The organism is Brevundimonas sp. AVps7 (assembly GCF_058681545.1).
Genome location: NZ_CM178742.1, coordinates 2256935 through 2369210, shown reverse-complemented (window position 1 = coordinate 2369210; position 112276 = coordinate 2256935). Strand labels below are relative to the sequence as shown.

Sequence of the window (112276 nt, the reverse complement as noted above, 5' to 3'; positions counted from 1 at the left end):
CCGCCGAGGGGGGCGATGTGTGGATGATCAACACCCGCACCGGCGCGGCCCGCAACTGCTACTGGCGGCGCGCCCATCCGACCGCGACGCCGGAGCTCCGCTGCGCCCAGGCGCAGTAGCCTAGGGCCACTTCACCACCGGCGGCATCGAAGAGAGGATCGACTCGACATTGCCGCCGGTCTTGAGGCCGAACATCGTGCCGCGGTCGTAGAGAAGGTTGAACTCGACATACCGGCCGCGGCGAACGAGCTGTTCCTCGCGTTCCGCAGGGGTCCAGGTCTCGGTCATGCGGCGCTCGACGATGGCCGAATAGGTCGACAGGAAAGCCTCGCCGACGTCGCGGGTGAAGGCGAAATCCTTGTCGTAGTTCCCGCTGTCGTGGTGGTCGTAAAAGATGCCGCCGGTGCCGCGCGGCTCATTCCGGTGCGGCAGAAAGAAATAGTCGTCGCACCAGGCCTTGAACTTCGGGTGCCAGGTCGGGTCGTGGCGGTCGCAGGCGGCCTTCATCCCGGCGTGGAAGGCGACCGTGTCCGGCGCGTCCTGACGACGGTCGACATCGAGCACGGGTGTCAGGTCGCCGCCGCCGCCGAACCAGCTCTTCGTCGTGGCGATGAAACGGGTGTTCATGTGGACGGCCGGGACGCGCGGGCTGACCGGATGACAGATCAGGCTGATGCCGGTGGCGAAGAAGCGGGGGTCGTCGGCGGCGCCCGGGACAGTCTTGGCGTAGTCGGCGGGGAACTCGCCGTGGACGGTCGAGACGTGGACGCCGACCTTCTCGAACAGCCGACCGTGCATCATGCCCATGACCCCGCCACCGCCCGCCGGACGGGTCCAGGGGGTCTTCACGAAACGGCCCGGCTCGCCGGGAAACAGATCGACGGGGGCCGCGTCCTCCAGCGCCTCGAGCCCGGCGTGGATACGGTCGCGCAGGTCCTCGAACCAGGCGCGGGTCTCGACCTTCTTCTGGTCCAGCGGATCGGCGTCGGGGAGGGGGGGCTGGTTCATGGGCCGCGTTCAATCACGTCTGATGCGTGAGGTCACGTGGGTCGGCGGATGAACCGCGCAGGTCCGCAGCCGTTTGGACCGAGGGGCTGTCAGGAGATTTCACGATGCGACCTCTGTTGATCCCGGTTCTGACCCTCACCCTGCTCGGCGGGACGGCTTCCGCACAGGACGTTGCGGCCGCGGAGACAGGCGTCTTTCGAGAGGCCGACGAGGGCCTGACCTGCGCCCGGATCAGTGAGGAGGCGGCCGAGCTCAGCACGGCCATGGGCGACGCGACCCCTCAAGGCGGCTGGCTGAGTTCGCTCGGCGGCATCGCGCGGTCCGGCGCGGCAATGCTGGCCCCCGTCACGGCCGTGGCGATGGCGGGCGTGGATGCGGTGCGCCAGCCGACCCGGGACCGCGACGAGGCCGAACAGGCGGCGGTCCAGAACCGCTGGTACTATCTGAACGGACTGCACATCGGTCGCCGATGCCGCGAGCAGCCTGCCGTGCCGGCTCAGGCCCCGACTCAGGTCAGGCCGCCCGCGATCCAGCCTGTCGGTCTGGCCGTCCCGGCGAGCAGCGATCGCTAGCCGCGCTTTACTCGCCCGCCGGCCTCGGCCACGGTCCCGGCTTCACAGCGAGTACCGCCCATGCGTCCGATCCTGACCGCCCTGATGGGCCTCGTCCTCGTTTCGCCCGCGTTGGCCCAGACGCCGGAGGCCGAGAGGACCATCGTGGCCACGGTGGTTGCTGAGCATGGCCGCCACATCGATCTGCTGGAGCGGCTGGTCAACGTGAACTCCGGCACGCTGAACCTCGCGGGCGTGACGACGGTGGGCGAGATGGTTCGCGCCGAACTGGAAGCGCTGGGTTTCGAGGTGCGCTGGATCGACATGGCCGAGACCGGACGGGCCGGGCATTTGATCGCCACCCGTGACGGCGGCGGCAGGAACGTCCTGCTGATCGGCCATCTGGACACGGTGTTCGAGCCGGACAGCCCGTTCCAGACCTTCGCGCGCGACGGTTCGCAGGCGACCGGCCCGGGCATCGGCGACGACAAGGGCGGGGTGGTGGTCATCATCGCCGCGCTGCGAGCCATGCAGGCGGCAGGGACGCTGGCGGGATCGAACATCACCATCGTCCTGACCGGCGACGAGGAACGGCCGGGGGCGCCGCTGGAGGTCGCCCGCCGCGATCTGATCGAGGCGGGACGGGCCGCCGACTTCGCCCTGGAGTTCGAGGGGCTGGCCATCGAGGACGGCGAGGAGTTCGGCACCATCGCGCGGCGCAGTTCGTCCAGCTGGACACTGACCACCGGTGGCCGGACGGGTCACTCCAGCGGCGTGTTCGGCGACAATCTGGGCTACGGCGCGATCTACGAGATGGCGCGCATCCTGGACACCTTCCGCCGCGAACTGCCGGAGCCGAACCTGACCTACAATGTCGGGGTTATCGCGGGCGGGACTCCCGCAGAGATCGACGCGGCCGGCTTCCGCGTCCAGGCGTCGGGCAAGACCAATATCGTGGCCGAGACGGCGATCGCGCGCGGCGACCTGCGCACCCTGACGCCGGAACAGGATGCCCGGGTCCGCGAGCGGATGGCGGGGATCGTGGAGGATCATCTGCCGAAGACGACGGCGGAACTCGAGTTCGCGCCGGACGGCTATCCGCCGATGGCGCCGACGCCGGGCAATACGGCGCTGCTGGAGCGGCTGAACGCGGTCAATCGCGACCTCGGCCTGCCCGAGATGGCGCCCTATGATCCAGCCAGGCGCGGCGCGGCGGACTCAGGCTTCGTGGCAGCCGACGTGGATACGCTGGGCGGAATGGGGATGGCCGGGGCAGGGGCCCATGCCGTGGGCGAGTCGGTGGATCTGGACAGTCTGGTGCGCCAGTCCCAGCGCGCGGCGGTCCTGATCGGACGTCTGAGCCTCGGTGGACGATAAGTCACTTTCCTTCCGGGATCGGCGTCTGTCAGTGTCCGTGAACTGTCGTTTTCGGAGGTCATCATGATCCGCTCCTGCTTGCTCGCCGCATCCGCCCTCGCCCTGGCCCTGCCGGCTGCGGCCCAGGACGGAGAGGCGAGGGCGCGCGAGATTCTTCGGACCACCCCCCTGATCGACGGGCACAACGACCTGCCGTGGGCGCTGCGTGAGGGGTTCGGCAATGACCCCCATGCGGTAGACCTGACGACCAACCTCGACGAATCGACAAAGCTCCACACTGACATCCCGCGCCTGAGGGCCGGGGGCGTCGGCGGCCAGTTCTGGTCCGTCTATGTGCCGGCGAGCCTGACTCCGACGGAAGCCGCGCGCGAGACCTTCGAGCAGATCGACACTGTGCGCCGCATCGTCGCCGCCCATCCCGACGTGTTCGAACTGGCCACGACCGCCGACGACGTCGATCGTATCCATGCGGCCGGCAAGATCGCCAGCCTGATCGGCATGGAGGGCGGCTATTCGATCGACGATTCGCTGGGCCTGCTGCGCGAATTCCATGAGGCGGGGGCGCGCTACATCACCCTGACCCACTCGAAGACGACGACCTGGGCCGACAGCGCCACCGACGCGCCGAAATGGGGCGGCCTGTCGCCGTTCGGCGAAGAGGTGGTCCGCGAGATGAATCGCATCGGCATGATGGTCGATCTCAGCCACGTCTCGGAAGAGACGATGGTCGACGCCATGAGGGTGTCCGAGGCACCGGTGATCTTCTCCCACTCGTCGGCGCGGGCGGTGACGGACCATCCGCGCAATGTGCCCGACAGCGTGCTGCGGGCGATGGCGGACGACGGCGGGGTGGTGATGGTGACCTTTGTGCCGGGCTTTATCTCGAAGGCCAACATGGACTGGGGCCCCGCCTACAACGCCGAGATGGCGCGGCTGGGCATCGAGCCTGGCGCACGGCCGGAAGATCCGCGCATGACCGCCTGGGTCGAGGCCAACCCCCGGCCCGACGCGACCCTCGCCGACGTGGTCGCCCACATCCAGCATGTGCGTGAGGTCGCCGGCATCGACCACGTCGGTCTGGGCGGCGATTTCGACGGGGTTCCCGCCCTGCCGACCGGCGTCGAGGGCGTGGACGCCTACCCGCGCATCCTGGCGGCCCTGATGGCGGCGGGCTGGACGGAGGGCGATATCCGCAAGCTGGCGGGCGAGAACGTGCTGCGGGTCATGCGGGCGGTGGAAGCGGTGGCGGCGTCCAAGGCCGGTGAGCGGCCCAATCTCGCAGTGATTCCGGTGGCCGGCTCTCCGGAGTAGGGAATCAGCCGCGCGGGGCCGAGGTCGCGCCTTTCGTCTGTCTCAATCCCTCGAACAGGCCGATCCCGGCGCTGACCGACAGGTTCAGAGACCGCGCCTCGGGCAGGATGGGGATGAAGACCCGCGCGTCAGCGGCGTCGTGGACATGGTCCGGCGCCCCCGAGCTCTCCGAGCCGAACAGAAGGATGTCGTCCGGCTGGAAGACGAAATCCGTCAGCGGCGTCGCGCCCTTCGTCGTGAACAGGACCAGCCGTCCGGCGCCCCGCGAGGATTGGAAGGCCTCCCAGTCCGGATGGCGGGTCATGTGCGACAGCGGGCCGTAATCGAGGGCCGCGCGCTTCATCGCCCGGTCGTCGAACAGGAAGCCCGTGGGCTCGATAATGTGCAGCTCGACCCCGAAACACGCCGACAGCCTGATACAGGCGCCCACGTTCTGGGGAATGGCTGGTTGAAAAAGGGCGAGACGCATTCTAAGGCCCTCATACGCGCGGGCAGGGGTCTTGTCGCGGTCAGTATTGCGAGTGGTTCTCAAGTAACCACAGCAACTTGCGGCGATGAGCCGCAAAGCCTGACCGGGTCGAAATCTCTCAGTCGCGCTAAGGACATTTCCTCGCGCGCGGGTCTCCACACGGCGGCCCGCGATCCGAGTTTTACAGAGGTGAGACGTGGCCGAATCGGTCGTGACCGAACATCCCGAAGGCGAAGCCACCCGCCGGGACTTCATCCATATCGCGGCCGGCGCCGCAGCCGCCGGCGCGGGCGTGATGGTGGTTTGGCCTCTGGTCAACTCCATGAACCCGGCCGCCGACACCCTGGCCCTGTCGACCGTCGAGTTCGACACCTCCAAGGTCGCCGAGGGGATGCAAATCGTCATCACCTGGCAGGGCAAGCCGGTGTTCGTGCGCAACCGCACCGCAGCCGAGCTGCAGCGCGTGATCGCCGACAACGACGCCTCCGACCTGAAGGAGCCGCAAACGGACCAGGAACGCACCAAGGTCGGCCACGAGCCGATGCTGGTCGTGATCGGCTCCTGCACCCATCTGGGCTGCATCCCGACCTTCGGCACCGGCGATTTCGGCGGCTGGTTCTGCCCCTGCCACGGTTCGCACTACGATGCCTCGGGCCGCATCCGTAAGGGTCCGGCTCCGGCCAATCTGGTCGTGCCGGAATACGAATTCACCGCCGGCTCCACCATTCGGATCGGCTGAGAGCGAACAAGATGAGCGGACACGAATCCACCTACGTTCCCAAGACCGGCGTCGAGAAGTGGCTCGACACCCGGCTTCCGATCGTGCGCTTCGGCGCTGACTACCTGTCGCTGCCGACGCCGAAGAACCTGAACTACTGGTACACCTTCGGCGCGATCCTGACGATCTGCCTGGTCACCCAGATCGCGAGCGGCATCTTCCTGGCCATGCACTATCAGCCGAACACGGCGATGGCCTTCGCCTCGGTCGAACGCATCATGCGTGACGTCAACGGGGGCTGGCTGATCCGCTACGTCCACGCCAACGGCGCGTCGATGTTCTTCGTCGCCGTCTACATCCACATGCTGCGCGGCCTCTACTACGGCTCCTACAAGGCGCCGCGGGAGATGATCTGGATCCTGGGCTGCGTGATCTTCTTCCTGATGATCGCCACGGCCTTCCTGGGTTACGTCCTGCCGTGGGGCCAGATGTCCTACTGGGGCGCCGAGGTCATCACCAACCTGATCGGGGCCATCCCGGTTGTCGGCGAGCCGGTCCTGATCTGGCTGCGCGGCGGTCCGGCCATCGACAACGCGACGCTGAACCGCTTCTTCTCGCTGCACTATCTGCTGCCGTTCGTGATCTTCGGCGTGGTCGTGCTGCACCTTTGGGCCCTGCACACGGCCGGCCAGAACAACCCGGTCGGGATCCTGATCCCCAAGGAGCGCGAGGCCAAGGACACGATCCCGTTCCACCCCTACTATACGGTCAAGGACGGCTTCGCCCTGCTGGTGTTCCTGATGATGTTCGCGGTGTTCGTGTTCTTCATGCCGAACGCCCTGGGCCACGCCGACAACTATATCCCTGCCAACCCGCTGCAGACGCCGGCGCACATCGTGCCCGAGTGGTACATGCTGCCGTTCTACGCGATCCTGCGGGCCATCCCGGACAAGTTCGGCGGCGTGGTCGCCATGTTCGGCGCGATCGGGGTGCTGTTCATCCTGCCGTGGCTGGACACGTCCAAGGTGCGGTCGATGCGCTATCGCCCGACGATGAAGATCTTCTTCGTGATCTTCGTGGTTGTCGGCCTGATCCTGGGCTGGTGCGGCGCCCAGCTGCCGGACGCTCCGGTGGTTCCCGGCATGCCGAGCTTCACCCTGATCGACGGCCAGCTGAACAGCTACCTGTGGCTGACCCGTCTGGCCACGCTCTACTACTTCGCCTTCTTCTTCGTCATCATGCCCTTCGTGGGCCTGAAGGAGACGCCGCTGAAGATCCCCGCGTCGATCTCCGAGCCGGTCCTGTCAGGACCGTCCGCGATGACCGCCGCCGCTCCCGCCGACGCCGAAAAGAAGGGCTGATCGCGATGTCGATTTCTATTCGCAAACTGGCCCTGTCGATCGCTGCCCTTGCGGTGGTCGGCGCGGCGTCTCCTGCACTGGCCGAGGGCGGCGCCCACCACCCGCGTTCGGGCGGCTTCTCCTTCGACGGTCCGTTCGGCACCTTCGATCAGGGCCAGCTGCAGCGCGGCTACAAGGTCTATCGCGAGGTCTGCGCGGCCTGCCACTCGATGGACCTGATGCATTTCCGCACCCTCGGCGAGAAGGGTGGTCCCTTCTACGATCCCCACGCCGAGAACCCGGCCGCCAACCGCTACGTGCGGGCCCTGGCCGCCGAGATCGAGGTCGCGGATATCGACACCGAGACCGGTGAGGCGATCATGCGCCCCGCCACTGCGGCCGACCGGTTCCCGAACCCCTATCCGAACCGCACGGCTGCGGCCGCCGCCAACGGCGGGGCCATGCCGCCCGACCTGTCGGTCATGGCCAAGGCCCGTCACGACGGCGCCAACTACATCTACTCCCTGCTGTCGGGCTACGAAGCTGCGCCGGCCGGCCTGCGGATTACGGCGACCCAGCACTACAACCCCTACATGGCGGGCGACATGACCCCGTTCTGGGACGGCGACCCCGAGCACGTTCCGGCCGGCGGCTTTATCGCCATGCCCGCGCCGCTGGCCAACGGCCAGGTCACCTATGACGACGGCACCGAGGCGACGGTCGACCAGATGTCCAAGGATGTCGCTGCCTTCATCGCCTGGTCCTCGGATCCCAAGGCGACGGAGCGGAAGCAGTCGGGCATGGGCGTCCTCGCCTTCCTCGCCATCTTCGCCGGCATCACCTACGCCAGCTACCGCCGCATCTGGAAGGGCGTCGCCCACTAGCGATCCATTCCTGCGTCGGTCGAAGACATCAGCCCGCCGGGTCCGCCTGGCGGGCTTTTTCGTGCGTTGACGGCAATGCCAAAAAGTGCTTTGTAATGCAAAGCAGCTGAGGAAACGCCATGTCCGTCGCTCGTCTGTTCGCCGCTCCGTTCGCCGTCCTGGCCTTGTCTCTCGCCGTTCCTTCGCCCGGGCTGGCGCAGCAACAGAACCCGGCAGGAAGCCAGGCCCAGCGAGACGCCATGGCTCGGCTGGCCTTCATGGACGGGGAGTGGCGCGGCACGGCGGTTATCGGCGGTCCGGGCGGGAGCATGACCCTGACCCAGACCGAACGGGTCGGCACGCATCTGGGCGGCTCAATCCGGGTGGTCGAGGGGCGCGGCTACGCGGCCGACGGGACGACCCAGTTCAATGCCTTCGCCATCGTCGGCTGGGATGAGCGGGCGCAGGCCTACACCTTCCGCGCCTATGCACAGGGCTATCAGGGCGACTATCCGTTCGAGGCGACCGAGGATGGCTTCCGCTGGCAGACCCCGGCCGGACCGGGCGCGACCATCCAGTATGTCGCCACGATCAAGGACGGCCGCTGGCATGAGGTCGGTCACTACGTCCGCGAGGGTCAGGCCCCGCTGCCCTATATCGAGATGGACCTGCGCCGCGTCGGCGACACCGGCTGGCCGGGCGCGGGGGCAGTGGCGTCGGAGTGAGCCTTCTCCCGCAAGGGGAGAAGGGAGTCGCATCGACACCCATCCCTTCCCGACCTAACCTTCGACCAACAGTCATCCGAAGGTTCGTCCATGCGTCTGCATACCGCCGCCGCCGCGCTTCTCGCCGGTCTCGCCCTGTCGTCCGTGTCATTTGCGCAGGAGCCGACGTTCGACGCGGCCCGCCTGTCGGAGCACATCCGCATCCTCTCGGCCGACGACTTCGAGGGGCGCGGCATCGCCACCCCGGCGGAACAGAAGGTCATCGACTACCTCTCGGGCCAGTTCCAGGCCGCCGGTCTGGAGCCTGGCGGCGACAATGGCGGCTGGACCCAGGCTGTGGCCCTGAACAAGTTCACGGCGTCCGAAGTGCAGGCCCAGCTGACCGTCGGGGACTGGACGCAAGGCCTGACCCAGGGCGAGCAGATCGTCATCTCCAGCCGTCGCCCGGGCGAGAGCCACGTCATGCTGATGGACGCGCCGCTGGTCTTCGTCGGCTATGGAATCCATGCGCCCGAGCGGAACTGGGACGACTTCAAGGGCCAGGACATGTCCGGCAAGATCCTGGTCGTCCTGGTCAATGACGCGGACTTCGAGGAGCCGGCCCTGAACACCTTCGGCGGCCGGGCCATGACCTACTACGGACGCTGGACCTACAAATACGAGGAGGCGGCGCGTCAGGGCGCGGCGGGCGTCATCATCGTCCACGAGACCGATCCGGCCTCCTATGGCTGGACCACGGTCCGCAACAGCTGGAGCGGGCCGAACTTCGACATCGTGCGTGCGAACGCCGGCGAGCGCGTGCCGATGGAAAGCTGGATCCAGCGCGACGTCGCCATCGAACTGTTCCAGCGCGCGGGTCTCGATTTTGAGGCCCTGAAGGTTCAGGCGCGTAGCCGCGACTTCCAGCCGGTGACCCTCGAGGGCGCCGAGATGGACGTGATGTTCGACGTCGCTTCCGAGCGGATCGAGAGCCACAACATCATCGGCCGCCTGCCGGGCTCGACCCACCCTGACGAGACCTTCCTGTACACCGGCCACTGGGACCACATCGGGGTCGGGACGCCGGATGCGAACGGCGACGCCATCTTCAACGGCGCCGTCGATAACGCCTCGGGCATCGCCGGACTCATCGAACTGGCGCGGGTCTACGCAGCGGGGGAGCGGCCGGAACGATCGATCGTCTTCATCGGCTTCGCGGCCGAGGAGAGCGGCCTGCTGGGCTCCGAATACTATGCCGCCAACCCGATCTATCCGCTGGCGACCACGGTCGGCGGGGTGAATATGGACTCGGCCAACGTCTATGGCCGCACCGCCGCCTTCGGCGTGGTCGGTTACGGCCAGTCAGACTTCGACGAGCGGATGGCCGCGATCGTCGAGAGACAGGGGCGCACCATCCTGCCGGACGGCAACCCCGCCTCGGGCGTCTATTTCCGCTCGGATCACTTCCCGCTGGCCAAGCGCGGCGTCCCCATGGCCTACGCCAAGTCGGCCGGCGCCTTTGTCGATGAGCCGATCGCGGGGCGCGAGATCGCCCGCAGCGAGTACGGCGCCAACCGCTATCACCAGGCCGATGACGAATGGTCTGCCGACTGGGACTATTCCGGCCAGATCCAGGACCTGCAGGTCTACTGGTCCCTGGGCCATGCGCTGACCAACAGCCGCGACTGGCCGCAGTGGAAAGAAGGCTCGGAGTTCGGACCTGCACGGGCGGTGAGCGCGGGTGAGCGGGAGTAGGGGCAAGGCTCCCCAGACTCACGCGACCGACGGCCAGCAGGTGGAACGCCGTCGCAATACGTACATGATAATGCGGGTCAAACGCGATTGCACAGCCAGCACTGGACTGCTACGGCGCAGCTTATAGTCTAGCTTGCATCTGTGGCGGAGCGTATGCGGTCGTTTCTTGTTTGCCTGGTCCTCCTTGGTCTAGGCGTGTTCGCCGGGCCCGCTGCCGCCCAGACCTGGACCCCGACACCTGACCTGTCGGTCACCGGACAGAACGCAGACACGGCCAAGGTGGTGGTGGACGGCTCTGGGGTGGTCACGGCCGTCTGGCGCCGGTCCGACGGTTCGCGCACCATCATTCAGGCCTCGCGGTACTCAGGCGGAAGCTGGAGCGCGCCGGTGGATCTGTCCGCCGCCGGCCAGCAGGCGGACACGCCCGAGGTGGCGGTAGACGGGACGGGCGTCGTCACGGCCGTCTGGCGGCGGACCAATGGTACGCACTACATCGTCCAGGCGTCACGGTTCTCAGCCGGAAGCTGGAGCGCGCCGACGGATCTGTCCGGCACCGGGGCGAGCGCACAACAGCCCCGGGTGGCGGTGGACGGGACGGGGGCGGTCACGACCGCGTGGCGTCGGAACGCCTTCATTGAGGTGACGCGGTTCTCGGGCGGGAGCTGGAGCGCTCCGGTCGTTCTGTCCGCCACCACCACGCTGGATCATCGGGAGGCAGGGGACGGGTCGGGGGTCGTCACCGCCGTCTGGCGTGCGCACAACGGGAACAACTACGCCATCTGGATGTCTCGATACTCGGGAGGAAGCTGGAGCGCGCGGGTCGACGTGACCGGCAACGGGCCGGAGACAGAAACGCCCCGGGTGGCGGTGGACGGCGCCGGCGTCGTGACGCTCGTCTGGCGGTGGTACAACGGTGCGAACTGGATCGTCCGGGCGTCGCGGTTCTCGGGCGGCAGCTGGAGCACGCCGGTGGACCTGTCCGCCACCGGGCAGAGCACAGAAACGCCCGAGGTGACCGTGGACGGCGCGGGCGTCGCCACGGCCGTCTGGCGACGGAACGACGGTACGAACTGGATCATCCAGGCGTCGCGTTTCTCCGGCGGCAGCTGGAGCGCGGCGGTGAACCTGTCTGCCGCCGGGCAGAGCGCGAGCTTGCCCCAGGTGACGACGACAAGCGCTGGCGTGGTCACGGTTGTCTGGCGGCGCTCCAACGGCACCAACGAAATCGTTCAGGCGTCGCAGTTCTCGGGCGGAACGTGGACCGCGCCGGTCGATCTGAGCGCCGTCGGGCAGAGCGCACCAGACGCGCAGGTGGCGGTGGACGGGACGGGCGTCGCCACGGCCGTCTGGCCCCGGAGCAATGGCACCAACACCATCATCCAGGCGTCGCGCCTCGTCACGGCACAGGCGCCGGCTACACCTGTGCCGACCCTGTCGGAATGGGCGATGATCCTGCTCGGCCTTCTGATGGCGACGGGCGCTGCGTTGATGATCCAGCGGCGGCACACGATCACCTGACGCCGCTCCTTTCGCCTCTACATGACGAAACCGTAATGCCCCTCTCCGTCCACCCCGCCCTAATGTCCGCGCCGAAATGGCGAGGAGAGCCCTGATGTTGCGTGGATTGTTCGGCGGTGCGGCCGCTATGGCCCTGGTTCTGTCAGCCGGACTGGCTTCGGCCCAGGACTTCTCGGCGGAACGGCTTTCGGAAGGCATCCGCCACATCTCCTCCGACGACTTCCAGGGGCGTTATCCCGGCACCGAGGGCGAGCGGATGACGCTGGCCTGGCTGCAGGCGCAATACGAAGAGATGGGTCTGGAGCCTGGGGGGCCGAATGGTCAGTGGCTGCAGGACGTCGTCCTGAAGCGCTTCACCCCGGTCGCCGGCGCCGCCTCGGCCAGCTGGACCGGACCGGACGGCACGGTGCATCCGATGACCGTCGGAACCGACATCACGCTGCGGGCCGCGACCAATGACGGCAAGGCGTCGATCGAGAACGCCGGCCTTGTCTTCGCCGGCTACGGCATCAGCGCGCCAGAGCGTGACTGGGACGACTACGGCGACATCGACGTGCGCGGCAAGGTCGTGATCCTGCTGGGCGGCGAGCCGACGGCGGAAGCCGTCACCGAGCGCTTCAACGGCGCCTATCCGACCGCCTACAACAGCGGCGCTGCGAAAGCCGACGAAGCGTTCCGGCGCGGCGCCGTCGGCGTGATCACCCTGGCCACGGTCCCCGCGACCGACGCCGGCTGGCTGCGCGGGGCCCAGTTCGCCGGCCGCGAGCGCGTCCTGACCCCCGGAGCCGCGGACCTGGAGTTCTCCGGCGCCATCAACCACGACGTGGGCCTGGCCTGGGCCACGGCCGCGGGTCTGGACATCGCGACCCTGTCCACCGTGGACAGCGGATCGTTCAAGGCGGTGGCGCTGACCGGCGTGACCCTGTCGGTCGCCCAGGAAGAGACCATCGGCACCCTGACGACCCACAACCTGCTGGCCAGGATCCCGGGGACGGAGCGTCCCAACGAGACCATCATCTATTCGGCCCACTGGGATCACGTCGGCGTCGGCGCGGACCACGTCAGCCCCGTCTCGACCACCGAGGACAACATCTACAACGGCGCCTGGGACAACGCCTCGGGCACGATCGGCATTCTGGAGATGGCGCGCCAGATCAAGGCCGCGCCGCGACCTGAACGCACCATCGTCTTCGCCCATATGGCGGCTGAAGAAATGGGCCTGCTGGGTTCCTACGGTTACACCGCCAACCCGGTCTATCCGCTTGAGACGACCGTCGCCGACATCAACATCGACATGCTGCCGCTGTCGGGTCCGACCCGCGATGTGGCCATCTTCGGCAAGGGCCAGAACACGCTGGAAGACGATCTGGCCGTGCTGGCGGCGGCCGAGGGCCGGGTGGTCACCGACGACCGCCAGCCGGAACAGGGTTTCTACACCCGCTCCGACCACTTCCCGTTCGTCCGCATGGGCGTGCCCGCCCTGATGACCTGGCACGGCGTGGACTGGGACGAAGGGGGCGTGGAAGCCGGCCAGGCGGCCTGGACGGCCAAGTTCGGCGCCGACTATCACAGGCCCTCCGACGAATGGTCGGCGGACTGGGATCTGCGTTCGGCGGTCGAGAACCTGACCTTGCTGTATCGCCTGGGCCTGCAACTGGCCAACGGCGACGAATGGCCGACGTGGAAGCCGACCTCGGAGTTCGGCGCCCGCCGCGCCGTCAGCGACGCGGCCCGCCAGTAGGGCTGATCGCAGGTCGATCGGAGAAGGGCGGCGTTCCTGCGAGCGCCGCCCTTTTCAGTTTGCCGTCCGACCGCAAGATCAGGACGTTCGCAGGGGCTGAACCCTGGCTGTCGGCGCGGCGTTAGAGCCGTATGACGATCACCCTGCGCTGGCTCGCCCCGACCACCCTTGCTCTCGTTCTGAGCGGTTGCGGCGAGGACGGACCGAAAAACCCTCCGACAGAACCTGCCGCCCCGATCACCGTCGAGAACCCGTCCGCGCCACCGGCGCGAGGTCAGACCTCGATGCTCCCGGGACGGGGCGCGACCAGCTTTGTCGGTCGCTGGGCGGCGGAGGTCAGCTGGTGCGCCGCGCCGCAGGGCGAACGGCGCCCGATAGAGATCACCTCAACCCGGTTCGAGGGCTACGAGAACGCCTGCGAGATCGCGGCGGTGGATGAGGTCGCCGATGGCTATGTCGCGACCCTGGCCTGCGTATCCGAAGGAACGGTGCGGTCGGAGCGGGTCCGGTTCCAGGTGACGCAGGACGTCATGCGGCTGAGTTATCTCGACCGCACCGGCGACCCGGTCACACTGAGGAAGTGCACGACGCTGGAGGACACGGCCACGACGCAACCCGTCGTGCCTTGAGCCGTCAGTTGAACAGGAAGTTCATCACGTCGCCGTCCTTGACGACATAGGCCTTGCCTTCGGCGCGCAGCTTGCCGGCCTCCCGCGCCTTCGCCTCTCCGCGCAGGGCGACATAGTCGTCGTAGGCGATGGTCTCGGCGCGGATGAAGCCCTTTTCGAAATCGGTGTGGATGACACCGGCCGCCTGCGGGGCCGTGTCGCCGATGTGGATGGTCCAGGCGCGGGCTTCCTTCGGTCCGACCGTGAAGTAGGACTGCAGGCCCAGAAGTGCATAGGCCTCGCGGATCAGGCGATTGAGGCCCGGCTCGGCCAGACCCAGGCTCTCCAGGAACTCGGCCTGTTCCTCGGCGTCGAGGACGGCCAGTTCGGAATCGATCTTGGCCGAGATGACGACGGAGTTCGCGTTGTCCTCGGCAGCGCGTTTGGCGACCAGGTCGGACAGTTCGTTGCCCTTGTCAGCCGAGCCCTCGTCGACGTTGGAGACGTAGAGGGCGGGCAGGGAAGTCAGCAGCTGGAGCATATGCCAGGCCTTCTCGTCCTCCTTGCCGATCTCGGCGGTACGCGCGGGCTTGCCGGCGCGCAGCTTCTCCAGCGCCAGATTGATCAGGCGCAGGGTGACCTGCATGTCCTTGTCGCCGGTCTTGGCGCGCTTCTCGACGTTGGCGTAGCGCTTCTCGAGGCTTTCCAGGTCGGCGAGCATCAGTTCGGTTTCGATGATTTCCAGGTCCGAGATCGGGTCGATGCGGTTCTCGACATGGGTGATGTCGTCATCGACGAAGCAGCGCGCGACGAAGGCCACGGCGTCGCAGTCGCGGATGTTGGCCAGGAACTGGTTGCCCAGGCCCTCGCCCTTGGACGCGCCGCGCACCAGGCCGGCGATGTCGACGAAGGTGATGCGCGAGGGGATGATCTCCTTCGAGCCCGCGATCTCGGCCAGCACGTCCAGACGCGGCTCCGGCACGGCCACGTCGCCGGTATTCGGCTCGATGGTGCAGAACGGATAGTTGGCGGCCTGCGCCGCCGCCGTCTTGGTCAGGGCGTTGAACAGGGTGGACTTGCCGACGTTGGGCAGGCCGACGATCGCGACTTTCAGAGCCATGGCTTTGGGGGAGTTCCTTGCTGAGCGCGAGCCTTTAGCGGGTTCGAACCCGTTTGTCAGGCTCGCGCGTGCGGACGCGGCTCTAGCGAGCCCCGTGGTCCCCGGCGACCGCCGGCTGGCCCACCGTGGCCGTGACCTCGACCGGCGCGGCGGTGGCGAATGCAAGGGTCAGGGGCACGGTGTCGCCGGTCTTCAGCGGCTCGGTGACGCCCATCAGCATGATGTGGTTTCCGCCGGGCGCGAGGGCCACGGCCTCTCCGGCCGGCAGGGGCAGGCCTTCCTCCAGCTCCCGCATCATCATCATATTGCTCTCCATCCGCATCTCGTGGACCTGGGCCAAGGCAGCGGCGGGGGAACTGATCGACACGAGGGTGTCGGCGGCAGGAGCCGTCAGGGTGAGGTAGCAGCCCGTGACCTGGCGGCCTGTCGGCGTCGGACGGCAGATCGCGTCGGTGACGACCACCGGACCGGCGGCTTCGGCCTTTCCGGACGAGGCGGGCTGGCCGCAGGCGGCGAGGGTCAGCGTCGAAAGGACGGCAAGGGCGGAGGCGCGGATCATGGAATGTCCTTTCATGTGACGGCAAACCGGGAGCGGAAGGCGAACCGGACCAGTCGGTCCAGAGCGACAGCGACGACCAGGCTGAGACCGGTCAGGGGATACAGGATCGCGAGCGGCAGAACGATGGCCAGCGCCGCGATCTTTGCGCGGGGGCCAGGCGGAGCCACGGTAGCGGCCAGCCGACCCTTCGGCCGGCGCTTCCACCACATGACGATAGCGCTGACGCCGAGCAGCCAGACGGCGATGCAGCCGCCCAGCATGACATAGCGGTTCACCCCGCCGTACTGCCGGCCCTCATGCACGGCGATGCCCCATTCGAAGGCCTTGGCCCCGATCCCGAACTGGCCGTAGCGGACATCGGCCTGGACCGATCCTGTGGCGGCGTCGACATAGAGGATTCGGGTGTCCTCGACCTGCTGGACGACGCGTGCGGCCGTATAGGCCAGCGTCGGGCCCGTCGGGCCCGTCGGGATGGAGACGGTGTAGGGACGGGCCAGTCCCCGGGCATCGGCCGTAGCGACGACGGCGGACAGGCGGCCGGGGCCGACGGCGTCGGGCGTGGGCATGACCATTCCCTCCATCGTCCAGCCGACTCCGACCGGGGCGTCCTGATGCTCCGCATGGGCGAAGGCGGCCGAGGCGGCGGGCGGCTTCGGACGGCCCAGGCCGTGGTCTTTCACATAGGCCATGTACTGATCACCCCAGAAGGCGGACCACGGCATGCCGGTGACGGCCAGGAAGGCGATGACGGCGCCGGCATAGAGACCCGTGACGGCGTGCAGGTCGCGCCAGAACGGACGCCTCGCGGGGTCTGACTTTCTGACGGCGACGACGCCGACGTTCCGGCCCCGCGGCCACCACAGGAACAGTCCCGTGGCGACCAGGATGATGGCCCAGCCCGCGACGATCTCGACGACATAGTTGGCCCAGCTTCCGAGCAGGATCAGGCTGTGCAGTCGTTTGACCGTCTCCATCACGCCGCCGAAGGACGTCGTGCCGATCAGGCGGGCGTCGTGGGGATCGACGAAGGCGGTGCGCTTGCCGCCGTCCGGCAGGGTGACGGTCAGGCGGACGGCCTCGTCGGTGCTGGCCGGCAGCAGGACGTTGGCGACCTTGCCGCCCGTGCCAGCCTCGGCGGCGGAAACCCAGCGGTCAGGCGATGTGACAGCGGCCCGGGCCTCGACGTGGGACAGGGACCGATAGGCCATGCCGTCGATCTCGGTCTTGAACAGATAGAGGCCGCCCGTGAGAGCCATCAGCATCAGGACGGGCAGGACCAGCAGGCCGGCGTAGAAATGCCAGCGCCAGACTGTGCGGTAGGCGCCCGAGAGGAGGCCTGGAGCGGCCGAAGCCGCTCCCGGGTTGTCGATGCCGGACATCACAGTGCGAACCGCAGGCCGACGAAGGCCGACACGCCCTCGCCCGGCCAGAAGACGGCGGTCGAGGCGGTGCGGGCGTCCGTCACGGCGCTGAAGTTTGAGACGTAACGCTTGTCCAGCAGGTTGCGGGCGTCGACGAACAGACTGGCCCGCTCGTCGAGCGTGTAGCCGAGCCCCAGGTTCACGACGGTGTAGCCGGGCGCCTTGAGGGTGTTCATGTAGTCGACCCAGCTGTCTGAAGGCGTCCACTCGACCGAGGGGGCGACGAACCAGCCGGCCGGATGATCGTAGCGAAGTTCGGCGCGGTAGAGATGCGGCGGAACGAGCGGCAGGTCGTTGTCGCCATAGACCTTGTCACCGTCGAAGGCGAAGTCCGACAGGGTGTAGGTCTGACGCAGTCTCCAACCCGGCGCGAACCGCCAGTCCAGGCCGGCCTCGATCCCCTGGTGGATCGCCTTTTCGGCATTGAAGGTCGCCGCCGGGATGCCGAGCGCCGGATTGACGACGAAGTTCAGCAGTTCGCCGTCCAGATTGGCCCGGTAGACCGCGACGTCCCACGAGAACTGCGCCGTGCGGCCGCGCAGGCCGGCCTCCCAGGTCCAGGCTTCCTGGGCCTCGACCGGGGCGAGACCGCCGACCGTGGGCGACAGGGAGCCGAAGTTCGCGGGTTCGACCGAACGGGTCACATTGGCATAGGCCTGGGCGCCCGACGCGCTCTCCCACAGGATGCCGACGCGCGGGGCGAACCAGTCGTAGTCCTTGCCGGTGGTGAGGTTGAAGGTCGTCCCGACCCCCGGCAGGGCGAAGTTCTGATAGTCGCGCTCGGCCCGACCCCAGGCGCCGCCGGCGACCAGGGCGAGGCTGTCGGTGACGAACAGCCGCCCCTCGGCGAACAGATCGAGCGCCGCGGCGTTCTGGCGGGCCTTGGCCGTCCGGGCGCCGCTGGAGCCGCGCACATTGACGAACTGCTGGGCGTCCAGATCGCCGACCCGATACCAGACGCCGCCGAAGGCGTCGGCGCGCAGGCCGAACAGTTGCCCTTCCCAGTCCAGACGGCCGAAGGCGCCGTAGTTCCGGCTCTGCTGGTCGATGACCTGGAAGATCGGGTGATGCAGGTCTTTCCAGGTGCCGTAGACGGCGCCTTCGAACAGCAACCCGGGCGACAGCCGCCAGCGGGTGGAAAGCGTGGTCCGGGCCGAGGCGTAGTCGCGCTGATAGTCGTTGGCGACATTGGCGGCGGCGGCCATGACCGGGGTGTTCAGGGCCTGCGCCAGGGTCAGGGCGCCTGGAATCTGCTGATGGATATAGGCGCCCTGCACGATCAGCCGGGCCTCGCGGTCCTCGCCGAAGGTGCGGCCGATGTTGGCGGTGATGTACTGCTGCTGACCGTTGGAGTTCTGGCGCCAGCCCTCGGCCGTCGCGCCGGTCACGCCGATGAAGCCGTCCCAGTCACCGCGGACGCCGCCGACCTCGGCGTGCAGCCGACCGGTTCCCCAGGAGCCGAAATCGGCGCGGAGGCTGGCGGTCTCGCCCGAGATCCGCCCGTTGGGGGTGACCAGATTCACCGCCCCGCCCAGCAGGGCCCCGCCGAAGCGCAGGGCATTGCCGCCCTTGTAGACCTCGGTGAACCGGGCCAGCAGCGGATCGACCATCTGCACGTCGCCGAAGCCGTCCGCCTCGTTGAACGGGATGCCGTCCTGCGACACGAACAGGCCGCGCAGATGGTTGGCGTTGCCGATGCCCGAGCCCCGGATCGAGATACGAACGTCGCCGCCCCACTTCTTCTGCGCATAGACCCCGGGCACGTCGCGAAGGACGTCGGCCATGTTCGGGGCGTAGCGGGTGTCGAGACTTTCCGCCGAGACGACGGCGACGGCGCCGGGCGTGCGCGACAGGCGGCGGCGCGCCTCGGCGACGACGGGCGGGTCTTCGGGATTGCGCGCGCCGGTGACGATGACCTCTCCAAGGTCCGTGGCGGCATCGTGGGCGATGGTCTGGGCATAGGCGGGAGCGCTCGCGGCGGCGAGCAACAGCGCCAGCGGCGCTGCGGTAGACTTGAACAACATGGGATTTCCTGAATCAGGGACAGGCGAACGCGCAGCCGGTCAGGCGCGCGTGGCGACGGTGTCGGTCTGGTTCAGGCCTGGGGCGGGGCGGTCGAGGGCGGGCGCGGCGGGCCGCGCGCGGGCGGCGGGGCGGCTTCGTGCTGGAGGACGAAGATCGAGGCCGGGCGGACCACCGCACCACGCAGGGGCGTCAGTTGCGGCGGGTCGGGGAGGGCGACCGCGAAGGCGAGGACGCAGGCGGCGCATTTCGCCCCGGCCATGCCCTTGCCCGAGCCCTGTTCGCCATCGACGCCGATGGCGATGGTCTGGGGGCCCTCGGTCGAGCAGATGACCATGGGGTGACCGGGCGTCGAGGCCGCCAGGGCCGCGAACGGCAACAGGCTTCCGAACACGATGGCGAACGTCGCGGCCAGGAAGGCCAGCGAACGCACGGTCGACCAGGATTCGGCCTGAGGACGGGTCACGGGGCGGCGATAGCGGACGATAGGGCCGCTGTGAAGCGCGGCTATTGGTCCTTCGCCGCCTGCGCCGCCTGACGCGGGCTGAACTTCGGCGCGGGGGCCAGGCGCATGACCTCGCCCTGGTAGCGTTCGTCCTCGCCCTTGACCGCGAACGGCAGGGCGTCGGCGCAGGCGTTCAGCAGGGCCTCCAGCCAAGGCTGCTCGGCCTTGTGGAAGTCGCCGAGGACGTGGGGCATGACCAGTTGCGGCTCGCCGGGGTGGCCGATGCCCATGCGGGCACGGCGGAAATCGGCGCCGAGCTGGCTGATGAGGCTGCGCACCCCGTTCTGTCCCGCCGCCCCGCCGCCGGTCTTCATGCGGAAACGGCCGGGAGCCAGGTCGATCTCGTCGTGGAAGACGATGATGTCCGCGGGCGGGATCTTGTAGAAGCGCGCCGCCTCGCCGACGGCGTTGCCCGAGTTGTTCATGAAGGTCTGGGGCTTCATCAGCAGGATCTTCCGACCCTCGATCTCGCCCTCGGAGATCACCGACTGGAACTTCGCCCGGTCGGAGCCGAACCGCCACCGACGCGCGATCTCGTCCACGGCCATGAAGCCGATGTTGTGGCGGTTCTTTTCGTATTTTGCGCCCGGATTGCCCAGGCCGGCGATGATGAGCATGGCGCTATCCGGAAATGAAAACGGCCCCGTCCGTCGCCGGAGGGGCCGTTTCCGAAAGAGAGGATCGGTCGATCAGCCTTCCGACGTCTCGCCGTCTTCTGCAGCGGCTTCGTCGCCCTGTTCGGAGGCGGGAACGTCACCGGCCTCGATGGCGGCGGCGGCCTGTTCCTCGGCGATGGTCTCTTCGTCATGGGCGGCCGAGATGGCGGCCGACGAGGTCTTGATCGAGGCGATCACGAAATCGCGGTCGGTGATGGTCGGCTTGACGTCCGAGGGGACCTTGATGTCCGACCAGCGGATGGTGTCGCCCAGCTTGTGGCCGGCCAGGTCGACGACCAGGTCTTCCGGGATGTGGTTGGCGGGGACCAGGATCTCGACCGAGTGACGGACGATCTCGAGCGAGCCGCCCTGACGGAAGGCCTTGCACTGGTCTTCGTTGATGAAGTTGACCTGAACCTCGATCTTGATCGTGGCGTTCTCGTCGACGCGCATCAGGTCGAAATGCAGCGGGCGGTCCGACACCGGGTCGAACTGCACGTCCTTGGCGATGACCGACTGGGTCTCTTCGCCGTACTTCAGCGTCACCAGGTGGCCCAGCAGCTTGCCGGTGTACAGGTTCTTGCGGAAGTCCTTCTCGTTGACCGAGATGGCGACGGGGGCCTTGTCGCCGCCGTACAGGATGCCGGGGACAGCGCCCGAGCGACGGGCGGCGCGTGCGCCGCCGGTGCCGGTGTTCTCGCGGACATCCACGTTCAGAATGATCTCGGCCATCTGGCTCGCCTCAACAACAAAAACGCCTGCGCAGACCAAAGCTGCCCGCGCGGCGGGGTCATGGACCCTCGAATTCAAGAGCGCGGGTCATTACACGCAAGAGCCCGCGTGTGCAACCGCGTCTGAACGCTGATGTCAGTTGGGCGCCGGCGAGGTCGCCGCAAGCGAGGCCGTCGCGGCCTCTACAGCGACGCCCGTGGGGGCCGGCGTGACGCCTGCGGTGGCGATCGTCGGGTCCACGGCGACGGGAATCGTCGCCGCCGTCGCGCAGGTCGCCAGGTCGCGGACGATGTGGCGGCCGACGCAGAACATGTCTTCGTAGCTGGGCCGCGAGGCGGCCAGGCACTGGAACAGGTTCAGCTTGGACATATCCAGACAGAACTGGGCATTGGTCTCGATCGACAGGGCCTCGGTATTGGCGCGGGCGTCATCGCCGGCCGCGCCCATGGCCGCCAGGGCCGCAATGGCCAGGGCATTGACGACGGCGGGCGTGTAGGGCGGCGCATGGCTGGCGGCGGGCAGGTTCAGCCCCGTTCCGCTGTTGGCGGCGGTGAACAGGCGCGCGGATTCCTCGGCCGAAGGCAGCATCTGGCCGGCCGAGATGGTCTTGGCCGTCTCCAGCCGGACTTCGCGATTCGGGATCGGCGTGACGGCCCAGCGGCGGCGCGGGTCGTTGCGCTCCTGGATCGTGTAGGCGTCCTGTTCCACCGCATCGGCGACAGCCGTCAGGGCGGCGATGTCCTGACCCAGGGTCGAAATGATCAGGCCGGCGGCCACGTTGGCGCCCGGCAGATTGGCGGCGTAGGCCGGGTCGCGGATGATGTTGGCGATCACATCGGCCCGCTGCTGCGGATCATTGGCGTAGGTGCGGACGCCCGCGACGAACTCCGGCGACTGCAGGGCCAGGATGGAGGCGTAGGCGATCATGCCGCGCGACAGGGTGGCGGGATCGTAGGCCGCGCCCTTGCGCATCGCCGCCTGGATGGACTCCGCATCCGGGAAGCCGGCCTGGATCGTGCCGACGTCGCGGATGAAGGTGACATAGATCGACGCGGCCTGGGCCACGCCCTCGTTCAGGGTCACAGCCGGGGGCGGCGGGGGCGGCGGAGGCGGCGGTGGCGGGGCGACGACGACCGGTTCAGGCGTGCTGCACGAGGCCAGGATGGCGGCCGCTACTGCGGCGGCGATAGCGAGGCCGCGACGCGGAAGGGCCAGACGCATGGTGATTTTCCCCACAAGGATGCAGCGGCGCTCTCCCGGCGCCGTAGTCATGTCAGCCTATAAGCCTTCCCCAAGGTTTTCCGATCGTTAATCACGGCCGACCGATCAACTCTCCGGCGCCTCGCGGACAGGCTTCAACCGTTGGGGCCAGAGTTCAAACGCTGGGTCGTGGTCTGTCCGGGCGGGGGGGCGACGGGGGCGGGCCGGGATGCGGGCGGCGGCGTCGGCGCGGCCCGGAGCGGCGTCGGCACGATCGAGGGCTCCGGCGGAGTCGAGGGTTGAAGCGGCTCCGGCGTGATCGCGGGCGAGCGCGTCGGGGCAGGGCTGCGGTTGCCGCTCTGGGTCGGGTTGCCCACGGTAATGATCGCGGCCGGCAGGGCGGCGCCCCGCGCACAGGTCGACAGGTCCCGGATCACATGGCGCCCCAGGCAGAACATGTCCTCATAGGTCGGGCGAGCGGCCGCCAGACACTGGAACAGGTTCAGCTTGGAACTGGCCAGACAGTCCTGGCTGGCGCGGTCGTACTGCAGGGCATCGGTGTTGGCCCGCGCGTTGTCCCCGGCGGCCCCCAGGGCCGCGAGGGCGGCCATGGCGATGGCGTTGGTCACCGACGGGGCATAGGGCGCGCGCCGCGTTCGGCCGGCCGTTACACCGAGGCCTGATCCGCTGTTGGAGGCGGCGTACAGGCGGGCGGTCTCGGAGCCTGAGGGCGCGACAGGCCGCGACAGGTCCTTGACGGCCTGCAGCCGGCCCTCTCGGTCAGGCGGGGTAGCGCGGCCCCAGCCGTTCCGCTGATCGCCGGTGTACTGGATGTTGTAGGCGTCGCTCTCGACCGAATCGGCGGCCGAACTGAGCGCGACGATGTCGGCTTCCAGCACCGACATGACGAGGCTGGCGGCAGCCTCGGCGCCGGGCAGCGTCGAGGCGTACTCAGGATTGGCGACGATGCGGTCGATGATCTGGTGCCTTGCGGAGGGCTCGGCCCCGGCCTGACGGACGCCCGAAACGAACTCCGGCGACTGCAGGGCCAGGATGGAGGCGTAGGCGACCAGGCCGCGTGAAATCTGGTTGGCGTCGTAGGAGGCGCCGCGACGCAGGGCCGCCTGCACCGCTGCGGGGCTGGCGAATCCGCCCCGTATGGTCGCCATGTCGCGGGTGAAGGTCAGGTAGACGGCCGCCGACTGGGCCACGCTGTCGTTCAGGGCGACCGGAGGCGGCAGGCGGGCGGCGATGGCTGCGGCCTCCTGCGCCGCTGCGATCGATGCGACCCGCATTTCCTCGGCCTGCAGTTCCGCCCGGCTGGGACCACAGCCTGTCAGCAATCCCGCGACGGCGAGGGCGACCAGGGCCGGGCCCTGGTTACGGAAGGAAAGGCGCATTGAGAGTCCCCGAAATCTTGCCGTGACTGAAACTTTCAGTCCGGCGGTTTTGAGGCAAGGCCAGCGACGTTTTCGTGATCAGTCGAACAGTTTCGAGACCGATTCCTCGTTGGCGATCCGGCGGATGGCCTCGCCGATCAGGGGGGCGACCGGGACCGTCCGGATTTTCGAACACGACAGCACCTCGTGCGGCTGCTCGATCGAATCGGTGATGACCAGCTCTTTCAGCGGGCCGTCGGTGACGCGCTGGACCGCCGGGCCCGACAGGACGCCGTGACTGATGTAGGCCGAGACCTCCGTCGCGCCCGCCGCGATCAGGGCCTTGGCGGCGTTGACCAGGGTGCCGCCAGAATCGACGATGTCGTCGAACAGGATGCATTCGCGCCCTGCGACGTCGCCGATGATGTTCATGACCTCGCTCTCGCCCGCCTTGGGGCGGCGTTTGTCGACGATGGCCAGATCGACGTTCAGACGCTCGGCCAGCGACCGGGCGCGCACCACGCCGCCGACATCGGGCGACACGATCATCAGATTGCCGCGCGTGTAGCGATCCCTGATGTCGTTGGCCAAAACCGGCGTGGCGACCAGGTTGTCGGTCGGAATGTCGAAGAAGCCCTGAATCTGGCCGGCGTGCAGGTCCATGGTCAGGACCCGGTCGGCGCCGGCGCGGGTGATCATGTTGGCGACCAGCTTGGCCGAGATGGGCGTGCGGCCGCCGGTCTTCCGGTCCTGACGCGCATAGCCGAAATAGGGCATGACGGCCGTGATGCGCCGCGCCGAGGCCCGGACCAGGGCGTCGATGCAGATCAGCAGCTCCATCAGGTTGTCGTTGGCCGGATAGGAGGTCGACTGGATGACGAAGACGTCTTCGCCCCGGACGTTTTCCTCGATGACCGCGAACACCTCGTTGTCGGCGAAGCGTTTCACCTGGGCCTTGGTGAGGGGCATGTCGAGGTGATCGGCTATGGCCTGGGCCAGAGACCGGTTCGAGTTGCCAGCGAGCAGCTTCATCCGGTCATCCTTTCGCCGTCATCGGGCCGCCAATGACGTCAGTTCCGTACTGGCGCGCTCTTTAGCAGTGCGTGGCCTCGTATCAAGCCGTGATTGCCCTTATCCGGCGCATGGCGCGTTGCGAACGCCGATGTTAGAGAACGCGATCTTGATACCCGGCGAGCCCCAGGGCCCCGTCCGGGCGGCGTGTGATGAGGTTCCAGGTTGCCGACTTCCTTCCAGTCTTCGTCCGTTTCGCGCCCGGTTGGCGTTGTCCTGATCGCCCTGGCGGCGGTGTTGACGCTGTCGGCCTGCAACGGCGGTCAGAATCGTCCGCGCCTTGCCTATGAGGAGCGGCCGGTCGAGCTGCTCTACAACACCGGATACGAGCGGCTTCAGCGCCACCGCTGGGCCGACGCCGTCGACTATTTCCAGGAAGTCGAGCGTCAGCACCCGTACTCGGAGTGGTCGCGTCGCTCGATCCTGATGCAGATCTACGCCTACTACCAGAACGGCAACTACCAGGAATCGATCGCTGCGGCGGACCGGTTCATCCAGCTGTTCCCGGGCAGCCCTTCGGCCGCCTACGCCTTCTACATGCGCGCCACCTGCCACTTCGAGCAGATCGTGGACGTGGGCCGCGACCAGAATCAGGCCGAACAGGCGCTGACCGGTCTTCGCGACGTCGCCCGCCGCTATCCCGGTTCGTCCTACGCCACCGACGCGACCGTGAAGATCGACATGGTCAACGATCAGCTGGCCGGCAAGGAAATGAACATCGGCCGCTACTACCAGCGCGCCAACCAGCCGCTGGCCGCCATCGGCCGCTACAAGGCCGTCATCGACAACGAGGCCTTCCAGCGCACCTCGCACACGCCCGAAGCCCTGTACCGTCTGGTCGAGGTCTACCTGACGCTGGGTCTGAAGGACGAGGCTGAGCGCAATGGCGCCGTGCTCGGCTTCAACTATCCGGGCAGCCCTTGGTACGCTGAGGCCTACGCGCTTCTGACCGAGGATGGCCGCCAGCCGGAGACCGCTCCGACCGCCGAGCGTGAAAGCTGGCTGCGACGGATCATTCCGGGCTGACCGTTCCCCGCCTGTTCTGGTCTAGAGTGTCGGCGATGCCGAATCGTTTCGCCCCATGCTGACCAGTCTTTCGATCCGCGACGTGGTGCTGGTCGATGTCCTCGACCTTGAGGTCGATCAGGGCCTGACCGTGCTGACCGGCGAAACCGGGGCGGGCAAGTCGATCATCCTCGACGCCCTTGGCCTGGCGCTCGGCGGACGCGGGGAGGCGGGGCTGGTCCGCTCCGGCGCCAAACAGGCCGTGGCCACCGCCGTCTTCACCGCCCCCGACGATGCCGACCTGATCGCGCTCATCGAGGAGAAGGGGTTCGACGTCACCCCAGGCGAAGATCTGATCCTGCGCCGGGTCCTGTCCGCTGACGGCCGCAGCCGGGCATACGTCAACGATCAGCCGGCCGGGGTCGCGGCCCTGCGAGAGATCGGCGCCCGCCTCGTCGAGGTGCACGGCCAGCATGAGACCGTGGGCCTGCTGGACTGGAAGACCCATCGCGGCCTGCTCGACGCCTACGGCGGTCTGGCGCCCCAACTGGGCGGGGTCGCCGCCGCGTCCGAACGTCTGAAGGCCGCCGAGGCGAAGCTGGAGGGCCTGCGCGCCGCCGCCGCCGATGCCGCCGCGCGCGCCGAAGAGATCACCCTGAACCTCGCCGATCTGGACGACCTCGACCCGCGCGAGGACGAGGAGACCGAACTGGCCGGCGAACGCGCCGTGCTGGGCGCGGCGGAGAAGGCGGTGGCGGATCTGGCCGACGCCCGAACCAATCTGGGCGGCGACAAGCTGAGCCAGAAACTGTCCGCCGCCCTGCGCGCCGTGGAGCACGCACGTCAGCGCGCGACCCAGGCCGGCGTCGAGGCCGATCACCCCGTGCTGGTCCGCCTGACCAGCGCCGCCGAGGCCATCGACCGCACCATGGTCGAGGCCGCTGAGGCCATCGCCGAGGTCGACGCCGCCGCCAACGCCTTCGACTTCGAACCCGGCCGTCTGGACAAGGCCGAGGAGCGGCTGTTCGCCCTGCGCGCCGCCGCCCGCAAGCTGAACACCACCGTCCACGCCCTGCCGGCCCTGCGCATCTCTCTGCGCGAACAACTGCGCCTGATCGAGGACGGGGCGGAGGCCATCACCAACGCCGCCCGCGACGCGGCCGTCGCGCGCGAGACCTATGACGTCACCGCCAGCCTCCTGAGCTCAGGCCGGGAAGCCGCCGCCGACCGGCTGTCCAGGGCCGTCATGGAAGAACTCGGACCGCTGAAGCTGGACCGCGCCCGCTTCCGTGTGGCGCTGGAACCCGTGGCCGAGGGGCGTCGTGGCCCGCTCGGCGTTGAAACCGCCCGCTTCGAGATCGCCACCAACGCCGGCACGCCGTTCGGCCCGCTGGACGCCATCGCCTCGGGCGGCGAACTGGCGCGCTTCGCCCTGGCCATGAAGGCCGCGCTGGCCGGGCGCGAGGATCAGCGGCAGCCGGTCATGATTTTCGACGAGGTCGATCAGGGCGTCGGCGGCGCCGTGGCCGAGGCGGTGGGCCAACGGCTGAAGCGCCTCTCGAACGGCGCCCAGGTTCTGGTCGTCACCCACAGCCCCCAGGTCGCGGCGCGTGGCCACGCCCACTGGAAGGTCAGGAAGGCCGACGCCGCCGGGGTCACCACCACGACCGTCGATACGCTCAGCCCCGACGCGCGTCAGGAAGAGATCGCCCGGATGCTATCGGGCGCCACGGTCACCGAAGAAGCCCGCGCCGCCGCCCGTTCCCTGATCGGCTAGACCTCAGCGCGCGCAGACACGGGATGGAGCGGAGGACTTTTCGACCTCGACCCAGCAGGCCCGATCCCGCGTGTCCCGACGATAGAAGCTTCCGATCGGGACCCGCTCTTCAGGCGAAATAACCGCGAACAGACTGCCCTCGCCGTCTGTGATGATCATGCGCAGGGCGATGTCGGGGCCGTCCAGCTGGAACGAACCGTCGCCGAACAGAGGGGTGAAGGTGCAATCGGTCTCGGCGGACGGGCCGACCTGACAACGGATCTGGCGCGCGCGACCGGGGTTGTCTTCTCGCAGGATGGCGACAGGCGTGTAGGCCCGCCTGGCCGGGGGCGTCGCGGTCTGGGAGGAGGCCGCCGTCCTGGGGGTGCCGCTGGCGTCGGCCGAGGCGTCGGTCGTCGCGGCGGGTTTGGCGCCTGCGGTTGTTTCGGGAGGTTGCCCGGAGGACGCCCCTTTCGCCGCCTCGCCGGACGGTGCGTCTTTCGACGCCGCAGGCTGGTTACAGCCGACCAGGGCCAGGACCGCCAGGCAGGCCGCTGTGGTCAGAAAAATCGCGCGCATCACATCGTCCCCCGGCTCTGCATGAACCAGGTTCACTGTCTCTCAAGCGTGGCTTTTGGTCCAGTGTCGGTCGCCGTACAGACAGGTTCCGTCAGACCCCGAGGATCCAGCCCTCTTCCCCCTCGACCTGGGCGATCAAGGCCGCGTTCGGTCCCCTTCCTGGGACCGAAGGCGGCCCACAGCTCGCCGCGCCCGTCCATCAGGGCGACCTGTCCGCCTGCACTGATCTGACCGCCAAACCCTGGGTCACTGAGGCCGGGGTGAATGTGATCGACGCGCCGTTCGTGGAGCGCGGCAATGTCGCCACAGCGGGCGGGTGTCTGGCCTCCCGGTATCTGGCCGCCTGGATGATCGCGCGGCGACGCGGAACGAGGCCGGGGAGGCGATCCGTTATGTCGCGCCGGTGGCTGGGAAGGCGGCCTATGTCGAACGGGGCATGGCAGTCGTGACGCCTTTCCTGATCGGTTCCGGCCTCTGGCGGTCGCACCTAGACGCACGGCTGGCGTGTGATAGGCTTCGAACAAACCGGGGAGTTGTCATGTCCATCGCAGCCGCCTTCGCCGCCCTCGCCCTGGTCGGCGCATCCCAGCAAGTCCCGCCGCCGCCCGCGCCGTCGCAGGATGGTGGGTCGCGGGTCGAAGACATCGACGTGATCGGCGGCCGGCCCCTGCGCGAAGCCATCGAGGCCTTCACCGACACGGTCATCGCCCCGCCGGCGGGCCGCAATCCGGCGCGCTGGCCCAAGAAGGTCTGCGTCGGCGCGGCGAACCTTGAACGTGAGGCGGCGCAGGCGATTGTGGATCGGGTGTCACAGGTGGCCCTGCAGATCGGGCTGGAGATCGGCGAACCGGGCTGCGACGCCAACATTCTCATCGTCGCGGCGGACAACGGCTCCGCCATGGCGACGGCGCTCGTCGAGTATCGACCAGTCGTCTTCCGTCCGCACTATGCGGGGGCGACTCGCGGCATGCTGCAACTCGCACGGTTCCAGCAGACGGCGGCGCCCGTCCGCTGGTGGCATGTCGCTCTTCCGGTTGTCGGGGATACCGGCCGTCCGGCCGTCCGGGTGCCGGGCAGCGATAGGGGCCCCCTGATCCCGGGGAATGGTCGGTTGCGCACCGAGGTTCGCAATGAGCTGCGCCGTGCATTCGTGATCATCGATGTCGAGCAGGTCTCTAACATCAGTTTCCAGCAGCTGACGGACTACGTCGCCATGGCCGCCCTGGCCCAGATCGACCCTGACGCCGATATGAGCGCCTTTCCGACCGTCCTGAACGTTTTCGACGATCCGGCCTCCGCCGCTTCCATGACAGACTGGGATCTGTCTTATCTGGGCGCGCTCTACGGCGCCCATCTGACCCAGCGCATCCCCGGGCACCAGGCCCGGGCCGTAGGCAACATCATGGCGCGCGACCTTCAGAGCGATCGGATCGCCACAGACTAGGTGTCGAAGCTGGACCGGATCGGCGCTCGCCTAGCGCGCGCAGATCGGCGGAGGTTTCGTCAGACGCGCGTCCCCGTCGAGTCGCAGGCCGCTCAGACCCCGAGGATCCAGCCCTCTTCGCCCTCGACCTGGGCGATCAGGGCCTCGTCGGTCCCCTTCCTGGGACCGAAGGCGGCCGACAGCTCGCCGCGCTCGTCCATCAGGGCGAAGGCTTCAGCCGTGGTGCGGACCTGGGCCTGGTCCTTGAACTCGCCCTCCGCGGCGGTGGTCGGCCACATCGACGGCCAGACCTCGGCGACCAGGACCGACAGGGGCTCGACGTCGGCGGCGTCCAGCGCGCGCCAGCCGGTGCCCAGCGGCCAGACGGCACCCGACGCCCCCAGGCTTTCCAGCAGGCGACGCACCATCGGAATGCCGACCAGGGTTTGCCCGCCGACAGCGCCGGCACCATGCATCTGCCAGTTCGACTTGGGCTGCAGCTTGCCCTTGCGCACGGCGGTCTCGGTCGCGCGGAATTCGGGGATATCGCCGGTCCCTTGCGGCGGCTTGGTCGTGGTCAGCCAGCGCTGCGCCTGTTTGGCCGGCGCGCCCCACAGTGGCCAAGCCTCGTCGGTCATCAGCCGGTTCATCTTGGCCGCGACCTGATAGCGGTTGTTGGTGTTGTCTTCCTTGTCGACGACGTTGGAAGCGATGAATTTCCACATCGCGGTCCAGGCCGGTGTGTCGGTCAGCTTCAGGCGCGCAGCCGTTCCGACCGGGTAACCCAGCGAGAAGTCGAAGCCGACGAAGACGCGGTCGCCCCGCTTCCTGTGATCGGCCAGGATCGTCTTCAGCAGGGCCTCGCCCTCGGCCCGCGTCGCGACATTGTGGGTCTCTGTGTAGAGGCGGAAGCGCACGTCGCGCTTGGCCACGCCGATCCAGACCGAGTTCTCGCCCAGCTTCTTGCCTTCCGCGGCGGTCCAGTCGGCAATGACATAGGCGTCGAACAGGCGGGCCACGGCGGGCTCCTTCAAAAGCAGCAGGCGATACAGAGGTGAGGGCTTCTAGCGCCCGGCGGCGCGCGCCGAAAGGGCGATCAGCCTTTCAGCAGCGCCTCGAGGTGCGACAGCCAGCGACGGCCCAGCCGCATGGCCTCCGGCGGAGACCCCGCATGGCCCGGCGCCATGGCGTTCCACAGGGCCAGTTCGAACTCCGGATAGCGGGCGTCGGCGAACAGCAGCCGCAGGGTCACCAGCTCGGCATCCGGGGCCATGATGTCGAGCGCCTTGCGTGGTTCGCCGCGTCGCACCCGCGCCACGACGTGGCCATCGACGATGACCTCTCCGCCCTCCACCTCGTCAAAGGCATAGACCAGCCCATGCGCGCCGCGGTCCCAAAGGACGGCAATCTGGCCGCCCTCGAAATCCAGACCCGCGGCCCGGCCCTCGGTGGCCGAGATCGCCTCAGCCTCCGCCACCGCGCCGAGCGACTTCAGCATGGCGCGACGCAACCGGCGCTCCGGCTCCATCCACCAGTTCAGCGTAAGGGCGGCGGTGGTCAGGGCGGCGGCGGCCAGCGACACCAGAAGGATGATGCGCAAAGCCTCACCCATTTTGGGCCCCGCCCATCAGTCGGCGAGCTCGATCACGACCGGCACGTGGTCGGAGGGCTTTTCCATGTCGCGGGCGTCGCGATGGGTCTCGACGCCAACGAACCGGTCGGCCGCCTGGGGCGACAGCAGGTGGAAGTCGATGCGGATGCCGTGGTCCCTCTGCCAGGCCCCGGCCTGATAGTCCCAGAAGGTGTAGGTCCCCGGCGGCTGGCGGCCCAGCTCCCCGGCTTCATAAAGCCCCAGTCCCTTCAACGCCCGGAAGGCGGCGCGGCTCTCGGGCTGGAACAGGGCGTCGTTGACCCAGGCCGACGGGTTCTTCGCGTCATCAGGCAGGGGAATGACATTGTAGTCGCCGCAGAGGGTGAAGGGCTCTTCCAGCGCCAGAATGTCGCGGGCGTGGGCGTTCAGCCGCGCCATCCAGCGCATCTTGAAGTCGAACTTTTCGGTCCCGATCGGATTGCCGTTGGGCAGGTAGATCCCGCCGACGCGGATCGGACGAGGGGCCTCGATCACCGCCTCGATGTAGCGGGCCTGATCCTCGGCATCCTCGGTCAGCAGATCCTGGCCGGGGAGGCCGCGTCGGACATCCGAGACCGGAAACTTCGAGAGCAGGGCGACGCCGTTGTACGATTTCTGCCCATAGACCTCGACGTTGTAGCCGAGGCTCTCGAACGGCTCCCGGGGGAACTTCTCGTCGACCGTCTTGATCTCCTGGAAGCAGACCACATCCGGCTGGGCCGCCTCGAGCCATGCGAGCACGGTCGGCAGGCGGGCGTTGACCGAGTTGACGTTCCAGGTGGCGATGCGCATCGCCCGGACGCTAAGCGGCGTCGCCCGGCCCGGCAAGCGCCGCGCGCCAGCCGGGCCGATCTAAAAAGGCCCTGCAAGTAATCTGTCTTACTGAGGCGCCGCCGCCGCCACCGTGGTCAGCCGGCAGCCGCCGCCGATCCGCTGGGCCTGTTCGCAGGCATAGACGTTCAGCGGCTCGAACCGGGGCGAGAAGATCACGACATAGCCGCCGCCGGCGCCGCATTTGGCTTCATAGACCCGGTTGCCGCCCGCCGAACCCATGTAGCGGCTGCCGGTCACGTCGCATTCCGAGGCCTGGCTGCCCGCCAGCCGCGTCTTGAGCGTCGCGGCGGCTTCCTCGGGGGTGGAGAACCGGCAGGTCGAATTCTGGCTGGCGATGATCGCGCACTCGGTCGTGGTCCAGCCTGTCGCGGTCTTCTCTATCCGGTAGCCGTCCAGACCGGCGCAACCGACCTCATAGATCAGGGTGTTCTCGGCCGTGCGTCCCAGGGGGGCGCCCTCGTCCACGGTGCAGGCGATGCCGGCCTCGGCGGCGTAACCGGCCACGGCGCGGGCGACGTCCTTGTTCTGGGCGATCACGCACTGGACGCCGACATCGGCGTTGGGATTGGCGGCGCGGTCCGCTTCCGCCTGCCCGGCCAGCAGGACGCAGTCACGGGCCTCGGGCGGGATGGAGTTGACGAGAATATAGCCGGGCCCGGCGGCGCAGGCCGCTTCATAGGTCACGCGCTGCCGGTCGGTGGTCTGGCCGATCACATTGGCCTCGATGACGCGGCAGGTCAGGCCGGCGGCGTTGGCGATGCGCTGGGCCGCCATGGCCGCAGCGGGCCCGGAGGTCGCCAGCGGCGCGGTGGCGCGTGCCGCACCCTCCGCTGGCGCCGGCGTGGCGCCGGGATCCTGCGGCATGCCCGATGATCCCGTATCCTGAGCGGAGGCGGGGAGGGCGCTCAGCGTCGACAGGGCGACCGCGACGGCGGCTCCGAACGCTGCGAGGGGGGAGAGATTCAACACGCCAAGGCTCCTGATCGACAGACCGGGCGTGGGGTGGAAGGCGACGCCAGGTCAAGACTTCGACGAAAGTCGGGACCGGCGGGCGTCAGGCCTGCCGGTCCTTCATCGGTTCTACTGTTCTGTCGCCGGAGCGGGAGCGGCGGGCGCTTCTGGCACGATGGTCAGGCGGCAGCCGCCGCCGATGCGCTGTGCGGTCTCGCAGGGATAGACCTGCTGCACGGCGTATTCCGCGTTGAAGCGCACGATGACGCCGTTGCCGGCGCCGCATTTCGCTTCCCAGAATGCGCCGTTGGCGTTGGCGCCCATGTAACGCCCCTCGGTCACGTCGCACGCGGCGGCCTCGCTGCCGGCCAGACGGGCTTTGAAGCTGGCGACGACCTCGGCGGGGGTGGTGAAGCGGCAGGTCGCGTTCTGCGTCGAAATGATCGCGCATTCGGTCGTCTTCCAGCCCGTCGCGATCTTCTCGATCCAGTAGCCGTCGGCGCCGTTGCAGCCGACCTCATAGATCAGGTTGCCTTCGCTCGACTTGCCGATCGAGGCGGCCTGGTCGACGGCGCAGCGGATGCCGGCTTCGGTGGCATAGGCGGAGATGACGCGGACGACGTCGGTGTTCTGCGGGATCAGGCACTGGGTGCCGACGTCCGCAGCCGGGTCGCGGGCTCGGTCGATCTCCGCCTGTCCGGCCAGCAGGACGCAGTCCACGGCCATCGGCGGGGTCGAGTTGATCACGATATAGCCCGGGCCTGTGGCGCACACGGCTTCATACGACCTCGCGCCTTCGGCGGTTTGGCCAAGGAAATTCGCCTGGGTCACCTGACAGGCGAGCGCGGCCGAGGTGACGATGGCCTGGGCGGCGGCGATGTTTTCTTCCGCGGTTGGAGGCGCAGCGGGCTCCTCGCGGCGGTTGCGATTGCGGTTGCGGCCCTGGCCTTCCTGGGTGGTCTGATTGGGCAGGCGGGACGCGTCGCCGCGCGAACTCGGCGAGGTGGCGGTGACGGAATCCGGATTCTGATAGGACCGGTCCAGCGGGGGCGGCTGGTCTTGGCTCGAAGCGGACGTCACGAACGCCATCGCCATGAGTGCGGCGCCGCCGACGGCCGCCAGGGTTTTCATGAACACGGACGCTCTCCTTGGAAACTGGTGCCAAAAGCCTTGGCGTCGCGCCGGGACGAGGTCAAGACGCACGATGCGTCTGAGGCGCTGGACGCAGCCGCACCGACCAGCCTATGGTCCGGCGCGTTGCATTTGGAGACGGACTTGGCGGACGGCGTCATCACGAGCGAGGGCGAGATCGAGCCCGGCGCCGACACCCTGCGTGGCCTGACCTATCCGCTGGGCGCCCCTCCGGGTCCCGGCGAGGCGATCCAGGCGGCGTCCGGCGTTCTGTGGCTGCGCCTGCCCCTGCCGATGCAGCTCAATCATATCAATGTCTACGCCATTGAAGACGGCGAGGGCTGGGCCGTGATCGACACCGGCATACGCACCCCGGACTCCATCGCGGGCTGGGACGCGGCGCTGGCGGGGCCTCTGGGCGGCAAGCCGGTCACCCGGGTCATCTGCACCCATATGCACCCCGACCACATCGGCCTGGCCGGCTGGCTGTGCCAACGGTTCGACGCCCCCCTGCTGATGACCCAGCTGGAATATGTCACCGGCCGGATGTTGGTCGCCGACAGCGGCCCGGCGCCCGAGTCCGGAGCGATCTTCTGGCGTGCCTCCGGCTGGACCGGGGAGCAGATCGAAGGCTGGCGCAGCAGCTACGGCCGCTTCACCAAGGGCGTCTTCCACATGCCCGCGACCTATGACCGTCTGACGGCCGGTCAGATCCTGTCGATCGGCGGCGAGGACTGGACCATCGTCATCGGCAATGGTCACAGCCCCGAACACGCCTGCCTGTGGCGCCGGTCGGACAATGTCTTCATCTCGGGCGACCAGATCCTGCCGCGGATCTCCTCGAACATCTCCGTCTGGCCGACCGAGCCCTTGGCCGATCCGCTCGACGACTGGATGACCTCGCTGGACAGGCTGGGCGACCTGCTGCCGGCCGACTGCCTCGTCTTGCCCGGCCATGGCGAGCCCTTCACCGGGGTCCTGCCGCGCATCGAGGCTCTGAAACGTGGTCATGCCGTGTCGCTGAAACGGCTGGAGCGAAGCCTGCGCGAACCGAAGCGGGCCGTCGACGTCTTCGCCTCCCTGTTCGCCCGCCCGGTCGGAGACGGCATCCTGGGCATGGCCACGGGCGAGGCAATCGCCCACCTTAACTATCTGGCCGGTCAGGGCCGTGTGCGCCGCGAACGCGACGCGGACGGCGTCGACTGGTGGAGCCTCACCGAAACGGAGACCGCATGAGCGACCCCATCCGCCCCCCAGTCGGCGTTGAACTCGCCAATGGCGTCCTGACGGTCACCTTCGCCCGCGCGGAGAAGAAGAACGCCATCACCCAGGCCATGTACGCCCTGCTGGCCGAGGCGACCAACCGCGCCCGCACCGACGACGCCGTCCGCGTCCTGCTGTTCAAGGCCGAGGGCGACAGCTTCTCGGCCGGCAACGACATCGCCGACTTCATCGCCATCGGGGCCCAGGGCGGCGGTGGTCAGGTCGTCGATGCGCCGGTGTTCCAGTTCCTCAAGGCCCTCGCCGAGATGGACAAGCCGGTGGTCGCCGCCGTGCGCGGCCGGGCCGTCGGCATCGGTCTTACCCTGCTGCTCCATTGCGACATGGTCGTCGTCGCCGAGGACGCCCTTCTGTCAGCGCCCTTCATCAACCTGGCCCTGGCCCCCGAGGCGGCCTCGTCCCTGCTGCTGCCGCTGGCTATCGGTCACCAGCGCGCCTTCGAGATCTTCGCCCTGGGCGAACCGATCGACGGCAAGACTGCCCTGGCCTGGGGCCTCGCCAGCCGCGCCGTCCCCGCCGGCGAGGTCGATGCGACCGCCGATGCCCTCGCCGCGAAACTGGTCGCCCGCGCCCCCAACTCCCTGCGCAAGACCAAACGCCTCATGCGCGACGCCGAGGCCCTGTGGGCCTTGATGCAGCGGGAGGGCGAAGCCTTCGGCTCCCAGATGTCGAGCCCCGAAGCCATGGAAGCCTTCATGGCCTTCACCCAGAAGCGGCCGCCCAACTTCGGCTAACCCTCTCCCGGGAGGAGAGGGAGCTTTGCCTTGATCCCGCCCCCCGATACCCCTAAGCGCCCGCGCCATGAGCCTCGCGCCCGCCCTTTCGAACAGTTTCCGCATCACCCCGGAGACCGACGCCGACCGTGACGAGGTCGACGCCCTGGTCATGGCCGCCTTCGGTCCGGGCCGGTTCGCCAAGACGGCCGAGCGCATCCGCGAGACAGCCCATATGGCCACCGCCTTCACGGCGCGCGAGGACGGCCGCCTGATCGGCTCCGTCCGCCTGTGGGCGATCACGGTCGACGGCCTCGACGCCCTGTTTCTCGGTCCCATCACCGTAGCGAGCGACGCCCGCCGCGGCGGGCTCGGGGCCGATCTGGTCGGCGCCTGCATCGGCGAGGCTCAACACCGGGGCGTCGCCGGCGTCCTGCTGGTCGGCGACCCGCCCTATTTCGAGCGCTTCGGCTTCCAGCCCGCGCCGGACGTCCGCCTGCCTGGACCCGCCGACCCGCGTCGCGTCCTGTGGCTGCCGGTCACCAACGCGGCTCCGTCGGGTCTCGCCCTTCCTGCATAATCCAATACGCCGTGCACCCCGGCGAAGGCCGAGGTCCAGATCACGAACTCAGGTCGCCTTGGACGACGCACCTGAACCGCATCATCGACGTCGGAGTTTTCCATCTGGACCCCGGCCTTCGCCGGGGTGCACGGTGAACTGAATGACCACCTCCGCTGAATCACAAGGTCTCGCCGCCATAGCCGCCGCAGCGAAACAAGCACCGGGTCGCGGCCTGCCGCCCGTGCATCTGTGGCATCCGGCCCATTGCGGCGACATCGATATCGTCATCCGCAGGGACGGCGTCTGGATGCATGAGAACTCGCCCATCGGCCGGGCCGAGCTGGTGCGGCTGTTCTCCACCGTCCTGCGGCGCGACCCGGACGGCTATCATCTGGTCACCCCTGTCGAGAAGATGCGGATCGAGGTCGAGGATCTGCCGTTCCGCGCCGTGACCATGTCCCGGGACGGCGACGACCTGGTCTTCACCACCGACGTCGGCGATGAGACCCGCGCCGGCCCTGACCACCCAATCACCGTCGAGACCGACCCGACGACCGGCGAACCCGCGCCCCGCGTCCATGTCCGCGCCGATCTGGAGGCCCGTATCGTCCGCACCGTCTTCTATGACCTGGTTGAAATGGCCGAGGAACGGGACGGCCGGCTACAGATCCAGTCCGGCGGCGTCTGGTTCCCGCTCGGCCCGCTGGGAGCCGGCGTCGAATGAGCCACAGGACGCTGAAGGACCGGCTGGCCGAAAAGCTGGCGCCGGCGGACGGCTGGCGGGCGGAGACGCGCGCGGTGCGGTCGGACTTCGATCTCAACCCCGGCGCCTCGCGCTGGACGCCAGGCCCGCTGAAACCTGCGGCCGTGCTCATCCCGATCATCGCCGATCCGGAGGGCGCGCGCGTCCTGCTGACCCGCCGCGCCGACAGCCTGACCAAACACACTGGCCAGGTCGCCTTTCCCGGCGGTCGGCTCGATCCCGGCGAGACCGCAATCGACGCCGCGCTGCGTGAGGCCAGGGAAGAGGTCGATCTGGACCCCGCCGCCGTCACGGTGCTCGGACTGTCCGACGCCTATGAGACCGGCACCGGCTATCTGGTGACGCCGGTCATCGGCTGGATCGACGCCCTGCCGCCGCTGACCGCTTCGCCGGACGAGGTGGCGGAGATCTTCCAGGCGCCGTGGGACTTCCTGATGGACCCGGCCAATCACAGCCGGGATCACCTGGAGGCGCCCGTCGGGGTCAAGCGCTGGTTCTGGGCCATGACCTGGAACGAGCAGTACATCTGGGGAGCGACCGCCGGGATCATCCGGGGGCTGCGCGCGCGCCTGTATGGCGACGAGCCGAATCTGCCCGCTTCGGCGGCGGAGGACGCGGCATGATCCGGCTGGAGAACCAGCCCTGGCTGACCAGCCCCGCCACGGTCGCCGTCTTCGACGCGCTGGAGGCGGCGGGCGGCCCAGACTGCGCGCGCTTCGTCGGCGGCTCGGTGCGCAACGCCCTCGTCGGACGGCCCGTGGATGACTTCGACATCGCAACCCGGCTGAAGCCCGAGGACTCCATGGCCGCGCTGAAGGCTGCCGGCATCAAGGTCGTCCCCACGGGCCTGGCTCACGGCACGGTCACCGCCGTTTCGGGCAAGAAACCCTACGAGATCACCACCCTGCGCCGCGATGTGGAGACGGACGGGCGCCGCGCCGTCGTGGCCTTCACCGACGACTGGGCCGAGGACGCCGCCCGCCGCGACTTCCGCCTCAACGCCCTCTACGCCGACCGGACGGGCGTCATCTTCGATCCGACGGGGCAGGGGGTCGAGGACGCCCTCGCCGGTCGCGTCGTCTTCGTCGGCGATCCGAACACCCGGATCGAGGAGGACTATCTGCGCATCCTGCGCTTCTTCCGCTTCTACGCCTGGTACGGCCGCGCCGAGCCCGACGCCGAAGGCCTCGCCGCCTGCGCCGCCCACGCCGAAGGGCTGACGCGGCTGTCCGCCGAGCGGGTGTCGAAGGAATTGCTGAAGCTGCTGGCCGCACCCGACCCGCGCCCGGCCGTCCAAGCGATGCGCGACGCCGGGGTCCTGACCCGCCTTTTCCCGGCCGCATCCGACCTGGCTCCGTTCGATGCGATCGTCGAGGCGAGCGACGACGCAGTCCTTCGCCTGTCCGCCCTGCTGCCAGACGATCCGCCCGCCGTCGCCGGGATCGCCCAAGGCCTGCGTCTGCCCAGGATCGTGGAGGCGCGTCTGGCCGCAGCCGCCGAGGGGCCGCTCGATCCGGCGACCGACGCGAGATCCCTGCGCGCCCTGATCTACCGCGTCGGCAAACAGGCGGTCGCCGACCGCATCCGTCGTGGAGGCGCAGTTCGACCCGGGGCCGACACCGCGACTGCGCTCACCCTGATCGACGGATGGCCCGTCCCCCGCATGCCTGTCGGCGGTCGCGACCTGACGAAACTCGGCATCGACCCCGGCCCGGCGCACGGCCGCATCCTGAAGACCTTCGAGGCCGAATGGATCGCCGACGACTTCCCCGCCGACGGTCACTTCGAACGCCTCAAGACACTGGCGGCGCGCTCCTGACGAAGCGGCTGATCACAGGCCGGTGGTCCGACCCCGTCGGCAGACCCAGCCGCCGTTCCACCAGCGCCAGATCCGGCGACCTGTAGACCTGATCGATTGTCATCCCGGCGACGGCGGGCAGGGCGGTCGGCCAGGTCCCGGGCCAGCCCGGCGCGGGGATCAACCCGCCATCGGTCTTGATGATCTTGCCGATCCGTGCGCTCGACACGCTGTTAAAATCCCCCGCCGCGATGACCGGCCCCTCCAATGACCGCGCCCACGATGAAAGCCCCTCGGCCTGACGGATCTGCTCCCACTGGATCTGATAGGGCCAGGGCCTCGTCATGTGCACGCCCGCGATCGTGACCGGGCCGAGCGGTGTTTCCGCAAGTGCGCCCACCACGTGGAGCGCGGGGACTCTCAGCCGAATGTCCCGCAAGGGCCGCCGCGAGGCGATCATCGACAGGGCGGGCCCGCTGGGTCGATCCAGCCGTCCGGTGGCGACGCGGTTCGGATAGCCGGCCAGCACCCGGTCGATGGCCGCCATCGGCGCATCGCCGACCTCGACCAGCACCACCACATCGGCATCGGCCGCCGCTATGGACGCCGCCATCGCCTCCACATCCGTGTTCAGCGCGTGCAGGTTGGCGGAATAGAGGGTGAAGTCCGGCGATCCGTCCTCAGGCTCTCCGCGCGGCGGCGCCCACTGGTGCGATCCTGACGCCAGAACGAGCAGGCAGACAATCACCGCCGCTGCGAACAGCCTGCGCCCCCGCAAAAGTCCCGCGGCCGCCAGCCCCGCGACCGCCGCGATCAGCGCCGGTCCGGTGAACTGCGCCAGGATATCGACCCAACGGTGCCCGATCCCGCTCAGGCCCGCCAGCGCGATCCCGAGCGGCGCCAGCAGCGCCACCCCGAGCGCCACGGTCGCGAACAACCGCGCATGCGAAAGGACTCTGTCAGTCACGAAGACTTGCTATCCATGGTGAACACGGGTCGATGTGGCGCGTTGACCGGTCGCTTGGAGGGCGAACATGGCGAAGCGATCCATCGGGGATATCGAGAAGATCTGGTCCAATGTCGAGGGCGTCAAGAAGCTCTCCGATCGGGCCGTCGGCTTCGGTCCCTTCGGCATCGGCCTGGACGGTCTGCTGACCTGGATCCCGGTCGTGGGCACGGTCTACAGCGTCGGCGCCGGCGGCTGGCTGCTGGTTCAGGCGGCACGAGCAAAGGCCACGCCCGGCACCCTGCTGCGGATGATCGGCTATCTCGGCGTCGACAGCGCCACGACCCTCGTGGGCGAGGCCGTGCCCTTCGCCCCCGACGTGGTCGACTTCTTCTTCCCCGGACACCTGATGGCGGCCAAGGCGCTGCAGAAGGACATCGAGTCGACCCACTGGGTCGAGGCCAACGAGCGCGACGCCCGCGCCTCGGGCGACCACGAGCGGCACCTCGCCGCGATGAGGGGCGATCCGAAGAAGCGACGTATTGTCTACCTGCACGACTGAAGCCGCTGTTTCGCTTGACGGATTGACGCAGGCCAGCCCTAGTCACCGATGATCGAGACCGCCTCCGGACGCCCTGAATGACTCCCATGCTGACGCGAGACGAACTGGCCGTGGCGCTCGGCAACGCGGGCTCCGGAGACCGCGCCGCCTTCAAAATCGTCTATGAAGCGACCTCCGCGAAGCTATTGGGAGTGTGCCTGCGTATCTTGGCTGACCGCCAATTGGCCGAGGACGTCTTGCAGGACACCTATCTCACCGTCTGGAGGAAGGCCTCGACCTTCGACCCCTCGCGCGCGAGCCCGATCACCTGGCTGGTGACCATCGCGCGCAATCGGTCGATCGATCGATTGCGTTCGGCCGCGCCGATGCGCCGCACGGCGCCGGTCGAGGACGCTCACGACCTGGCCGACGCCGCCCCCCTGGCCTCGGACGTGATCGAGACGACCGATGAGGTCAGCCGCCTGAACCATTGCCTCGAGACCCTGGAGGACAAGGTTCGCGGCGTGATCCGCACCGCCTTCATGGAAGGCGTGACCTATGACGCCCTGGCGACCCGCGAGAACGTGCCGCTCGGCACGATGAAGAGCTGGATCCGCCGGGGGTTGCTGAGGCTCAGGAGCTGCCTCGAATCATGACCGACCTTCCCCCCGACGAACCTGGTCCCGACGACGTCCTGGCCGGCGAACTGGCTCTGCGCGTCCTGTCGCCCGCTGAAGAGCGCGCCGCCCGCGCCCGTGAAGCCTCCGATCCCGCCTTCGCCGCCGAGGTCGAGGTCTGGAACGAGCATCTGGCTGGCTTCATCGCCGAGATTCCTGCGGTCCAGCCGTCGCCGCACGTCTGGCCCCGCGTCGAGGCGGGCATCGCTCCGACTGCCGCGAACGACAACCGCGCCGGCTTCTGGAAGATGTGGGCCCTGGGCTCGACCGGCATGCTGGCCGCCAGCCTGGTCGCTGTCGCTCTGCTGGCCGCGCGCCCGACCCCCGCGCCCATCGTCCAGACGGTTCCGGCCGGCGGCGTGACCCGCGTCGCCACCATCGCCATGACCGACGGCGGAACCCCGGTCGTCGCCCTGGCCTACGACAGCGCGACCGGCAATCTGTTCATCGCCCCCACCCAGGCCATGGACGGCGTCAGCGCCGTGCCGCACCTGTGGCTGGTCAAGCCGGGGGAGGCGGGCGTCCAGCTGATCGGGGCCATCGACGGCTCGGCCGCCTCGCATCACCACCTGAACGACGTCCTGGCCTCCACGGCGGGTCAGGCGGTCGCGGTCGCCATCTCGATGGAGGCGCCGGGTCACACCCCCGCCGGAGACAAGCCCGACGGCCCGGTCATCGCCACCGGCGAGCTTCAGTCGCTCTGAGCCGCATCCGGCGCCCCCGGACGTCCGTAGTTTCTGCTGACCGGGTCGTATCGGCGTGGCCTTGCGCCACGCCGTGGGTCCTGACAGCCGCGATCCGGTCAGCGGGGAGGCCTCCCAGCCCTTCCATTGGTCTCCCCGCACCCCTCGTTTCCGGCGCTACCCATCAACGGATCGACCCAGGACCCCAATGAATTCAATGGTCGGCTCTATTTAGAGCCTTTGAACGCGCGTGCCTCCGGGGCGCCCGCACACTGATCTCCGCTTTCCAACGGAGATCAAAATGCCTTCGAACCACAGCGCGCGACTGGACTTGCCCTATCTGGCGGCCGGTCAGCTGCAGAAACACGTCACCGTCAATGAGGCCCTGACCCGGCTGGACGCCCTGGCCCAGACGGCGGTGGTCAGCCGCACCGTCGCGGCCCAGCCCTACGACCCCGATGACGGGGCCCTCTACATCCTGCCCGCGATCCCCACCGGCGCCGTCTGGTCGGCCTGGGCGCAGGGCGATCTGGCCCGCGCCGAACTCGGCGGCTGGACCCGCGTGCCCGCCCCGACCGGCTCGCTCGCCGTCGTCCTCGACGAGGGCGCCCTCGTCGTGCGCGGCGAGGACGGCTGGACCCCGTTCCCAACCCGGCTTCAGTCCCTGAACCGCCTCGGTCTCAACACCACGGCCGATGCCGGCAATTCCTTCGCGGCCAAACTGAACAAGGCCCTGTGGACGGCCCTGCCGACCGGTGAGGGCGGCGACGGCGACCTGCGCTGCACCTTCAACAAGGACGGCTCCGCCGATGTCCTGTCTCTTCTGTTCCAGAGCGGCTATGGCGGCCGCGCCGAACTGGGCCTGATCGGCGACGATGATATGCGTCTCAAGGTCAGTCCCGACGGCGGGACCTGGCGCGAGGCCCTGCGCATCGACAAGGACGACGCCCGCGTCTGGTTCGCGCACGGCGCGACGCGGGCCGAGACCGTCCGCCTGACGACCGGCGGCGACTTCACCCCGCCGGACTGGGCCCGACTGCTGATCGTCACGGCGCTCGGCGGGGGCGGCGGGGGCGGCGCGGGCGCATCGGGTGTCAGCGGCGTCCGTCAGGGCGGAGGAGGCGGGGGCGGCGGCGGCCTGTCCCAAACCATCTGGCGCATCGAGGATCTGCCCGGCCACCTGACCGTAACGATCGGCGCGGGCGGCGCATCGGGCGCATCTGGCGGCGACACCCTCATCACTTCATCCGGCGTGACCCTGCTGACCGCGCGCGGCGGCGGCGCGGGCCAGTCCGGCGCCTCGGGCGGGGCAGGGGGCGCAGCCGGGCCCGGCCTGAACGGCGGCAACGGCGGCGGCGCGGCCTCGGCCATCGCGCCGGCGGGCGCAGGCCAGAGCCTGATCTGCGCCGGAGCCCCGGGGGGCGGCGGAGGCGGCGGCGGGCTCGACGCATCGAGCGTGGCGCGGACCGGTGGTGCGGGCGGCCCCGGCGGCGTGCTGACCTGTCCGGGCGACGGCGGCGCTGGCGGCGTCTCGGCGGGCGGCTCGGCCGGATCGACCCCCGCCTCGATCCTCGCTGCGGCCGGGGGAGGCGGGGGCGGCGCGGGCGCCGTCACATCCGGCGCGGGGCCAGCAGGCGGCGCGGGCGGCGGCTATGGCGCAGGCGGGGGCGGGGGCGGTGCGGGCGTCACCGCCGGCGGCGCGGGCGGAGCGGGATCGGGCGGCGTCGTCCTGATCCTGATCCAGGGATGACGCCGATGTCGCGCCGGGACGTCGATCCCTTCCCTGACGGCCTCGCCTTCTACGGAGAAGGCCCTCTGCTGGACATCGACGCGCTGGACGTCCCGCGCCGCCTGTCCCGCGACGAAGGCCGCCGCGCCGCCGGACCCGACTGGTTCTGGCCCCCTCTGACCCTCGACGAGGAACCCGACTATGATTGAGAACGACCCCCAACCCCCGATCCAGCCTCAGTCTCCGCCCCTGGCCGAGGGTCAATGGCTGTGGCGGCGACTCTATGTGTTCGCCGCCAGCTTCGCCCTGTGGCGATCCCTGTCCGCCGTCGTCGATCGAACGGAGCCCGCAGCCTTGCCCGCCGTGGCGTCCGGCCTGATGTCGCTACTGGCCCTGACCCTGATTCTCTATCTGGTCGCGCCGACGGCCCAGCAACTGGTCGCCCTCCTCGTCAATCTGCGCCTGCGCCTCGCCGACGGAGGCGCACGATGAGCTTCCGTCTGTCTCAACGCTCCCGCGCCCGGCTGAAGGGCGTCCATCCCGCGCTTGTCGGCGTGATCGAGGCCGCCATCCTGAACAGCCCGGTCGACTTCATGGTCACCGAAGGTCTGCGCACGACGGAACGACAGGCCGCCCTCGTCCGCGCCGGAGCCAGCCGCACCCTCAACTCGCGCCACCTCACCGGCCATGCGGTCGATGTCGCGGCCATCGTCGACGGAGCAGTCCGATGGGACTGGCCGCTCTATCCGCGGATCGCCGAGGTCATCAAGGCGGCAGCCAGGGCCAGGGGCGTGGCCATCGTCTGGGGCGGGGACTGGCCGCGCCTGCGCGACGGTCCGCATTTCGAACTGGACCGGAAGGTGTTCCCGTGACGCCCCCGATCCTGCGGACGCTTCAGCCGCTGGGTTGGCTGGCCGTCAGCGTCGCGGTCCTGGCGGTCGTCGCCCTCCTGCTCGGCGGCCTCGGCTTTCGCTGGGATCCCCTCGACCTCGGCCGCCGACGTCTTGACCGCGCCGAGGCCTCCGCGGCCACAGCCGTCGCGCAGGCCGTCGCCCGATCTGCCGAAGCCGAGGGGCAGGCCGGTCAGGTCGCCCGCCTCGACGCCGCCGTTCAATCCGCCGCGGCGCTGGACCGCGTCACGGCCCGATCCATCCAGATTGCGAGAACCGCCGATGACGCCTCCGTCCCGCTGCCTGCCGATCGCATTGCTCGCCTTCGGGACCATGACCGCGAGCTGTGCCGGCTCGCCCCCGACCTCGTCGGTTGCTCCGCCGCGCCTGACCTTGCCGGCGATGGCCGTCCGGCCCTGTGAGTTGCACCGCCTGCCGGACGCTCCGACCGAGGGTGATCTGGAAGTCGGCTATATGACGCGCGGTCGCCAGATCGCCGATTGCGACGCCGCCCGGCGGCTGGCGGTCGAGACACTGCTGGCCGAACGGGCGGCGGCAGACGCTGCGAGACGTCGGTGAGTTCGTCCGTTTCGTCCGTTTCGTCACCCAATTTTGCGTCCGGATGGACGAAATGCCCGGCAAAACCTGCCGGGCGCCCGGCACTTCCTGCCTCCCGGCCCTCGAAACGGCAAAACCTGCCGGGCGAGAGGCATGGTTAAGGCAAGGTACCATAGTTATTTCAACGGGTTGGCCGCTTGTCGAAATTGCGACGGCTGGCCTGCCGATTGCTTCTTGGGTCTCCGAGCAAAATGCTCTCGACGGTCAAAACGACGGTCGAACACCTTGAAACAAGGACTTTCGTCATGGCGCTGAACAGCGTGAACACGAACTCGGGCGCAATGGTCGCCCTGCAGAACCTGCAAACCACGAACGCCGAACTGGGCGTCGTGCAGGGTCGCATCAACACCGGCAAAAAGGTCAACTCGGCCAAGGACAACGGCGCCGTCTGGGCTATCGCCCAGGGTCAGCGCAGCGAGATCAATGCTCTGGGCGCCGTCAAGGACAGCCTGGATCGCGGCTCTTCGGCCGTTGATGTCGCCATGGCTGCCGGTGAATCCGTCTCCGACCTGCTGATCCAGCTGAAGGAAAAGGCCCTGTCGGCGACTGACAAGTCGCTGTCGACGGCTTCGCGCAAGGCTTTGAACGAAGACTTCAAGGCCATCCGCGACCAGATCACCACGGTGGTCTCGAACGCCAAGTTCAACGGCGTGAACCTGCTGGACAACTCGACCACGACCAATGGCTACAAGGCCCTGTCGAACACGGCCGGCTCCACCATCAAGGTGGCGGGTGAAAACCTGTCGCTGGGCGGCGCCAACGTGACCGTCGCGGCTACGACGACCATCGGCACCTCGACCCTGGCGACCACCGCTCTGACGGCCGTCAACGCTTCGATCGACAACGTGTCGTCCGCCCTGGCTCGCCTGGGCACCGGCGCCAAGTCGCTCGACACGCACCGCTCGTTCGTCGGAAAGCTCTCCGACGCTCTGGAAAACGGCGTGGGCAACCTGGTCGATGCGGATCTGGCCAAGGAAAGCGCACGACTGCAGTCGCTGCAAACCAAGCAACAGCTGGGTGTGCAGGCTCTGTCGATCGCCAACCAGTCGACCTCGATCCTGCTCGGCCTGTTCCGATAAGCCAATGGAAGGGCGGGACCTCGGTCCCGCCCGACCGTTCCCCAAGGGACGCCGGAAGCCCCGGCGTAAGGAGCCATGGACACCAATGCGAAGAGAGTAGGCGCAAGCGTTCCCCCCGTCGTCGCAACCACTTCGTCCGCGACTTCGAGCAACGACTTCCAGAAGGATCGCGCTGCCCAGATGGCCGACGAGGCCGCCCGGTATCGCCTGATTATCGAGGAGGGCCCCACCCAGGGGACCTTCGTCTACAAGACCCTGGACAGCGCCACCGGTGAGGTCGTCCGCCAGTTCCCGCGAGAGCAGGTCCTGCGAATGGCCGAAAGCGGGGGCTACACGGCCGGGGGCCTGATCGACACCAGCGCCTGATTTTCGGACGCCGGCCCAGATCTTCAGACCGCTCGGGACCGCCCGACGCGGTTAATCGTCGTGGTTTACCGCCGTTAACCATACGGGAACCGTTGCAGTCCTAGCCTCTCGGCGAACATCCCGGGGCTAGAAGACCTATGACGACGAACAGCGTTCACACCAATGCCGCCGCCGCTGTCGCGCTGCAGAACCTGTCTCGAACCAACGACAACCTGACCGGGGTCCAGAACCGGATCTCGACCGGGCTGAAGGTCCAGGGGGCCAAGGACAACGCCGCCATCTGGGCCATCGCCCAGGGCCAGCGCGCCGACCTCGGCGCCCTCTCCGCCGTCAAGCAGAGCCTGGACCGCGCCACCTCCATCGCCGACGTCGCCATGGCGGCGGGCGAATCGATATCCGATCTTCTGAACCAGCTGAAAGAAAAGGTCGTCGCGGCCAAGGACGTCTCGCTGAAGACCCAGTCGCGCCAGCTGCTGGACGCCGACTTTAAGGCCCTGCTGCGCTCCATCAAGTCAGCCGTCGACAACGCCTCCTTCGATGGCGGCAACATCCTGAACGGCTCCCTGACCAACGGGCTGAAGTTTCTCGCCAACGCCGGCGCGACCCAGTTTGTGACGTTGTCGGGCAAGAACCTCTCGCTCAGCGGCTCGATCATCTCGCTCAGCCTGACCGACAGCCTGCTGACGGTCACCGGCTCAACCACGGCCCTGACCAAGCTCGACGCCTCGATCAACAACCTGAACAAGTCGCTGGGCGACGTCGGGGCTCAGGCCAAGCAGATCTCGGCCCACAACACCTTCGTGGCGAAGCTTTCCGATACGATCGAGTCGGGCATCGGCAATCTGGTCGACGCCGACCTGGCCAAGGAAAGCGCACGTTTGCAGGCCTTGCAGGTGCAGCAGCAGCTGGGGGCTCAGGCTCTGTCGATCGCCAACCAGGCGCCGCAGATCATCCTCAGCCTGTTCCAGGGCTAAAAGCGGCTACCGGACTGGTGGCCGATCACGACGGGAGAGGGGCGGCGGCGCGGCTGGTGCGCCCTGTCTCCAAACCCGTACAACGCCAGAAGAGACTGGATAAGCGACTTCGGGAAGATCATGGCCTCGCTCCTGTCTGACGAGATCACAACACGATTCGCATTCCATCGTTCCCTGCGCGGACGTTAATCTCGCATTGAGCCCGCTCGCGTACCCTTGCGCGCGGAGGATCGAGTGGCGGTCAACAGCAGCTATCTACTGGGTTTGTATGGAGGTTCTTATGACCCCTCGACCTCGGCTGCGCTGACGAACCTCATTACGAAAAAGGCTCAGCCGACCGCGCCCTGGAGCACGTCCGCCCAGGCGACCGCGCCCAAGCCCGACGCCCTGGTCCGCGCCGCCCTCGGCGGCCGCCCCTTCGTCAACGAGGATGCCGCCCAGCTCGACGTGAAGGGCGCCTCGGCCGACTACAGGAAGCTGTTCGCCCTCTATCAGGGGCTGGAGTCGCTGAACGCCCTGGCCAACCGCGCCTCGGTGAAAGGCCTGACCTCCACCGATCTGGCGCTGACCCAGAAGCGGTTCGCCTCCGGCCTGGCCGAAATCAGCGCCTATATCGGCAAGGCCGAGTTCGACGCGCTACGGCTGGTGCAGGGGACCTCGTCTTCGACATCCAAGACCACGGCCGCCGTTCCCCGCGACAGCTCCAACTCCATCACCGGCCCGGTCCACGAAGGCTCGCTGGATACGCCGGTGAAGGCGCTCGAGGGCGACACCAGGTTCAATATCACCATCAAGGTGCCAGTGGGCCTCAGCACCCAGACTACGGCCGTCCCGATCGATCTCAGCGAGATGGGCGCGACGCCGCGGACGATGGACAACGTCACGGGCTTCATCAACGGCAAGCTTGAGGCCGCCGGCTTCCAGACCCGGATCGGCCGTGACCAGATCAAGGCGACGCCGCAGACCGTTCAGGTCGCCGGCAAACCCGTGACCCTGCCGGCCGGCCCTGATCGATGGGCGCTCGCCATTCGCGGGAGCTCGACCGAAACCGTCGGCTTTACAGCTGCGGAGAAGTCCGACGCCGTCTATGTCGTTCAGTCCGCAGGCTCTCCCGCCACGACCGTGACCACCACGGTCAATGGCGTGACGACCACCAAGACGACTGTTGCGGCCACCACCACCAACCAGATCCTCAAGTTCCAGAGCGACGGCGGCACGGCGGCCCCGCCCACCGGCGGCAACGTCGGCGAGACCCAGTGGGTCGACGGCCGTATCTCTCAGGAGAAGATGCCGGAAGGCGTCTCCGCCGTGCGCGCCAGCGCGGTCGGGCCGGACGGCTCCCTGTGGATCGTCGGCGACGTCACCTCCGGCGGCTCCAACCAGCCGATCAAGGGCGTCCAGGACGTCGCCCTGATGAAGTACGATTCCGCCGGCCGGCTGGTCGCGACCCGAACCCTGGGCGCATCGTCGACCGCCAGCGGCTACGCCATCGCCATCGACGACAATGGCGATGTCGCCGTGGCCGGCTCGGTCACCGGCGCGCTCAATACCTCGACCACGGACGCAGGCAAGGCCGGAGAGGTCGCCAACGTCGCCGACAGCTTCGTCACCGTCTTCAACAAGGACGGCGAAGAACAGTGGACCCAACGGCGCGGCGCCCGCGCAGCCGATGAGGCGACCAGCGTCTCCTTCGGCGACGACGGCCTCGTCTATATTGGCGGTCGATCGAAATCCGCCATCACCGGCGCGGTCCCGGTCGGCGGCTGGGACGGCTATGTCCAGGTCTTCAAGGCGGGTGAGCCCTATCCGACCGCCGGCATCGTCTCCAGGGCGGTGGGCCAGTCCCAGTTCGGCACCGGGGGCGACGACAGCGTCGACGCCATGACCATCGACGGCTCCAGCCTCTACACCGCCGGTGTCGAGGACGGTCACGCTGTGGTGCGCCGCTTCACCCTGGACGCGGCGGGTGTTCCGACCCTGGCCTCGACGCGCGACCTGGGCGCCATCTCGGGCGACATCGCCGGCGTCTCGGTCGCCAACGGCAAGGTCATCCTGACCGGCACCAGCCGCGACAGCGGGCTGAGCGCCGGAACGACCACCACGACCCATTCGGGCGGCAAGGACGTCTTCGTCGCCGCCATCTCCACCGACCTGACCGCCGCCGGCACCGACCGCCTCAGCTGGTACGGCGGCGCGGGCGAGGACTCGGCCGCCGATGTGAAGGTCCATGACGGCAAGGTCTGGATCACCGGCATCGCCGACCGCGACCCGGCCGCCAAGGACACCGATCCGACCAAGGCCTATCTGACCCGGCTCGACCCCCTGACCGGGGCGGTCGAATACACCCGCACCTGGTCCGGCGACGGCGACCAGGCCAGGCCCATGACCCTGGCGGTCGCATCGGGGGGCGCCAGCGTTCTGGACCGGCTGGGCCTGCCCCAGGGCGAGATCGACCAAAGCGATTCCAAGAAGCTGATCGACGCCACCGCCCTGCGCGTCGGCGACCGCTTCTATGTCTCCCCCGCCAACGGCGGCCGGGCCACGGCCGTGACCATCGACGCCAAGGACACCCTCGCCACACTGGCCCGCAAGATCAGCGTCGCCTCGGGCGGCAAGCTGAAGGTCACCGTCGCCTCCGAAGGCGGCGCGGTCACCGGCAAGGACGGCGAGACGACGACCACGACCGGCGGGGTGCAGCGCCTGTCGATCATGGCCAAGGACGGCAAGACCGGCGCCATCCTGACCTCCGGCGAGACGGGCAGGGACGCCCTGCTCGGGCTCGGCCTGTCGGCGGGCTACGTCGGCCTGGCGGCGGCGGACACGTCTGTGAAGACCTTCGGCCTCGGCCTGCCCGGCAACCTGACCCTCAACAACGCCGCCTCGATCGCCGCAGCCGGAGAGAAGATCCAGGGTGCGCTGAAGGGCATCCGCGACGCCTATCGCGGACTGGCGCCGCAGGACGCCACCGCGTCCGCCTCCGGACCCGTGCCCGCCTATCTGACCAACCAGCTCGCCAACTACCAGGCTGCGCTCGCGCGCCTGACCGGATAAGCGGGCGCCGTTTTCGCTTCTCAGTTGACGCCCCGGGGCGGGGCGGGGTTATTGAGGCCTTCAAGGCCCGACGCCCCGCGAGCTCCGCTTCATGCAACTTCCCACCGACAATCGCGTCATCATCGCCATCGGCGTAGGCCTCGCCGTTCTGGCGGCCGTGGTCCTGGCCATGGTGTTCGGCGTGAGCCACGAACCGGCCGCGCCGAAGACGATCGAGACCGAAGACCCCGGCGGCCTGACGGTCGCTGTCGGCGACGCGCCCTCGCTGGAGCCGACGCGCGAACTGCGTTGCTTCGTCAATGGTCAGTTCATCGGTATGGCGACCCTGTCAGACTGCGCCCGGCGCAACGGTCTGGCGACCGACGCCCTCGACGTGGGCCTGGACGAGTCTGGCAACCTCGCCGCCGCTCCCACCGCCTCCTTCGCCCCGCCTCCGACACTGCCGACGGCGGTCGAGACGGCCGATGTCGGCGTGTCCGATCCCTATGACGCCAGCGTCCCCGGCAAGTCCGAGACGCAGGTCCAGCAGCCCGACCCCCGCGTCGAACGCGCGTCCGGAACGCCCTGCCTTCGTTACACCGGTTCGGACTGGCGGGAGCTGGGCCGTATGAACCTCAATCAGTGCGTTCAGGCTCTCTATGCCGGCACCTGCGTTCGTCCCGGTGACGCCCAGTATGGCCGCCACGGCAACCTGACCCTGCGTCTGGTGCCCCGGCGCGTAGAACAGTCCAACGACAACACGCGCTTCCGCATCCTGGCCGATCAGGATCGCAGCTGCCAGTTCCCGAGCCTGAACTGATGATCCGTCCCATCCTGATTGCATCGATCCCGGCGATCGCGCTCATCGCCGGCTGCGCCCAGTCAGTGAAGGCCCCGACCGATGCTGGCGTCTGCTACGCCGTGGAGCGGCCGGAGGGCGAGCCGGTCTTCAACGTCGTCGCGCGCGATCAGGCCCAGATCGAGATGTGCGCCGCACGCCTTGAGGAGATGCGTCTGCGGTTCCGCAGCATGGGCATCCCGCAGGAAGAGGTCACGGGCGCCTATCAGGGCCAGTTTGTCTTCGTGGATCGCCGCGGCGTCTCGTTCGGTCGCACGCTCGAAGGGTCCCGCTTCTTCGCGCTGGCCAGAACCGGCGACGGCCGTCTGGCGGTGCCGGGGGCCATAGAGCGGGATGTCACCGAACTGGGCGTTGTCGTCGAAGAACGCGCTGCGCCCGCCTTCCCGGGGCAGTAGAACAAAGTCGGAACACGTGTTAACGGTCTCGCAGGCGCGCCTCGCGAGACCAGGATTTTAAGCCCGGTCGCAGAGACGTCCGGAGCGAGCAGAGAAAGAAATTCATCATGGCGGGAAGCGTCAACAAGGTCATCCTCATCGGCAATCTGGGTCGCGATCCGGAAATCCGCTCCATGCCGAACGGCGATCGCATCGCCAACTTCTCGCTGGCGACGTCCGAAACCTGGCGCGACAAGTCGTCGGGCGAGCGGAAGGAGAAGACCGAATGGCACCGGGTCTCGGTCTTCAACGACAACATCGTCAAGGTCGTTGAAAACTATGTGAAAAAGGGATCGACCGTCTATGTCGAAGGCTCGCTCCAGACGCGCAAGTGGACCGACAAGGACGGCGTCGAGAAATACACCACCGAGATCATAATCGGCCGCTTCAACGGCCAGCTGACCATGCTGGGCGGCCGCGATGGCGGCGGCGCTTCGCAGGGCGGCGGCCAGGGTTCGGGCGGTCGTTCGAACGACGACGACTACTCCTCGGGCTTCTCCACCGGCGGCGCCAACAAACCCTCCGGCCCGCGCGAAAGCTATGACCTGAACGACGACATCCCGTTTTAGCCCGACGGGTTCATCCAGATCGAAACGTCGGCTCATGCATTGTGAGCCGACGTTTTTGTTTGAGCGTGCGATAGGCCGTCCGTGCCCGTAACTCCCGACAAGCCTCACAGCCCGCTGACCCTGCTGGAGATCGGCGCGATCGCCGCCATTGTGGTGATCTGGGGCGCGAACAATGCTGCGGCCAAGGTGGCGACCGAGGTCATGCCGCCGCTGCTGGTCGCGACGCTGCGGTTCGCCATCGCCGCGGTCTGCCTGATCCCCTTTGTGCGGCCGCCCTTCCCGAACTGGAAAAGCCTCCTTCTGATCGTCATCCTGGGCGGCCCGATCCACTACGGCCTGCTCTACTGGGGTTTCTCCCTGGCCCAGGACGTCAGTCCGGCGGCCGTGGCCTCCCAGCTCTGGATCCCCTTCACGGCCCTGTTCGCCTTCCTGCTGCTGGGCGAGCGGCTGTCCATCTACGCTCTCGGGGGCCTGGCGATCGCCTTCATCGGGGTTGTCTGGATGTCTGCGGATCCGCATGCCTTCAACGACTGGCAGGCCATCGTTCTGGTTGCTGCGGCCTCGGCTTTCTGGGCGATCACCACGGTCATCGCCCGGCGCACCACGTCCATCCCGCCTCTGAAGATGCAGGGCCTGCTGGCCTTCGTCGCCCTGCCGACGCTCGCTTTCGGCTCGGCCATGTTCGAGCGGGACCAGGTCGAGGCGGTGCGCTCCGCCACGCCCCTGATCTGGCTGTGCCTCCTGTGGGCAGGAGTCGTGTCTTCGGTCTTCGCCACCTCGATGGTCTTCTGGCTGGTCCAGAAGCGCGAGGCCGGCCGGGTGACGCCCTATTTCCTCGTCACGCCCGTCGTCTCCATGGCCATCGGCTGGGGGTTCCTGGGCGACGTCCTGACGCTCCAGATCCTGACCGGCGCCGCCCTGACCATGGGTGGTGTGGCGGTCGTGGCCCTGGCGGAGCGCGGATTTCGCGCCGGCGCCGCCAAGGCCTGACCGACGGCTAGGAGGCCGGCTCGAACACGCCGCAGGCGATGCGATCGCCCGCCCCGCCGATCGGCTGGGACACGTGGTCGTCGCGGTTGGCGTGGACCAGGAAGGACAGGCCATCCGAATCCAGCAAGTCGTGTCCGGGGCCGTCGACCAGCCCTGCGCCTGACAGATAGACCTCCGCGTGCACGCTCCCGTCAGCGGCGGCGTAGACGTTCTGCAGGTCGCCGAGATCCGGTCCGCCGTTGGTGTTGAGCAGGCCATGCGGACGCTTCTGCGGATCCGGATGGTTCACGTGCGCGCCCGCCGAGGTGAAGCCCGGTCCCTCGCAGGTTCCGACGGCGTGCAGATGGACGCCATGCCAGCCCTCTGGCCAACCCTTGCCGTCGACAACGAACAGCATGCCGAGAGGCCCGCGATAGCCCGTGACTGTTCCTGCGTCCTCGCCTGCAGCGTTGACGAGAGAGGCTGTCACCGTGGGCGTGGGGGCAGGCGCCGGCGGGGGCACGGCGGTCTGCGCCATGGCCCCCCCGGCAATCAGGGTCAGGGCGGCGGCGAGGGTCGGTATGCGCATCAAATCGTTCCTTTCACGGATCGCGGCGGCTTGCGGCAAACTTTGCCTCGCGACGCCTCCGATGCTAGAAAACCGGACAGCGGATCACGTTCCGATTCCGGCCATCTAAAGCCTAAAATCCTTGACCGACGACAGCTACGATAACGCCGCACCGCCTCCCGTTTCCGGAGGCGGTTCCGGCGGCTCGGACATTTCCATCATCTCGATCGAGGACGAGCTGAAACGCTCCTACCTCGACTACGCCATGAGCGTGATCGTCAGCCGTGCGTTGCCGGATGCCCGTGACGGTCTGAAGCCGGTTCACCGTCGCATCCTTTACTCGATGCACGACCTGAACATGACGCCGGAGCGCAGCTATTCGAAGTGCGCCCGCGTGGTCGGCGACGTGCTCGGCCGCTTCCACCCGCACGGCGACGCCTCGGTCTATATGGCCCTGGTCCGCATGGCCCAGCCGTTCTCGATGGGTCTGATGCTGATCGACGGCCAGGGCAACTTCGGCTCGGTCGACGGCGATATGCCCGCCTCGATGCGATACACCGAGGCTCGGATGGCCCCGGCCGCCAGCGCCCTGCTGGCCGACATCGACAAGGACACCGTCGATTTCCAGCCGAACTACGACGAGAAGGAGCTGGAGCCCGTCGTCCTGCCGGCGCGGATCCCGAACCTGCTGGTCAACGGCGCGGGCGGCATCGCCGTCGGCATGGCCACCAACATCCCGCCCCATAACCTGGGCGAGATCGTCGACGCGGCCGTGGCCTTGCTGGATGACCCCGACATCTCCGACGACGCCATCCTGGACATCGTGCCGGGACCGGATTTCCCGACGGGCGGCGAGATCCTTGGCCGGACCGCGCCCCGCAACGCCCTGCGCGACGGTCGCGGCTCGGTCATCGTGCGCGGCGTCGCCTCGGTCGAGACGATCCGCAAGGACCGCGAAGCCATCGTGGTCACCGAGCTGCCGTTCCAGGTCAACAAACAGACCCTGATCGAACGCATCGCCGAAATGGTCCGCGAGAAGCGTCTCGAAGGTATCTCCGACGTCCGCGACGAATCGGACCGTCAGGGCATGCGGATCGTCATCGAGCTGAAGCGTGATGCCTCCGGCGACGTGATCCTGAACCAGCTGTGGCGCTACACGGCCATGCAGTCGTCGTTCGGCGTCAACATGCTGGCCCTCAATCACGGCCGCCCTGAACAGATGGGCCTGCGCAAGATGCTCGAGGTCTTCCTCGAGTTCCGCGAAGAGGTCGTGGTCCGACGCGTCAAGTTCGAGCTGGCCAAGGCCCGCGACCGCGGCCACGTCCTGGTCGGTCTGGCCGTCGCCGTCGCCAATATCGACGAGGTGATCCACATTATCCGCTCCTCCGCCGATCCGGCCGAGGCGCGCGAACGCCTGCAGGCCAAGGCCTGGCCCGTCGGCGACATGATCGCCCTGGTCGAGCTGATCGCCGATCCGCGCTCCGTCCTGATCGACGGCGACAGCCTGAAGCTGACCGACGAACAGGCCCGCGCCATCCTGGGCCTGACGCTGAGCCGCCTGACCGGCCTCGGACGCGACGACATCTTCGGCGAGGCGCGCGGTCTGGCCGACACCATTCAGGGCCACCTGACGATCCTGTCGGACCGCAAGAACATCATCGCCATCATCCGCGAAGACCTGCTGAAGGTTAGGGACGAGTTCGCCGTGCCGCGCCGCACGACGATCGGCGAGGGCGACTTTGAGCTGGAAGACGAGGACCTGATCCCGCGTGAGGACATGGTCGTCACCGTCACCCATGGCGGCTACGTCAAGCGCGTCGCCCTCAACGCCTACCGGACCCAGCATCGCGGCGGGAAGGGCAAGTCGGGCATGACGATGAAGGACGAGGACGCCGTCGTCGGCGTGTTCTCCGCCTCGACCCACACGCCCGTCCTGTTCTTCGCCACCAACGGCAAGGCCTACAAGCTCAAGGTCTGGCGCCTGCCGCTGGGCGCCCCGACCTCGCGCGGCAAGGCCTTCGTCAACCTGCTGCCGATCGAGCCCGGCGATTCGATCATGAACGTCCTGCCCCTGCCCGAGGACGAAACCACCTGGGGCGACTACGACATCATGTTCGCCACCCGTTCGGGCGACGTGCGCCGGAACAAGCTGTCGGACTTCGCCACCGTCAACCGCGCCGGCAAGATCGCGATGAAGCTGGAAGACGGCGACCACATGGTCGGCGTGGCCCTGTGCACCTCGGAGGATGATGTCCTCCTGACCACCGCCGGCGGCCGCGCCATCCGCTTCAAGGCCGACGACGTCCGCGTCTTCAAGGGCCGGGATTCGACCGGCGTTCGCGGCGTCCGCCTCCAGGGCGACGACGCGGTGATCTCCATGGCCATCCTCGGCCGTGTCGACGCCACGCCGGACGAACGCGCCGCCTACGTCAAACACGCCAACGCCATGCGCCGCGCGACGGACGGCGAGGACGACACGGCTGTGGTCGAGGCGGACGATGAGGTCGAAGGCTCCGGCGACGCCGCCCTGTCGGTCGAACGTATCGCCGAACTGGGCGCGGCCGAACAGTTCATCCTGACCGTCACCGAGACCGGTTTCGGCAAGCGCTCCTCGGCCTATGAATACCGTCGCACGGGTCGGGGCGGGCAGGGGCTCACGGCCCACGGCCTCGGCGGTCGCGCCGGTACGCGCCTCGCCGCCGCCTTCCCGGTCGAGGACTCGGACGATCTGCTGCTGGTCACCTCCAGCGGCCAGATGATCCGCACCCGCGTGGGCCAGGTCCGCATCGTCGGCCGCTCCAGCCAGGGCGTGACCATCTTCCGCACCGCCGAGGGCGAGAAGGTCGTGTCGGTCGAGCGTCTGGCGGACTCGGGCGGGGATGAGCCCGAGGTCGAAGACAGCGGTGACGCGGAGGCTTAGTCCTCCTCCGTCGGGGGAGGGGGACCGCGAAGCGGTGGAGGGGGCTAGCCCCAAACTCCGTTGCTCGCGGCGAGCCCCCTCTGTCTCTTCGCTCCGCTTCGAGCCACCTCCCCCGACGGGGGAGGATTAGATGGCATCCGACCTCCTCATCGACGGCCTCCCGCCGACCGACGACGACCTCCGTTACCTCGCCATCGTCAACTACGGCGCCTACACGTCCTTCCGATTGGCGGACGGCGGCGTGCGCGGTCTCGATCTGCACCTCGCCCGCCTGGACGCCTCGGCGATCGAACTGTTCGGAGAACCGGTGGGCGAGGACCGTCTGCGCGACCTGATTCGCATCGCCGTCGTCGACCGGCGGGACGCCTGGCTCCGCGTCGGCCTGTTCGCTCCGGAGATCCTGCCCCGCAGCCCCTCCGCGAAGGTCCGACCAAGGGTCATGACGACGGTCTCCGCCCCGCCGGCTCCGCTCGCGACCTCGGTACGCGCCCAGCTCCGGACCTATGTCCGCACCGACGCTCACATCAAGCACACGGCCATCTTCCCCCTCATCCACGCCCGCCGGCTGGCGCGACAGGCCGGCTTCGACGACGTCCTGTTCGCCGACGCCGACGGCCTCATCTCCGAAGGGGCCACCTGGAATATCGGCTTCCTCACGGGCGAAACGGTCATCTGGCCCGAGGCGCCCATGCTGGACGGGGTGGCCCAGAGTCTGATCCGGGCGAACCTCTGGACGGTCGGGCTGGAGAGTGTGACCCGGCCTGTCTTCGTTCGCGATCTCGACGCCTTCGACGGCGCCTTCCTGTGCAACAGCGCGACGCCCGCCTGTCCGATCACAGCCATCGGCGACCAGGTCTTCGTCGCCTCCCCGGAGCGGATCGAACGGATCGCACACGCCTGGTCGTCGAACACGCCCCAGCTGATCTAGGCCGGGCCCGCAACGCCTGCTAATCAAGCCAAAAGCCGGGGACAAAACGCATGCGGATCGGGCTCTACCCGGGGACTTTCGACCCCGTCACCAACGGCCACATGGACATCATCGGCCGGGCTGTGAAGCTGGTCGACCGGCTGGTCATCGGCGTCGCCCAGAACGACGACAAGGGCCCGCTGTTCTCGACCGCCGAACGGGTCGAGATGGTCAAGGCCGAGGTCGCCCGGCTGAATGCCGACATCGAGGTTCAGCCCTTCTCGACCCTGCTGATGCATTTCGCCGAGAAGCTTGACGCCAACGTCATCGTGCGCGGCCTGCGCGCCGTCGCGGACTTCGAGTACGAGTTCCAGATGACGGCCATGAACCAGCGCCTCAATGACGACATCGAGACCGTGTTCCTGATGGCCGACCCGCGCCACCAGGCCATCGCCTCGCGGCTGGTCAAGGAAATCGCCCGGCTGGACGGGGATATTTCCAGCTTCGTCAGCCCCGCCATCGCCGCCGCCGTGCGCGACCGCGTCAAACGCTAGAACGCCTCAGGACACTGTTTTGAAGATCACGCCTTACGTCCTCGCCGCCGCCCTGTCGGTCCTCGCCCCTGCCGCAGCCATCGCCCAGACGGCGCCTCCTACCGGCGCCCCGATCCCTGCGGCAAGCGACTGGCGCACCATCGCGCCCGAGAACCTGCTGGTCATCGATACGTCGAAGGGCCGGATCCTGGTCGAGCTTGAGCCGCGCGCCACGCCGCGCCATGTCGAGCGCATCCGCACCCTGGCGGACCAGGGCTTCTACGACGGTCTGAAGTTCCACCGCGTCATCACCGGCTTCATGGCCCAGACCGGCGACCCGCTGGGCACGGGCGCGGGCGGTTCAGAGCTGCCCGACATCGCTGCCGAGTTCACCTTCCGTCGCGGCCGCGACGAACGGTTCGCCCCGATCGAGGGCGGGGCCCCGACCGGCATCGTCGGTCTGGTCGGCTCCCTGCCGGTCGTGACCCAGCCGGACGCCCAGATGATGGTGACGGCGGACTTCAAGGTCGATGCGGGCGGCTTGTTCTGCACCGGCGTGGCCGGCATGGCCCGCTCAGGGGCGCCCGACAGCGCTAACAGCCAGTTCTATCTGATGATGGCGACCAATCCGGTCCTGAACGGCAATTACACCGCCTTCGGCCGCATCGTATCGGGCCTGGAGGTCGTCAGCCTGCTGAAGGCCGGGCCGGAGAGCGCCGACGGCGCCGTCACGGACAATCCGGATACGATGACGCACGTGCGCACGGCCGCCGCCTTGCCCGAGGGCGAGCGTCCTACGGTCCGGGTTCTGGACGCCCGCTCGGCGGCCTTCCAGGCGCATGTGGCGCAGGTCCGCGCCGCGCGCGGCGCACAGTTCACGGTCTGCGACATGCAGCCGGTGGCCGAGGTTACAGGGGGATGACGATGCGGTTGACGGCTCTGGCGATCGGTCTGGTTCTGGCGGGCGCATCCGTCGCCGAGGCGCAGGAGACGGCGGCGACGGCTCCGGAACAGGCGGCCTCAGCCCCGACGGACTGGCGCACGGTCCCCGCCGACAACCTGATGATCATCGACACCAACCGGGGCCGCGTCCTGGTCGAACTGGCCCCCGAGGCCGCGCCCCTGCATGTCGAGCGGATGCGGCTTCTGACCCGCAGGGCCTTCTTCGATGGCATCGTCTTCCACCGCGTCATCGACGGCTTCATGGCCCAGACCGGCGACCCGCTGGGCAACGGCGAGGGTCAGAGCCCTTACCCCGACATCAAGGGTGAGTTCACCTTCCGTCGAGGCCCCGAGACGCCCTTCACGCCGGTCGCGTCGCCCGCCGGCGCCATTCTGGGCTTCCTGAACAGCCTGCCGATCCAGACCCAGCCGACGACCCTCATGGCCACGACCGGCGACGGCAAGGTGCACGGCTGGGGCGCCTATTGCCCCGGAGTCGCCGGCATGGCCCGCGACGATGCCCCGGACAGCGCCAACTCGCAGTTCTTCCTGATGCGCCAGCCCTATCCGGCGCTCGACAAGCGCTACACCGTGTGGGGCAATGTCGTGTCCGGGCTGGACGTCGTGCGGGCCATCAAGGTCGGAGACGGCGACAACGGGGCGGTCACCGCCGAACCCGACCGCATGATCCGCGTCCGCATCGCATCCGACCTGCCCGAGGCCGAACGGCCGGTGGTTCAGGTGCTGGACACGGCTTCGGCCGCCTTCAGAACCCTGGCCGACGGCGTGCGCACGGCGCGGGGCGCGGACTTCTCGATCTGCGACATCGTCCTGCCGGTTCAGGTTTCGGGCGCGGCCGCCCCGGCGGTCTGACCCCCGCGACCCCGGCCGCGACGCCGCCGCTGGGGTTTGCGGGCCTCGCGCATCTGCTGCAGCAACAGGCCTTCGCGCAGACCCCGGTCGGCGACCCGCACCCGCTCGCTGGGCCAGGCCCGCTGCACGGCGTCCAGAATCGCGGCGCCCGCCAGCACCAGATCGGCGCGGTCCGGCCCGATGCAGGCCTCGGCCGCCCGCCCCTTGGGCCCCAGGGCCTTCAGCTTCTCGGCCGCCGCATCGCATTCGGTCCGTGTCATCCAAAGGCCGTCGACCCGGTCGCGCTGATAGCGCCGCAGGTTCAGATGCACGCCCGCCAGACTGGTGATCGCGCCTGAGGTCCCGACCAGATGGCCCCGGCCCGTCGCGAACAGGCGCCGGAATTCCTCGTCGTCGAACTGTCCGAGCGCCAGGGCCGCGCCCATGTCGCCGACCATCGCCTCGTACCAGTCCTCGCCCGACCCCTCCGGTTCCGGGTGCCGCTCGGCCAGTGTCACGACGCCCAGCGGCGCGGACATCCAGGCCACGGTCTTCATCTCCGCGCCCGACTTCCTCAGCCAGGACAGCTCGGTCGACCCCCCGCCGACGTCGATGACCAGCACCGCCTCGGCCTCGGGGTCGAACAGGTTCAGACAGCCTTCGACCGACAGTCGAGCCTCTTCCGCAGGATCGATGATTCGCAGCTTCAGCCCGGTCCCGCGCCGGACCCGGTCGATAAATTCCTCGCCGTTCTCGGCCTGCCGACAGGCTTGCGTCGCGACCGCGCTCAGCCGGACGGAATCGACGCCGCGTCGCACGACCCGCTCGGCGCACAGGGCGAGGGCGTCATAGGCCCGGTCCATGGCCGCGTCGTCGAGACGACCGGTCCGCGACAGGCCTTCGCCCAGTCTCACGATGCGACTGAAGCTGTCGACCACGCGAAAGCCGGTCCGCGCCGGACGCGCGATCAACAGGCGACAATTGTTGGTCCCCAGATCAAGGGCGCCGAACACGGGACCGTCGCGACCCGACGAATCCCGCATGGACGCCCGTTGGACCCGGGACCGCTCGTCGCGCCGCCTTGGCGCGCCGTCGGGTTCCGGCATGGGCCGAACTTTCAAGTGGGCGCGTCCAGAACGGGCGCCCGTCCCGATCAATCTAGTCCGGCCGATCCGTCCGCGCCAAGCCTATCTGTCGCGAAGATGAACAGGACCACGGGCATTCCGCTCAGGCGCGGGGTCGTATCCGTGCAGAATGACCCAGTCCCTGACTGCCAAATTCGGCCTCGGCCAGATCGTGCGTCACCGCGAGGAAGCCTTCCGTGGCGTGGTCGTCGATGTCGACGCCGCCTATGCGGGACCTGCGAACGAGCCCGGCCCTGACAAGCGCGACCAGCCCTTCTATCGCGTCCTGGCCATGGGCGGAGACGCGGGCTTCCTGATCTACGCCGCCGAGAATGTGCTCGAACACGATCCCGACGTCGCACCCCTGTCGGCCGCCGATCAGGCCCACTGGTTCAGCATGGACGGGAATGGTCGTATCGCACCCCGCGCGCAGCCTATTCACTGATTGGGCCTGATCCGGCCGTTGGCTCTTGGCCGTCGGGTCTCTAGACTGACGGTTCAAGGAGCGCGTGATGGCTGATTTCGAACATGTCTTTCAAACCCCGCCCGAGGGCGCGGCGGCGGACTGGACGATCTCCCAGAATTGGCGCGCCTATACCCAGGTCGAGCACGACACCTGGGACACCCTCTACGCCCGCCAGATGAACATCCTGCCCGGGCGGGCCTCTGACGCCTTCATGAAGGGCTTGAAGGCGCTGGATCTGAACACCGGCGGTATCCCCGACTTCGCCTTGATGAACCCCAAGCTGAAGGCCCTGACCGGCTGGACGGTGGTTTGTGTGCCCGGGCTGGTGCCCGACGACGTCTTCTTCGACCACCTGGCCAACCGCCGCTTCCCGTCGGGCCAGTTCATCAGGAAGCCCGACCAGCTCGACTACCTGCAGGAGCCGGACATCTTCCACGACGTCTTCGGCCACGTCCCCATGCTGACCGATCCGAATTTCGCCGACTACATGCAGGCCTACGGCAAGGGGGGGCAGCGGGCCCAGTCTCTGGGCATGCTCAAGAACCTGGCGCGCCTCTACTGGTACACGGTCGAGTTCGGCCTGATGGACGAGGGAGAGGGGCTGCGCATCTACGGCGCGGGCATCGTGTCGTCGGCGACCGAGAGCGTCTTCTCGCTGGAGGACCCGTCGCCCAACCGCATCGCCTTCGACCTGGAGCGGATCATGCGGACCGACTACCGCATCGACGACTTCCAGCAGGTCTATTTCGTCATCCCCTCGATCGAGGCCCTGAATGACGCGACGCTTGAGGACTTCGGCCCCATCTATGATCGCCTGAAGGGCGCGTCCGAGATCGGCATCGAGGCCATTCAGCCCTACGACCGCGTCATCACCCACGGCACCCAGGCCTATGCCCACAAGGGCGGAAGGTTCGCAGCATGACCCGCACGATCACCCTGGTTCTGATCGCCGGCCTGGCCGTCTCGGCCGCCGCCTGCACCGAGTCCAAGCGCGCCCGGAACGCCGCGACCTGGGGCGACAAGCCCGCCGACATCACCTGCTGGACCTATGGGACAGAGACCTTCTCCGGCCGATCAACGGGCAAGGTCGAACACAGCGAGGAGGGCCGCATCGCCTTCGTCGACGCCGCCAACGGCCGCTATACAACGGTCGATGGCGAGTGCCGGGTGGTCTATCTGGCAGAGGGCGACGCAGCCGCGCCTGCGCCGGTTGCGCCTGTGACGGCTCCGGCTGCAACCGTTGCAACGGTCCCGGCTCAGACGGAAGGCTCTCCAGCTCAATAATCCCCGTGCGCCCCGGCGAAGGCCGGGGGTGCACGGAAGGAAGCTAGTCCTCCGTGATCAGACTCTTCGCCTTCGTATCCCGCATGAGGACGTAGGTGATCAGCGAAATCCCGATCATTCCGGTGACGTACCAGAAATACAGGCTCTCGCGCCCATCGAGCTTGAACCACAGCGCGACGTATTCGGCCGTCCCGCCGAACACGGCATTGGCGATGGCGTAGGGCAGGGCGACGCCCAGGGCCCGGATATGGGCCGGAAACAGCTCGGCCTTCACGACGGCGTTGATGGCCGTATAGCCGGACACGATCACCAGCGCCGCCAGCGACAGGGCGAAGGCGGCGTAGGCGTTGGTCGTGACCGCCAGGGTGCTCATGATCGGCACGGTGCAGAACAGGCCCAGCACCCCGAAGGCGATCATCACGGGCTTCCTGCCGATCCGGTCCGACAGCGCCCCCACCAGCGGCTGGATCAGCATGAAGATCAGCAGGGCCGCCGCCGAGATCTCGGTCGCCTGCGCCTTTGTGAAACCCGAGGTGTTGGTCAGGAATTTCTGCAGATAGGTCGTGTAGGTGTAGAAGGCGAGCGTGCCGCCGGCGGTCAGGCCGATGACGATCAGCGCCTCCTTCGGATGACGCAGCACCAGCTCCAGGGCGCTCGATTTCGGGCCCGAACGTGTCTCTTCCGACTGGAAGGCCCGGGTCTCGTCCAGCCGGCGACGCAGCCAGAACACCACGACAGCCAGCGCCGCTCCCACGAAGAACGGGATACGCCAGGCCCAGGCGCTCAGCGCTTCTTCGCCCAGCGTCCGCTGCAACACGATCAGCAGCGCCAGCGCGAGCAGCTGGCCCGAGATCAGCGTGACGTACTGGAAGCTGGACCAGAAGCCCCGATGCTTCGCCGTCGCCATCTCCGACAGATAGGTGGCGCTGGAGCCGTATTCGCCGCCGACGCTCAGCCCCTGCATCATCCGCGCGATCAGCAAAAAGATCGGCGCGGCGATGCCTATGGTCGCATAACCCGGCGTGCAGGCGATCAGCAACGACCCCGCACACATCAGGCTGACCGACAGCGTCAGCCCCGCCTTGCGCCCCTTGCGATCCGAATAGACTCCCATGACCCAGGCCCCGATCGGACGCATCAGAAAACCCACGGCGAAGATGGCGGCGGTGCTCAGCAGCTGTGCAGTGGGCTCGCCCTTGGGAAAGAAGACGGGCGCGAAATAGACGGTGAACGCCGCATAGGCGAACCAGTCGAACCACTCGACCAGATTGCCGGCCGATCCCCCGATGATGTTCCGCAGGCGGCGGGCGGGGGTCATCCTGGGGTGCGCGTCGGTCATGTTGCGGTCTCCACGGGCCGGCGGACGGCAAGGGCGACGCCCACGGTCCAGGCGGCGAAGGCGATCTCCAGCACGCGCTGGGCTCCGCCATAGAATTCAAATCCGGGATGGATCAGCCAGATCGCGCCGGCGGCGGGCGCCCCGCAGACGATGGCCAGATGAAACAGGTCTCGCCCGCGAGGCCAGGATTTGGCCGCCATCCCGACAAGCGCCAGGCCCACGAGCCCGCACAGATAGCCGATGCCGCCCAGCACCTCATGCAGCAGGGCGGCAGGGCTCGGGTTCGCCAGAGAGCATTGGAAATCGCACGGGAAGACCCCGCCGAACATCAGGCCGAGACCGTTCAGCGCGCTCAGGCCAAAGCCGATCACCGCCAACGGGCTGCGCGGAAACAGCGGGATGCACATCAGCCAGAAGGCGGCCAGCAGCACCCCGGACGCCATGAAGGCATAGCTGACGCCCGGTCCCGTCACTGTCCCGGTCGCGCCCAGCTCGCTGATGTACTGGCGCAGATGGTCGTAGCCCGGATAGGCGAACCCGGCCGAGATCGTGGCCACCGCGAGGATGACAAGGCTCAGGATCGCGGCGGCGAAGGCGAGTTGGCGCAAGATCACTTTCCCCCGAAGTCGGCAGCGCCATCCTTCAGGGATTTGCCCATCCTGGCCAGAGGCACGGGCGCCCCGCCGCGATCATCCTCAAACCGCTCGATCTCGCGATAGCCGGCCGCCAGATACAGCGGCTCCCCGCCCATGGTCGCGACGAGTTCGACTGAGGTGTAGCCCTCGGCCCGCGCCGCCGCCTCGCACAGGTCCAGGATCATCCGGCCGATCCCGCGCCTGAGAAAATCGGGGTGAGTGTACATGGCCCGCACCCGCGCCGCATCGACGCCGGGCGTCAACGGCTCCGGGACCCGGCCCGGCGTATGGTCGCCGCCATAGGTCGTGATCCTCCGGCTCCATCCGCCGCAGGCCGCCAGCATGCCGTCGGCCTCCACGATGAAATAGGTGCGGTCGGCGATGATCTGGCTGTCCAGCCCCATCAGCACCCGGCTGGCCGCGACCTGGTCCGGCGTCAGGAAGTCGGCCAGCGGGCCCGAGATGGCCAGATCCATCAGGGCGACGAGCGCCGGGATGTCTGCCTCGGTGGCGATGCGGTGGGTCAGGGTCATCGTTGCGACAGCGCCGGCCAGGCGATCCAGGTCCCGACGGCGTAGCAGACGCCGTAGACCAGCACGATCAGCGAACTCCACAACACAAAGGGCGTGACGCCGCCCGGGTTGGCGATGAAGGCGGGGACCAACACCAGCCCTCGCAGCAGATAGACCGCCGAGATCAGCACCAGGGCCGTCCGCATCAGGGGCAGGCGCGCGATCAGCCCGGCCCCCGAGAAGGCATAGGCCGCCCACACCGCCAGCACGGCCGCGATGCCGAGGGTGACCAGCGTCGGCGTCAGCGATCCCCGCTCGGCCATCCGCGCCATGCCCTCGCCGGCGCCGAAGAACCGGTACCAGGACGGCCCGCCCGCGATCACCGCGAGATGCAGCAGGGACGCCGCCGCGCTCAACACGCCGCCGACGATCAGGAACGGGTTCTGCGCCATGGGATCCTGTCAGGTTCGCTGGAAGGGGTAGAAGCCGCTTCCCAGCTTAAGCAGGGCCGTGAGTTCGTCCAGAGCGCCCCGGCGCTCCTCCAACAGCGCCGGATCGGCCAGGTCCGCCGGCGGCAGCGTCTCGCGGTACCAGCGCCCGGCCCAGGCGGCCAGACGCGCATGCAGGTCGTCGGTCAGCCGCATCGCCGGGTTTGTCGCCGCCAGCTCCGCCTCGGTCAGGACGACGCGCAGACGCAGACAGGCCGGCCCGCCGCCATTCCGCATCGACTGGCGCACATCGACATACTCGACCCGCCCGATCGGCCCGTTCGAGGCGACCAGCCGCTGCGCCACCGCATGCGCCCTCGCATTGTCGCGCGTCTCCGTCGGACAGATCAGGGTCAGCCGGTTCTCGCCCGGCAGCGAGACCAGCATCGAGTTGAACAGATAGGAGGAGATCGCATCGGCCAGCGGCAGATCTTCATTCGACACCTCCACGAACACCGGCTCGAACCCGCTCGCCGCCGCCCGGATCGCGGCATGGGTCGCGGCTGTGTCCTCGAACGCCAGCTCGTGATGAAACAGCGTCTCCAGCGCCCCGACGCAGACCACGTCGTTGTGGAAGGTCCCGCCCGCGATCGCCGCCCGCGACTGCTGCGCCAGCACGACGCCCGACGCTCCATGCCGCCGCCCCACCGCCTCTGACGCCTGACGTGTCTGCCGGGCAGGGTAGGGACCGTCCCAATGCTCGAAGGCGTCCCGCCCCCAGACCAGCAGATTGACCCCCGGCTCGCCGTGCCCGGCGCACAGCCGCACATGGTTCGCCGCACCCTCGTCGGACAAGTGAGCGACGGCGGGCAGGGCGTCATGGACGGCGAACCGCTGCGGATCGGGGAACAGAGCCTCCAGCGCCCGCTTCGTCTGCGCATGCTCCAGCGACCGGTGCAGGTTGGTGTGCAGGTTCGCCGGCGTGAAATGCACCCGGCCGTCGGCGGCATCCGCGCCGGGCGTCACCGTCGCGGCGTTGGCGGCCCACATCGGGGACGCCGAACAGGCGGCGGCGGCGAAGGTCGGCGCCTCTTTCCAGGCCCGCTCCAGCACGGCGCCGTCGGTCCCTGAGAAGCCCAGCCGCCGCAGGAACGGAATATCCGGCCGCTCGTGCGGCGGCAGGACGAACTGCGGCAGCCCCAGGTCCGCGAGCCGCTTCATCTTGTCGAGCCCCTGCAGCACTGCAGCGCGCGGGTTCGACGCCTGACCCTCGTTCAGGCTGGAGGCCAGGTTCCCCGGCGACAGCCCCGCATAGGAATGCGTCGGCCCGATCAGCCCATCCGCGTTGGCCTCGACGGCGCTCATCGCAGTCCCCTGATCTCGCCCTCGATATTCTTCACCGCACCGGCCTCGAAGCTGGCGACCGGATAGGCGCAATAGTCGGCGGCGTAATACGCGCTCGGCCGGTGGTTGCCGCTGGCGCCCAGGCCGCCGAAAGGCATGTCTCCGGCGGCGCCGGTGGTCGGGCGGTTGAAGTTCACCACCCCGGCCCGGATGCGCCGGATGAACCGGTCCCAGTTCGCCGGATCGTCACTGACCAGGCCTGCCGACAGCCCGTAGCGGGTCGCATTGGCCGCCGCGATCGCCGCCTCGAAAGACCCCACCCGCGTCACCGAAAGGAAGGGGGCGAACATCTCCTCGTCAGGGACCTCGACCCCGGTCACGTCGAGGATCGCCGGCTTCACGAAGGCGCCCGGCAGGTTGTCGACCGGCCCCGACGCCCGGATCACTTTCGCGCCCAGATCGATCCGCTGCTGCAGCGCAGCCAGCGCCTGCTCCGCTGCGCGCTGGGAGATCAGCGGCCCGGCATAGGGCTCCGGCGTCGAATCCCATGGGGCAAAGATCAGTCGTTCGACAAGGGCGTTGACCGCCTCGACGATGGCGTCCCCTTGCGCCCCCTCAGGCACGATCAGTCGCCGGGCGCAGGAACACCGCTGCCCGGTGGTCACAAACGCGGACTGCACCACGATCCCGGCCACGGCCTCCGCGTCCGCCGCATCCCAGACCACCAGAGGATTGTTGCCGCCCAGTTCCAGCGCCAGGATCACATGCGGATCGTCGGCGAACTTGCGCCGGAAATGCGCGCCCGCCGCACCCGAGCCGGTGAACATCAGGGCGTCGATCGGCTGGTCCAGCAGGGCCGCCCCGACATCGCGTCCGCCCTGCACCAGGTTGAACACCCCGGCCGGCAGATCGGCTTCTGCAAGGCATTCGGCGATCAGCTGACCCGCGTGCGGCGTCTCCTCCGACGGCTTGAACACTACCGTGTCCCCGGCCAGCAGGGCCGGCACGATATGGCCGTTCGGCAGATGACCCGGGAAGTTGAACGGCCCCAGCACCGCCGCCACACCATGAGGCCGATGCCGCAAGGTCGCCGTCCCGAACGCCGTCTCGGACGTCCGCTCGCCGGTCCGCTCGTCATAGGCCCGGATCGAGAGATCGACCTTGCCCGCCATCGACCCCAGTTCGGCGGTGGTCTCCCACAGCGCCTTGCCGGTCTCGCGGCTGATCGCCTCGGCGAAGGTCGGCGCCCGCGCCTTCAACGCCGCCTGATAGCGTTTCATCGCCGCGATCCGCTCGTCGCGCCGCCGGTCGGCCCAGTCGGGGAAGGCCGCGCGTGCGGCCTCGACGGCGGCCCCGACCTGCGCCCCCGACGCCTCGTTCCCGCGCCAGACCCGCGCCTCTGTCGCCGGATCGAAGGAGGCGAACCCGTCTCCCGCGCCGTCGACCCATGCGCCGTTCAGATAGAGTTTGCCGTCGCTCATGATTTCACCCGCACCCTATCACCCGCCCGCACCTTCAGCGCCGCCGCCGTCTCCGCGGTCACGTGCACGGTCTCGCCTTCGATCGCCGCCCGCGCCCGCACGGCCCGGAACGTCTCTACGCTGTCGGTTGAGACCAGAGCCGGCAACTCGGCCTCGAATTCCTCCGACACCACGACGCTCAGCCGCCGCGCATCCCGCACCGTGCGGATGTGGTCGCGCGGACAGGCCACCGTCGGTCCGGCATCGAAGATGTCCACCAGCCCGTTCGGCCGGAACCCCTCGCTCTCCAGCAAGGCCATCGCCGCCACCCCTTGCGGATGCACCTTGCCGATCACCGCCCGCGCCGGCTCAGGCAGCAGGTCGACATAGATCGGGTGCCGCGGCGCCAGGTCGAGGATGAACTGCTTGTCCGTCGATCCCGTCATCATGTCCGCCTGATCGAACGGCATGGGGAAGAATTTGTGCGCCACATGGTCCCAGAACGGACAGGCGCCGTCTGGCGTGAACACCCCGCGCAGCTCGGCCAGAACCGTCTCGGCGAACAGCTCAGGCTGGGCCCCGATCAGCATGTACCGCGACTGGCTCAGCAACCGCCCCGCGCCGCCCTTGCGCCGGTCCGCCTTCAGGAACAGCGACCCGACCTCGGTCCAGCCCGAGCACTCGTTCACCAGCGTCAGGGTCTGGTGATCCATCCGGATGCCCAGCGACGGCGACTGCGCCGGATTGTTGGAGATGCGGAACGAGAAGAACGGCCGCTTCAGCCCCACCGTCGCCTTGACGCTGGCGATGCCGTCGACGTCGCCGGTGTCGGTCTCCTCCATCATGAGGGTGAACCATCGGTCGGGCACGGGAATGGCGCCGGTGAAACTGTCGCGACTGACGTCGAGCCGCTCCGACAACTGGTCGGGATCTTCAGGCAGGCTGGTGAAGCCGGGGCCCGACAGGATGGCCAGCTCCAGCAGGTGATCGAGGTCGGCGGGACCGGCGGGACGAACGACGAGCATCTAGACAATCACTCCCACTATTCTTTCGTCATCCTCCGGCGAGCGTAGCGAGACCGGGGGACACAGCGGCGCGCGATAGCGCGAAACTGTCGCGGACACAGACTGCCTGAACAGATCGCCTTCGGCGCCGCTTCGTCCCCCGGTCTGCGGCGCGCAGGGCGCCTTGCCGGAGGATGACGAAAGGAAAAAAGCAGGAGTCACATCGTCTCCAAACGCAGCGCCTTGAGTTTCAGCGCATCGATCTCGCCCGAGGCGATCTTGCACAGCATCAGGGTCGACAGCTGCGCCCGTTCGACGAAACTGTCGGGCCAGGCGAACTCTTCCGACGAATGGATCAGCCCGCCGCGAACCCCCAGCGTGTCGATATTCGGCAAGCCGGCGGCATGCAGGTTGTTGCCCTCGCATACCCCGCCGGACGGCGACCAGGCGATCGCCTGACCCAGCAGGGCCCCGGTCTCCCGCACCGCCTCGAACAGAGCGGTCTGCGACGCATCCATCGGCTTGGGCGCCCGCGTCATCCCGCCGTGCAGGTCCAGAGTCAGCCCCTCGAACGGCGGCATCGAAACGATCTCGCCGATCGCATCGGTGATCCAGGCGGAGGCCTGGGCATCCGGCACGCGCACATTGAACCGCACCACGGCGTTGTCGGCGACGACGTTCAGCGCCCCGCCGCCGGAGATGCGCGCCACATTGACCGTCACCCCCTCGCGCCGCCCGTTCAGCCCGTGCAGGGCCGCGGCGATCATCGCCGCCCCGGCCACCGCATTGGTTCCCTCGTGGAAGGCCCGCCCCGCATGGGCCGCCTTGCCGGTCACGATCAGGTGGAAGTTGCCGCTGCCCTTCCTCGCCCCCGCAAGTGTCCCGTCCGCCAGCGCCGGTTCATAGGTCATGCCGACATGCCCGCGCGCGCCGAGCGCGGCCAGCAGCGGCGCCGAGGCCGGCGAGCCGATCTCCTCGTCGGGCGACAACAGGACGGTCCAGCCGATCCGCTCCCGGTCCGGATGGGGCTCGAAGGCCGCGAGCGCCCCGAGCATGACGGAGATGCCGCCCTTCATGTCGGCGATCCCAGGCCCGTTCAGCGCGCCGTCGGGCCGTGTGACCACGGTCTGGAAGGCGCTGTCGGCCGGATAGACGGTGTCATAGTGGCCGGTCAGCACGACCTGGACCGGCGCTTCCGGTCGCGCCGTGATCTTCAGCGCATCGGCCCGCGCCTGCGGACGCACCGACCCGTCGTCGCCGATAGTGGAGAAGCCCTGCGTTGGAATCCGCTCGACCGTGGCCGACAAACGCCCCGCCTCGACCTCGAGCAGGCCGAGCACGGCCTCCAGACCTTCCGCATGATCGCTGCCGGAGTTGACGTTCGCCCATCGAACCGCGCGGTCGATCAGATCGGCCTCGCCCCGCCCGACCAGGTCGAGGGCGGCCTGATCCTGTGGGAGAATCCGCATGGTGGGACTTCTAGCCGGGGTGGCGGGAAAGGTGAAGGCATTGCTCCTGTGCCCCTCTCCCCTTGCGGGAGAGGGAGACGGCGCACGAGAGCGCAGCGATCGTCCTGGCGCCGGCGGGTGAGGGGTCGCACCGGCCGCTCCATTGAACCCCCGGCAGCCCTCACTCCGACCGCGGTACAACCCCTCATCCGTCCGCTTCGCGGCCACCTTCTCCCGCAAGGGGAGAAGGAAGAGCACCCCATACCCATCAACACATCCGCCCAGGACCCCAACGATTTCAACGCCCGGGTCTATTTAGAGCCTTTATGTGCGCCCCCTCCCGGGCCGGGCTTACACTGTGTCCGTCCCGTCGCATGGGGAAGGCGTCCTGGGCCCAGGACCCGGACGTGCGGCGGGGCGCGATCGAGCGGGAAACTGTATCGCTGCGCGCGGCCGAGGACCCTGATCTGGCGTTGAACCTGGATCTGCGGAGGCACGAACCGGCGCTGATTCAGGACTGTCCATGGGGTGACAAACCGTGGAGCCCGGAGGGGCCTGACACCCTCCGCCCGTCGCGGGCCGAGGTCGGACAGGGTTTAAGCGGCGCAAAGCGTGGGGGTCGAAAACGACGAAAACCTCACAGGCTGCACGAAGCCCGTCACCGGCCGCTCGCGTGAACCGGTCGCGACGGAGCCCCGGCGCGAGCCGAAAATTCTCATCCGGTCCCCGTAACGCGAAAGCAGGGGGCCATATCGGTTCCGGGCGACCGCCCAGGCTCCGTCCACTTCCCCACCCGTTCACAGCGGAAGAGCGATGACGGCTGCCCAGCCTTCTTCCTCCGCCCAGGGGAGGGAGAAGGCTGAACGATATTGCACCGGCCGTCGTCACCGTGTAAAACGTGCTTGTCATTTTGGAGGAAAGACACATGAGCAACTGGCTGAAAGCGATGAACCCCGCGAGCCCGGTGACCACGGAGGCGGAGGCCGAACGTGCGGCCAAGGCCAGCGCGATCTCGATCTTCATCGGCGTCGTCGTCGGCCTGGTCAGCCTGGCCTGGACCATCGCCAATCCGGGGGCGATGAATGACGCGCTCGCGACCGCCTCCCAGGGGGATCCGGCTGCGGCGGCCATGGCCGATGCGTCGCTTCAGGCCGGTCTCTGGATGGCTGGCGGAATGGTTGCGATCCAGCTGATCCTCGGCGTCGTTCAGTGGCGCAATCCGGGCAAGTTTATCGCCATCCTGTTCATCGTCCTGATCGCCCTCGGCATCGCCATGAGCGTGGCCTCGCCGCTGATGACCGCTTCCATGCCGAACGTGCCCGTAACGCCCATGTGGCAGATCGCGCTGTCGGTTGTAATCATGGTCGTCCAGCTCGTCCTTCACGTCACCGGCCTGAAGGGCATCAAGCAGCTGGACCGGATCCAGATGGAGCAGTCGCGCTAATCGGCGCCTGCTGAACTGTTGGGCCGTCGGTCCTGCGCTCCGGTTCCCGGGACGCGGGACTGGCGGCGCCAGCGGATCGACAGGGTGGCGTCGCCCTGGCCGCCGAACTGGGAGCTGATCGCCACGTTGCGACGCACCTGCCACTCGACATTGACCGCCGCCCCGCCCTCGCCGCCGCCGATGATCTCCAGATAGACGTCGTCGGTGATGTAGCGGCCGCCCGCCACCGTCAGGGCCGAGGCCTCCCCGCCGAACGACAGCCGGTCCAGCCCGGCCAGTTCACGCAGATTTCCGATCACATCGAACCCGCCGCCGCCCGCCAGGGAGGCGACCCCGGCCGCCAGCTGGGCCGCCTCGAACGGCGACAGCTGCGACGCCGAACGGCCGAACAGGACCTGCGACAGGATCTCGTCCTGGGGCAGGGCAGGGGCCGAGGTCAGCAGGATTTCGGGCCGCGCCGCCGTGCCGGTGACCCGGATGGTCGCGGTCAGGGCCGGGTCCTCGCGCACCGCCGACAGGTTCAGCCGGATGCGCGCCGGATCGGTGGACAGGGAGACCGAGCCACGGTCGTCGAAGACGAACCGCTTGCCCGCGAACTCATAGTCGCCGCGCACGACGGCGGCGCCGCCGGTCAGTACCGGCTGGGAGACGGTGCCGCGCACCCGGGCGTTGACGCTGAGCACGACGTTCAGCCCTCGCCCTGCCACCCGGACATTGCCGCCACGCGAACGCAGGCGGATGTCCATGCCGATCTGGGGGCCCCGGCTGGGACCGTCCGCGGCCTCGACCGGATCGCCGCCGGGACGGTTGATCTCGACCACATCCATGCCGACGATGCCGTTGGAGCCCGGCGGATTGGCCTCGATCCGGGCCTCGTCGATGTTGATCTCGCCCGCCAGGGTGATGTTGCCGTCTGCGGCCCGCACCACCGTCAGGGGCCCGGAGGCGCGGCCTTCGGCGATCTCGTTGTCGATGATCTTGAAGCGGGTCAGGTTCAGTTCGAAGTTGGAGCCCGACCCCTCCCGCAGGCCGATGCGACCATCGCCCGAGACCGTCCCCCCGGCGCTGTCGTTGGCCCTGAAGGTCTGGATCAGGGCCGTCGTGTCGTCAAACCGGCTCGCCAGGGTGACGCCGTCGAGCGTCAGGCCGATGCCGTTGTCGCGGAAACGGCCGTTCTGCAGGTTCAGCCGCCCGTTGATCAGGGGCGCCGCCAGCGTTCCGCCCAGGGTCGCCGAGCCATCGACCTGACCGGCCAGTGTGCGTTCGCCGCCGAAGAAGACGTCCCAGATCGGCTGGATCTGGCCCTGCACCTCGACCTGGCCGGACATGGTCCGGGTCCTCGCAATGGCCAGACGCAGCGGTGCGGCCGAGGACTCGACCGGCAAGGTCACATCGGCAGTGGCCCGCACTGCGTCGGTCCCGGCCGCATTGGCCTGGATGCGCAGCGTGTCGTTGACCAGGGTCGCGGTGACCGCCCCATCGACCGAGAGGCCCCGGGGCGCATCCACGCTGCGCAGCTGGGCCAGGTTGACGTTGGCCGATCCCGACAGATCGTCGCCAGAACCACGCAGGGAAATCCGGCCCGTGACCCGCCCCCGCAGGTCCGGCGCGATGGAGCCCAGCTCGACGCTGGTCAGGTCGGCCTGGATCACGGCGGCGTCCGAGTCCTGGCGCATCTCGCCGAGCAGGACGCCGCCCCCGATCGAGAGGTCGACCCGGGCCACGCGGCCGTCTCCGGCCAGGGCGACAACAGCGGGATTGCGCGTCGAGAAGGCGACATCCCGCACCTCTCCCGCTCCGCTCAGCGTGATGCTCTGCGCCTCGCCCTGTCGCGAATAGACGCCAGACCCGTCGAACGAGACGGGCGTGCCGCCACCGACGTCGGCCTTCAGGGTGAAGGGCAGGCGATCGAGCGTGCCTCGCCCGTCCAGTTCAAGCGACCGGATCACATAGGTCGAACCCGCCAGACGGACATTGGAGCCGGTCACGTCGAGAATTGCGGTGTCGTCGCCCGCCCCCTCGGTCAGGCGAATCCGGCCGTCCGCCGTACCCGAGGCGAGGAAGGCGCCGGGGCGGGCCGTGAAGGTCAGGTCGGCGCTCGACGGCGTGTTGTTGGCCAGGGCGATGGCCCCCTGCGCCGTCACGCCCCCGGCGTTCAGATCGACCTCGGTCAGGCGGATGCGATTGCCGCCGAGGAAGAAGTTCCCGGCCGCTCTGGCCGGTCCGTAGTTCGATCCGGCCGTCATGACGATCCGCCCGTCCGAGGCGTCCGCGCCCTTGCGGAAACTCAGCACCAGATCGGCGTCGGTCAGGGTCAGGGGACCGGCGGCGATGCTGCCGAAGGCCGCCGTCAGATCGACGCGGGGTTCGGCCAGGGTCCCGGTCAGGGCGCCGTCGCCCGTCATCGCCCCGTCGATGGCCACGGGCCCGACGCCGAACGGTCCCTGCGCATTCCAGTTCAGGGCCAGACGCATCCGCCCCTGCGGCTCGATCAGACCGCGCGCCGAGGCGGTGCCGGCCGCGCCGGTCAGGACGCCCTGTTCGACGGCGATCCGGCCGTCGTCGAGATTGCCCGCCAGTTGCAGCCGGGGCGTGGCGCCGAGCAGTCGATCCAGCTCGGCCATGCCGGTGGTGAGGCGACCGCCGCGACCGTCAAAGGTCAGGATCCAGGGTGCGCCGCTGCGGGCCGAAGAGGCCTGGATCGGTCCGCCGAAAGTCCCCCGTGCGCCGGGCCGGATGCGGCTGACGTCGGTGATGTCGGCCCGGCCCCGGAAGCCCAGACCGCCGGTCAGGCCGCGCCCGCCCGAACCGGTGACGGTCAGGGCCTGCCCTCGCACATCGACCTTCTGCAGCAGGATGGCGCCGTCGGCGAGCCGGGCCGCCTCGAAGGACAGGCGCGGCGCGGCGCCCAGAAGCGCGCCGACGATGCCCTGGCTGCGGCCCCCCGCCACGGCGAGGTCGCCCGTCAGTCCGATACGCCCGTTGTCGGCGGAAATATCGAGGGGACCCGCGATCGTCTGGGCCGCGTAGCTGGCGATGTCGGCGTTCGCCATCCGGATATCTCCGTCGAGCTTCCAGCGCGCCGCATCGCCTGTGAACACGCCGGAATAAGTCGCCGCACCGCCGCTCGTCGTCCCGACCAGCCGGGTGACCGATCCGGTCGAAACCGTCAGGGCCACCCCGTCCGGCGCGCTGCGATCGTCCAGATGGATCATCCCCTGGGCGCTGGATTGCAGGTTCTCCGCCGTCAGCCGCCAGGCCATGCCCTGGACCGTCTCGTCATTCGCGTCCGGCACGGAGGCGAAGCCGAACCGGGCGGTGCGGCCGATGCGTTGGACGAACGGCTCAAGCAGATCCGATCCGCTGAAATCAAAATAGCCCGAAATGCGCGAGCCTTCGGCGCCGTAGCGGCCGCGAACCGTCAGGGGCGTGAAGTCGCCGGTCCGCACCGTGGCGTTGACGATGTCGCCATTGACCAGGGCCGAGGCGAAGAAGGGCTGGTCCGGAGAATAGCCCAGCGATCCCGCGAGAGGACCGCCCTGGGCCTCGCTGGCTCGCAGGTTCAGGCGCAGATCCTCGGGCTTGGCGCCGAGCGTGGCGGCCACCCGCAGGAAGTCACCCGGTCGGTTCAGGCTGTAGGCGGCGACGTTGGCGACCTTGTCTCCATTGCGGGGAACCAGGGCGTCGCCGGTCAGCCGCCAGCGGCCGTACTCCTGCGAGAAGCCTTCCAGCAACTCGATGTCGGCGGTGAATCTGTCGATGTCGATACTGATCGGCATCGGCTGCGGCGGCCGTCCGTCCGGTGGATCGAGCTCGGGGCGTCGCAACAGCCGGATCGACTTCGCGGTGATGTCCGTGGCGTGGAAGCGGCGGGTGACCAGCGGCCAGTAGCTCCAGTCCACGCGGACGTCCCGGGCCTCCAGCCAAACGCCCTTTTCGTCGGTGATCGTAACGCGACGCAGGGTGAAGTCGTCGAACAGATCGCCCTGCAGACCTTCGACGTTGATGCGGCCATAGCGGCTGATTTTCTTTCCGGCGACGAAGCTGGTGACCAGGTCTCGACCCGGACCGGAGACCAGATACATCCGGCCGCCGAAGGCCAGGATCAGGGTCAGGACGAGCAGGCCGATCAGGGCGAACCCGCCGAAGAATGCGATGGCCTGCAGCCGGGTACGCCGGCGCTTCTCTGCCTTGGCCGGGGTTTCCACCGTTTCATGCGCGTCGGGGTTGAGCTCGGTCAAAACGCCTGACCGATGCTGACATAGACCTGGAAGCCCGCGTCGCCCTCGCGCTTGTCCAGCGGGAAGGCGATGTCGGCGCGGATCGGGCCGAAGGACAGATTGTAGCGGGCGCCGATGCCGACGGCGTAGCGCAGGTTCGAGAAATCGGGCGTCTCGTCGAAACCGATCGCACCGGCGTCAACGAAGCCGACGACGCCGAAACCCTTGCCCACGTCGTGACGGACCTCGGCCGAGACCTCGAACAGGGAGATGCCGCCGCGCGGCGTATTGTCGGGCAGACGCGGACCGACGCCCTGGTATTCGTAACCGCGCACGGACCCGCCGCCGCCGGAGTAGAACAGGCGATCCGAAGGGACGCTGAGCTCACTGCCGCCGATAATCGAACCCAGTCGCATGCGGCCGGCCAGCACGGTGCGGGCGTTGTCCTGCACCGGCATGTAGGCGGTGGCCTGGGCCTCGGTGCGCAGGAACAGGATGGTGTCCTCGCCGGCCACGGCGGTGGGCTGAACGTTCAGGGTCATCCGCCAGCCGGTGGTCGGATTCAACGGGTCGTTGGACTGATCGATATAGGCGCTGCCCCGCGCGGTCAGGATGGCGAGATCGCGATCGAAGCTGATCGGCGCCTGGGTGACCGGATCGAACCGGTTCTCGCTGTAACGGCCGGCGTCCAGACCGACGCCGTAGCTGTAGTACGAGGTCTTGCCGATCCGCTGGCGAAGGTCGGCGGACAGGACGGCGGCGGTCCGGCGATAGGCGTCCGTGTCTTCGTTCACCAGGGCGGCGGACAGGGCCAGGGTCTCGCCGGGCGTGCGCCAGTGCGGCAGGCTGAGGTCCGCGCCGATGCGGCTGTCGATATTGGCGATCCGGGCCTGGAACCGCAGGGTGTCGGCCCGGCCGAAGCGATTGTACCAGGTCCACAATCCCTCGACGCCTGAGCCATCGGCGGTCGAGAAGGTTGCGCCGGCCTCCAGGATGCGGCGCGGCCGGTCAGTCAGGGTGACGACGACCGGACGGTTGCCTGACAGCGTCGACTGGTCCGCCGCCGTCAGGGCCACCGCGACCCCGTCATAGACGCCGGTCTCCAACAGCCGGCGCTCCAGCTCGGCGACCAGTTCTGGATCGTAGCGCTGTCCCTCGTCCCAGGGGGCAAGGCCCGTGACCCAATCGGGGTTCGTCGGCCCACGGGTCTCCACCCGCACGCCGTCGAGACGAACCAGAGGGCCGGAGTTGATGTTGAAGGTCGGGGCGACAGTCATCGCCGCATGGTCAACGACCACGCGGCGCGGCTCGGTCGCGGCATCGGGATAACCTTCGCGCGTCAAGCTGGCGATGATCCGGCCCTCGCCCGCGATGACGTCGGCGGCTCGCCCCGGATCGCCGGGCTCCAGTTCAATCTCGGCCTGTGCAGTGCGAATGACCTCGGGCTCAGGCTCGGAGGCGACCCAGCGGATCACGGGCTCGGAGAGCACGAAACGTGGACCCGGGGCGATCTCGACAATCGCGACCGGGCTCTCCTCGCCCTCGACGACGTCCGCGAGGATCGGCTGATAGTAGCCTTCAGATCGCAACAAGGCCTCGGCCGAGGCCATGGCGGCTCGAGCCCGTCTGCGGGCGTCGAAGCCGTTGGTGGGCGGTCCGTCGGTTTCGCCGATGGCGCGGATCAAGGCCGCGCGCAGTTCGGCGTCGAGGTCGCCGCGGATCTGGGCGCGCGGATCAGCGGCGGCCGCACCCGCGACGCTCACTGCGCCCAAGCCAAGCACCGCCGCGACGAGCGCGGCGGAGATGCGGTGGAAAGGAGAGGACCTCGACGTCAATATGCAACCCTGATCGGCGACCTGCTCCCGACCGGAACAGTCTCGCCAGAGGCCCCCCCTCAAGCAGCGAATCGGGACGACCTTGCGGCCGATCAATAGAACAGGGTTTCGCTCTCTGGCTTGACCGTCTCTTCGGAGGAGCGCTGTTCCGGCGGCAGGGTCGAGGTGGGCGGCACGTCCGTTGGGGCCGTCGTATCTGCGGCGGCCACGCCCTGATCGGTCGCTGCGGGCGCGACGGGCGCCTCGATATGCGGCGGTGCTGTCTCGGCCTGTTGGGACGCGGGGTCTTCGCAGCCGGCGACAGCCAGACCGGCGGCGCCCAGGGCCGCGAGCAACATCAAACGCTTCATTTCAAATCTCCCCCGGAGTGCGGCGTGAAAACGCGCCGTGAACAGGCCTGTTCCATAGCTTGTCCCACGTTCCCGGTCACGCTGGATCAACAGCGTTCTGGCAACCAATCCTTCGTCTATTGGCGCGACACTCAGCTTAACGGGAGAGGGCTAAAGAATGACGGCGAACGGCTATGCCATGATCGCCCAGGTGCGGTTCCGCGAATTGAGGACGCGGATCGGCCTGGCGGCGTTCATCGCCGTAACCGCGTGGTTCCTGACGCACACGTTCTGGCCGGCCGTGTGGTTTGGGGCAGTGGTCGCGAGCCAGGCGTTGGACTGGATCGTGTTCAGGCCCCTGCGCAAGCGCCCCGAGGTTGAGCCGTCTACCGGTTACAAGGTGGCCCTCTGCACCACGGCTTCGGTCAATGTGATCGTCTATTCCGGCATCGCCGCCTATCTTTGGGGAGCGGGCGGAGACGCGGGGCGGTTGTTCGCCATGGTGCAGGTGGCCGGCGGCTTGCTGCACGTCAGCCTGCATATGCACCACGTCCGGCCGCTGCTGTTCGCGGCGGTCATCCCGCACAGCCTGTACTTCCTCGGCATGCCCATCGTCGGCGCGATCGTCGACGGCAAGCCGGAAGAGATGCTGATCTCGCTGGGCGGGATTCTGTACATGACGCACCTGGTGGTCGCGGTGCGGCAGAGTTCGATGACCACGACGGCCTTGCAGAGAGCGAACGCCGAGGCCCGGCTCGAACGACAGAAGGCCGAGGTGGCGAGCGCCGCCAAGTCCGACTTCCTGGCCGTTATCAGCCACGAGATACGCACGCCCATGAACGCTGTCATCTCGGCGGCCAACCTGTTGCGCAGGACGCGACTGGACCGTGAGCAGCGCGAGCATGTGTCGATGCTGCTGGATGGCGGCGACGTGCTGGTGGGTCTGCTGAACGACGTGCTCGACCTGTCGAAGATAGAGGCGGGCAAGATGACCCTTGAATCCTCGGTGATGGACCTGCGCGAAAAGCTGGGCTCGCTCGGCCGGCTCTGGGGTCCGAAGGCCGAGGCCAATGGCGTCCGTCTGAAGATCGAGATCGATCCCGGCGTGCCCGATTGCGTGCGGACCGATCCGCTGCGCCTGCAGCAGATGCTGTTCAACCTCCTGTCGAACGCTGTGAAGTTCACGGACGAAGGCGCAATCACCGTATCCGTCGATTGGCGGGCGGAAGACAATCGCTTGATCATCGCGGTGGCCGATACGGGTGTCGGCATTCCCAAGGACCGGCTTGCGGGCATCTTCGACAGCTTCGAACAGGTCGACGCGGGCACGACGCGGAAATACGGCGGCACCGGTCTCGGGCTGGCGATCAGCCGCCGGCTGGCCGAGATCATGGGTGGGCGCCTGACTGCCGAGAGCGTCGAGGACGAAGGTTCGACCTTCGTGCTGAGCCTGCCGATGGAGCCTGTGGTCAAGCCGGCGGCCGAGACCCGGCGTCGGGCGGCGCCGCAAGCCGGGCTGCAGGGCAAGGTTATCCTGGCTGCGGACGATCACGCCGTGAACCGGCGCATCCTGTCGCTGCTGCTGGAGCCGCATGGGTGCACGATCCTGCTGGTCGAAAACGGGGCCGAGGCTGTCGATGCGGCCAGGACCCAACGGTTCGACGCCATCCTGATGGACATGCAGATGCCGGTCATGGATGGACTGGAGGCTTCGGCCCAGATTCGGGCCAGTGGCCTCAACCGGCGCACGCCGCTGATCGCCTTGACCGCCAACGCCATGGACGTGCATCGCGCGGCCTGGGATGCGACGGGGGTGCACGCTTTCCTGACCAAGCCGATCGATCCGGTGCTGCTGGCAGCCACCCTGGCCGAGGCCTGCGCCGAGCCCATCGACGAAGACGAAGCCCGGGTCGCCTAGGCCCAGCGGGCGAGGGCGTTCTCCAGGGAGATCTCGCCTCCCGGCTCGATCGACGCGACCTGGCCGTCGAAGCGGGGGGCCGGCGAGGGCTGGGGCGGAGACCCTGAGATGGTTCCGCGAGCCTGACTGTGCGGATGGTCGGCGGCCTCGGCGAAGGTCAGGACGGGCGTGACGCAGGCTTCGGTCCCGGCGAAATGCTCGGCCCAGTCGTCGCGGGTGCGGCCGGCGAATAGTTCCGTGAACCTGGCTTCGAGCGTGAGCCAGCCGCTGAACGGGAACTGCGGCGCTTCGTCGGGCTCGAGGTCCAGTCCGGTCAGCAGGGCGGCGTAGAAGCGCGGCTCCAGAGCCCCGACCGCGACGAACTTCCCGTCGGCGCAGGCATAGCAGCGATAGAAGGGCGCCGCGCCGTCCAGCAGGTTTGAGCCACGCTCGCCGGACCAGTGGCCGCTCGCAGTCATGGCGAAGAACAGGGCCGACAGAAGCGACGTGCCGTCGGTCATGGCGGCGTCGACGACACGGCCCTTGCCGGTGGTTCGGGCCTCGATGACGGCGGCGAGCACGCCCGTGATCAGCAGCATCGCCCCGCCGCCGTAGTCGCCGACAAGGTTCAGCGGGGGGAAGGGCGGGCGACCCGGCTCTCCCATGGCGTGGAGCGCGCCGGTCAGGCCGATATAGTTGATGTCGTGGCCGACCGTCTGGGCCAGAGGACCGGTCTGGCCCCAGCCGGTGACGCGGCCGAAAACGAGTTTCGGGTTGCGGGCGGCGCAATCCTCTGGCCCCAGGCCGAGGCGTTCCAGCACGCCGGGGCGGAAACCCTCGATCACGGCGTCGGCGCTGGCGATCAGGTCGAGGACGCGGTCGCGGTCGGCGGGGGACTTCAGGTCGACCACGACGGCGTTGCGGGCGCGGTGCATGACGTCGTTGCCGACGTCGCCGAAAGAGCCGGCCTCGGCGCGGCGGAGGCGCAGAATGTCGGCCCCCAGATCGGCCAGGACCATGCCGGCGAAGGTCACTGGACCCAGGCCGTCGAACTCGATGATACGGACGCCGGAAAGAGGTTTCATTGTCGCTTGCTAGCGTCAGCCAAGAGCCCGGTCGAGTTCACGCAGGGGAAGCGGCGGGGACTTTCTCACGCCGTCGAGGGCGGAGAAACGATGGTACGTCCTCTCGGGCTCGAACCGAGGACCCTCTGATTAAAAGTCAGATGCTCTAACCAACTGAGCTAAGGACGCACATCGTGGTCGCAGAACGGCTGGGCCGTTTCGCGGTTGCGCCTTCTGGTTCATCGCGCCGGTCGGGTCAAGGGCTGTGGGCCGCCTTCCTTTTCTGATGATGTCGTTTGGCGTCGTGACTCCCGTCATGTGACCGCTATTGTGAGCGAACATAAGGGGATGGACGGGCATGCGCGGTTTCGGATTCATGGCGGCTTCTGTCGCACTCATCGGCCTTGCGGGTTGCAACCAGACCGAGGGCAAGGCGGTCGCCGCTCCGGCTGTCGCCCAGGCCGCACCGCAGCCCAGCCAGGTGATGCAGGAGACCTTCGTCGACTGCACCTGGGGCGAGACCCAAGGGTCGGGTCTGTCGGTCTGGAGCTATGCCTGTCCGCAGGCGGGCAATACGCACATGGTCTATGACGCCAGCCTGCCGGGCTTCGCCCTGGAGGGGACCTACGACGGCCAGACGTCGCGCAGCCCGGCCATCATCGTGTTCAGGAAGGCCGCTGACGCGCCGATCGAATCCGTTCTGGCCGATGCCCGGACGAAGTCGCCGGGGCCGCATACGGCACAGTGCGTGCTGGCGCGGCCGACCTATGACGGTGCCGCCGAAGGCATCTACCACCTCGTTCCGCCGGCTCCGGTCAAGGCGCAATGGGATGCCTTCTCCTCCGGCGAGGGCGACGCGGAGCCGATGGAGCCGCCGTGCGGCGATCTGGGCGAGCAGATGTCGGGCGATCACGTCTTCTATGTGCTGAACGGTGACCCGACGACGGTGCTGTGGGTCAATTTCGGCAGCGAGATCCAGCCGTTCGAGGCCGCCTCGATCCGGCCGCTGAACGCGGGCTAGGGTCTGGTGCGGTGGCGTAGCGTCCTCCTGTCGATCTCGGTGCTCGCCCTGCTGACCGGCTGTTCGGCCGCGCGGCAGGTGGGGGCGGGATTCGGCGATGCGGCGACCCAGCCGCTGGTCGATCTGAACGTGCGGCGGGACCAGATCCCGACGGTGCTGCTGCAGGCCCAGGCCAATCCCTATGACCGGCGCAATCTCAGCCAGTGCACGACCATCGGCGCCGAGGTGGCGCGGCTGGACGAGGCCCTGGGGCCGGACCGGGACGAGCCGCCCGCGCCGGACAGCCCGACCCTGAACGAACGGGCCCAGGACGCCCTGGCCGAGGCCATGCTGGACGCGATCCGGAACGCGGCGACGGACTTCATCCCCTATCGCAGCTGGGTTCGGCAGCTGACCGGAGCCCAGGCGCGCTCGAAGACGGTTCAAGACGCGGTCGAGGCGGGGCGGCTGAGGCGGGCCTTCCTGAAGGGGCTGGGTATGCGGGCTGACTGTTCGCCGCCGGCCTCGCCCGCCTGGTTCCGGCCCACGGGGCGCTCGCAGCGTTGACAGCGGGCTGTCTAGCGGCGAGCGTGATCCCAGAACCTGGAGTTGCGCCATGTCCCGCACCAAGCCGTCCCGCTTCCAGCAGATCGCCACGATCCTGATCATCGCGTTCGCGGTGCGCGCCCTTCTGGGCGACGAGATCGGCGCCTTCATGGACGGGATGATCATCGGGTTCACCGACGGGATTTAGCGGCCGGAGGTCGGGCGGCGCTTTTCGCTGCGGTCGCCCCGGATCTGCACCGTGCCGTCCTTCGCAAAAGCCTCGAAGGACGGCTTGTCGATGTTGCGGAACTCGCCGGTCCGGTCCCAGTCCCAGTCGAAGGAGATGCGCTCGCCCTTGTGCGCGAACTTGCCGGACCAGTGGGCGAAGAAGGAATATTTGTCGCCGCCGATGATGATGACGTGGCGGTGGAGCGCCGTCTCGTTGCCGTCCGGGCGGGGCGGCTCCTCGAGGTAGGTGTTGTAGGCGTGGAAGCCTGATTTCTCGATCCGCATGGTCAGTTCGAGGTGTGTCGGGCGTGAAAGTCGCGGCGGAACTGTTCGAAGCGGCCATGCTGGATGGCGTCGCGCATGGCGGCGGTCAGGGTCTGGAAGAAGGCGATGTTGTGCCAGGAGAGCAGGATCTTGCCGAGGATTTCGTCGGCCCGGATCAGGTGGTGCAGATAGGCCTTTGAATAGGTCGAGGACGGGCCGTCGATCGTGGGGTCCAGCGGATCCTGATCCTCGGCGAAGCGGGCGTTCTTGAGGTTCATCGGTCCGTCCCAGGTCCAGGCCTGGCCGTGGCGGCCGGCGCGGGTGGGCAGGACGCAGTCGAACATGTCGACGCCGCGATACACGGCCTCGACCAGGTCGACCGGCTTGCCGACGCCCATCAGATAGCGGGGACGGTCGGCGGGCAGCATGTCGGGGGCGTAGTCGAGGACCTCGCACATGGCCGTGTGGCCCTCGCCCACCGCAAGCCCGCCGATGGCGTAGCCGTCGAAGCCGATCTCCTGCAGCTGTTCCGACGACTGGCGGCGCAAATCCTCGAAGGTCGAGCCCTGCTGGATGCCGAACAGGGCCTGGGTCTCGCGCGTGCCGAAGGCGGCCTTCGAACGGGCGCCCCAGCGGATGGAGAGCTCCATCGCCTTGCGGGCCGCGTCCTTCTCGGCCGGGTAGGCCACGCACTGGTCGAGCTGCATCGAGATGTCGGCGCCGATGCGGTCGGCCTGGATCTCGATCGAGCGCTCGGGCGACAGGACATGTTTGGAGCCGTCGATGTGGCTGGAAAAGGTGACGGCGTCTTCCTTCACCTTCGAGATGCCGGCCAGGGACATGACCTGGAAGCCGCCCGAGTCGGTCAGGATCGGCCTGTCCCACCCCATGAACTTATGAAGCCCGCCGAGACGCTCCATCCGCTCGGGGCCGGGGCGGAGCATCAGGTGGTAGGTGTTGCCGAGGATGATGTCGGCGCCGGTGGCCTTCACCTGTTCGACCGTCATCGCCTTGACCGTCGCGGCCGTACCGACCGGCATGAAGGCGGGGGTGCGGATGTCGCCGCGCGGGGTCTTCAGCACGCCGGTGCGGGCGCGGCCTTCGGTGGCGGAAATGTCGAACGGGAAGGGCAAGGGCGGGTCTCAATGAGGGGAGGCGCGTCTTAGAGCGGGGGCGTGGCCTTGGGAAGGCGGGGGAGCCGGACGGCAAAACACAGTCCGAAGCGTCCGAAGCGTTCGGATCGGCGCGACTCTGAAATTGGAGTCCACATAGTCCACAGAGTCTACATCCGGGGCGGCGTGAGAGCAGGGTTGTGAAAAGTCGTGCGCAGTGTCGCACGGTTTTGAGGGGCGCCTGCGATAAAGGCTCTGGATAGGGCCGGGCTTTGAAATCGTTGGGCGATTGTGGGGATGTGTTGATGGGTATGGCTGATTTCCTTCTCCCCTTGCGGGAGAAGGTGGCAGCCGAAGGCTGACGGATGAGGGGTCACGCCGGCGGTCGGAGTGGACTTTGGCAAGGACATGCTGGTCGTTCTGGTGTGACCCCTCACCCGATCGCGCCAGGACGACGGCTGTGCCGTCGTGCGCGATCTCCCTCTCCCGCAAGGGGAGAGGGAGATTGAACTCAGGCTCTCGCCGGCCTGACCGGGGCCAGCTTCCGCCGCTGCCGCGCCAGCGCCAGCGGCGTGCCGTCGGCGGCCCAGACGGTGGCTTCGTCGACGGTCCAGCCGGAGCCGAAGTCGAGCATGCGGAACTCGAAGAAGGCCCAGCCGTCGGGACAGTGTTCGGGCGTCGGATCGGTCAGGATGTCATAGCGGAGGTCGACCGTGGCCATTCCCAGCGGCTTGTCGATGGCGGTCCAGACCGGCGGATAGAGGGCGTCCAGAAGATAGCAGAGGCCGACGGCGTCTAGCGGGCCGCCGTCGCGGATCTTCATCCAGCAGCGCTCGATGACGGGGCGGCCCGGAACCGGTTGAAGGATGTGGGGGCCGGTCTCGAACCGGTAGTCGACGTGCTGGGAGAAGCGCGGGGCCATCGGGCCCTCCAGATCACGGCCGGTCTTCAGCGCCTCCAGCGGGGGCGGGGCGGCGAGCGGGGTCATGGCCGGGCCGGGGACGTCGTCGCCGAAGGTGGCGCTGGCGTGGTTGGTCAGGCGGGTCTGGCCCTCCTTGTCCTTCTGGGTGACATCGACCTGGGCGAAGGAGGCGCTGCGGCCGCCGCGCAGCAGGCGAGGCGTGAAATGGATCGGCTGACCGAAGCGGGCCGGGGTCATGTACTGGACCGACAGGCTGCGCAGCGGTGCGGCGATGCCGAGGCCGGTCTGCATCGATGAGGCGCACAGAGCCGCGATCAGGCCGCCGAAGGGAAATCCGGTTTCCGGCGGGGCGTTCAGCCGGCCGTTGGAGAAGTCGCCGTGCAGGTCGGCGCTGAGCACGCCGTCGTCGCCGGGCGTGAGGGTCAGGGCTTCGGCGATCGTCTGTTCGGGCATGAGCGGGGTCGTAGCTCGCGAAAGGACCGGGCGGAAGCCGGAGCCGCCGCAGCTTGCTGATGGAAAGAGCGGGCGGCGGACAAGCCGCCGCCCGCAAGTCGGGAATGCAGGAACGCCGCGAGGGCTGCTCGGCACGTCCGTAGCGAAACAAGACTGACTTACTGCGTTCCTTTTGGCAACCCTCTTGCCAAACCGCTGACGCAGGGTCACTTTCCTCGCATGGGAAGAACCGCAGACTACTCAAAACAGAGCTGTTCCATCGCCGCGACGCTGGAGGTCATCGGCGATCCGTGGACGCTTCTGGTTATTCGCGACGCCTTCCAGGGCGTGAAGCGGTTCGAACAGTGGCAGGAGCGGCTGGGCGTTGCGCGCAACGTCCTGGCGGCGCGGTTGAAGACCCTTGTCCAGCACGGGGTGCTGGAGCCGAAGCTCTATTCAGAGCGGCCGCCGCGCAATGAGTATGTGCTGACGCCCAAGGGCCTGGCGCTGTCCGACGTGCTGATCGTCATGCACGGCTGGGGCTCGCAGCATCTGTACGGCGATGCGGATTCGGGTGTCAGCTTCACCCACAAGACCTGCGGCGCCGAGTTGAAGCCTCGGGTGGCCTGCGACTGTTGCGGCGAAATCGTGAAGCGGCGGGACACCGAGATCCATTTCCACGCCAACCGGCCGACCGTGGCTGAAATCCTGCCCAAGGAAGCCGCGACGGAAGACGCGGCGTGAGCGCGCCGCCGGTCACCCTGATCGGCAATCCGGTCTCGCCCTATGTGCGCAAGATCCTGGCGATCTGCGCGGTCAAGGGGATCGAGGTCGCCATCGATCCGATCACGCCGTTCCGGGGCGACGATACGTTTTCGAGGATCAGCCCGTTGCGGCGCATCCCTGTGTGGATCGAGGGCGATCTGACGCTGTGCGACAGCAGTATCATCGCGCAATATATCGAGGACACGCGGCCCGAGCCGTCGGTCCTGCCGGCCGATCCGAAGGATCGGGCCAGGGCGCGCTGGATCGAGGAATACGCCGACACGCGTCTGTTCGACGTGCTGGGGTGGAAGCTGTTCTTCCAGCTGGCGATCAAGCCGCGCATCCTCAAGGAAGAGATCGATCGGGACCTGGTCGAAAAGGCCAGGGCCGTCGAGATCCCCGAGACCTTCGACTACCTCGAGACCGTCATGCCGGAGACCGGCTTCCTGTTCGGGGAGGCGGCCGGACTGGCGGACTTCAGCCTGGCGCCGGCCTTCCTGAACGCGCGGGTGGTGGGTGTCGAGGTCGACGCCGGGCGCTGGCCGAACCTGGCCGGATGGCTGGGGCGGGTCGAGACGCAGACGCCGCTGAAGAAACTCAACGACGTGGCGATGGCCTTCATGACGACCAAGGTGGCGGACCAGCCGGGGATGATGGCCGAGCATGGCTATGTGCTGGCGGACCGGTCGCACGACGGCGGGCGGGCCATGCGCGGACCGATGTCGCCGACCTAGACTTCAGCCTTTGAAGTGATCCGCGTGCCGGGTGATCAGGGGGACCACGATGTCCTCCTCGTCCTCCAGATGGCGTCCCAACGAAGGGCCGGCCTGATCCAGCGCGTCGGCGAGGCGGGCGGCGGCGTCGCTCGCGAGGGGCGCGTTGCCGGCGACGGCCTGATGGAAGGCCAGGCCGGTCTGGAACAGGGTCTCCAGATGACCGTGGATGACGTCGTGATCGCGGTCCAGAAGATCGATACCGGCGCCGATGCGGGGCTCCACCTGACGCATGGTCGGGAAATAGTGGTGGGTCTCGATGTTGTGGTGACCGTCCAGGTGCTGGAGGAACTGCTGCAGCGCGGGGATCAGCCGGCGGTGCAGGTCGGGCAGGGCGAGAGAGCCCGCGCGCCACTGGGTCGTCAGGGCGTCCATGGACGCAACCTCGCGGCGGAAACCCGAATGCATCTGGAGCCAGAAGCGGGCCATGGCGGCGACCTCATGGCCGTGCCAGCGGTCGCGGGGGAGGTCGGCGAGCAGGTAGCGGTACTGTTCGGGCAGGCCCGAACGGGTGTGGAGGTCGTCAGACAACCACGACCGCCGTCGTCGAGGCGATGAAGCCGCCGCCCAGCAGGCGGTCGGGATCGGCGGGGTCGTAGAGGGCGCAGGCCTGCCCCGGGGCGACGCCTTCTTCGCCGGTCTCGAAGACGATCGAGATCGCGCCGTCCGTCAGCGTCAGGCGGGCGGGCGAAGGCGGGCGGGTCGAGCGGACGCGGGCCAGCACCGGGGCGTTCGCTTCGGCGGCGGCTTCGATGGAGGCCTCGTCGCCGAGCCAGTTGGTCTCGTCCAGCGTCAGGGAGGCGGTCAGCAGGGCTTCGCGCGGGCCGACGATGACACGGCGGTTTTCCGGGTCCAGCTTCGTGACGAACAGGGGCTCGCCGACGGCGACGTTGAGGCCGCGGCGCTGGCCGATGGTGTAGTCGGTGATGCCGGCGTGGGCTCCGAGCACCCGGCCGTCCATGTGCACGATCTCTCCGGCCTCGCGGCCTTGCGGGCGCAGGCGGTCGATCAGGGTGCGGTAGTCGCCGGACGGGACGAAACAGATGTCCTGGCTGTCGGGCTTGGAGGCGATCCTGAGACCCAGCGACTGGGCCACGCCGCGCACGGCGGGCTTTTCCAGACCGGCCAGCGGGAAGCGCAGATAGTCGAGCTGGTCGCGCGTGGTGGCGAACAGGAAATAGGACTGGTCGCGAGAGGGGTCGATGGCCTTGCGCATCTGGGTCCGGCCGTCGGTCGCGACGGCGCGGCCGACGTAGTGGCCGGTGGCCATGGCGGCGGCGCCGAGGTCGCGGGCGACGTCGAGCAGGTCGCGGAACTTGACCGTCTGATTGCAGCGGATGCAGGGGACCGGCGTGCGGCCTTGCAGATAGTCGTCGGCGAACTGGTCGATGACGGCGTCGCGGAACCGGCTCTCGTAGTCGAGGACATAGTGGGGGATGCCCAGCATCTCGGCGGCGAGGCGGGCGTCGTGGATGTCCTGGCCCGCGCAGCAGGCGCCCTTCTTCTTCAGCGCCGCGCCGTGGTCGTAGAGCTGGAGCGTGACGCCGACGACATCGTAGCCGGCCTTGTGCAGCAGGGCCGCGACGACGGTGGAGTCCACCCCGCCCGACATGGCCGCGACGACGCGCGAGCCGACGGGCAGGCCGACCGCCAGACGCGCGCTCTCGACCGCCGCATCCAGCTCGGCCGGAGACGACAGGGGGGCGATGTCGGGGATCGCGCAGATGGGCTCAGCCAACGTCATGGCGCGCATATAGAGGCTATGGGGGACGATTTCGAGGCCGGAGGCCGAAACGACAACGGCCGCCCCCGTCGCCGGGCGCGGCCGTTGTTCGTTCGGGGAGAGTAACGCTTACGAGCGGTAGTTCTGGATCCGCGTGGTGCGCAGGCCCTGCATGCCCCATTTGTCGATCGCCTTCTGCCAGGCGAGGAACTCCTCGGCCGTCAGACGGTAGCGAAGAAGCGCGTCGTCCAGGCTGAGCAGCCCGCCGCGCACGGCCGCCACGACTTCCGCCTTGCGACGGATGACCCAGCGGTCGGTATTCTCGGGCGGCAGGTCGCGCATCGTCAGGGGGGTGCCCGTCGGACCGACGACATACTGTTCGCCCTGCTTGTTCACTCGACGCTCTTGCAACATGGGCTTTTGCCTCATTCACCACCACCAATTGATCGTGAAGGTAGCGTGGCGCCGCTAAGGCCGGGTTTAGCGTCGTGGTGAAGGAATGGATAAAATCCGTTCCGTCCCCGAACGCCGTTTCGGCGAGATGTTGAGTAAGTCTTCATCTAATTGAACGCCGCGTTACCTGAAGATCAGCGTTTGATGCTGATGAGTTCGGCCAACATCTCATCCGCAGTGGTGATGATCTTGGACGAGGCGGAATAGGCGCGCTGGGTGGTGATCAGGCCGGTGAACTCCAGCGACAGGTCCACGGTGGAGGCCTCCAGCTGGGAGGCTCCGATCAACCCGGCGCCGCCGCTGCCGGGGGCTTTGAGGTTGTAGGTGCCGGAGCCCTGGCTGACGCGGTAGGCGTTGGCGTTGGCCACGGCCAGGCTGTCGGGGCTGGTGAAGGTGGCCAGGGCGACCTGGGCGACGCGACGGGTGACGCCGTTGTCGAAGATGGCGGTGACATAGCCCTCGTCGTCGATCTCGATGTTCGACAGGTTGCCGAAGGCCGTGCCGTTGGTGGTCACGGCCTGGACGATCGAGTCCGAGTCGTACTGGGTCAGGCCGCCGGCCGAGGCCGAGAGGTCGAAGGTGATGGTCTGGTCGTCGATGCCGAGGGAGTCGCGCCATTGCGGGGCGATCGCCGTGCCGGTCGTGGCCGGGTCGGAGGCGCCCAAGGTGATCGAGGCGACGGACGGGTCGGCGAACAGCATCGAGCCCGGGGTCGCGATATCGGCGGCCTTCATGCCGTCGACGTCCAGCCGGCCATCCTGGGTGAACAGGACGAGGCCGGACTTCAGGATGCCGTTGGAAGGCGTCGAGCCGTTCTCGATGTCGCTGGCCGGGATCACGTGAACCTCGGCGCGCCATTCGTTGGGGTTGGCGGTCTTGATGAACGAATAGGCGATGGTGCGCTGACCACCCTTGGAGTCCGAGGCGGGGACCGTGATCTGGAAGTCGGGCTTGAAGCCCGTGCCAGCCTCGGCGTCGTACATGGACATCGAGTTTGTCGCCACGTTGTAGGTGGCGATATCGGGAGAGACCTTCTGGCTAGACTGCAGGTTGGCGTTCAGCTGGGCGCGGGTTGTGGCCTCGGCTGTGCCGCCCACGGAGCCGACGTTGATCGACTTGAGCTTGTTCAGATCCGAGGGGTCGCGGACGATGCCGCCCTCAGAGTCCACGGGCCAGCCCTGAAGATAAAGACCGGCGGTGTTTTTCAGATAGCCAAAGTTATCCACGCGGAAAGCGCCGGCGCGGGTGAACAGGCGGGCGTCGCCGGCGTCCAGGCCCTCGGCCTTTTCCGTCGCGACGAAGAAGCCCTGGCCGGCGATGCCGAGGTCGGTCGAGGAGGTCGTGCGCTGAAGTTGACCGGCCTGGGAGATGTAGTTGCGGGTGGCGCCGAGGACGCCGCCAGCGGAGTAGCCGGCGCCCTGGTTCTGGGCGTTGACGACGGTCGAGAAGTCAACGGCGGTGCGCTTGTAGCCGACGGTGTTCACGTTCGCGATGTTCTGCGAGATCGCGGCCAGGGCGGCGGAGTTTGCGGTCAGACCGGACACGCCGGCCAGAAGGGCGGAATTGATGCTCACGGCGTGGGCTCCTTAGGAAAGCAACTTGAGGGGGTTCAGGGCGGAGGCGATGCGGGAGGCGAGGCTGGCCTCGCTGTCGTCGTCGGCTTCGGTGGTGGTGGCAGCGGCGACGTGATCCTGCAGTCCGAAGACGCTGGAGACGGGCACGATCGAGTTGCCGATGGTGAGGTAGGGGACGCCGTCGTACATCTCGACGCCGGTGACGCGGCCCCGGGTCAGAACCTGGGAGTCGACTGTGGCCGCACCGTTCTTGGCGGTGATCTTCAGCGAATAGACGCCGCCGTCGGGCAGCTGGCCGCCGGCGGTGGTCTTGCCGTTCCAGACGAAATCGTGGGTTCCGGTGGTGCGGTCCGGGGCGGGGCCGGTCCAGACGACCTTGCCGGTCGAGTCCAGCACTTCGAGCCTGGCTTCCGAGGCCGAGGCGCCGAGTTCGTAGGACCAGGTGGCCGATCCCTCGTCGAGCTTGGTGACCGCCCAGGCCGCTGTGGCGTCCTTGCCGATGTAGTTGGACGCGCCGCCCAGACCGCCGCCCTGCTGGGCGGCCAGCAGGCTGGTCAGCAGGTCGTTTGTGAGCAACTGCTGCTCGACGCCCGTCATCTGGGTCAGCTGGGCCGTGAACTCGTTGGAATCGAGCGGCGACAGGGGATCCTGGTTCTTCAGCTGTGCGGTCAGCAGTTGCAGGAAGGTCTCGAAGTTGGAGACCAGACTGGTCCGGCTGCCGGCGGTGCGGGTGGCCGCGTCCGTTGCGGTGATCGCGTCGACCATGGGGTCAGACCTTCATATCGACGCGGTCGGGCGTCAGGGTGAGAGGGATCCAGGCGGATGGGGTCACCCGCCGGTCGGCATCAGCCTCCAGCCGCGAGGCGGCGCCGAAGGCGCGGGCGTTGCGGGCGTCGGGGTGGCGGTCGAAGGCCGAGCCCCCCTGTTGGCCGGAGGAAGCGTCGCGCTCGGCGAACGAAAGCGCGTCCTCGGCAACGGTGAACCCGGCGTCCTGAAGCTGGCGGCGCAGTTCCTCGGCCCGGCCGCGCAGCTCGGTGGCGGCCAGAGGACTGTCGAAGGCCATCCTGGCGATGAGCTTGCCGTCGGCGTCGATGTCGAGGCTGACGTCGACGTTGCCGAGGCCCTCCGGAGTCAGGGCCATCTCGAAGCGGGTCGAGCGGCTTTCCAGCTTGCGCACGATCTGGGCGGCGATCTGGGCCGTCGTCTCGATGGTGGCGCGAGAAAGGGTGGAGAGGGCGAGGGAGACGGGGGTCTCGACGGGCCGCGCCTCGGTGGTTTGGGCCGTCGTGGCGAGCGGTGCGGCGTCGGCGGCGTTGGCGCTGACGGGGATCGGGGCCGCGGCGGGGACGGCGGTCGGAGCGGGACGGGCCGAGGCGGTTGGGGTGGCGGCGGCGTTGGGGGCGGCGGTCTCGGGAGCGTCAGATGCCGCCGCAGAGGCTTCGGAATCAGAGGACGGCGTGCCCTGGGCTTCGACCCGAACGCCTTGGGCGCGATCGATTACGTCGCGGGTGCGGGGCGCGTCGACCGGAGCGGCGCGCGCTTCGAGCGGCGCGGCTGTGGGGGGTGCGGCGACCGGAGCGTCTTCGGCCGGCACTGCTTCCCCGGAGGTCAGGGCGTCGGCGACGGGTTTGGCAGGGCGCGCGGCCGGCGCCGTCACGGCAGAGGCGACGGGAGTCGGAGACGCGGCGGGCGCCGATGCTGGAGCCGGCGCGGCGGTCCTGGCCTTTTCCGTCTGAAGAGCTGCGAGATCCGGCAGGTCGATGGACACGGAAGCGGAAGCAGCAACAGGGGCCGAGTCAGGGGTCTGGCCGGCAGCGGGCGCTGCCGCGCTGTGTCCGGAGCCTGGCGCTGCAGCTGCGTCCGGCTCACCGCCCGGGAGGGACGGGGCAGCGACGAGATCATCGGACGGAGTGGGCGCAGCCTCCGCTGCTGGCGCCAAGGTCGAGGCCTCGGGGGCGACCCCCTCGACGGCGTCCGGCGACGCGGGGGCCGGCAGGGCGGGCACCGCTTCGTCAGCGACGGGCGAGGCTACGGAGGCTTCTGTCGTGACCTCGGCGACGGCCGGAGGTGTCGGGACAGTCAGAGGAACGGGGATGGCGACGGGCGCGGCGTCAACAGCGGCTTCCGTAGCGACCTCCTCCGTAGAGCCCTCTTCCGTAGGCGCCGGAGCTGCGTCGGCTGGGGCTTCTGTCCCGCGTTTCGCAGGAACCGCGGTCGTTGCGGGCGTTTCGGCCGGAGCGGTCTCGTCCAGGATGGCGGCGAAGTCGGCGTCAGATGTCGCGGCGCCGCGCTTCGGGGCGGAGGCGTGACCCAAGGGGGGCGCGGCTGGAATGGCGAGGCTGGGCGCGGACATGCGGCGGCAGGCAATTCACGACTGGAGGACGGGGGCGCCTGCTGCGCCGGAACATTCGCATGGGCCGTCGCAAGGGTCGGGCCAGGCGCCGACGAAGCGGTCATCTCTCTGTAGTTACTGGATAATCGTGTCAGACTGGGCGAGCGTCTGAATGGTGATTGCGACGTTTCTTGCCGCGCAAAAGTCGCTTTTTGCCCGGCGCCTTTCCAGGACCTTTCGCGGTCATGGCGGCGGCCCCGGCGCGTGGCCCGCAGTTTGCGACCTGAATCATCATGAGCCAGTCGCGTCCAGTGATGTTCAAGAAAATCAAAGTGTTGCCCACGCCGTATACGCGCATGGCTGGGCAAGACGCGCAGCCTGCCGGGCAGGGCTTGCCGGGCGGAGGGTTAATCGGATGAGCCTGAGCACCATCCTGAACATCGCCAACTCGGGTCTGCAGACGGCCCAGACGCAGTTGCGCGTGGTTTCGGACAATGTGTCGAACGTCAACACGCCCGGCTACGTCCGCAAGATCGCCGACCAGGTCTCGCTGACGACCCAGGGCGTCGGTTCCGGCGTCGAGGTGGCCCGCGTGCGCATCGCCACCGACCGGTTTCTGCAGGCCGCGTCACTCAGCGCCGGGGCCGAGGCCAGCCGCCAGGGCGTGCGCTATGAACTGTACGACCGGATTCAGTCGCTGTTCGGCGACCCGGGCGGTGACACGGGCTTCTTCTCCCAGATTGACGACGTCTTCTCGGCCTTCGCCGTGGCGGCGGAGGATGCCGTGTCCGGGCCTCGACGCCAGGACGCCCTGTTCAAGACCCAGGCGATCTTCGACGAGGCAGGCCGCGTCTCAGGCCAGATCCAGGCTGTACGCGAGGACGCCGACGGCCGCATCCAGAGCGGCATCGAGAAGGCCAACAGCCTGCTGCAGCAGATCGAGACGCTGAACGTCGACATCGCCCGGGCCACGGTCCTGAACGGAGACGCGTCCGGCGCCCAGACGCAACAGGCGCGGCTGGTCGACGAACTGTCCAGTCTTATGGACGTGCAGGTGTCGCAGCGGTCGGTCGGCGGGGTGTCGATCCGCACCGGCGCCGGCATACTGCTGGCCGGGGCAGGTGCGGCGACGCTGGAGTATCATCGCGCGGGGACGGTCAATGCCGAGACCAGCTTCAACGAGATCTGGGTCACCGAGCCGGGCGGCACCAAGCGCGCCTTCGCCGACGGACTGAAGAGCGGTGAGATCAAGGGGCTGCTGGAACTGCGCGACGTCGATGCGCCGCAGACGGCGGAACGGCTGGCCGAACTGGTCGCCCACGTCGCCGACGAACTGAACCGGGCGCACAACGCCAACTCTGCCGTGCCGCCGCCCACGACCCTGACCGGCAAGAACGTGGGGCAGGATCTGACGACCGCCCTGACGGGGTTCACGGGCGGGACAACGATCGCGGTTGTGAATCCGACGACGGGTGCGATCACCACGCGCGCGGACATCGTCTTTTCGGGATCGACCTTCACCATCAATGGCGGCCCGGCAACGCCGATCGCCAACTTCCTGGCCAGCCTGAACACGACGCTGGGCGGTGCGGCGACGGCGAGCTTCACCGGCGGCAAGCTGAGCATCACGGCGGCCGGATCCAACGGCGTCGCCATCGCCGACAGCGCCACGACGCCGGGCGCCAAGGCCGGGCGCGGTTTCTCCCACTACTTCGGGATGAACGACCTGATATCGAGCGAGCGGCCCGCGCTCTACGACCTTGGCATGACGGCGACGTCGGCCCACGGTTTCACCGCCGGCGAGACGCTGAGCTTCCGCTTCACTGCCGCAAGCGGAGCCAGGATCCGCGACATCCAGGTGGCGGTCCCGGCCGGCGGTACGGTTGGCGATCTGCTGACCGCACTGAACAGCACCGTGACTGGCGTCGGCCGCTATGGCTCCTTCGCCCTGGATGCCTCCGGCGAGATGAAGTTCACGCCGCTGGGCGATCCGGCGCCGCGAATGAGCGTGCTGGAAGACACCACGACCCAGGTCCCGTCGGGCGTTTCGGCCACCGAACTGTTCGGGCTGGGCGGGGGCGTGCGGGCCTCGCGCGCGGATGGCTTCAAGGTGCGCACCGACATTCAGCAGAGCCCGTCGAAATTGGCGCTGGCGCAACTGAACCTGTCGGCTGGGGCGGGGACCGCTGCGCTGAGTTCGGGCGACGGACGCGGAGCGCTGACCCTGGCGGACGCGGGCCAGAAGACGGTGAGGTTCTCGGCGGCGGGGGACAGCCCGGGCGGGAACCTGTCGGTGTCGCGCTATGCGTCCGAATTGTCCGGCGAGATCGGCGGCAAGGCCCAGGCGGCCAAGAGCCGTCAGGCGAGCGCCCAAGCCCTGTCGACCGAGGCCGACGCGCGGCAGCAGAACCATGAGGGCGTCAACCTGGATGAAGAGCTGGTGCTGATGACGACCTATCAGCAGGCCTTCAACGCCTCGGCCCGGATGATCCAGGCCGCCAAGGACATGTACGACACGCTTCTGGGGATGATCTGATGAGCCGGGTCTCGACGAACGGAAACTATCAGTCGGCGCTGCTGAACCTGATGCAGGCGCAGCAGGCGCAGAACGAAGCGGGCGAGCGGGTCCAGACGCGCAAGAACGCTACTGACATGGAGGGCTTTGGCCGTGGGTCGGAGACCCTCACGGCGCTGAAGGGCGCCGCTGCGCGGGTACAGGGTTTCCTCGATACCGGCGAGGCCGTGGCCGCGAGACTGGAGGCCCAGGATCTGGCCATGAACCAGGTCGCAGACGCGCTGGGCGCCGCGCGCGCGGCGATCGGCAGCGTGCTGGCCTCGGATTCAATGGCGACCCTGATGCTGGACCTCGAAGGCCAGTTCCAGACAGTGACCAACGGGCTGAATCATCGCCATCAGGGCGGCTATCTGTTCGCCGGCGCCGACACGACCAATGCGCCGGTCGGGGTGGCGAACCTGACCGAGCTGGCCGCTGCGCCGACCGTGGCCTCGACCCTCGGCAACGACCAGATCAAACAGGTGTCGCGTATCGCGGAGAACACCTCGGTCGAGACGGGCTATCTGGCCGACGGTTTCAACTTCACCGAGGCGGACGGGGTCACCAAGAGCCACATTTTCCAGATCTTCCGCGACATCAAGGCCTACAACGACAATCCGGCGACAGGGCCGCTGACCGGCAAGCCGACCGAGGCCCAGAAGACCTTCCTGACCGCCCAGCTCAAGCGGCTGGACAGCGCCTCGACCTCGACGATCGACGCGGCGGCGAAAAACGGCTCCCTCGCCAACCGGCTCGATCAGATCAAGACCAGCCATGAGGCGCAGCAACTGTCGCTGGAGAAGCTGGTGTCGAGCCGCACGGACGTTGACCCGCTGAAGGCCGTGACGGACCTGCAACTCTCGCAGGTCGCGGTGCAGGCGTCAGCCCAGGTGGTGGCGCAGCTCAGCGAAGTGTCGCTGTTGAATTTCCTCAGATAAGTCGGAGTCCCGACTCTTCCACGGTCACGCTGGACGCCGTTCCCGAAAAGGAACATATCATGAACCATGGCGCAGCTGGATCTCAGGAAGAAGTTGTCGGTGCTGGCCGACGCGGCGAAGTACGACGCCTCGTGTTCGTCCTCGGGCACGTCGAAACGCGACAGCCGGGGCGGCAAGGGGATCGGCTCCACCGAGGGGATGGGCATCTGTCACGCCTATACGCCGGACGGGCGGTGCGTGAGTTTGCTCAAGATCCTGCTGACCAACTTCTGCGTCTACGACTGCGTTTATTGCATCAACCGTGTGTCCTCGAATGTGCAGCGGGCGCGGTTCAGCGTGGACGAGGTCGTCGAGCTGACGCTGAACTTCTATCGCCGGAACTATATCGAGGGGCTGTTCCTGTCGTCGGGGATCATCCGCAGCGGCGACTACACGATGGAACAGCTGGTGCTGGTCGCGAAAAAGCTTCGCGAGGAGCATGACTTTCGCGGCTACATCCATCTGAAGCTGATCCCCGAGGCGGACCCGAAACTGGTCGAGGAGGCGGGGCTCTATGCTGACCGGCTGTCGGCCAATATCGAGCTGCCGCGCGACGAGGCCATGGGCCGGCTGGCGCCGCAGAAGGATGTCGGCGTCATCAAGCAGGCGATGGCGAACGTCCGGATGAAGGTCGAGGCGGCCAGGCCTTCGAAGAAGGACAAATTCCGCCCGCAGAAGTTCGCACCGGCAGGGCAGTCGACGCAGTTGATTGTTGGCGCAGATGGAGCGCCGGACACCGAAATTCTGGATCGATCGGCGTCGCTGTACGGCGGGTATGGATTGCGCCGGGTCTACTATTCGGCGTTCAGCCCCATTCCAGATTCAAGCTCGGCCCTGCCGCTGTCGAAACCGCCTCTGATGCGGGAGCACCGGCTGTATCAGGCGGACTGGCTGATGCGGTTCTACGGGTTTTCCGCGCCGGAGATTTCCGAGGCCTCGACCGGCGGGATGCTGGATCTGGCGATCGATCCGAAACTGGCCTGGGCGCTGAACCAGAGGGCGCAGTTTCCCGTCGATGTAAACACCGCGCCGCGCGAGATGCTGTTGCGTGTGCCGGGGCTGGGGGTGAAATCGGTAGACCGGATGATTTCGGTCAGGCGCTACCGGACGCTGAGGCTGGAGGACATCGCGCGGCTGTGCCGGGGCATCGACAAGGTGCGGCCGTTCATCACGACGCTGGACTGGACCCCGGGCGGGCTGACGGACGCGGTCGATCTGCGGCAGCGGCTGGTGGGGGAGCCGAAACCCGAGCAGCTGAGCCTGTTCTGATGCCGACGGCGGAGCTGGCGCACGAGATCGATTTCGACGGGTGGCGCAAGGCCGCGCGGGCGCTCCGGCTGGCGGGGGTGGAGCCGGCGGCGGCGCGGTTCGGGGTGGAGGGTTCGACTGGCTCCGGGTCCTTGTTCGACCCCGCGCCCGAAAGCCCGGGGCCCGGCCTTTGCGGGGATGCAGGAGTGGAGACTGGGTTCACTGTCCCCAAGGCGTTCGTGGACGTCGCGCAGGAGGTGATCCTGCATCGGTCGGCGGACCGGTTTGACCTGATGTACCGACTGCTGTGGCGGCTGAGGGACGAACCGGATCTGATGAAGGTCGTGTCGGATCGCGATGTCGCCGACGCGATGGAGCGGGCGAAGAACGTCAGCCGGGCCTCGCACAAGATGAAGGCCTTCGTCCGCTTCCGGGCGGTTCAGGACGAGGAGGGCGAGGCGTTCGTCGCCTGGTTCGAGCCCGCGCATCGGGTGCTGGAGAAGACGGCGGGCTTCTTCGTTCGGCGATTCACGACGATGCGGTGGTCGATTTTGACGCCGGACGGGTCAAGTTTCTGGGATGGAGACGCCCTCACCTTCGGACCGGCCGCCAGCGCCGCCGATGCGCCCCAGGACGACGAAATCGAGGAATTCTGGAAGACCTACTATGCCTCGACCTTCAATCCGGCGCGGCTGAAGGTCCAGACGATGCAGGGCGAGATGCCGAAACGGTACTGGAAGAACCTGCCGGAGGCGTCGCTGATCCCGGAGCTGATCGCCGCGTCGCGGGCTCGCACCGAGGTCATGGTCGCCAGCCAGCCCTCTGAACCCAACGCCCGCCTCGCCAAGGCCATCGCCCGCTCGGTTCGCGACGGGGCGTGGGAGGAGGGGTTCGTCGCCGCCGACCTCGATGAGCTGCGTCATGGGGTGCAGGCCTGTCGACGGTGTCCGCTCTATCGGGACGCGACCCAGGGCGTGTGCGGCGAGGGGCCGAAGACGGCGAAGCTGATGATCGTGGGCGAACAGCCGGGCGATCAGGAGGATCTGGTCGGGCGGCCCTTCGTTGGGCCCGCCGGACAGGTGCTGGACGCGGCGCTGGAGGAGGCGGGGATCGACAGGTCCGAGGTCTATGTCACCAACGCCGTCAAACACTTCAAGCACGAGCCCCGCGGCAAGCGGCGGCTGCACAGGACGCCGACGACCAACGAGGTCTCGGCCTGCCGCTGGTGGCTGGATCAGGAACGTCGGCTGGTGAGGCCGAAGGTGACCCTGGCGCTCGGCGGGACGGCGGCGCTAGGCGTCCTGAACCGCAAGGTGGCGGTGACGCAGGAACGAGGCCAGCGGCTGTCGCTGTCGGATGGATCGGCGGCGATGATCACGGTGCATCCTTCCTATCTGCTGCGCATTCCCGACGCGGAGGCCAGGGTGCGCGAGCGGGCGGCTTTCATTCATGATCTGAAGGCTGTTCGGGAACTTCTATGACTCGCATAACGGCTGTTGCCCAAGGACGACGGCCCGGCTTTCATACGGTTTCGACACGGCTTTCGGGCATGGGCGATTCGCCCGGGCTCGTCTAAGGGTGGGCGTATGAGGACGGCCGATTTCCATATCGAGGACGCCAAGGGCGGCGCGACCGTGCTCAAGCTCACGGGCGACTGGACGACTATGGGGATCAACCAGGCCGCCATCCGGCTGGGCGACAACCTGGAAGGCGTCATCATAGAACATGTCGATCTGAGCGAACTGGGCCGGTTCGACACGGCCGGCGCCCTTGCGCTGGTGCAGGCGTCGAATTTCGCCATGCCCGCCAACGCCTTCGACACGCGGCCCGAGGCCGGGCGCATCTATGCGATGGTCGAGACGCTGGAACGCCAGAGCGCCGAGCCGCCGAAACGCCAGGCGCCGCTGGTCCGCATCTTCTCCAAGATCGGCCACGGGGTGCACGACGCGGCGGCTGAAATGCTGCTCTCGATGGCCTTCCTCGGACGGCTGATGGGGGCGACGGGTTCGGCCTTCCGCCATCCGGGCGCCATTCGCTGGCCGGCCTGGGTCAGCCAGGCGGAGCGGTCGGGTCTGGACGCCCTGCCGATCATCGCGGTGACCAACTTTTTCATCGGCGCCGTCATCGCCTTCCTCGGCGCCAACCTGCTGACACAGTTCGGGGCCGGTGTTTTCACCGTCCAGCTGGTCGCCGTGGCCGTGCTGAGGGAACTCGCTGTCCTGATCACCGCCATCCTGCTTGCCGGCCGGTCCGCCTCGTCGTTCGCGGCCGAGATCGGCTCGATGCGGATGAACCAGGAAGTCGATGCGATGCAGGTCATGGGTGTCAATCCGTTCCAGGCCCTGGTCATTCCCAGACTGGCGGCCATGCTGGCGATGATGCCGCTGCTGACCTTCATCGGCATGGTGTCGGGCTTCCTCGGCGGGCTGCTGGTGGTGTGGAGCCAGCTGGATTACGGCCCGGCCTTTTTCATCCAGCGCGTCAGCGAAGACCCGAACATGGGGACGCACCTGATGGTCGGTCTGGTCAAGGCGCCGGTGTTTGCCGTGGTGATCGCGGCTATCGGGTGCCGACAGGGGATGGCGGTTTCGGGAGACGTCGAAAGCCTCGGCCGCCGCGTGACGGCGGCCGTGGTGCAGGCGATCTTCGCCATCATCGCCCTGGACGCCGTCTTCGCCCTGATCTTCCTGGAGCTGAACCTGTGAAGGCGGTCCGGACGACAAAAGGCGCGGCCAATGACGCGTCTGGCGCGAAGAAGCCCGAGACCCTGATCGAGGTGCGCGGCCTGCTGAGCCAGTTCGGCGAGCAGGTGATCCACCGCGATCTGGACCTGGACGTCGTGCGCGGCGAGGTGCTGGGCGTCGTCGGCGGGTCCGGCACCGGCAAGACGGTGCTGCTGAACTCCATCATCGGGCTGAAGGAGCCCGAGGGCGGCTCCATCAAGATCCTGGGCCATGATGTGGGCGGCGCGACCGAGGCCGAGCGGGCCGATATCGAACGTCGCACCGGCGTCCTGTTCCAGCAGGGCGCCTTGTTCTCGTCGCTGACCGTTCTCGAGAATGTCGCTGCGCCGATGGTCGAGCACACGAAGCTGCCCAAGGACACGATCCGCGAACTGGCCGAGATGAAGATCGCCATGGTCGGCCTCAAGCCCGAAAGCCATCACCAGAAGCCCGCCGAGCTGTCGGGGGGTATGCGGAAGCGTGTCGGCCTGGCTCGCGCCCTGTCGCTGGATCCCGAACTGATCTTCCTGGACGAGCCGACGGCGGGACTGGACCCGATCGGGGCGGCGGCGTTCGACGAGCTGATCCGCAAACTGTCGGACGATCTGGGGCTGACCGTCTTCATGATTACCCACGATCTCGATAGCCTGTACGCCATCTGCGACAAGGTGGCGGTGCTGGCGGACAAGCGGGTGATTGAAAAGACCACGGTGCAGGAGCTGGAGAAATCCGACCACCCGTGGATCAAGGAATACTTCCTGGGGCCGCGCGGACGCGCTGCGACCAAGGCCGCATAGAGGACGACGATGGAACGTGACGCACATTACGCCGCGGTGGGCATAGCCACCGTCGCCCTGCTGGCGGCGCTGGCGGTGTTCGCCATCTGGCTGGCCCGGCTGCAGTTCAACGACGACTACGACATCTATGACATCGTCTTCTACGGACCGGTGCGCGGACTGTCGGAAGGCGGCGAGGTGCACTTCAACGGCATCCGCGTCGGCGAGGTCACCGACCTGAACCTGGATCCCGAAAAGGGCGACCAGGTCATCGCGCGGGTCCGACTGGACGCCACCACGCCCGTGCGGGTCACCTCGCGCGCCCAGCTGGAGCCGCAGGGCATTACCGGTCTGAACTACATCCAGATCACCGCCGGTACGGACGGCAGCGCCCTGCTGAAGACCCAGTATCCCGACAATGTCGTGCCTGTGATCCAGTCGCAGCCGTCGCCGATCGCCGAACTGCTGTCGGGCTCGGGCACGGTGCTGGCGCAGACGGTCGACGCCCTGAACCGGATCAACCGGGTGCTCTCGGACGACAATATCCGCAGCTTCTCGACCAGCGTGCGGAACGTCGAGGCGCTGTCGACCGAGCTTGAGGCCCGCAAGGGGATGTTCGAGGACCTGGAGAAGGCGCTGGAGAACGCCAACGGCGCCATCGCCGAGTATCGCGCTCTCGGCGTCGATGCGCGTCGCCTGGTCAACGAGGACGGCGCGGAAGCCGTCCAGAACATCAACGAGGCCACGGCCGATGCGCGGGCGGCGATCGCCTCGATCAACCGCACGGCCAATGCCATCGAGGGACCGGCCGGGGAGTTCGCGACGACCGGCGTGCCGCAGTTGCTGGAGGCCATCCAGGGTCTGCAGGAGGCGACGGAATCCCTCCAGGGGCTGGTGGACGACGTCCGGTCCAGCCCGCGTGACTTCATCTCCCGCCCGGCGTCCCAGGAACTGGAGGTCCAGCCGTGATCCGCACCCTCGCTCTCGCGGCCATCGCCGCCCTGTCCCTGTCCGGATGCGCGCTGCTGTCGTCGCCGGACCCGGTCCAGCTCTATCGCTTCGGCGATGCGGGAGGCGCGCTGACAACGGCCGTCGCCTCGCCCGTCCAGGTGAAGCTGCGGGCGCTGGAAATGCCCCAGGCGGCCCAGGGCGACCGGCTGCTGGGCGTGACCGGATCCGAGGCTGCCTACATCGGCGGGGCGCGCTGGGTGTCGCCGGCGCTGATGCTCTACAGCGATGCTCTGGAAGCGTCGTTCGCCTCTCAGGCCCGGGCCGTGCGGCTCATCGGCCGGCGTGAACTGACGCCGACGACGCGGCTGCTGGACGTCGACGTGCGGGTATTCGAGACGCGCTACGACTATGCGGACGCGGCGCCGACGGTCGTCATCACGGCGCGGGCCCGGCTTCTGCGCTTCCCGGAACGGACCGTGGTGTCGGAACAGACGTTCACCGTCAGCCAGCCGGCCGGCGAGAACCGGGTCGCGACCATCGTCGAGGCCTATGACGTGGCGACGCGGGACCTGAACAGGCAGATCGTGGCCTGGACCGACGCGAACGCGACGACGAACTAGGCCGCCAGGGCGATTGTCGTCTGAGCCGGCGCCGCACGGGCGGCGAGTTCGGCGCGGCGGCCCTGGGCGACCGAGAGTTCTCGACCGGCGGCGTCGATACGGTCGGTCAAGGCGAATGTGGCGTTCGACAGGCGGACGCGGTCCGGGGTGATCTTCTTCGGCCGCTTGCCCGCCATGCCGAGGGCGTCCTGCCAATCGGCGCGCCAGGCCTCCAGGCCGTCGCAGACCTGTTTGAGTGCGGCCCGGGTGCGGCAGTCGGCGTTCTGGGTCGCGCGCAGCAGGGGCAGCCGGCCGATGGCGGTGGCGCGAAGGGCTTCAAGCGTGGTCAGCCGGGTTTCCAGCGGATGGGGCAGGGACGTGACGGGTGTCGGCGCGTGAGCGGTTTCGGGCTCTGATCCGCCCTGGAGCTCTGGCTCGGCCCTGAACGGGGTCTCGGGTTCTGGTTCAGCAGAGGCTTCGTCCGCGGTCTCCGCGACTTCGACGGGCTCGGCGACTTCCGTCAGGACGACGGCTTCAGACCGCTCGATCGCTTCCGACAAGGCGGGCCCGGAGACGGCCGTTTCGACCTCGGCCTCCGTATCGACCACGACCTCGGGTTCGGCATCGGGGGCGGCGGCCTCGGCGATTTCGACGGGCTCTTCGACCGGGTCCTCGGGAGGCGAGGGCGAGCGGTCCGTCACCGCTTCGGCAACGGTCTCGACCGGCTCGTGGACGTCCTCGGCCGGTTCAGGCGCTGCGGTCTCCGCTGCGGGCTCGACGGGCTCCACGACCGGCGCGGGCGCTGCGTTCGCCAGCCAGCTTCGGGCGGCGGCGATGTGGGCGTCCAGTTCGGCGATGGCGTCGCGGGTTTCCGACCAGAGGTTCTCCAGCGCCGTGTCCTTGCGGGCCAGGACGGCGGCGCGCTCACCGATGTCGGCGGCGGATTGGGTGACGGTGGAGGCGGCGGAGGCCCAGGCGGCGCGGAAGGCCTTCAGCCGCTTGCCCCGGCTGTCGAACAGGCCGGCGAGACCGCCGCGGGGTACAAGCCGGGCGGGGTCGAGACCGGCGACGCGGTCGCGGACGTGGTCCAGCAACAGGCTGCATTCGCCGAGGTCGCCGTTGCGCGTCTCGGCCAGGGCGCGATCGTTCAACGCGGCGAGGGCCGCGCGGGCGCTTTCTCCGAAGGCGGCGCAGGTCTCGGGCTCGTCGACGATCGTGTAGCGCAGCGTGGCGACGCGTTCGGGATCCGGCTTCGGCGCGCCGCCCGGCGGACTGATCGACCCCGCAACACCCATGTCACCCTCCGTAGCCCAGCCTCTTCGGGCCGGTCGGATGAACTATGCCGCAGCTTTCAGCGATTGGGAAACCGTGTCGCTCGCCTCGGTCCTCCCGGTGACTTCCTCGAGCGAACGCTCCGGGCTGGTGAAATGAGCCGGCCTGTCCGGTTTGCCGACCCGAGGACCGGAGAATCTGCTTGACGATCTAATTCGGAAGAAATAAATCCGAATTATGAGAACGAACAGCACCCTGGAAGCTGCGCTGCACATCATGCTGCTCCTCGCCGCCTTGCCGAGGGGCAGAGAGCTTGCCGCCGGAGACCTCGCCGCTTTCCATGAGTTGTCGCCGACGACCATGGCCAAGGTGCTGCAGCAACTGTCTGGCGCAGGCCTGGTTTCCGGCTCGGCCGGTCGCTACGGCGGCTATCGGCTGGCGCGGACGGCGAGCGCGATCAGCGTCTATGACGTGGCCGCTGCGATAGACGGGGTCGAGCCGCGCTTTCAATGCCATGAGATCCGACGGAAGGGGCCTTGCTCCGGCGTAGCCGGCGTCTACTCGCCTCAATGCGTGATCGCCCGCACCATGCATGGGGCGCAGCAGGCCTGGCGTGACAGCCTCGCCGCGACCTCCATCGCCGACCTCATGGGGGTCGCATCCACAGAAGCGCCGGACGCGGTGCTGGCCATGACAGGCGACTGGATCGCCGATCATTCCCGAAATCAGAGCAAAGGAACCAGCTTGTGAGCGATCGCGAAATCAATGCGAGGATTCTCCGCCAGCACATGATCGCTGAAGCGGCGCACGACCTCGACGGCACCTTGGCTACGGTTCACCCCGACGCTCTGTTCGAGGATCAGCCTGTCGGGCTGGTGCTCAACGGGCGTAGCGCGGTCGCCAGACACTACCAGCTCTGGTGGAACGCATTCGGCCTGCATACAGACGGAGGCAGCCTGCATTGGGTCGCTGACGACCTGGTTATCGGCGAAGCCGATTTCGTGGGCGCCCATACAGGCCGTTTTCTTGGAATAGCTCCGACCGGCCGGACGATCCGTTTTCCTTTCATGGTCGTTGTGCGCTTCCGGGACGGACTCCTCTCTGGAGAAAAATTCTTCTACGATCTCAACAGTATAATGGCTCAGATCGGCGAACCGAGCTTCGCCACCTCTGAATGACCGCCATGGCTTCGCCGGCGCCGCAGTTCGATATCCTGCGCATCTGGCCGGAAGGTCGCAAGGCCATGATGGCGGTGGATGTCGTCTGTGCCGAAGAAGCGGTTCCGGAACGCCTTCTGGAATTGGTCAGGCTCTGGTGCTCGGTTCGGAACGGCTGCGGGTTCTGCGTAGCGATGCACCGGAGCGCCGCCATCGTCTGTGGGGTGGAGTTGGACTCTGTGGATCGCCTGGCAAACGGCGACCTGCCCGAGGCACTTTCGGCCGCCGAGCGGGCAGCGCTGCAGCTGGCTGGTGCATTGACAGGCGCAATCGACGCGCGGACCGTGAACGACGCGACCCGCGAGGTGGGAGAGCACTTCTCACCGCGACAGGCAGCGGTCCTGATCTACGTCATCGCCGCGATCAACGCATGGAACCGCATTGCGATCGCGGGTGGTTTAGACGCCTGATCTCTCTTGCAGTTCGGCCGGTCAGCCGACGCCGGGCGCGATCGTGTAGGTCGCCTCGGTCTTGCCCGCGACCTCCTCGAGCGTCACGCCGTCGGCCAGTTCGATCAGTTCCAGGCCTGCGCCGTCCGGCTTCACGTCGAAGACGGCGAGGTCGGTGATGATGCGGCTGACCACGCCCGTGCCGGTCAGGGGCAGGCTGCAGGCCTTCAGGACCTTGGACTGGCCGTGCTTGTTGGCGTGCTCCATGACGACCACGACGCGCTTCACGCCCGCGACCAGATCCATGGCGCCGCCCATGCCCTTCACCAGCTTGCCGGGGATCATCCAGTTGGCGATGTCGCCATTCTCGGCCACCTCCATGGCGCCCAGGATGGACAGGTTGATGTGGCCGCCGCGGATCATGGCGAAGGAGTCCGCCGAGGAGAAATAGCTGCTCTCGGGGATCTCGGTGATCGTCTGCTTGCCGGCGTTGATCAGGTCCGGATCAACGTCCTCATCATACGGGAAGGGGCCCATGCCGAGCATGCCGTTCTCGGACTGCAGGGTGACCTCGATACCGGCCGGGATGTAGTTGGCCACGAGCGTCGGGATGCCGATGCCGAGGTTCACATAGAAGCCGTCCTCGAGTTCGCGGGCGGCGCGGGCGGCGAGCTGGTCACGGGTGCGGGGCATCTCAGATTACTCCGAAGGGGATTGGGGCAGGGGGCTGACGCCCCGGTCGGCGAAGACGCGTTTGGCGACGCGCAGAGCATTGGTGGCGGCAGGGAATCCCGCATAGATCGCGACCTGCATCAGGGCCTCGACGATCTCGCGCGGTGTGATCCCGACCGAGAGGGCGCCGTTGATGTGGCCCTTGAGTTGATCGACCGGATGGCCGAGGCCGGCGAGGATGCCGAGGGTCACGAACTGGCGGCTCTTCGGGTCGAGGTCCGGGCGGCTCATCATCTCGCCGTAGCCGAACTCCACCATCATGTCGGCGAAGTCGGGGGCGATCGGGGCCATCCCCTTGCGCAGGGCCGCTTCGAGACCCGGATCCAGGGTCTGCATATAGGCCGCGCCGCGTTCGGCGCGCGGGTCGGCCACCCTAGGCCTCGACGTGCTGGCGGATGGTGCGCTGTTCGATCCGTTTTTCGAACGTGCCCAGAATGATGCGATCGACATAGATGCCGGGCGTGTGGATGTGGTCGGGATCGAGGTGGCCGGTGGGGACGATGTGCTCGACCTCGACCACCGTCGTCTTGCCGGCGGTGGCCATCATCGGATTGAAGTTGCGGGCCGTCTTGCGGAACATCAGGTTGCCTGCCGCGTCGGCCTTCCACGCCTTGACGATGGCCAGGTCGGCGACGAGGCCGGTCTCCATGACGTAGTCGCGTCCGCCGAAGTTGCGAACCTCCTTGCCCTCGGCGACCAGGGTGCCGACGCCGGTGGCGGTGAAGAAGGCCGGAATGCCGGCGCCGCCCGCGCGGATGCGCTCGGCCAGGGTGCCCTGCGGGTTGAACTCCAGTTGCAGCTCGCCGGCCAGATACTGGCGCTCGAACTCCTTGTTCTCGCCGACGTAGGACGAGATCATTTTCGCAATCTGGTGTGTCTCCAGAAGCTGGCCGAGGCCGAAGCCGTCCACGCCCGCATTGTTGGAGATAACGGTCAGGCCCTTGACGCCCGAGGCCTTTAGCCCGGCGATCAGGTTCTCGGGGATTCCGCACAGACCGAAGCCGCCGGACATGACGGTCATGCCGTCGAAGGTCAGGCCCTCGAGCGCCGCAGCGGCGTCGGTGAAGATCTTGCGCATCGTTTCCTCGTTTATTTCACCGACAGATGAATATCGGTGCCTTTGACGCTCCTTACGGCGGCAGGGGCGCGGGGGCAAGGTAGCGAGGTGACGCGGCGAGCGCCAACGGTAAGCCGACCGGCGCGAGACCTGACGATTTCCGACAGCCGGTTGTTTTCGGACAATCGATGATCTCTGATGGTCCGCGGAGCGAGGGGCTCCGCAGGGACCATAGAGATGCGGATCATTCTGGCGCTGGGCGCACTGGCGATCATTGGCCTGTCGGGCTGCGTCGAGGATCCCTATGGCTACGGTGGTGGTTACGGGCCGGGACCGGCCTACGGAGGCGGAACCTACGGCGGCGGCTATGGCGCGCCGGATCCCAGCGCACGGGCCAACTATGGCGAAGAATACCTGAGCTCGGGCTTCGACGACGATCCGCGCACGATTTCCGTGACGTCGGGTGGGGAGATCGATGCGTCGAGCCTGGGCGGAGACTGTGTCGGCATGATCTCGCGGGCGCCCGACTTCCAGCTGACCTACGACGCCGGCAGCCTGCCGCTGACGTTCGGGGTGTCGAGCTACACCGATGCGACCCTGGTCATCAACGCTCCGGACGGCAGCTGGTACTGCGACGACGATTCCGGCGGCGGGACCGATCCGGAGGTCAGCTTCTATCGACCGCAGTCGGGCGTCTACGACGTCTGGGTCGGCGCGTTCGATGGTGACGGCGGGGACGCGGAACTGTTCATCACCGAGCTTCGGTGATCGAACGGTTGTCTTTAGCCGAGCGATGATATCTGATCCGCTGGTGCGGATCTGGCGCCCTCATTCGTTTTGATGACGACGCCTCGCCCGGGCGGGACGACATTATGGCGTATGGGCGACGGGCGTCGCCTCGTGGAGAGGTAGTGTGATGAAGACCGGTTTCGGATTCGCGTTGGCGCTGGGCGCCGCTCTGGCGCTGTCGGCGGGCGCATCGGTTGCGGCTCCGCCGAGCGGGCAAAAGGGTCAGAAGAGCCAGACCCCGGCGGTGGACATCAGCCAGAACGCCACGTTCGGCTCGGTCAACCTGAGCTCCGGCTTCACGCCTGATCCGTACCGGATCGACATGTATTCGGGCGGCTCGGTGGACGCCGCCACGGTCGCCAACGGCTGCGTGGGCATGGTCGCCACCGCCCCGGACTTCCAGCTGACCTACAGCGCGGGCAGCCTGCCGCTGATTTTCGGCGTCACCAGCGACAACGACACGACCCTGGTCATCAACGGGCCGAACGGACGCTGGTACTGCGACGACGACTCGGGCGAAGGGACCAATCCCCTGATGTCCATCCCTGACCCGCAGTCCGGCGTGTACGACGTCTTCGTCGGCGCCTATGGCGGCAACGGCGCGTCGGCGCAGCTCTACATCACCGAGCTGAACGGCAACGCCTACGGAGACGGCGGTAATCAGAGCAACTATGCGGGCGCGGTCGATCCGTTCGAGGCGGCCAATTACGGCACGGTGACGCTGAGCGCCGGCTTCACGCCCGATCCGACCCGGATCAACATGCGCGCCGGCGGCACTATCGACGCCCAGAACATCGCCTCGCATTGCCGGGGCTTCGTCACGCGCGCCCCGGATGTGGAGGTGAGCTACTCGGCCGGGAGCCTGCCGCTGATCCTGAGCGTGGACAGCAGCAGCGACACCACCCTGGTCGTCAACGGACCGGACGGCCGCTGGTATTGCGACGACGACAGCGGCAACGGCAGCCTCAACCCGGCGCTGCACATCAACAATCCGATGAGCGGCACCTATGACGTCTGGGTCGGTACCTACAGCTCGGGCATGAGCCAGCCGGCGCGGCTCGACATCAGCGAACTGTATTCCAATTAACCTTTATCCTCGTGCGTGGCGCGTGCAGCATGGCGAGGTCGTCTATCGCTGCGCTATAAGCGGAACCTGAGTTTCCCGGGTCGGGGTGGGGCGTTTGCGCGCGGGTATCAATGCAGTGACGGCGGCCCTGGTCGTCGGGGTCCTGATCGGTCTGGCGCTGACGCCGGATGGTCGCGGCTGGCTGCGTCGTCCGACCCTTATGCCGGGCAGCGTGGCCAGCGCCTCCGCCAGCCCCCCGCCGGCGTCGGTTTCGCCCGCCGCCCTGCCCGCCGCCCCGGCCGCACCCGCCCTGACGCCGCTGGCCGCCCGGGCCGCGAGCGGACATCTGAGGATCGGGGTGTTCGGCGACTCGATGGCCGACGGCCTCTGGACCGGCCTCTATCGCGAGATGCGCGACCAGCCGGGTGTGACGGTGACCAAGTTCAGCGAGGTCTCCACGGGCCTGAGCCGCTATGACTACGTCGATATCCAGGCCAAGACCGCGCGCCAGATCTCCGAACAGCCGATCGATGCTGCGGTGATCCTGTTCGGCACCAATGACGCCCAGGGCATCAGCATCGACGGCGAAATCCACGACTTCGGCACCGACGGCTGGAAGGCCGCCTATGCCAGGCGCGTCGACGATCTGGTGGCGATGCTGCGGGGTCAGAATGTGGCGGTCTACTGGGTCGGGTTGCCGGCGATGAAACGGGCGAGCTTCGACGCCAGGATGATGCTGATCAACGGGGTCGTATCGGCGCGGATGGCGGCGCTGGGCGTGCCTTATATCGAGACCGAAACGATCACCCAGAACGCCGAGGGCGAATACGACGCCTACCTGCCGGAGACCGGCACGGGGCGGCGGCGGCTCATGCGGGCCAATGACGGGATCCACATGTCGATGGCCGGCTATCTGCGCATCACCGAGCCTGTCGCCGCGCGGCTGAAGCGGGACGCGGGGCTGTCGAGCCCGGTTGCAGAACCGGCGGCGTGATCCGGGCGCTGGCCCTGCTCGCCGGTCTGGCGCTGGCGGGATCGGCCGTGGCGCAGGAACGCCCCTATACGCCTCTGCCGTCGCCGGTCAGCGCGACCTGTCCGGGCGGTCTTTGTCAGCCGGAAGGGTTGATCGCGTTCTTCGCCGCCTTCGGTCAGCGTCGGCCGGTGAACATCGTCCAGTTCGGCGACAGCCATACGGCCGGCGGGGACATCACCCGCTCCCTGCTGTGGCGGCTGCAGGGACGGTTCGAGGGCGTGCCGATCCACCTCACTGCGCACGGCGTGGTCGGGGCGACGCTGAACGGCATGGCGGGGCGGGAGCCGCTGTTCGATGACGGCGAGGCGGGACCGAACCTTGTCATCATCGCCTATGGCACCAACGAGGGGTTCGACGAACTTCTGGACCCGCGCGCCTACGAGGCCCTTCTGCGGGGACAGATCGAACGGTTGCGCCGGGCGGCGCCGGGGGCGGCGATCCTGATCCTTGGCGCGCCCGAGGCCATGCGCGGCGACGGGGGCGGGCGCTGCGCCGGTGACGCCGACTATCGCTGGAAGGCGCCGGAGATGCTGTCGGTGGTGCGGGACGTGCAGCACCGGGTCGCAGCGTCGACGGGCGTCGCGTTCTGGGACTGGAGGGGCCGTATGGGGGGAGACTGTTCGGCCCATGCCCTGACCCAGGGGGAGACGCCGCTGATGCGCGGCGACCATGTGCATTTCACCGGCACGGGCGGAGACTGGATCGGGTCGCTGCTGGCCGTCGACATCCTCGCCGCCTACGACCGACGCCGAGGGGGCTGGTAGAGTGCTGTTCCCGACGCTGGCGTTCGGCGTGT

Annotated in this window: 114 protein-coding genes, 1 tRNA gene and 1 pseudogene (2 of these 116 cut by a window edge); 69 read left to right on the top strand and 47 right to left on the bottom strand. The window is 68.2% G+C overall.

Features of this window, described 5'->3' with window-relative positions; genetic code table 11:
* Window positions 1-119: the end of a hypothetical protein gene (locus ACW17Y_RS11805; RefSeq protein ID WP_492035896.1), read on the top strand. 151 nt of this gene lie to the left of the window's left edge; 119 of the gene's 270 nt are visible here — the last part of the coding sequence; the start codon falls outside the window, past its left edge; the stop codon is at window positions 117-119.
* A gap of 1 nt (window position 120) precedes the next feature.
* Here the strand turns inward: ACW17Y_RS11805 and hemF are convergent, their stop codons facing one another.
* Complete coding sequence (gene hemF / locus ACW17Y_RS11800) at window positions 121-1008, bottom strand: oxygen-dependent coproporphyrinogen oxidase (protein WP_492035895.1); 888 nt, start codon at window positions 1006-1008, stop codon at window positions 121-123.
* A gap of 104 nt (window positions 1009-1112) precedes the next feature.
* Between hemF and ACW17Y_RS11795 the strand changes: the two genes are divergently transcribed.
* From ACW17Y_RS11795 to ACW17Y_RS11785, 3 genes are all read left to right on the top strand, one after another.
* On the top strand, window positions 1113-1580 hold the full coding sequence (locus ACW17Y_RS11795; RefSeq protein ID WP_492035894.1) for a hypothetical protein: 468 nt from the start codon (window positions 1113-1115) through the stop codon (window positions 1578-1580).
* 60 nt (window positions 1581-1640) lie between these two features.
* A complete protein-coding gene (locus ACW17Y_RS11790) occupies window positions 1641-2936 on the top strand; it encodes a M20/M25/M40 family metallo-hydrolase (RefSeq protein WP_492035893.1) in 1296 nt (431 codons plus the stop codon).
* Between the two features lie 63 nt (window positions 2937-2999).
* On the top strand, window positions 3000-4247 hold the full coding sequence (locus ACW17Y_RS11785; RefSeq protein WP_492035892.1) for a dipeptidase: 1248 nt from the start codon (window positions 3000-3002) through the stop codon (window positions 4245-4247).
* A 4-nt stretch (window positions 4248-4251) separates the two neighbouring features.
* Here the strand turns inward: ACW17Y_RS11785 and ACW17Y_RS11780 are convergent, their stop codons facing one another.
* Window positions 4252-4716, bottom strand: a complete 465-nt coding sequence (locus tag ACW17Y_RS11780; protein ID WP_492035891.1) for a tRNA (cytidine(34)-2'-O)-methyltransferase — start codon at window positions 4714-4716, stop codon at window positions 4252-4254.
* Between the two features lie 196 nt (window positions 4717-4912).
* Between ACW17Y_RS11780 and petA the strand changes: the two genes are divergently transcribed.
* From petA to ACW17Y_RS11740, 8 genes are all read left to right on the top strand, one after another.
* Window positions 4913-5455 carry a ubiquinol-cytochrome c reductase iron-sulfur subunit gene (gene petA / locus ACW17Y_RS11775; RefSeq protein WP_492035890.1) on the top strand — a complete coding sequence of 181 codons (543 nt, stop codon included), beginning with the start codon at window positions 4913-4915 and terminating at the stop codon, window positions 5453-5455.
* A gap of 11 nt (window positions 5456-5466) precedes the next feature.
* Window positions 5467-6795, top strand: a complete 1329-nt coding sequence (locus ACW17Y_RS11770) for a cytochrome b (protein WP_492035889.1) — start codon at window positions 5467-5469, stop codon at window positions 6793-6795.
* 5 nt (window positions 6796-6800) lie between these two features.
* Window positions 6801-7658 (top strand): cytochrome c1, encoded by an 858-nt coding sequence (locus tag ACW17Y_RS11765; protein ID WP_492035888.1) that lies wholly within the window; start codon window positions 6801-6803, stop codon window positions 7656-7658.
* 119 nt (window positions 7659-7777) lie between these two features.
* Entirely contained in the window at window positions 7778-8362 is a 585-nt protein-coding gene (locus ACW17Y_RS11760; RefSeq protein ID WP_492035887.1) for a DUF1579 domain-containing protein, read from the top strand.
* 90 nt (window positions 8363-8452) lie between these two features.
* The gene (locus ACW17Y_RS11755; protein ID WP_492035886.1) at window positions 8453-10096 is read left to right on the top strand and encodes a M28 family metallopeptidase; all 1644 of its coding nucleotides are present in this window, start codon (window positions 8453-8455) and stop codon (window positions 10094-10096) included.
* Window positions 10097-10291: 195 nt separating this feature from the next.
* Complete coding sequence (locus ACW17Y_RS11750) at window positions 10292-11614, top strand: IPTL-CTERM sorting domain-containing protein (RefSeq protein ID WP_492035885.1); 1323 nt, start codon at window positions 10292-10294, stop codon at window positions 11612-11614.
* A gap of 94 nt (window positions 11615-11708) precedes the next feature.
* Window positions 11709-13355, top strand: coding sequence for a M28 family peptidase (locus tag ACW17Y_RS11745; protein WP_492035884.1), 1647 nt, complete (start codon window positions 11709-11711; stop codon window positions 13353-13355).
* A 131-nt stretch (window positions 13356-13486) separates the two neighbouring features.
* On the top strand, window positions 13487-13984 hold the full coding sequence (locus tag ACW17Y_RS11740) for a hypothetical protein (protein WP_492035883.1): 498 nt from the start codon (window positions 13487-13489) through the stop codon (window positions 13982-13984).
* Window positions 13985-13988: 4 nt separating this feature from the next.
* Here the strand turns inward: ACW17Y_RS11740 and ychF are convergent, their stop codons facing one another.
* The 10 genes and pseudogenes from ychF to ACW17Y_RS11690 all read right to left on the bottom strand — a co-directional run bounded on the left by ychF (window position 13989) and on the right by ACW17Y_RS11690 (window position 24589).
* Entirely contained in the window at window positions 13989-15083 is a 1095-nt protein-coding gene (gene ychF, locus ACW17Y_RS11735; RefSeq protein WP_492035882.1) for a redox-regulated ATPase YchF, read from the bottom strand.
* Window positions 15084-15165: 82 nt separating this feature from the next.
* Window positions 15166-15642, bottom strand: coding sequence for a copper chaperone PCu(A)C (locus ACW17Y_RS11730; RefSeq protein WP_492035881.1), 477 nt, complete (start codon window positions 15640-15642; stop codon window positions 15166-15168).
* An 11-nt stretch (window positions 15643-15653) separates the two neighbouring features.
* Complete coding sequence (locus ACW17Y_RS11725; protein WP_492035880.1) at window positions 15654-17021, bottom strand: PepSY-associated TM helix domain-containing protein; 1368 nt, start codon at window positions 17019-17021, stop codon at window positions 15654-15656.
* Complete coding sequence (locus ACW17Y_RS11720) at window positions 17021-19087, bottom strand: TonB-dependent receptor family protein (protein WP_492035879.1); 2067 nt, start codon at window positions 19085-19087, stop codon at window positions 17021-17023. Before ACW17Y_RS11720 ends, ACW17Y_RS11725 begins: the two co-directional genes overlap by 1 nt.
* A 71-nt stretch (window positions 19088-19158) precedes the next feature.
* Window positions 19159-19551 (bottom strand): DUF2946 family protein, encoded by a 393-nt coding sequence (locus ACW17Y_RS11715; RefSeq protein ID WP_492035878.1) that lies wholly within the window; start codon window positions 19549-19551, stop codon window positions 19159-19161.
* Window positions 19552-19592: 41 nt separating this feature from the next.
* Entirely contained in the window at window positions 19593-20207 is a 615-nt protein-coding gene (gene pth, locus ACW17Y_RS11710) for an aminoacyl-tRNA hydrolase (RefSeq protein ID WP_492035877.1), read from the bottom strand.
* A 186-nt stretch (window positions 20208-20393) separates the two neighbouring features.
* Window positions 20394-20978, bottom strand: a pseudogene (locus ACW17Y_RS11705) (50S ribosomal protein L25/general stress protein Ctc); the annotation flags it as partial.
* 135 nt (window positions 20979-21113) lie between these two features.
* On the bottom strand, window positions 21114-22199 hold the full coding sequence (locus ACW17Y_RS11700; protein WP_492035876.1) for a hypothetical protein: 1086 nt from the start codon (window positions 22197-22199) through the stop codon (window positions 21114-21116).
* Between the two features lie 134 nt (window positions 22200-22333).
* The gene (locus ACW17Y_RS11695; RefSeq protein ID WP_492035875.1) at window positions 22334-23578 is read right to left on the bottom strand and encodes a hypothetical protein; all 1245 of its coding nucleotides are present in this window, start codon (window positions 23576-23578) and stop codon (window positions 22334-22336) included.
* A gap of 78 nt (window positions 23579-23656) precedes the next feature.
* Window positions 23657-24589 carry a ribose-phosphate pyrophosphokinase gene (locus ACW17Y_RS11690; RefSeq protein ID WP_492035874.1) on the bottom strand — a complete coding sequence of 311 codons (933 nt, stop codon included), beginning with the start codon at window positions 24587-24589 and terminating at the stop codon, window positions 23657-23659.
* 204 nt (window positions 24590-24793) lie between these two features.
* Between ACW17Y_RS11690 and ACW17Y_RS11685 the strand changes: the two genes are divergently transcribed.
* Entirely contained in the window at window positions 24794-25654 is an 861-nt protein-coding gene (locus ACW17Y_RS11685) for an outer membrane protein assembly factor BamD (RefSeq protein WP_492035873.1), read from the top strand.
* Window positions 25655-25709: 55 nt separating this feature from the next.
* Window positions 25710-27410, top strand: coding sequence for a DNA repair protein RecN (gene recN / locus ACW17Y_RS11680; protein WP_492035872.1), 1701 nt, complete (start codon window positions 25710-25712; stop codon window positions 27408-27410).
* 3 nt (window positions 27411-27413) lie between these two features.
* On the opposite strand, the gene ACW17Y_RS11675 is transcribed toward recN, so the two are convergent.
* Complete coding sequence (locus ACW17Y_RS11675) at window positions 27414-27968, bottom strand: hypothetical protein (protein WP_492035871.1); 555 nt, start codon at window positions 27966-27968, stop codon at window positions 27414-27416.
* Window positions 27969-28506: 538 nt separating this feature from the next.
* Between ACW17Y_RS11675 and ACW17Y_RS11670 the strand changes: the two genes are divergently transcribed.
* On the top strand, window positions 28507-29412 hold the full coding sequence (locus ACW17Y_RS11670; protein ID WP_492035870.1) for a hypothetical protein: 906 nt from the start codon (window positions 28507-28509) through the stop codon (window positions 29410-29412).
* Window positions 29413-29504: 92 nt separating this feature from the next.
* Here the strand turns inward: ACW17Y_RS11670 and ACW17Y_RS11665 are convergent, their stop codons facing one another.
* The 5 genes from ACW17Y_RS11665 to ACW17Y_RS11645 form a co-directional block, all read right to left on the bottom strand.
* Window positions 29505-30410 carry a cobalamin biosynthesis protein CbiG gene (locus tag ACW17Y_RS11665; RefSeq protein WP_492035869.1) on the bottom strand — a complete coding sequence of 302 codons (906 nt, stop codon included), beginning with the start codon at window positions 30408-30410 and terminating at the stop codon, window positions 29505-29507.
* A 77-nt stretch (window positions 30411-30487) separates the two neighbouring features.
* Entirely contained in the window at window positions 30488-31003 is a 516-nt protein-coding gene (locus ACW17Y_RS11660; RefSeq protein WP_492035868.1) for a hypothetical protein, read from the bottom strand.
* A gap of 15 nt (window positions 31004-31018) precedes the next feature.
* Window positions 31019-31813, bottom strand: coding sequence for an exodeoxyribonuclease III (xth, locus tag ACW17Y_RS11655; RefSeq protein ID WP_492035867.1), 795 nt, complete (start codon window positions 31811-31813; stop codon window positions 31019-31021).
* Between the two features lie 87 nt (window positions 31814-31900).
* Window positions 31901-32824, bottom strand: a complete 924-nt coding sequence (locus ACW17Y_RS11650; protein ID WP_492035866.1) for a hypothetical protein — start codon at window positions 32822-32824, stop codon at window positions 31901-31903.
* Between the two features lie 111 nt (window positions 32825-32935).
* A complete protein-coding gene (locus ACW17Y_RS11645; RefSeq protein ID WP_492038291.1) occupies window positions 32936-33937 on the bottom strand; it encodes a hypothetical protein in 1002 nt (333 codons plus the stop codon).
* Between the two features lie 144 nt (window positions 33938-34081).
* Here ACW17Y_RS11645 and ACW17Y_RS11640 point away from each other — a divergent pair, with 144 nt between their 5' ends.
* The 6 genes from ACW17Y_RS11640 (at window position 34082) to ACW17Y_RS11615 (ending at window position 39075) form a co-directional block, all read left to right on the top strand.
* The gene (locus tag ACW17Y_RS11640; protein ID WP_492035865.1) at window positions 34082-35173 is read left to right on the top strand and encodes an MBL fold metallo-hydrolase; all 1092 of its coding nucleotides are present in this window, start codon (window positions 34082-34084) and stop codon (window positions 35171-35173) included.
* Window positions 35170-35952, top strand: coding sequence for an enoyl-CoA hydratase (locus ACW17Y_RS11635; RefSeq protein ID WP_492035864.1), 783 nt, complete (start codon window positions 35170-35172; stop codon window positions 35950-35952). Before ACW17Y_RS11640 ends, ACW17Y_RS11635 begins: the two co-directional genes overlap by 4 nt.
* Window positions 35953-36019: 67 nt before the next feature.
* Window positions 36020-36511: a GNAT family N-acetyltransferase gene (locus tag ACW17Y_RS11630; RefSeq protein WP_492035863.1), complete on the top strand. Its 492-nt coding sequence runs from the start codon at window positions 36020-36022 to the stop codon at window positions 36509-36511.
* Window positions 36512-36653: 142 nt separating this feature from the next.
* A complete protein-coding gene (locus ACW17Y_RS11625; protein WP_492035862.1) occupies window positions 36654-37217 on the top strand; it encodes a DUF1285 domain-containing protein in 564 nt (187 codons plus the stop codon).
* Entirely contained in the window at window positions 37214-37879 is a 666-nt protein-coding gene (locus ACW17Y_RS11620; RefSeq protein ID WP_492035861.1) for a CoA pyrophosphatase, read from the top strand. The genes ACW17Y_RS11625 and ACW17Y_RS11620 overlap by 4 nt, the downstream gene beginning before the upstream one ends.
* A complete protein-coding gene (locus ACW17Y_RS11615; RefSeq protein ID WP_492035860.1) occupies window positions 37876-39075 on the top strand; it encodes a CCA tRNA nucleotidyltransferase in 1200 nt (399 codons plus the stop codon). Before ACW17Y_RS11620 ends, ACW17Y_RS11615 begins: the two co-directional genes overlap by 4 nt.
* On the opposite strand, the gene ACW17Y_RS11610 is transcribed toward ACW17Y_RS11615, so the two are convergent.
* Window positions 39050-40021, bottom strand: a complete 972-nt coding sequence (locus tag ACW17Y_RS11610; RefSeq protein WP_492035859.1) for an endonuclease/exonuclease/phosphatase family protein — start codon at window positions 40019-40021, stop codon at window positions 39050-39052. The genes ACW17Y_RS11615 and ACW17Y_RS11610 overlap by 26 nt on opposite strands.
* A 67-nt stretch (window positions 40022-40088) precedes the next feature.
* Between ACW17Y_RS11610 and ACW17Y_RS11605 the strand changes: the two genes are divergently transcribed.
* The 17 genes from ACW17Y_RS11605 (at window position 40089) to ACW17Y_RS11525 (ending at window position 53439) form a co-directional block, all read left to right on the top strand.
* On the top strand, window positions 40089-40562 hold the full coding sequence (locus ACW17Y_RS11605; RefSeq protein ID WP_492035858.1) for a DUF4112 domain-containing protein: 474 nt from the start codon (window positions 40089-40091) through the stop codon (window positions 40560-40562).
* Window positions 40563-40639: 77 nt separating this feature from the next.
* Window positions 40640-41197, top strand: coding sequence for a sigma-70 family RNA polymerase sigma factor (locus ACW17Y_RS11600; RefSeq protein ID WP_492035857.1), 558 nt, complete (start codon window positions 40640-40642; stop codon window positions 41195-41197).
* On the top strand, window positions 41194-41922 hold the full coding sequence (locus tag ACW17Y_RS11595; protein ID WP_492035856.1) for an anti-sigma factor: 729 nt from the start codon (window positions 41194-41196) through the stop codon (window positions 41920-41922). Before ACW17Y_RS11600 ends, ACW17Y_RS11595 begins: the two co-directional genes overlap by 4 nt.
* Window positions 41923-42202: 280 nt before the next feature.
* Window positions 42203-43651: a DUF2793 domain-containing protein gene (locus ACW17Y_RS11590; RefSeq protein ID WP_492035855.1), complete on the top strand. Its 1449-nt coding sequence runs from the start codon at window positions 42203-42205 to the stop codon at window positions 43649-43651.
* A 5-nt stretch (window positions 43652-43656) separates the two neighbouring features.
* Entirely contained in the window at window positions 43657-43839 is a 183-nt protein-coding gene (locus tag ACW17Y_RS11585; protein ID WP_492035854.1) for a hypothetical protein, read from the top strand.
* Window positions 43832-44122 (top strand): hypothetical protein, encoded by a 291-nt coding sequence (locus ACW17Y_RS11580; protein WP_492035853.1) that lies wholly within the window; start codon window positions 43832-43834, stop codon window positions 44120-44122. The genes ACW17Y_RS11585 and ACW17Y_RS11580 overlap by 8 nt, the downstream gene beginning before the upstream one ends.
* Window positions 44119-44502: a M15 family metallopeptidase gene (locus ACW17Y_RS11575; protein ID WP_492035852.1), complete on the top strand. Its 384-nt coding sequence runs from the start codon at window positions 44119-44121 to the stop codon at window positions 44500-44502. Before ACW17Y_RS11580 ends, ACW17Y_RS11575 begins: the two co-directional genes overlap by 4 nt.
* Window positions 44499-44942 carry a hypothetical protein gene (locus tag ACW17Y_RS11570; RefSeq protein ID WP_492035851.1) on the top strand — a complete coding sequence of 148 codons (444 nt, stop codon included), beginning with the start codon at window positions 44499-44501 and terminating at the stop codon, window positions 44940-44942. The genes ACW17Y_RS11575 and ACW17Y_RS11570 overlap by 4 nt, the downstream gene beginning before the upstream one ends.
* Window position 44943: 1 nt before the next feature.
* Window positions 44944-45099: a hypothetical protein gene (locus tag ACW17Y_RS11565; RefSeq protein WP_492035850.1), complete on the top strand. Its 156-nt coding sequence runs from the start codon at window positions 44944-44946 to the stop codon at window positions 45097-45099.
* A 284-nt stretch (window positions 45100-45383) separates the two neighbouring features.
* A complete protein-coding gene (locus ACW17Y_RS11560; RefSeq protein WP_492035849.1) occupies window positions 45384-46217 on the top strand; it encodes a flagellin in 834 nt (277 codons plus the stop codon).
* A gap of 180 nt (window positions 46218-46397) precedes the next feature.
* Window positions 46398-46583, top strand: coding sequence for a flagellar protein FlaG (locus ACW17Y_RS11555; protein ID WP_492035848.1), 186 nt, complete (start codon window positions 46398-46400; stop codon window positions 46581-46583).
* Between the two features lie 137 nt (window positions 46584-46720).
* A complete protein-coding gene (locus ACW17Y_RS11550) occupies window positions 46721-47557 on the top strand; it encodes a flagellin (protein ID WP_492035847.1) in 837 nt (278 codons plus the stop codon).
* 234 nt (window positions 47558-47791) lie between these two features.
* The gene (locus ACW17Y_RS11545) at window positions 47792-50608 is read left to right on the top strand and encodes an NHL repeat-containing protein (RefSeq protein ID WP_492035846.1); all 2817 of its coding nucleotides are present in this window, start codon (window positions 47792-47794) and stop codon (window positions 50606-50608) included.
* 91 nt (window positions 50609-50699) lie between these two features.
* On the top strand, window positions 50700-51407 hold the full coding sequence (locus tag ACW17Y_RS11540) for a hypothetical protein (RefSeq protein WP_492035845.1): 708 nt from the start codon (window positions 50700-50702) through the stop codon (window positions 51405-51407).
* Window positions 51407-51841, top strand: coding sequence for a hypothetical protein (locus tag ACW17Y_RS11535; protein ID WP_492035844.1), 435 nt, complete (start codon window positions 51407-51409; stop codon window positions 51839-51841). Before ACW17Y_RS11540 ends, ACW17Y_RS11535 begins: the two co-directional genes overlap by 1 nt.
* A gap of 107 nt (window positions 51842-51948) precedes the next feature.
* Window positions 51949-52449: a single-stranded DNA-binding protein gene (ssb, locus tag ACW17Y_RS11530; RefSeq protein WP_492035843.1), complete on the top strand. Its 501-nt coding sequence runs from the start codon at window positions 51949-51951 to the stop codon at window positions 52447-52449.
* An 81-nt stretch (window positions 52450-52530) separates the two neighbouring features.
* Window positions 52531-53439 (top strand): DMT family transporter, encoded by a 909-nt coding sequence (locus ACW17Y_RS11525; RefSeq protein WP_492035842.1) that lies wholly within the window; start codon window positions 52531-52533, stop codon window positions 53437-53439.
* 7 nt (window positions 53440-53446) lie between these two features.
* Here the strand turns inward: ACW17Y_RS11525 and ACW17Y_RS11520 are convergent, their stop codons facing one another.
* A complete protein-coding gene (locus ACW17Y_RS11520) occupies window positions 53447-54007 on the bottom strand; it encodes a superoxide dismutase family protein (protein ID WP_492035841.1) in 561 nt (186 codons plus the stop codon).
* Between the two features lie 121 nt (window positions 54008-54128).
* Between ACW17Y_RS11520 and gyrA the strand changes: the two genes are divergently transcribed.
* The 5 genes from gyrA to ACW17Y_RS11495 all read left to right on the top strand — a co-directional run bounded on the left by gyrA (window position 54129) and on the right by ACW17Y_RS11495 (window position 60161).
* Entirely contained in the window at window positions 54129-56906 is a 2778-nt protein-coding gene (gyrA, locus tag ACW17Y_RS11515) for a DNA gyrase subunit A (protein WP_492035840.1), read from the top strand.
* Between the two features lie 130 nt (window positions 56907-57036).
* Window positions 57037-57834: an aminotransferase class IV gene (locus tag ACW17Y_RS11510; RefSeq protein WP_492035839.1), complete on the top strand. Its 798-nt coding sequence runs from the start codon at window positions 57037-57039 to the stop codon at window positions 57832-57834.
* 50 nt (window positions 57835-57884) lie between these two features.
* Entirely contained in the window at window positions 57885-58367 is a 483-nt protein-coding gene (coaD, locus tag ACW17Y_RS11505) for a pantetheine-phosphate adenylyltransferase (protein ID WP_492035838.1), read from the top strand.
* Between the two features lie 19 nt (window positions 58368-58386).
* Window positions 58387-59268: a peptidylprolyl isomerase gene (locus ACW17Y_RS11500; protein ID WP_492035837.1), complete on the top strand. Its 882-nt coding sequence runs from the start codon at window positions 58387-58389 to the stop codon at window positions 59266-59268.
* Window positions 59265-60161, top strand: a complete 897-nt coding sequence (locus ACW17Y_RS11495; protein ID WP_492035836.1) for a peptidylprolyl isomerase — start codon at window positions 59265-59267, stop codon at window positions 60159-60161. The genes ACW17Y_RS11500 and ACW17Y_RS11495 overlap by 4 nt, the downstream gene beginning before the upstream one ends.
* Here the strand turns inward: ACW17Y_RS11495 and ACW17Y_RS11490 are convergent.
* A complete protein-coding gene (locus tag ACW17Y_RS11490; protein ID WP_492035835.1) occupies window positions 60128-61246 on the bottom strand; it encodes a Ppx/GppA phosphatase family protein in 1119 nt (372 codons plus the stop codon). The two genes, ACW17Y_RS11495 and ACW17Y_RS11490, sit on opposite strands and share 34 nt — an antisense overlap.
* Before the next feature lie 148 nt (window positions 61247-61394).
* On the opposite strand from ACW17Y_RS11490, the gene hspQ reads away from it, so the two are divergent.
* The 3 genes from hspQ (at window position 61395) to ACW17Y_RS11475 (ending at window position 63014) form a co-directional block, all read left to right on the top strand.
* A complete protein-coding gene (hspQ, locus tag ACW17Y_RS11485; RefSeq protein ID WP_492035834.1) occupies window positions 61395-61709 on the top strand; it encodes a heat shock protein HspQ in 315 nt (104 codons plus the stop codon).
* Window positions 61710-61776: 67 nt separating this feature from the next.
* Window positions 61777-62652 carry a phenylalanine 4-monooxygenase gene (gene phhA, locus ACW17Y_RS11480; RefSeq protein WP_492035833.1) on the top strand — a complete coding sequence of 292 codons (876 nt, stop codon included), beginning with the start codon at window positions 61777-61779 and terminating at the stop codon, window positions 62650-62652.
* On the top strand, window positions 62649-63014 hold the full coding sequence (locus tag ACW17Y_RS11475; RefSeq protein ID WP_492035832.1) for a hypothetical protein: 366 nt from the start codon (window positions 62649-62651) through the stop codon (window positions 63012-63014). The genes phhA and ACW17Y_RS11475 overlap by 4 nt, the downstream gene beginning before the upstream one ends.
* A 43-nt stretch (window positions 63015-63057) precedes the next feature.
* On the opposite strand, the gene ACW17Y_RS11470 is transcribed toward ACW17Y_RS11475, so the two are convergent.
* From ACW17Y_RS11470 to ACW17Y_RS11435, 8 genes are all read right to left on the bottom strand, one after another.
* Window positions 63058-64353: an MFS transporter gene (locus ACW17Y_RS11470; RefSeq protein ID WP_492035831.1), complete on the bottom strand. Its 1296-nt coding sequence runs from the start codon at window positions 64351-64353 to the stop codon at window positions 63058-63060.
* Window positions 64350-64961, bottom strand: coding sequence for a DUF998 domain-containing protein (locus tag ACW17Y_RS11465; protein ID WP_492035830.1), 612 nt, complete (start codon window positions 64959-64961; stop codon window positions 64350-64352). Before ACW17Y_RS11465 ends, ACW17Y_RS11470 begins: the two co-directional genes overlap by 4 nt.
* A gap of 2 nt (window positions 64962-64963) precedes the next feature.
* Entirely contained in the window at window positions 64964-65521 is a 558-nt protein-coding gene (locus ACW17Y_RS11460; protein WP_492035829.1) for a GNAT family N-acetyltransferase, read from the bottom strand.
* Complete coding sequence (locus ACW17Y_RS11455; protein ID WP_492035828.1) at window positions 65518-65952, bottom strand: hypothetical protein; 435 nt, start codon at window positions 65950-65952, stop codon at window positions 65518-65520. Before ACW17Y_RS11455 ends, ACW17Y_RS11460 begins: the two co-directional genes overlap by 4 nt.
* Before the next feature lie 9 nt (window positions 65953-65961).
* Window positions 65962-67293, bottom strand: coding sequence for an N-succinylarginine dihydrolase (gene astB / locus ACW17Y_RS11450; protein WP_492035827.1), 1332 nt, complete (start codon window positions 67291-67293; stop codon window positions 65962-65964).
* Window positions 67290-68753 carry a succinylglutamate-semialdehyde dehydrogenase gene (gene astD / locus ACW17Y_RS11445; RefSeq protein ID WP_492035826.1) on the bottom strand — a complete coding sequence of 488 codons (1464 nt, stop codon included), beginning with the start codon at window positions 68751-68753 and terminating at the stop codon, window positions 67290-67292. The genes astB and astD overlap by 4 nt, the downstream gene beginning before the upstream one ends.
* Complete coding sequence (locus ACW17Y_RS11440) at window positions 68750-69757, bottom strand: arginine N-succinyltransferase (RefSeq protein WP_492035825.1); 1008 nt, start codon at window positions 69755-69757, stop codon at window positions 68750-68752. Before ACW17Y_RS11440 ends, astD begins: the two co-directional genes overlap by 4 nt.
* Window positions 69758-69954: 197 nt before the next feature.
* Window positions 69955-71205 (bottom strand): hydrolase, encoded by a 1251-nt coding sequence (locus ACW17Y_RS11435; protein ID WP_492035824.1) that lies wholly within the window; start codon window positions 71203-71205, stop codon window positions 69955-69957.
* Between the two features lie 904 nt (window positions 71206-72109).
* Here ACW17Y_RS11435 and ACW17Y_RS11430 point away from each other — a divergent pair.
* A complete protein-coding gene (locus ACW17Y_RS11430) occupies window positions 72110-72628 on the top strand; it encodes a hypothetical protein (RefSeq protein ID WP_492035823.1) in 519 nt (172 codons plus the stop codon).
* Here the strand turns inward: ACW17Y_RS11430 and ACW17Y_RS11425 are convergent.
* The 3 genes from ACW17Y_RS11425 to ACW17Y_RS11415 form a co-directional block, all read right to left on the bottom strand.
* Entirely contained in the window at window positions 72625-76869 is a 4245-nt protein-coding gene (locus ACW17Y_RS11425; protein ID WP_492035822.1) for a translocation/assembly module TamB domain-containing protein, read from the bottom strand. The two genes, ACW17Y_RS11430 and ACW17Y_RS11425, sit on opposite strands and share 4 nt — an antisense overlap.
* Window positions 76866-78611, bottom strand: coding sequence for an autotransporter assembly complex protein TamA (locus ACW17Y_RS11420; protein ID WP_492035821.1), 1746 nt, complete (start codon window positions 78609-78611; stop codon window positions 76866-76868). Before ACW17Y_RS11420 ends, ACW17Y_RS11425 begins: the two co-directional genes overlap by 4 nt.
* Window positions 78612-78775: 164 nt before the next feature.
* Window positions 78776-79033 carry a hypothetical protein gene (locus tag ACW17Y_RS11415; RefSeq protein WP_492035820.1) on the bottom strand — a complete coding sequence of 86 codons (258 nt, stop codon included), beginning with the start codon at window positions 79031-79033 and terminating at the stop codon, window positions 78776-78778.
* Window positions 79034-79190: 157 nt separating this feature from the next.
* Here ACW17Y_RS11415 and ACW17Y_RS11410 point away from each other — a divergent pair, with 157 nt between their 5' ends.
* Window positions 79191-80930, top strand: a complete 1740-nt coding sequence (locus ACW17Y_RS11410) for an ATP-binding protein (RefSeq protein ID WP_492035819.1) — start codon at window positions 79191-79193, stop codon at window positions 80928-80930.
* On the opposite strand, the gene ACW17Y_RS11405 is transcribed toward ACW17Y_RS11410, so the two are convergent.
* Both ACW17Y_RS11405 and ACW17Y_RS11400 read right to left on the bottom strand, forming a co-directional pair.
* Window positions 80927-81994, bottom strand: coding sequence for a CaiB/BaiF CoA transferase family protein (locus ACW17Y_RS11405; protein WP_492035818.1), 1068 nt, complete (start codon window positions 81992-81994; stop codon window positions 80927-80929). The genes ACW17Y_RS11410 and ACW17Y_RS11405 overlap by 4 nt on opposite strands.
* Window positions 81995-82085: 91 nt before the next feature.
* Window positions 82086-82162, bottom strand: a tRNA-Lys gene (locus ACW17Y_RS11400).
* Between the two features lie 169 nt (window positions 82163-82331).
* Here ACW17Y_RS11400 and ACW17Y_RS11395 point away from each other — a divergent pair.
* From ACW17Y_RS11395 to ACW17Y_RS11385, 3 genes are read left to right on the top strand one after another with little or no spacing between them, the layout of a single operon-like run.
* Window positions 82332-82994, top strand: a complete 663-nt coding sequence (locus ACW17Y_RS11395) for a hypothetical protein (protein WP_492035817.1) — start codon at window positions 82332-82334, stop codon at window positions 82992-82994.
* 6 nt (window positions 82995-83000) lie between these two features.
* Window positions 83001-83540 (top strand): hypothetical protein, encoded by a 540-nt coding sequence (locus ACW17Y_RS11390; protein WP_492035816.1) that lies wholly within the window; start codon window positions 83001-83003, stop codon window positions 83538-83540.
* Between the two features lie 49 nt (window positions 83541-83589).
* The gene (locus ACW17Y_RS11385) at window positions 83590-83727 is read left to right on the top strand and encodes a hypothetical protein (RefSeq protein WP_492035815.1); all 138 of its coding nucleotides are present in this window, start codon (window positions 83590-83592) and stop codon (window positions 83725-83727) included.
* On the opposite strand, the gene ACW17Y_RS11380 is transcribed toward ACW17Y_RS11385, so the two are convergent.
* From ACW17Y_RS11380 to ACW17Y_RS11370, 3 genes are all read right to left on the bottom strand, one after another.
* Window positions 83724-84032 (bottom strand): hypothetical protein, encoded by a 309-nt coding sequence (locus ACW17Y_RS11380; RefSeq protein ID WP_492035814.1) that lies wholly within the window; start codon window positions 84030-84032, stop codon window positions 83724-83726. The genes ACW17Y_RS11385 and ACW17Y_RS11380 overlap by 4 nt on opposite strands.
* Before the next feature lie 2 nt (window positions 84033-84034).
* Window positions 84035-85144 carry a tRNA guanosine(34) transglycosylase Tgt gene (gene tgt / locus ACW17Y_RS11375; RefSeq protein ID WP_492035813.1) on the bottom strand — a complete coding sequence of 370 codons (1110 nt, stop codon included), beginning with the start codon at window positions 85142-85144 and terminating at the stop codon, window positions 84035-84037.
* A gap of 490 nt (window positions 85145-85634) precedes the next feature.
* Window positions 85635-86498: an acyl-CoA thioesterase gene (locus tag ACW17Y_RS11370; RefSeq protein ID WP_492035812.1), complete on the bottom strand. Its 864-nt coding sequence runs from the start codon at window positions 86496-86498 to the stop codon at window positions 85635-85637.
* 219 nt (window positions 86499-86717) lie between these two features.
* Between ACW17Y_RS11370 and ACW17Y_RS11365 the strand changes: the two genes are divergently transcribed.
* The gene (locus ACW17Y_RS11365; protein ID WP_492035811.1) at window positions 86718-87221 is read left to right on the top strand and encodes a winged helix-turn-helix transcriptional regulator; all 504 of its coding nucleotides are present in this window, start codon (window positions 86718-86720) and stop codon (window positions 87219-87221) included.
* Window positions 87218-87976 carry a glutathione S-transferase family protein gene (locus tag ACW17Y_RS11360; RefSeq protein ID WP_492035810.1) on the top strand — a complete coding sequence of 253 codons (759 nt, stop codon included), beginning with the start codon at window positions 87218-87220 and terminating at the stop codon, window positions 87974-87976. Before ACW17Y_RS11365 ends, ACW17Y_RS11360 begins: the two co-directional genes overlap by 4 nt.
* A gap of 3 nt (window positions 87977-87979) precedes the next feature.
* On the opposite strand, the gene ACW17Y_RS11355 is transcribed toward ACW17Y_RS11360, so the two are convergent.
* From ACW17Y_RS11355 to ACW17Y_RS11330, 6 genes are all read right to left on the bottom strand, one after another.
* Window positions 87980-88546: a hemerythrin domain-containing protein gene (locus ACW17Y_RS11355; protein WP_492035809.1), complete on the bottom strand. Its 567-nt coding sequence runs from the start codon at window positions 88544-88546 to the stop codon at window positions 87980-87982.
* Window positions 88539-89768 carry a tRNA 2-thiouridine(34) synthase MnmA gene (gene mnmA / locus ACW17Y_RS11350; protein WP_492035808.1) on the bottom strand — a complete coding sequence of 410 codons (1230 nt, stop codon included), beginning with the start codon at window positions 89766-89768 and terminating at the stop codon, window positions 88539-88541. Before mnmA ends, ACW17Y_RS11355 begins: the two co-directional genes overlap by 8 nt.
* Before the next feature lie 99 nt (window positions 89769-89867).
* Window positions 89868-90152, bottom strand: a complete 285-nt coding sequence (sciP, locus tag ACW17Y_RS11345; protein ID WP_271085516.1) for a CtrA inhibitor SciP — start codon at window positions 90150-90152, stop codon at window positions 89868-89870.
* Between the two features lie 173 nt (window positions 90153-90325).
* A complete protein-coding gene (locus tag ACW17Y_RS11340) occupies window positions 90326-91765 on the bottom strand; it encodes a flagellar hook-basal body complex protein (RefSeq protein ID WP_492035807.1) in 1440 nt (479 codons plus the stop codon).
* A 12-nt stretch (window positions 91766-91777) separates the two neighbouring features.
* A complete protein-coding gene (locus tag ACW17Y_RS11335; protein WP_492035806.1) occupies window positions 91778-92530 on the bottom strand; it encodes a flagellar hook assembly protein FlgD in 753 nt (250 codons plus the stop codon).
* Between the two features lie 4 nt (window positions 92531-92534).
* Window positions 92535-94118 carry a flagellar hook-length control protein FliK gene (locus ACW17Y_RS11330; protein WP_492035805.1) on the bottom strand — a complete coding sequence of 528 codons (1584 nt, stop codon included), beginning with the start codon at window positions 94116-94118 and terminating at the stop codon, window positions 92535-92537.
* A 394-nt stretch (window positions 94119-94512) separates the two neighbouring features.
* On the opposite strand from ACW17Y_RS11330, the gene flgK reads away from it, so the two are divergent.
* From flgK to ACW17Y_RS11290, 8 genes are all read left to right on the top strand, one after another.
* Window positions 94513-96633 carry a flagellar hook-associated protein FlgK gene (gene flgK / locus ACW17Y_RS11325; RefSeq protein WP_492035804.1) on the top strand — a complete coding sequence of 707 codons (2121 nt, stop codon included), beginning with the start codon at window positions 94513-94515 and terminating at the stop codon, window positions 96631-96633.
* Window positions 96633-97589, top strand: a complete 957-nt coding sequence (locus ACW17Y_RS11320) for a flagellin (protein ID WP_492035803.1) — start codon at window positions 96633-96635, stop codon at window positions 97587-97589. The genes flgK and ACW17Y_RS11320 overlap by 1 nt, the downstream gene beginning before the upstream one ends.
* Window positions 97590-97655: 66 nt before the next feature.
* Window positions 97656-98897, top strand: a complete 1242-nt coding sequence (locus ACW17Y_RS11315) for a putative DNA modification/repair radical SAM protein (protein WP_492035802.1) — start codon at window positions 97656-97658, stop codon at window positions 98895-98897.
* On the top strand, window positions 98897-100357 hold the full coding sequence (locus ACW17Y_RS11310) for a UdgX family uracil-DNA binding protein (protein ID WP_492035801.1): 1461 nt from the start codon (window positions 98897-98899) through the stop codon (window positions 100355-100357). The genes ACW17Y_RS11315 and ACW17Y_RS11310 overlap by 1 nt, the downstream gene beginning before the upstream one ends.
* A gap of 105 nt (window positions 100358-100462) precedes the next feature.
* Window positions 100463-101581, top strand: coding sequence for an MlaE family ABC transporter permease (locus tag ACW17Y_RS11305; RefSeq protein ID WP_492035800.1), 1119 nt, complete (start codon window positions 100463-100465; stop codon window positions 101579-101581).
* Window positions 101578-102396, top strand: a complete 819-nt coding sequence (locus tag ACW17Y_RS11300; protein WP_492035799.1) for an ABC transporter ATP-binding protein — start codon at window positions 101578-101580, stop codon at window positions 102394-102396. The genes ACW17Y_RS11305 and ACW17Y_RS11300 overlap by 4 nt, the downstream gene beginning before the upstream one ends.
* Window positions 102397-102405: 9 nt before the next feature.
* Entirely contained in the window at window positions 102406-103344 is a 939-nt protein-coding gene (locus ACW17Y_RS11295) for an MlaD family protein (RefSeq protein WP_492035798.1), read from the top strand.
* Window positions 103341-103946: an ABC-type transport auxiliary lipoprotein family protein gene (locus ACW17Y_RS11290; protein WP_492035797.1), complete on the top strand. Its 606-nt coding sequence runs from the start codon at window positions 103341-103343 to the stop codon at window positions 103944-103946. The genes ACW17Y_RS11295 and ACW17Y_RS11290 overlap by 4 nt, the downstream gene beginning before the upstream one ends.
* Here ACW17Y_RS11290 and ACW17Y_RS11285 read toward each other — a convergent pair.
* Window positions 103943-105220, bottom strand: a complete 1278-nt coding sequence (locus tag ACW17Y_RS11285; protein ID WP_492035796.1) for a toxic anion resistance protein — start codon at window positions 105218-105220, stop codon at window positions 103943-103945. The two genes, ACW17Y_RS11290 and ACW17Y_RS11285, sit on opposite strands and share 4 nt — an antisense overlap.
* A gap of 214 nt (window positions 105221-105434) precedes the next feature.
* Here ACW17Y_RS11285 and ACW17Y_RS11280 point away from each other — a divergent pair, with 214 nt between their 5' ends.
* The 3 genes from ACW17Y_RS11280 to ACW17Y_RS11270 are packed head-to-tail and all read left to right on the top strand — an operon-like array spanning window position 105435 to window position 106824.
* Window positions 105435-105947 carry an RrF2 family transcriptional regulator gene (locus tag ACW17Y_RS11280; RefSeq protein ID WP_492035795.1) on the top strand — a complete coding sequence of 171 codons (513 nt, stop codon included), beginning with the start codon at window positions 105435-105437 and terminating at the stop codon, window positions 105945-105947.
* The gene (locus tag ACW17Y_RS11275) at window positions 105944-106375 is read left to right on the top strand and encodes an ester cyclase (protein WP_492035794.1); all 432 of its coding nucleotides are present in this window, start codon (window positions 105944-105946) and stop codon (window positions 106373-106375) included. Before ACW17Y_RS11280 ends, ACW17Y_RS11275 begins: the two co-directional genes overlap by 4 nt.
* Window positions 106372-106824, top strand: coding sequence for a carboxymuconolactone decarboxylase family protein (locus tag ACW17Y_RS11270; protein ID WP_492035793.1), 453 nt, complete (start codon window positions 106372-106374; stop codon window positions 106822-106824). The genes ACW17Y_RS11275 and ACW17Y_RS11270 overlap by 4 nt, the downstream gene beginning before the upstream one ends.
* A gap of 21 nt (window positions 106825-106845) precedes the next feature.
* Here the strand turns inward: ACW17Y_RS11270 and ACW17Y_RS11265 are convergent, their stop codons facing one another.
* From ACW17Y_RS11265 to ACW17Y_RS11255, 3 genes are read right to left on the bottom strand one after another with little or no spacing between them, the layout of a single operon-like run.
* The gene (locus tag ACW17Y_RS11265) at window positions 106846-107496 is read right to left on the bottom strand and encodes a 3-oxoacid CoA-transferase subunit B (protein ID WP_492035792.1); all 651 of its coding nucleotides are present in this window, start codon (window positions 107494-107496) and stop codon (window positions 106846-106848) included.
* A gap of 6 nt (window positions 107497-107502) precedes the next feature.
* Window positions 107503-107907 carry a carboxymuconolactone decarboxylase family protein gene (locus ACW17Y_RS11260; RefSeq protein WP_492035791.1) on the bottom strand — a complete coding sequence of 135 codons (405 nt, stop codon included), beginning with the start codon at window positions 107905-107907 and terminating at the stop codon, window positions 107503-107505.
* A 1-nt stretch (window position 107908) separates the two neighbouring features.
* The gene (locus ACW17Y_RS11255; RefSeq protein ID WP_492035790.1) at window positions 107909-108613 is read right to left on the bottom strand and encodes a CoA transferase subunit A; all 705 of its coding nucleotides are present in this window, start codon (window positions 108611-108613) and stop codon (window positions 107909-107911) included.
* Window positions 108614-108829: 216 nt separating this feature from the next.
* Here ACW17Y_RS11255 and ACW17Y_RS11250 point away from each other — a divergent pair, with 216 nt between their 5' ends.
* From ACW17Y_RS11250 to ACW17Y_RS11230, 5 genes are all read left to right on the top strand, one after another.
* Window positions 108830-109360 carry a peptidase S1 gene (locus ACW17Y_RS11250; RefSeq protein WP_492035789.1) on the top strand — a complete coding sequence of 177 codons (531 nt, stop codon included), beginning with the start codon at window positions 108830-108832 and terminating at the stop codon, window positions 109358-109360.
* Between the two features lie 148 nt (window positions 109361-109508).
* Window positions 109509-110468, top strand: coding sequence for a peptidase (locus tag ACW17Y_RS11245; RefSeq protein WP_492035788.1), 960 nt, complete (start codon window positions 109509-109511; stop codon window positions 110466-110468).
* A gap of 94 nt (window positions 110469-110562) precedes the next feature.
* On the top strand, window positions 110563-111441 hold the full coding sequence (locus tag ACW17Y_RS11240; protein ID WP_492035787.1) for an SGNH/GDSL hydrolase family protein: 879 nt from the start codon (window positions 110563-110565) through the stop codon (window positions 111439-111441).
* Window positions 111438-112244: a GDSL-type esterase/lipase family protein gene (locus ACW17Y_RS11235; protein WP_492035786.1), complete on the top strand. Its 807-nt coding sequence runs from the start codon at window positions 111438-111440 to the stop codon at window positions 112242-112244. The genes ACW17Y_RS11240 and ACW17Y_RS11235 overlap by 4 nt, the downstream gene beginning before the upstream one ends.
* A gap of 1 nt (window position 112245) precedes the next feature.
* Window positions 112246-112276, top strand: partial view of an MBOAT family O-acyltransferase gene (locus ACW17Y_RS11230; protein ID WP_492035785.1) — the beginning only. The gene runs 1373 nt beyond the window's last position; 31 of the gene's 1404 nt are visible here — the first part of the coding sequence; it begins with the start codon at window positions 112246-112248; the stop codon falls past the right edge of the window.

Coding starts and splice junctions, on each gene's coding strand:
- hemF (WP_492035895.1), bottom strand. CDS start 1,008: ATGAACCAGCCCCCCCTCCCCGACGCCGATCCGCTGGACCAGAAGAAG.
- ACW17Y_RS11795 (WP_492035894.1), top strand. CDS start 1,113: ATGCGACCTCTGTTGATCCCGGTTCTGACCCTCACCCTGCTCGGCGGG.
- ACW17Y_RS11790 (WP_492035893.1), top strand. CDS start 1,641: ATGCGTCCGATCCTGACCGCCCTGATGGGCCTCGTCCTCGTTTCGCCC.
- ACW17Y_RS11785 (WP_492035892.1), top strand. CDS start 3,000: ATGATCCGCTCCTGCTTGCTCGCCGCATCCGCCCTCGCCCTGGCCCTG.
- ACW17Y_RS11780 (WP_492035891.1), bottom strand. CDS start 4,716: ATGCGTCTCGCCCTTTTTCAACCAGCCATTCCCCAGAACGTGGGCGCC.
- ACW17Y_RS11770 (WP_492035889.1), top strand. CDS start 5,467: ATGAGCGGACACGAATCCACCTACGTTCCCAAGACCGGCGTCGAGAAG.
- ACW17Y_RS11765 (WP_492035888.1), top strand. CDS start 6,801: ATGTCGATTTCTATTCGCAAACTGGCCCTGTCGATCGCTGCCCTTGCG.
- ACW17Y_RS11760 (WP_492035887.1), top strand. CDS start 7,778: ATGTCCGTCGCTCGTCTGTTCGCCGCTCCGTTCGCCGTCCTGGCCTTG.
- ACW17Y_RS11755 (WP_492035886.1), top strand. CDS start 8,453: ATGCGTCTGCATACCGCCGCCGCCGCGCTTCTCGCCGGTCTCGCCCTG.
- ACW17Y_RS11745 (WP_492035884.1), top strand. CDS start 11,709: ATGTTGCGTGGATTGTTCGGCGGTGCGGCCGCTATGGCCCTGGTTCTG.
- ACW17Y_RS11740 (WP_492035883.1), top strand. CDS start 13,487: ATGACGATCACCCTGCGCTGGCTCGCCCCGACCACCCTTGCTCTCGTT.
- ychF (WP_492035882.1), bottom strand. CDS start 15,083: ATGGCTCTGAAAGTCGCGATCGTCGGCCTGCCCAACGTCGGCAAGTCC.
- ACW17Y_RS11730 (WP_492035881.1), bottom strand. CDS start 15,642: ATGATCCGCGCCTCCGCCCTTGCCGTCCTTTCGACGCTGACCCTCGCC.
- ACW17Y_RS11725 (WP_492035880.1), bottom strand. CDS start 17,021: ATGTCCGGCATCGACAACCCGGGAGCGGCTTCGGCCGCTCCAGGCCTC.
- ACW17Y_RS11720 (WP_492035879.1), bottom strand. CDS start 19,087: ATGTTGTTCAAGTCTACCGCAGCGCCGCTGGCGCTGTTGCTCGCCGCC.
- pth (WP_492035877.1), bottom strand. CDS start 20,207: ATGCTCATCATCGCCGGCCTGGGCAATCCGGGCGCAAAATACGAAAAG.
- ACW17Y_RS11700 (WP_492035876.1), bottom strand. CDS start 22,199: ATGCGTCTGGCCCTTCCGCGTCGCGGCCTCGCTATCGCCGCCGCAGTA.
- ACW17Y_RS11695 (WP_492035875.1), bottom strand. CDS start 23,578: ATGCGCCTTTCCTTCCGTAACCAGGGCCCGGCCCTGGTCGCCCTCGCC.
- ACW17Y_RS11690 (WP_492035874.1), bottom strand. CDS start 24,589: ATGAAGCTGCTCGCTGGCAACTCGAACCGGTCTCTGGCCCAGGCCATA.
- recN (WP_492035872.1), top strand. CDS start 25,710: ATGCTGACCAGTCTTTCGATCCGCGACGTGGTGCTGGTCGATGTCCTC.
- ACW17Y_RS11675 (WP_492035871.1), bottom strand. CDS start 27,968: ATGCGCGCGATTTTTCTGACCACAGCGGCCTGCCTGGCGGTCCTGGCC.
- ACW17Y_RS11670 (WP_492035870.1), top strand. CDS start 28,507: ATGTCCATCGCAGCCGCCTTCGCCGCCCTCGCCCTGGTCGGCGCATCC.
- ACW17Y_RS11660 (WP_492035868.1), bottom strand. CDS start 31,003: ATGGGTGAGGCTTTGCGCATCATCCTTCTGGTGTCGCTGGCCGCCGCC.
- xth (WP_492035867.1), bottom strand. CDS start 31,813: ATGCGCATCGCCACCTGGAACGTCAACTCGGTCAACGCCCGCCTGCCG.
- ACW17Y_RS11645 (WP_492038291.1), bottom strand. CDS start 33,937: ATGAAAACCCTGGCGGCCGTCGGCGGCGCCGCACTCATGGCGATGGCG.
- ACW17Y_RS11635 (WP_492035864.1), top strand. CDS start 35,170: ATGAGCGACCCCATCCGCCCCCCAGTCGGCGTTGAACTCGCCAATGGC.
- ACW17Y_RS11630 (WP_492035863.1), top strand. CDS start 36,020: ATGAGCCTCGCGCCCGCCCTTTCGAACAGTTTCCGCATCACCCCGGAG.
- ACW17Y_RS11625 (WP_492035862.1), top strand. CDS start 36,654: ATGACCACCTCCGCTGAATCACAAGGTCTCGCCGCCATAGCCGCCGCA.
- ACW17Y_RS11620 (WP_492035861.1), top strand. CDS start 37,214: ATGAGCCACAGGACGCTGAAGGACCGGCTGGCCGAAAAGCTGGCGCCG.
- ACW17Y_RS11615 (WP_492035860.1), top strand. CDS start 37,876: ATGATCCGGCTGGAGAACCAGCCCTGGCTGACCAGCCCCGCCACGGTC.
- ACW17Y_RS11605 (WP_492035858.1), top strand. CDS start 40,089: ATGGCGAAGCGATCCATCGGGGATATCGAGAAGATCTGGTCCAATGTC.
- ACW17Y_RS11600 (WP_492035857.1), top strand. CDS start 40,640: ATGACTCCCATGCTGACGCGAGACGAACTGGCCGTGGCGCTCGGCAAC.
- ACW17Y_RS11595 (WP_492035856.1), top strand. CDS start 41,194: ATGACCGACCTTCCCCCCGACGAACCTGGTCCCGACGACGTCCTGGCC.
- ACW17Y_RS11590 (WP_492035855.1), top strand. CDS start 42,203: ATGCCTTCGAACCACAGCGCGCGACTGGACTTGCCCTATCTGGCGGCC.
- ACW17Y_RS11585 (WP_492035854.1), top strand. CDS start 43,657: ATGTCGCGCCGGGACGTCGATCCCTTCCCTGACGGCCTCGCCTTCTAC.
- ACW17Y_RS11580 (WP_492035853.1), top strand. CDS start 43,832: ATGATTGAGAACGACCCCCAACCCCCGATCCAGCCTCAGTCTCCGCCC.
- ACW17Y_RS11575 (WP_492035852.1), top strand. CDS start 44,119: ATGAGCTTCCGTCTGTCTCAACGCTCCCGCGCCCGGCTGAAGGGCGTC.
- ACW17Y_RS11560 (WP_492035849.1), top strand. CDS start 45,384: ATGGCGCTGAACAGCGTGAACACGAACTCGGGCGCAATGGTCGCCCTG.
- ACW17Y_RS11555 (WP_492035848.1), top strand. CDS start 46,398: ATGGCCGACGAGGCCGCCCGGTATCGCCTGATTATCGAGGAGGGCCCC.
- ACW17Y_RS11550 (WP_492035847.1), top strand. CDS start 46,721: ATGACGACGAACAGCGTTCACACCAATGCCGCCGCCGCTGTCGCGCTG.
- ACW17Y_RS11540 (WP_492035845.1), top strand. CDS start 50,700: ATGCAACTTCCCACCGACAATCGCGTCATCATCGCCATCGGCGTAGGC.
- ACW17Y_RS11535 (WP_492035844.1), top strand. CDS start 51,407: ATGATCCGTCCCATCCTGATTGCATCGATCCCGGCGATCGCGCTCATC.
- ssb (WP_492035843.1), top strand. CDS start 51,949: ATGGCGGGAAGCGTCAACAAGGTCATCCTCATCGGCAATCTGGGTCGC.
- ACW17Y_RS11520 (WP_492035841.1), bottom strand. CDS start 54,007: ATGCGCATACCGACCCTCGCCGCCGCCCTGACCCTGATTGCCGGGGGG.
- ACW17Y_RS11510 (WP_492035839.1), top strand. CDS start 57,037: ATGGCATCCGACCTCCTCATCGACGGCCTCCCGCCGACCGACGACGAC.
- coaD (WP_492035838.1), top strand. CDS start 57,885: ATGCGGATCGGGCTCTACCCGGGGACTTTCGACCCCGTCACCAACGGC.
- ACW17Y_RS11495 (WP_492035836.1), top strand. CDS start 59,265: ATGACGATGCGGTTGACGGCTCTGGCGATCGGTCTGGTTCTGGCGGGC.
- ACW17Y_RS11490 (WP_492035835.1), bottom strand. CDS start 61,246: ATGCCGGAACCCGACGGCGCGCCAAGGCGGCGCGACGAGCGGTCCCGG.
- hspQ (WP_492035834.1), top strand. CDS start 61,395: ATGACCCAGTCCCTGACTGCCAAATTCGGCCTCGGCCAGATCGTGCGT.
- phhA (WP_492035833.1), top strand. CDS start 61,777: ATGGCTGATTTCGAACATGTCTTTCAAACCCCGCCCGAGGGCGCGGCG.
- ACW17Y_RS11475 (WP_492035832.1), top strand. CDS start 62,649: ATGACCCGCACGATCACCCTGGTTCTGATCGCCGGCCTGGCCGTCTCG.
- ACW17Y_RS11470 (WP_492035831.1), bottom strand. CDS start 64,353: ATGACCGACGCGCACCCCAGGATGACCCCCGCCCGCCGCCTGCGGAAC.
- ACW17Y_RS11460 (WP_492035829.1), bottom strand. CDS start 65,521: ATGACCCTGACCCACCGCATCGCCACCGAGGCAGACATCCCGGCGCTC.
- ACW17Y_RS11455 (WP_492035828.1), bottom strand. CDS start 65,952: ATGGCGCAGAACCCGTTCCTGATCGTCGGCGGCGTGTTGAGCGCGGCG.
- astB (WP_492035827.1), bottom strand. CDS start 67,293: ATGAGCGCCGTCGAGGCCAACGCGGATGGGCTGATCGGGCCGACGCAT.
- astD (WP_492035826.1), bottom strand. CDS start 68,753: ATGAGCGACGGCAAACTCTATCTGAACGGCGCATGGGTCGACGGCGCG.
- ACW17Y_RS11440 (WP_492035825.1), bottom strand. CDS start 69,757: ATGCTCGTCGTTCGTCCCGCCGGTCCCGCCGACCTCGATCACCTGCTG.
- ACW17Y_RS11435 (WP_492035824.1), bottom strand. CDS start 71,205: ATGCGGATTCTCCCACAGGATCAGGCCGCCCTCGACCTGGTCGGGCGG.
- ACW17Y_RS11430 (WP_492035823.1), top strand. CDS start 72,110: ATGAGCAACTGGCTGAAAGCGATGAACCCCGCGAGCCCGGTGACCACG.
- ACW17Y_RS11415 (WP_492035820.1), bottom strand. CDS start 79,033: ATGAAGCGTTTGATGTTGCTCGCGGCCCTGGGCGCCGCCGGTCTGGCT.
- ACW17Y_RS11410 (WP_492035819.1), top strand. CDS start 79,191: ATGACGGCGAACGGCTATGCCATGATCGCCCAGGTGCGGTTCCGCGAA.
- ACW17Y_RS11405 (WP_492035818.1), bottom strand. CDS start 81,994: ATGAAACCTCTTTCCGGCGTCCGTATCATCGAGTTCGACGGCCTGGGT.
- ACW17Y_RS11395 (WP_492035817.1), top strand. CDS start 82,332: ATGCGCGGTTTCGGATTCATGGCGGCTTCTGTCGCACTCATCGGCCTT.
- ACW17Y_RS11385 (WP_492035815.1), top strand. CDS start 83,590: ATGTCCCGCACCAAGCCGTCCCGCTTCCAGCAGATCGCCACGATCCTG.
- ACW17Y_RS11380 (WP_492035814.1), bottom strand. CDS start 84,032: ATGCGGATCGAGAAATCAGGCTTCCACGCCTACAACACCTACCTCGAG.
- ACW17Y_RS11370 (WP_492035812.1), bottom strand. CDS start 86,498: ATGCCCGAACAGACGATCGCCGAAGCCCTGACCCTCACGCCCGGCGAC.
- ACW17Y_RS11365 (WP_492035811.1), top strand. CDS start 86,718: ATGGGAAGAACCGCAGACTACTCAAAACAGAGCTGTTCCATCGCCGCG.
- mnmA (WP_492035808.1), bottom strand. CDS start 89,768: ATGCGCGCCATGACGTTGGCTGAGCCCATCTGCGCGATCCCCGACATC.
- sciP (WP_271085516.1), bottom strand. CDS start 90,152: ATGTTGCAAGAGCGTCGAGTGAACAAGCAGGGCGAACAGTATGTCGTC.
- ACW17Y_RS11335 (WP_492035806.1), bottom strand. CDS start 92,530: ATGGTCGACGCGATCACCGCAACGGACGCGGCCACCCGCACCGCCGGC.
- ACW17Y_RS11330 (WP_492035805.1), bottom strand. CDS start 94,118: ATGTCCGCGCCCAGCCTCGCCATTCCAGCCGCGCCCCCCTTGGGTCAC.
- flgK (WP_492035804.1), top strand. CDS start 94,513: ATGAGCCTGAGCACCATCCTGAACATCGCCAACTCGGGTCTGCAGACG.
- ACW17Y_RS11320 (WP_492035803.1), top strand. CDS start 96,633: ATGAGCCGGGTCTCGACGAACGGAAACTATCAGTCGGCGCTGCTGAAC.
- ACW17Y_RS11315 (WP_492035802.1), top strand. CDS start 97,656: ATGGCGCAGCTGGATCTCAGGAAGAAGTTGTCGGTGCTGGCCGACGCG.
- ACW17Y_RS11310 (WP_492035801.1), top strand. CDS start 98,897: ATGCCGACGGCGGAGCTGGCGCACGAGATCGATTTCGACGGGTGGCGC.
- ACW17Y_RS11305 (WP_492035800.1), top strand. CDS start 100,463: ATGAGGACGGCCGATTTCCATATCGAGGACGCCAAGGGCGGCGCGACC.
- ACW17Y_RS11295 (WP_492035798.1), top strand. CDS start 102,406: ATGGAACGTGACGCACATTACGCCGCGGTGGGCATAGCCACCGTCGCC.
- ACW17Y_RS11285 (WP_492035796.1), bottom strand. CDS start 105,220: ATGGGTGTTGCGGGGTCGATCAGTCCGCCGGGCGGCGCGCCGAAGCCG.
- ACW17Y_RS11280 (WP_492035795.1), top strand. CDS start 105,435: ATGAGAACGAACAGCACCCTGGAAGCTGCGCTGCACATCATGCTGCTC.
- ACW17Y_RS11270 (WP_492035793.1), top strand. CDS start 106,372: ATGACCGCCATGGCTTCGCCGGCGCCGCAGTTCGATATCCTGCGCATC.
- ACW17Y_RS11265 (WP_492035792.1), bottom strand. CDS start 107,496: ATGCCCCGCACCCGTGACCAGCTCGCCGCCCGCGCCGCCCGCGAACTC.
- ACW17Y_RS11255 (WP_492035790.1), bottom strand. CDS start 108,613: ATGCGCAAGATCTTCACCGACGCCGCTGCGGCGCTCGAGGGCCTGACC.
- ACW17Y_RS11250 (WP_492035789.1), top strand. CDS start 108,830: ATGCGGATCATTCTGGCGCTGGGCGCACTGGCGATCATTGGCCTGTCG.
- ACW17Y_RS11245 (WP_492035788.1), top strand. CDS start 109,509: ATGAAGACCGGTTTCGGATTCGCGTTGGCGCTGGGCGCCGCTCTGGCG.